Origin of the sequence: Burkholderia pyrrocinia, assembly GCF_003330765.1 — a bacterium.
GTDB lineage: Bacteria > Pseudomonadota > Gammaproteobacteria > Burkholderiales > Burkholderiaceae > Burkholderia > Burkholderia pyrrocinia_B.
Map to the genome: position 1 here is coordinate 575,301 of NZ_CP024904.1, position 115,343 is coordinate 690,643.

General features: G+C 66.4%; 97 protein-coding genes and 4 pseudogenes (2 of these 101 cut by a window edge). 51 read left to right on the plus strand and 50 right to left on the minus strand.

The window, feature by feature from the left end:
* The 6 genes from CUJ89_RS35690 to CUJ89_RS35715 all read right to left on the minus strand — a co-directional run.
* Nucleotides 1-215: the beginning of a 3-hydroxybutyryl-CoA dehydrogenase gene (locus CUJ89_RS35690; protein ID WP_114182130.1), read on the minus strand. Its footprint begins 640 nt before the window's first position; the window shows 215 of its 855 coding nt (coding positions 1-215); its start codon is at nucleotides 213-215; its stop codon lies beyond the left edge, outside the window.
* A gap of 38 nt (nucleotides 216-253) precedes the next feature.
* The gene (gene bktB / locus CUJ89_RS35695; RefSeq protein WP_114182131.1) at nucleotides 254-1,447 is read right to left on the minus strand and encodes a beta-ketothiolase BktB; all 1,194 of its coding nucleotides are present in this window, start codon (nucleotides 1,445-1,447) and stop codon (nucleotides 254-256) included.
* A 42-nt stretch (nucleotides 1,448-1,489) separates the two neighbouring features.
* The gene (locus tag CUJ89_RS35700; protein ID WP_415859067.1) at nucleotides 1,490-3,118 is read right to left on the minus strand and encodes an electron transfer flavoprotein-ubiquinone oxidoreductase; all 1,629 of its coding nucleotides are present in this window, start codon (nucleotides 3,116-3,118) and stop codon (nucleotides 1,490-1,492) included.
* 81 nt (nucleotides 3,119-3,199) lie between these two features.
* Complete coding sequence (locus tag CUJ89_RS35705) at nucleotides 3,200-4,990, minus strand: acyl-CoA dehydrogenase (protein ID WP_114182133.1); 1,791 nt, start codon at nucleotides 4,988-4,990, stop codon at nucleotides 3,200-3,202.
* Between the two features lie 371 nt (nucleotides 4,991-5,361).
* Nucleotides 5,362-6,519, minus strand: coding sequence for an AraC family transcriptional regulator (locus tag CUJ89_RS35710; RefSeq protein ID WP_201752430.1), 1,158 nt, complete (start codon nucleotides 6,517-6,519; stop codon nucleotides 5,362-5,364).
* Entirely contained in the window at nucleotides 6,519-8,153 is a 1,635-nt protein-coding gene (locus tag CUJ89_RS35715) for an AMP-binding protein (protein ID WP_114182134.1), read from the minus strand. The genes CUJ89_RS35710 and CUJ89_RS35715 overlap by 1 nt, the downstream gene beginning before the upstream one ends.
* Before the next feature lie 312 nt (nucleotides 8,154-8,465).
* Here CUJ89_RS35715 and CUJ89_RS35720 point away from each other — a divergent pair, with 312 nt between their 5' ends.
* Nucleotides 8,466-9,566: an AraC family transcriptional regulator gene (locus tag CUJ89_RS35720; RefSeq protein ID WP_114182135.1), complete on the plus strand. Its 1,101-nt coding sequence runs from the start codon at nucleotides 8,466-8,468 to the stop codon at nucleotides 9,564-9,566.
* Nucleotides 9,567-9,594: 28 nt separating this feature from the next.
* Here the strand turns inward: CUJ89_RS35720 and CUJ89_RS35725 are convergent, their stop codons facing one another.
* On the minus strand, nucleotides 9,595-11,088 hold the full coding sequence (locus tag CUJ89_RS35725) for a sensor histidine kinase (RefSeq protein WP_114182483.1): 1,494 nt from the start codon (nucleotides 11,086-11,088) through the stop codon (nucleotides 9,595-9,597).
* Nucleotides 11,088-11,807, minus strand: coding sequence for a response regulator transcription factor (locus CUJ89_RS35730; RefSeq protein ID WP_114182136.1), 720 nt, complete (start codon nucleotides 11,805-11,807; stop codon nucleotides 11,088-11,090). Before CUJ89_RS35730 ends, CUJ89_RS35725 begins: the two co-directional genes overlap by 1 nt.
* Nucleotides 11,808-12,413: 606 nt before the next feature.
* On the opposite strand from CUJ89_RS35730, the gene rpoD reads away from it, so the two are divergent.
* Complete coding sequence (rpoD, locus tag CUJ89_RS35735) at nucleotides 12,414-14,408, plus strand: RNA polymerase sigma factor RpoD (protein ID WP_201752431.1); 1,995 nt, start codon at nucleotides 12,414-12,416, stop codon at nucleotides 14,406-14,408.
* A gap of 327 nt (nucleotides 14,409-14,735) precedes the next feature.
* Here rpoD and CUJ89_RS35740 read toward each other — a convergent pair whose 3' ends face one another.
* The 4 genes from CUJ89_RS35740 to CUJ89_RS37915 all read right to left on the minus strand — a co-directional run bounded on the left by CUJ89_RS35740 (nucleotide 14,736) and on the right by CUJ89_RS37915 (nucleotide 17,786).
* Complete coding sequence (locus CUJ89_RS35740; RefSeq protein WP_114182138.1) at nucleotides 14,736-15,989, minus strand: GTP-binding protein; 1,254 nt, start codon at nucleotides 15,987-15,989, stop codon at nucleotides 14,736-14,738.
* Nucleotides 15,986-16,639 carry a nitrile hydratase subunit beta gene (nthB, locus tag CUJ89_RS35745; protein ID WP_114182139.1) on the minus strand — a complete coding sequence of 218 codons (654 nt, stop codon included), beginning with the start codon at nucleotides 16,637-16,639 and terminating at the stop codon, nucleotides 15,986-15,988. Before nthB ends, CUJ89_RS35740 begins: the two co-directional genes overlap by 4 nt.
* A 43-nt stretch (nucleotides 16,640-16,682) precedes the next feature.
* Entirely contained in the window at nucleotides 16,683-17,282 is a 600-nt protein-coding gene (nthA, locus tag CUJ89_RS35750; protein WP_114182484.1) for a nitrile hydratase subunit alpha, read from the minus strand.
* A gap of 312 nt (nucleotides 17,283-17,594) precedes the next feature.
* Nucleotides 17,595-17,786 (minus strand): hypothetical protein, encoded by a 192-nt coding sequence (locus tag CUJ89_RS37915; RefSeq protein ID WP_152036694.1) that lies wholly within the window; start codon nucleotides 17,784-17,786, stop codon nucleotides 17,595-17,597.
* A 26-nt stretch (nucleotides 17,787-17,812) separates the two neighbouring features.
* Here CUJ89_RS37915 and CUJ89_RS35755 point away from each other — a divergent pair, with 26 nt between their 5' ends.
* The 4 genes from CUJ89_RS35755 (at nucleotide 17,813) to CUJ89_RS35770 (ending at nucleotide 22,635) form a co-directional block, all read left to right on the plus strand.
* On the plus strand, nucleotides 17,813-18,709 hold the full coding sequence (locus tag CUJ89_RS35755) for a transporter (RefSeq protein WP_114182140.1): 897 nt from the start codon (nucleotides 17,813-17,815) through the stop codon (nucleotides 18,707-18,709).
* Between the two features lie 96 nt (nucleotides 18,710-18,805).
* On the plus strand, nucleotides 18,806-19,858 hold the full coding sequence (locus CUJ89_RS35760; RefSeq protein WP_114182141.1) for a phenylacetaldoxime dehydratase family protein: 1,053 nt from the start codon (nucleotides 18,806-18,808) through the stop codon (nucleotides 19,856-19,858).
* Between the two features lie 54 nt (nucleotides 19,859-19,912).
* On the plus strand, nucleotides 19,913-21,439 hold the full coding sequence (locus CUJ89_RS35765) for an amidase (protein ID WP_114182142.1): 1,527 nt from the start codon (nucleotides 19,913-19,915) through the stop codon (nucleotides 21,437-21,439).
* A 146-nt stretch (nucleotides 21,440-21,585) separates the two neighbouring features.
* Nucleotides 21,586-22,635, plus strand: a complete 1,050-nt coding sequence (locus CUJ89_RS35770; protein ID WP_114182485.1) for a helix-turn-helix domain-containing protein — start codon at nucleotides 21,586-21,588, stop codon at nucleotides 22,633-22,635.
* A 189-nt stretch (nucleotides 22,636-22,824) separates the two neighbouring features.
* On the opposite strand, the pseudogene CUJ89_RS39000 reads toward CUJ89_RS35770, so the two are convergent.
* A pseudogene (locus tag CUJ89_RS39000) lies at nucleotides 22,825-22,905 on the minus strand (deacylase); the annotation flags it as partial.
* Between the two features lie 409 nt (nucleotides 22,906-23,314).
* On the opposite strand from CUJ89_RS39000, the gene CUJ89_RS35785 reads away from it, so the two are divergent.
* Both CUJ89_RS35785 and CUJ89_RS35790 read left to right on the plus strand, forming a co-directional pair.
* Nucleotides 23,315-23,761, plus strand: coding sequence for a hypothetical protein (locus tag CUJ89_RS35785; protein WP_152036695.1), 447 nt, complete (start codon nucleotides 23,315-23,317; stop codon nucleotides 23,759-23,761).
* A gap of 68 nt (nucleotides 23,762-23,829) precedes the next feature.
* On the plus strand, nucleotides 23,830-24,285 hold the full coding sequence (locus CUJ89_RS35790) for a GNAT family N-acetyltransferase (protein ID WP_161556587.1): 456 nt from the start codon (nucleotides 23,830-23,832) through the stop codon (nucleotides 24,283-24,285).
* A gap of 23 nt (nucleotides 24,286-24,308) precedes the next feature.
* On the opposite strand, the gene CUJ89_RS35795 is transcribed toward CUJ89_RS35790, so the two are convergent.
* The 11 genes from CUJ89_RS35795 to CUJ89_RS35845 form a co-directional block, all read right to left on the minus strand.
* Nucleotides 24,309-26,621, minus strand: a complete 2,313-nt coding sequence (locus CUJ89_RS35795; protein WP_161556588.1) for a TonB-dependent siderophore receptor — start codon at nucleotides 26,619-26,621, stop codon at nucleotides 24,309-24,311.
* A gap of 84 nt (nucleotides 26,622-26,705) precedes the next feature.
* Nucleotides 26,706-28,508, minus strand: coding sequence for a type III secretion system outer membrane ring subunit SctC (gene sctC, locus CUJ89_RS35800; protein WP_114182486.1), 1,803 nt, complete (start codon nucleotides 28,506-28,508; stop codon nucleotides 26,706-26,708).
* Between the two features lie 17 nt (nucleotides 28,509-28,525).
* Nucleotides 28,526-29,974, minus strand: coding sequence for a helix-turn-helix transcriptional regulator (locus CUJ89_RS35805; RefSeq protein WP_161556589.1), 1,449 nt, complete (start codon nucleotides 29,972-29,974; stop codon nucleotides 28,526-28,528).
* A gap of 103 nt (nucleotides 29,975-30,077) precedes the next feature.
* On the minus strand, nucleotides 30,078-30,935 hold the full coding sequence (gene sctT / locus CUJ89_RS35810) for a type III secretion system export apparatus subunit SctT (protein ID WP_114182147.1): 858 nt from the start codon (nucleotides 30,933-30,935) through the stop codon (nucleotides 30,078-30,080).
* Nucleotides 30,932-31,441: a hypothetical protein gene (locus CUJ89_RS35815; protein WP_114182148.1), complete on the minus strand. Its 510-nt coding sequence runs from the start codon at nucleotides 31,439-31,441 to the stop codon at nucleotides 30,932-30,934. Before CUJ89_RS35815 ends, sctT begins: the two co-directional genes overlap by 4 nt.
* Nucleotides 31,434-32,774, minus strand: coding sequence for a type III secretion system ATPase SctN (gene sctN, locus CUJ89_RS35820; RefSeq protein ID WP_114182149.1), 1,341 nt, complete (start codon nucleotides 32,772-32,774; stop codon nucleotides 31,434-31,436). Before sctN ends, CUJ89_RS35815 begins: the two co-directional genes overlap by 8 nt.
* Nucleotides 32,771-33,481 (minus strand): type III secretion system stator protein SctL, encoded by a 711-nt coding sequence (gene sctL, locus CUJ89_RS35825; protein ID WP_114182150.1) that lies wholly within the window; start codon nucleotides 33,479-33,481, stop codon nucleotides 32,771-32,773. The genes sctN and sctL overlap by 4 nt, the downstream gene beginning before the upstream one ends.
* A complete protein-coding gene (locus tag CUJ89_RS35830; RefSeq protein WP_114182151.1) occupies nucleotides 33,445-34,152 on the minus strand; it encodes a type III secretion protein HrpB4 in 708 nt (235 codons plus the stop codon). Before CUJ89_RS35830 ends, sctL begins: the two co-directional genes overlap by 37 nt.
* Before the next feature lie 11 nt (nucleotides 34,153-34,163).
* A complete protein-coding gene (sctJ, locus tag CUJ89_RS35835; RefSeq protein ID WP_114182152.1) occupies nucleotides 34,164-34,943 on the minus strand; it encodes a type III secretion system inner membrane ring lipoprotein SctJ in 780 nt (259 codons plus the stop codon).
* Nucleotides 34,944-34,950: 7 nt separating this feature from the next.
* A complete protein-coding gene (locus CUJ89_RS35840) occupies nucleotides 34,951-35,358 on the minus strand; it encodes a type III secretion protein HrpB2 (RefSeq protein WP_114182153.1) in 408 nt (135 codons plus the stop codon).
* Between the two features lie 28 nt (nucleotides 35,359-35,386).
* Nucleotides 35,387-35,845 (minus strand): HrpB1 family type III secretion system apparatus protein, encoded by a 459-nt coding sequence (locus CUJ89_RS35845; RefSeq protein WP_114182487.1) that lies wholly within the window; start codon nucleotides 35,843-35,845, stop codon nucleotides 35,387-35,389.
* A gap of 231 nt (nucleotides 35,846-36,076) precedes the next feature.
* Between CUJ89_RS35845 and sctU the strand changes: the two genes are divergently transcribed.
* The 16 genes from sctU to CUJ89_RS35925 all read left to right on the plus strand — a co-directional run bounded on the left by sctU (nucleotide 36,077) and on the right by CUJ89_RS35925 (nucleotide 54,754).
* Nucleotides 36,077-37,153 (plus strand): type III secretion system export apparatus subunit SctU, encoded by a 1,077-nt coding sequence (gene sctU, locus CUJ89_RS35850; protein WP_114182154.1) that lies wholly within the window; start codon nucleotides 36,077-36,079, stop codon nucleotides 37,151-37,153.
* A gap of 8 nt (nucleotides 37,154-37,161) precedes the next feature.
* Nucleotides 37,162-39,084: an FHIPEP family type III secretion protein gene (locus tag CUJ89_RS35855; protein ID WP_114182155.1), complete on the plus strand. Its 1,923-nt coding sequence runs from the start codon at nucleotides 37,162-37,164 to the stop codon at nucleotides 39,082-39,084.
* Nucleotides 39,081-39,719, plus strand: coding sequence for a type III secretion system protein SctP (sctP, locus tag CUJ89_RS35860; protein ID WP_114182156.1), 639 nt, complete (start codon nucleotides 39,081-39,083; stop codon nucleotides 39,717-39,719). The genes CUJ89_RS35855 and sctP overlap by 4 nt, the downstream gene beginning before the upstream one ends.
* Nucleotides 39,716-40,813: a type III secretion system cytoplasmic ring protein SctQ gene (gene sctQ, locus CUJ89_RS35865; protein ID WP_114182157.1), complete on the plus strand. Its 1,098-nt coding sequence runs from the start codon at nucleotides 39,716-39,718 to the stop codon at nucleotides 40,811-40,813. The genes sctP and sctQ overlap by 4 nt, the downstream gene beginning before the upstream one ends.
* Nucleotides 40,797-41,447 (plus strand): type III secretion system export apparatus subunit SctR, encoded by a 651-nt coding sequence (sctR, locus tag CUJ89_RS35870; RefSeq protein WP_114182158.1) that lies wholly within the window; start codon nucleotides 40,797-40,799, stop codon nucleotides 41,445-41,447. Before sctQ ends, sctR begins: the two co-directional genes overlap by 17 nt.
* Before the next feature lie 4 nt (nucleotides 41,448-41,451).
* Nucleotides 41,452-41,712, plus strand: a complete 261-nt coding sequence (sctS, locus tag CUJ89_RS35875; RefSeq protein WP_114182159.1) for a type III secretion system export apparatus subunit SctS — start codon at nucleotides 41,452-41,454, stop codon at nucleotides 41,710-41,712.
* Nucleotides 41,709-42,626 (plus strand): hypothetical protein, encoded by a 918-nt coding sequence (locus CUJ89_RS35880; protein WP_114182160.1) that lies wholly within the window; start codon nucleotides 41,709-41,711, stop codon nucleotides 42,624-42,626. The genes sctS and CUJ89_RS35880 overlap by 4 nt, the downstream gene beginning before the upstream one ends.
* A gap of 37 nt (nucleotides 42,627-42,663) precedes the next feature.
* Nucleotides 42,664-43,629 (plus strand): HrpD5 family protein, encoded by a 966-nt coding sequence (hrpD5, locus tag CUJ89_RS35885; protein ID WP_114182161.1) that lies wholly within the window; start codon nucleotides 42,664-42,666, stop codon nucleotides 43,627-43,629.
* Between the two features lie 32 nt (nucleotides 43,630-43,661).
* Nucleotides 43,662-43,913, plus strand: a complete 252-nt coding sequence (locus tag CUJ89_RS35890) for a serine kinase (protein ID WP_114182162.1) — start codon at nucleotides 43,662-43,664, stop codon at nucleotides 43,911-43,913.
* A gap of 144 nt (nucleotides 43,914-44,057) precedes the next feature.
* Nucleotides 44,058-44,354 carry an ATP-dependent helicase HrpA gene (locus tag CUJ89_RS37920; protein WP_152036696.1) on the plus strand — a complete coding sequence of 99 codons (297 nt, stop codon included), beginning with the start codon at nucleotides 44,058-44,060 and terminating at the stop codon, nucleotides 44,352-44,354.
* 118 nt (nucleotides 44,355-44,472) lie between these two features.
* Nucleotides 44,473-44,946 carry a CesT family type III secretion system chaperone gene (locus tag CUJ89_RS35900; RefSeq protein WP_114182164.1) on the plus strand — a complete coding sequence of 158 codons (474 nt, stop codon included), beginning with the start codon at nucleotides 44,473-44,475 and terminating at the stop codon, nucleotides 44,944-44,946.
* Between the two features lie 142 nt (nucleotides 44,947-45,088).
* Entirely contained in the window at nucleotides 45,089-48,634 is a 3,546-nt protein-coding gene (locus CUJ89_RS35905; RefSeq protein WP_152036697.1) for a hypothetical protein, read from the plus strand.
* 107 nt (nucleotides 48,635-48,741) lie between these two features.
* Complete coding sequence (locus tag CUJ89_RS35910) at nucleotides 48,742-51,993, plus strand: hypothetical protein (RefSeq protein ID WP_114182166.1); 3,252 nt, start codon at nucleotides 48,742-48,744, stop codon at nucleotides 51,991-51,993.
* Nucleotides 51,994-52,232: 239 nt separating this feature from the next.
* Nucleotides 52,233-52,736, plus strand: a complete 504-nt coding sequence (locus tag CUJ89_RS35915; protein WP_114182167.1) for a sigma-70 family RNA polymerase sigma factor — start codon at nucleotides 52,233-52,235, stop codon at nucleotides 52,734-52,736.
* Nucleotides 52,712-53,716, plus strand: coding sequence for a FecR family protein (locus CUJ89_RS35920; protein ID WP_152036698.1), 1,005 nt, complete (start codon nucleotides 52,712-52,714; stop codon nucleotides 53,714-53,716). The genes CUJ89_RS35915 and CUJ89_RS35920 overlap by 25 nt, the downstream gene beginning before the upstream one ends.
* Nucleotides 53,717-54,007: 291 nt before the next feature.
* Nucleotides 54,008-54,754, plus strand: a complete 747-nt coding sequence (locus CUJ89_RS35925) for a response regulator transcription factor (protein WP_161556590.1) — start codon at nucleotides 54,008-54,010, stop codon at nucleotides 54,752-54,754.
* 78 nt (nucleotides 54,755-54,832) lie between these two features.
* Here the strand turns inward: CUJ89_RS35925 and CUJ89_RS35930 are convergent, their stop codons facing one another.
* Together CUJ89_RS35930 and CUJ89_RS35935 are read right to left on the minus strand one after the other, a co-directional pair.
* Complete coding sequence (locus CUJ89_RS35930; RefSeq protein WP_114182170.1) at nucleotides 54,833-56,146, minus strand: T3SS effector HopA1 family protein; 1,314 nt, start codon at nucleotides 56,144-56,146, stop codon at nucleotides 54,833-54,835.
* 133 nt (nucleotides 56,147-56,279) lie between these two features.
* Complete coding sequence (locus CUJ89_RS35935; protein WP_114182171.1) at nucleotides 56,280-56,723, minus strand: VirK family protein; 444 nt, start codon at nucleotides 56,721-56,723, stop codon at nucleotides 56,280-56,282.
* Between the two features lie 381 nt (nucleotides 56,724-57,104).
* Here CUJ89_RS35935 and CUJ89_RS35940 point away from each other — a divergent pair, with 381 nt between their 5' ends.
* Complete coding sequence (locus CUJ89_RS35940) at nucleotides 57,105-58,895, plus strand: HrpF/NolX family T3SS translocon protein (protein ID WP_114182172.1); 1,791 nt, start codon at nucleotides 57,105-57,107, stop codon at nucleotides 58,893-58,895.
* Nucleotides 58,896-59,186: 291 nt separating this feature from the next.
* On the opposite strand, the gene CUJ89_RS35945 is transcribed toward CUJ89_RS35940, so the two are convergent.
* The 6 genes from CUJ89_RS35945 to CUJ89_RS35970 all read right to left on the minus strand — a co-directional run bounded on the left by CUJ89_RS35945 (nucleotide 59,187) and on the right by CUJ89_RS35970 (nucleotide 66,699).
* Nucleotides 59,187-60,455 (minus strand): MFS transporter, encoded by a 1,269-nt coding sequence (locus CUJ89_RS35945; protein ID WP_236655151.1) that lies wholly within the window; start codon nucleotides 60,453-60,455, stop codon nucleotides 59,187-59,189.
* A gap of 379 nt (nucleotides 60,456-60,834) precedes the next feature.
* Nucleotides 60,835-62,040 carry a 3-sulfinopropanoyl-CoA desulfinase gene (gene acdA, locus CUJ89_RS35950; RefSeq protein ID WP_114182173.1) on the minus strand — a complete coding sequence of 402 codons (1,206 nt, stop codon included), beginning with the start codon at nucleotides 62,038-62,040 and terminating at the stop codon, nucleotides 60,835-60,837.
* Nucleotides 62,041-62,057: 17 nt separating this feature from the next.
* Complete coding sequence (locus CUJ89_RS35955) at nucleotides 62,058-63,248, minus strand: CaiB/BaiF CoA transferase family protein (protein WP_114182174.1); 1,191 nt, start codon at nucleotides 63,246-63,248, stop codon at nucleotides 62,058-62,060.
* A 283-nt stretch (nucleotides 63,249-63,531) separates the two neighbouring features.
* Entirely contained in the window at nucleotides 63,532-64,740 is a 1,209-nt protein-coding gene (locus CUJ89_RS35960) for a MalY/PatB family protein (RefSeq protein ID WP_236655102.1), read from the minus strand.
* Nucleotides 64,741-64,816: 76 nt separating this feature from the next.
* Nucleotides 64,817-66,151: an amino acid permease gene (locus CUJ89_RS35965; protein ID WP_114182176.1), complete on the minus strand. Its 1,335-nt coding sequence runs from the start codon at nucleotides 66,149-66,151 to the stop codon at nucleotides 64,817-64,819.
* A 74-nt stretch (nucleotides 66,152-66,225) separates the two neighbouring features.
* Nucleotides 66,226-66,699, minus strand: coding sequence for a PaaI family thioesterase (locus tag CUJ89_RS35970; RefSeq protein WP_114182177.1), 474 nt, complete (start codon nucleotides 66,697-66,699; stop codon nucleotides 66,226-66,228).
* 392 nt (nucleotides 66,700-67,091) lie between these two features.
* On the opposite strand from CUJ89_RS35970, the gene CUJ89_RS35975 reads away from it, so the two are divergent.
* Together CUJ89_RS35975 and CUJ89_RS35980 are read left to right on the plus strand one after the other, a co-directional pair.
* Entirely contained in the window at nucleotides 67,092-67,991 is a 900-nt protein-coding gene (locus tag CUJ89_RS35975) for a LysR family transcriptional regulator (protein WP_236655103.1), read from the plus strand.
* A gap of 179 nt (nucleotides 67,992-68,170) precedes the next feature.
* Nucleotides 68,171-68,767, plus strand: coding sequence for a cysteine dioxygenase (locus CUJ89_RS35980; protein WP_114182179.1), 597 nt, complete (start codon nucleotides 68,171-68,173; stop codon nucleotides 68,765-68,767).
* Between the two features lie 229 nt (nucleotides 68,768-68,996).
* Here the strand turns inward: CUJ89_RS35980 and CUJ89_RS35985 are convergent, their stop codons facing one another.
* The 4 genes from CUJ89_RS35985 to CUJ89_RS36000 all read right to left on the minus strand — a co-directional run bounded on the left by CUJ89_RS35985 (nucleotide 68,997) and on the right by CUJ89_RS36000 (nucleotide 74,410).
* Complete coding sequence (locus CUJ89_RS35985; RefSeq protein WP_114182180.1) at nucleotides 68,997-69,749, minus strand: SDR family NAD(P)-dependent oxidoreductase; 753 nt, start codon at nucleotides 69,747-69,749, stop codon at nucleotides 68,997-68,999.
* A 370-nt stretch (nucleotides 69,750-70,119) separates the two neighbouring features.
* Complete coding sequence (locus CUJ89_RS35990; RefSeq protein ID WP_114182489.1) at nucleotides 70,120-71,745, minus strand: APC family permease; 1,626 nt, start codon at nucleotides 71,743-71,745, stop codon at nucleotides 70,120-70,122.
* Nucleotides 71,746-71,867: 122 nt separating this feature from the next.
* A complete protein-coding gene (locus tag CUJ89_RS35995; protein WP_114182181.1) occupies nucleotides 71,868-73,097 on the minus strand; it encodes a diaminopropionate ammonia-lyase in 1,230 nt (409 codons plus the stop codon).
* A 50-nt stretch (nucleotides 73,098-73,147) separates the two neighbouring features.
* Nucleotides 73,148-74,410: a Zn-dependent hydrolase gene (locus CUJ89_RS36000; protein ID WP_114182182.1), complete on the minus strand. Its 1,263-nt coding sequence runs from the start codon at nucleotides 74,408-74,410 to the stop codon at nucleotides 73,148-73,150.
* 210 nt (nucleotides 74,411-74,620) lie between these two features.
* On the opposite strand from CUJ89_RS36000, the pseudogene CUJ89_RS38775 reads away from it, so the two are divergent.
* Together CUJ89_RS38775 and CUJ89_RS36010 are read left to right on the plus strand one after the other, a co-directional pair.
* Nucleotides 74,621-74,740 (plus strand): annotated as a pseudogene (locus CUJ89_RS38775) (RNA polymerase sigma factor); the annotation flags it as partial.
* Complete coding sequence (locus CUJ89_RS36010) at nucleotides 74,737-75,294, plus strand: anti-sigma factor family protein (RefSeq protein WP_236655104.1); 558 nt, start codon at nucleotides 74,737-74,739, stop codon at nucleotides 75,292-75,294. The pseudogene CUJ89_RS38775 and the gene CUJ89_RS36010, both read left to right, overlap by 4 nt.
* On the opposite strand, the gene CUJ89_RS36015 is transcribed toward CUJ89_RS36010, so the two are convergent.
* Nucleotides 75,269-76,033, minus strand: coding sequence for a TetR/AcrR family transcriptional regulator (locus CUJ89_RS36015; RefSeq protein WP_114182183.1), 765 nt, complete (start codon nucleotides 76,031-76,033; stop codon nucleotides 75,269-75,271). The genes CUJ89_RS36010 and CUJ89_RS36015 overlap by 26 nt on opposite strands.
* A gap of 54 nt (nucleotides 76,034-76,087) precedes the next feature.
* Nucleotides 76,088-76,195: pseudogene (locus tag CUJ89_RS36020) on the minus strand (LysR family transcriptional regulator); the annotation flags it as partial.
* Nucleotides 76,196-76,296: 101 nt separating this feature from the next.
* Between CUJ89_RS36020 and CUJ89_RS36025 the strand changes: the two are divergent.
* From CUJ89_RS36025 to CUJ89_RS36055, 7 genes and pseudogenes are all read left to right on the plus strand, one after another.
* Nucleotides 76,297-77,499 carry an MFS transporter gene (locus CUJ89_RS36025; RefSeq protein WP_114182184.1) on the plus strand — a complete coding sequence of 401 codons (1,203 nt, stop codon included), beginning with the start codon at nucleotides 76,297-76,299 and terminating at the stop codon, nucleotides 77,497-77,499.
* A gap of 29 nt (nucleotides 77,500-77,528) precedes the next feature.
* Nucleotides 77,529-77,852 carry a MoaF-related domain-containing protein gene (locus CUJ89_RS36030; RefSeq protein WP_114182185.1) on the plus strand — a complete coding sequence of 108 codons (324 nt, stop codon included), beginning with the start codon at nucleotides 77,529-77,531 and terminating at the stop codon, nucleotides 77,850-77,852.
* Nucleotides 77,853-77,865: 13 nt separating this feature from the next.
* On the plus strand, nucleotides 77,866-78,816 hold the full coding sequence (locus CUJ89_RS36035; RefSeq protein ID WP_114182186.1) for an LLM class oxidoreductase: 951 nt from the start codon (nucleotides 77,866-77,868) through the stop codon (nucleotides 78,814-78,816).
* A gap of 150 nt (nucleotides 78,817-78,966) precedes the next feature.
* Nucleotides 78,967-79,773 (plus strand): 2,5-didehydrogluconate reductase DkgB, encoded by an 807-nt coding sequence (gene dkgB, locus CUJ89_RS36040; protein ID WP_114182187.1) that lies wholly within the window; start codon nucleotides 78,967-78,969, stop codon nucleotides 79,771-79,773.
* Between the two features lie 70 nt (nucleotides 79,774-79,843).
* Nucleotides 79,844-80,959: an alkene reductase gene (locus tag CUJ89_RS36045; RefSeq protein WP_114182188.1), complete on the plus strand. Its 1,116-nt coding sequence runs from the start codon at nucleotides 79,844-79,846 to the stop codon at nucleotides 80,957-80,959.
* Between the two features lie 77 nt (nucleotides 80,960-81,036).
* Nucleotides 81,037-81,159, plus strand: a pseudogene (locus CUJ89_RS36050) (cyclase family protein); the annotation flags it as partial.
* Nucleotides 81,160-81,198: 39 nt separating this feature from the next.
* On the plus strand, nucleotides 81,199-82,197 hold the full coding sequence (locus CUJ89_RS36055) for an aldo/keto reductase (RefSeq protein ID WP_114182190.1): 999 nt from the start codon (nucleotides 81,199-81,201) through the stop codon (nucleotides 82,195-82,197).
* A gap of 116 nt (nucleotides 82,198-82,313) precedes the next feature.
* Here the strand turns inward: CUJ89_RS36055 and CUJ89_RS36060 are convergent, their stop codons facing one another.
* From CUJ89_RS36060 to CUJ89_RS36075, 4 genes are all read right to left on the minus strand, one after another.
* Nucleotides 82,314-82,760 (minus strand): DoxX family protein, encoded by a 447-nt coding sequence (locus tag CUJ89_RS36060; protein WP_114182191.1) that lies wholly within the window; start codon nucleotides 82,758-82,760, stop codon nucleotides 82,314-82,316.
* Between the two features lies 1 nt (nucleotide 82,761).
* Nucleotides 82,762-84,651 carry an amidohydrolase gene (locus CUJ89_RS36065; protein WP_114182192.1) on the minus strand — a complete coding sequence of 630 codons (1,890 nt, stop codon included), beginning with the start codon at nucleotides 84,649-84,651 and terminating at the stop codon, nucleotides 82,762-82,764.
* A gap of 19 nt (nucleotides 84,652-84,670) precedes the next feature.
* Complete coding sequence (locus tag CUJ89_RS36070; RefSeq protein ID WP_114182193.1) at nucleotides 84,671-84,838, minus strand: DUF1427 family protein; 168 nt, start codon at nucleotides 84,836-84,838, stop codon at nucleotides 84,671-84,673.
* A 169-nt stretch (nucleotides 84,839-85,007) separates the two neighbouring features.
* Nucleotides 85,008-85,694, minus strand: coding sequence for a hydrolase (locus CUJ89_RS36075; protein ID WP_114182490.1), 687 nt, complete (start codon nucleotides 85,692-85,694; stop codon nucleotides 85,008-85,010).
* A 311-nt stretch (nucleotides 85,695-86,005) separates the two neighbouring features.
* Between CUJ89_RS36075 and CUJ89_RS36080 the strand changes: the two genes are divergently transcribed.
* Both CUJ89_RS36080 and CUJ89_RS36085 read left to right on the plus strand, forming a co-directional pair.
* Complete coding sequence (locus tag CUJ89_RS36080; protein ID WP_114182194.1) at nucleotides 86,006-86,287, plus strand: XapX domain-containing protein; 282 nt, start codon at nucleotides 86,006-86,008, stop codon at nucleotides 86,285-86,287.
* A gap of 116 nt (nucleotides 86,288-86,403) precedes the next feature.
* A complete protein-coding gene (locus CUJ89_RS36085) occupies nucleotides 86,404-87,312 on the plus strand; it encodes a LysR family transcriptional regulator (protein ID WP_114182195.1) in 909 nt (302 codons plus the stop codon).
* A 72-nt stretch (nucleotides 87,313-87,384) separates the two neighbouring features.
* On the opposite strand, the gene CUJ89_RS36090 is transcribed toward CUJ89_RS36085, so the two are convergent.
* Both CUJ89_RS36090 and CUJ89_RS36095 read right to left on the minus strand, forming a co-directional pair.
* Nucleotides 87,385-88,848: a mechanosensitive ion channel family protein gene (locus CUJ89_RS36090; RefSeq protein ID WP_114182196.1), complete on the minus strand. Its 1,464-nt coding sequence runs from the start codon at nucleotides 88,846-88,848 to the stop codon at nucleotides 87,385-87,387.
* 364 nt (nucleotides 88,849-89,212) lie between these two features.
* Entirely contained in the window at nucleotides 89,213-91,006 is a 1,794-nt protein-coding gene (locus CUJ89_RS36095) for a winged helix-turn-helix domain-containing protein (RefSeq protein ID WP_114182197.1), read from the minus strand.
* Between the two features lie 507 nt (nucleotides 91,007-91,513).
* On the opposite strand from CUJ89_RS36095, the gene CUJ89_RS36100 reads away from it, so the two are divergent.
* A complete protein-coding gene (locus CUJ89_RS36100) occupies nucleotides 91,514-92,155 on the plus strand; it encodes an HD domain-containing protein (protein ID WP_114182198.1) in 642 nt (213 codons plus the stop codon).
* A gap of 53 nt (nucleotides 92,156-92,208) precedes the next feature.
* Here the strand turns inward: CUJ89_RS36100 and CUJ89_RS36105 are convergent, their stop codons facing one another.
* Together CUJ89_RS36105 and CUJ89_RS36110 are read right to left on the minus strand one after the other, a co-directional pair.
* The gene (locus CUJ89_RS36105) at nucleotides 92,209-93,030 is read right to left on the minus strand and encodes an alpha/beta fold hydrolase (RefSeq protein WP_114182199.1); all 822 of its coding nucleotides are present in this window, start codon (nucleotides 93,028-93,030) and stop codon (nucleotides 92,209-92,211) included.
* Nucleotides 93,031-93,100: 70 nt separating this feature from the next.
* Nucleotides 93,101-93,526: a DUF3331 domain-containing protein gene (locus tag CUJ89_RS36110; RefSeq protein ID WP_114182200.1), complete on the minus strand. Its 426-nt coding sequence runs from the start codon at nucleotides 93,524-93,526 to the stop codon at nucleotides 93,101-93,103.
* Between the two features lie 550 nt (nucleotides 93,527-94,076).
* On the opposite strand from CUJ89_RS36110, the gene CUJ89_RS36115 reads away from it, so the two are divergent.
* Entirely contained in the window at nucleotides 94,077-94,898 is an 822-nt protein-coding gene (locus CUJ89_RS36115) for an alpha/beta fold hydrolase (protein ID WP_201752433.1), read from the plus strand.
* A 288-nt stretch (nucleotides 94,899-95,186) separates the two neighbouring features.
* On the opposite strand, the gene CUJ89_RS36120 is transcribed toward CUJ89_RS36115, so the two are convergent.
* The 3 genes from CUJ89_RS36120 to CUJ89_RS36130 form a co-directional block, all read right to left on the minus strand.
* Nucleotides 95,187-95,861 carry a response regulator transcription factor gene (locus CUJ89_RS36120; RefSeq protein ID WP_114182202.1) on the minus strand — a complete coding sequence of 225 codons (675 nt, stop codon included), beginning with the start codon at nucleotides 95,859-95,861 and terminating at the stop codon, nucleotides 95,187-95,189.
* 106 nt (nucleotides 95,862-95,967) lie between these two features.
* The gene (locus CUJ89_RS36125) at nucleotides 95,968-96,411 is read right to left on the minus strand and encodes a response regulator transcription factor (RefSeq protein ID WP_236655105.1); all 444 of its coding nucleotides are present in this window, start codon (nucleotides 96,409-96,411) and stop codon (nucleotides 95,968-95,970) included.
* Between the two features lie 31 nt (nucleotides 96,412-96,442).
* Nucleotides 96,443-97,933 carry a winged helix-turn-helix domain-containing protein gene (locus CUJ89_RS36130; RefSeq protein WP_161556591.1) on the minus strand — a complete coding sequence of 497 codons (1,491 nt, stop codon included), beginning with the start codon at nucleotides 97,931-97,933 and terminating at the stop codon, nucleotides 96,443-96,445.
* Between the two features lie 86 nt (nucleotides 97,934-98,019).
* Between CUJ89_RS36130 and CUJ89_RS36135 the strand changes: the two genes are divergently transcribed.
* On the plus strand, nucleotides 98,020-103,374 hold the full coding sequence (locus CUJ89_RS36135; RefSeq protein ID WP_152036699.1) for an ATP-binding sensor histidine kinase: 5,355 nt from the start codon (nucleotides 98,020-98,022) through the stop codon (nucleotides 103,372-103,374).
* A 43-nt stretch (nucleotides 103,375-103,417) separates the two neighbouring features.
* On the opposite strand, the gene CUJ89_RS36140 is transcribed toward CUJ89_RS36135, so the two are convergent.
* Nucleotides 103,418-104,689, minus strand: a complete 1,272-nt coding sequence (locus CUJ89_RS36140; RefSeq protein WP_114182206.1) for an NAD(P)/FAD-dependent oxidoreductase — start codon at nucleotides 104,687-104,689, stop codon at nucleotides 103,418-103,420.
* 216 nt (nucleotides 104,690-104,905) lie between these two features.
* Between CUJ89_RS36140 and CUJ89_RS36145 the strand changes: the two genes are divergently transcribed.
* From CUJ89_RS36145 to CUJ89_RS36190, 10 genes are all read left to right on the plus strand, one after another.
* Nucleotides 104,906-105,178, plus strand: coding sequence for a ubiquitin carboxyl-terminal hydrolase 14 (locus tag CUJ89_RS36145; protein ID WP_114182207.1), 273 nt, complete (start codon nucleotides 104,906-104,908; stop codon nucleotides 105,176-105,178).
* A 134-nt stretch (nucleotides 105,179-105,312) separates the two neighbouring features.
* Entirely contained in the window at nucleotides 105,313-105,795 is a 483-nt protein-coding gene (locus CUJ89_RS36150) for a VOC family protein (protein WP_114182208.1), read from the plus strand.
* Nucleotide 105,796: 1 nt separating this feature from the next.
* Nucleotides 105,797-107,023, plus strand: coding sequence for an FAD binding domain-containing protein (locus CUJ89_RS36155; RefSeq protein ID WP_114182209.1), 1,227 nt, complete (start codon nucleotides 105,797-105,799; stop codon nucleotides 107,021-107,023).
* A 76-nt stretch (nucleotides 107,024-107,099) separates the two neighbouring features.
* On the plus strand, nucleotides 107,100-107,459 hold the full coding sequence (locus CUJ89_RS36160; RefSeq protein ID WP_114182210.1) for a DUF485 domain-containing protein: 360 nt from the start codon (nucleotides 107,100-107,102) through the stop codon (nucleotides 107,457-107,459).
* Nucleotides 107,456-109,090, plus strand: a complete 1,635-nt coding sequence (actP, locus tag CUJ89_RS36165) for a cation/acetate symporter ActP (RefSeq protein ID WP_114182211.1) — start codon at nucleotides 107,456-107,458, stop codon at nucleotides 109,088-109,090. The genes CUJ89_RS36160 and actP overlap by 4 nt, the downstream gene beginning before the upstream one ends.
* 40 nt (nucleotides 109,091-109,130) lie before the next feature.
* On the plus strand, nucleotides 109,131-110,264 hold the full coding sequence (locus tag CUJ89_RS36170) for an amidohydrolase family protein (RefSeq protein ID WP_114182212.1): 1,134 nt from the start codon (nucleotides 109,131-109,133) through the stop codon (nucleotides 110,262-110,264).
* A gap of 169 nt (nucleotides 110,265-110,433) precedes the next feature.
* A complete protein-coding gene (locus tag CUJ89_RS36175; protein WP_114182213.1) occupies nucleotides 110,434-111,558 on the plus strand; it encodes an FAD binding domain-containing protein in 1,125 nt (374 codons plus the stop codon).
* A 415-nt stretch (nucleotides 111,559-111,973) separates the two neighbouring features.
* Nucleotides 111,974-113,254: a c-type cytochrome gene (locus CUJ89_RS36180; RefSeq protein WP_114182214.1), complete on the plus strand. Its 1,281-nt coding sequence runs from the start codon at nucleotides 111,974-111,976 to the stop codon at nucleotides 113,252-113,254.
* On the plus strand, nucleotides 113,251-113,751 hold the full coding sequence (locus CUJ89_RS36185; RefSeq protein ID WP_114182215.1) for a (2Fe-2S)-binding protein: 501 nt from the start codon (nucleotides 113,251-113,253) through the stop codon (nucleotides 113,749-113,751). The genes CUJ89_RS36180 and CUJ89_RS36185 overlap by 4 nt, the downstream gene beginning before the upstream one ends.
* A protein-coding gene (locus CUJ89_RS36190; protein WP_114182216.1) for a xanthine dehydrogenase family protein molybdopterin-binding subunit crosses the window boundary here: on the plus strand, nucleotides 113,751-115,343 show its 5' portion. It continues 669 nt past the right edge of the window; 1,593 of the gene's 2,262 nt are visible here — the first part of the coding sequence; it begins with the start codon at nucleotides 113,751-113,753; its stop codon lies off the right edge, out of view. The genes CUJ89_RS36185 and CUJ89_RS36190 overlap by 1 nt, the downstream gene beginning before the upstream one ends.

Sequence of the window (115,343 nt, forward strand, 5' to 3'; positions counted from 1 at the left end):
GTGATGCGCGCCAGCGCCGCATCGCGTGCGGCCGCGTCGAGCTTGTCCTTCGACACGAGCCGCTCGAGGCTGCCCTTCAGCGTCGCGATGCCCTTGTCGAGCGCAGCGTCGCTGACGTCGATCATCACGACGTTGAGTCCCGCAACGGCGGCGGTTTGTGCAATGCCGTTACCCATGGTTCCGGCGCCCACGACGCCGACAATTTCGATGGCCATGAAGATTCCTGTGTGTTCGGGTGCTGAGCGTTCGATTATCAGATGTTCTCGAAGATGGCAGCAATTCCCTGACCGCCGCCGATACACATCGTCACGAGCGCGTAACGCCCGCCGATGCGCTTCAGTTCGTACAGCGCCTTGACCGTGATCAATGCGCCGGTCGCGCCGATCGGGTGACCGAGCGAGATGCCCGACCCGTTCGGGTTGACCTTCGCGGGATCGAGGCCGAGTTCCTGCGTGACCGCGCAGGCCTGCGCGGCGAACGCCTCGTTCGCCTCGATCACGTCGAGGTCGGCGATCGTCAGGCCCGCGCGTTCGAGCGCCTTTTGCGTGGCCGGCACGGGGCCGATGCCCATGTACGCCGGATCGACGCCCGCGTGCGCATACGCGACGAGACGCGCGAGCGGCTTCACGCCCTGCGCGCGCGCAGCGTCCGCGCTCATCATCAGCACCGCCGCGGCCGCATCGTTGATGCCCGATGCATTGCCGGCCGTCACGGTGCCGTTCTCCTTCGCAAACACCGGGCGCAGCTTCGTGAAATCATCCAGGCTCGCGTCGAGGCGCACGTGCTCGTCGGTGTCGAACGCAACCTCGCCCTTCTTCGTGCGGATCGAGATCGGCAGGATCTGATCCTTGAAGCGCCCTTCCGCGATCGCGCGCGCCGCGCGACGATGCGATTCGAGTGCGAGCGCATCCTGCGCATCGCGCGAGATGCCGTACTTGCGTGCAACGTTCTCGGCCGTCACGCCCATGTGGATCGTCTGGAACGGGTCGTGCAGCGCGCCGAGCATCATGTCGACGAGCTTGCCGTCCCCCATGCGCTGGCCGAAGCGCGCGGCCGGCACGGTGTACGGCGCGCGGCTCATGTTCTCCGACCCGCCGCCGATCGCGACATCGGCATCGCCGAGCATGATCGTCTGCGCGGCCGACACGATCGCCTGCAGGCCCGAGCCGCACAGGCGGTTCACGGTCAGCGCCGGCGCGTGCTGCGCGACGCCGCCGTCGATCGCCGCGACGCGCGCGAGATACATGTCCTTCGGCTCGGTGTTCACGACGTGGCCGAACACGACATGCCCGACCGCGTCGCCCGGCACGTTCGCGCGCGACAGCACTTCGCGCACGACCTTCGCACCGAGGTCGGTCGGCGAGAAATCCTTCAGGCTGCCGCCGAAATCACCGATCGCGGTACGGACACCGCTCACCACCACGACTTCTTTCGCTGCATTGCTCATCGTCTGCTCCGGTTCGTTCGCGCACGCATGCGCGTTGATGCGTTACATGTTCGGGTAATTCGGCCCGCCGCTGCCTTCGGGCGTGACCCACACGATGTTCTGCGTCGGGTCCTTGATATCGCAGGTCTTGCAGTGCACGCAGTTCTGCGCGTTGATCACCAGCCGATCGCTGCCGTCGTCGTTCTTCACGAACTCGTACACCGCCGCCGGGCAGAACCGCCCCTCCGGCCCCGCGTACGTGCGCAGGTTCACGTTCACCGGCACGCTCGCATCCTTCAGCGTCAGGTGCGCGGGCTGGTTCTCCTCATGGTTCGTGTTCGAGACGAACACCGACGACAGCCGGTCGAACGTCAGCTTGCCGTCCGGCTTCGGATACGCGATCGGCTCGCACTGCGATGCCGGCTTCAGCATCTCGTGGTCCGCGTGCTGGTGATGCAGCGTCCACGGCACGTTGCCGCCCATCACCTTCTGCTCGAGCCCGACCATCAGCGTGCCCAGGTACAGCCCCTTGGCCATCCACTGCTTGAAGTTGCGCGCGCGGTACAGTTCCGTGTACAGCCACGACTGCTTGAAAGCGTCCGGATACGCGTTGAGCTCATCCGACTGGCGGCCGGCCTGCACCGCGTCGAACGCGGCGTCGGCCGCCAGCATGCCGGTCTTGATCGCCGCGTGGCTGCCCTTGATCCGCGAGGCGTTCAGGAAGCCCGCGTCGTCGCCGATCAGCGCGCCGCCCGGGAACACCGTCTTCGGCAGCGACAGCAGCCCGCCCGCGGTGATCGCGCGCGCGCCGTACGACACGCGCTTGCCGCCTTCCAGGAACGCGCGGATCGACGGGTGCGTCTTGTAGCGCTGGAACTCCTCGAACGGCGACAGGTACGGGTTCGTGTAGCCGAGGCCCACCACGAAGCCGACCACCACCTGGTTGTTGTCCATGTGATACAGGAACGAGCCGCCGTAGGTATCCGACTTCAGCGGCCAGCCGGCCGTGTGGATCACGAGGCCCGGCTTGTGCTTCGCGGGATCGATTTCCCACAGTTCCTTGATGCCGATCCCGTACGCCTGCGGATCCGCGTTCGCGTCGAGCTTGAACTTCGCGATCAGCTGGCGGCCGAGGTGGCCGCGGCAGCCTTCGGCGAACAGCGTGTACTTCGCGTGCAGTTCCATGCCGAGCTGGAAGTTCTCGGTCGGCTCGCCGTCCTTGCCCACGCCCATGTTGCCGGTCGCGACGCCTTTGACCGAGCCGTCGTCGTGGTACAGGATCTCGGCGGCCGGGAAGCCCGGGAAGATCTCGACGCCCAGCGCCTCGGCCTGCGTGCCGAGCCAGCGCGTGACGTTGCCCAGCGAGATCACGTAGTTGCCGTGGTTCTTGAAGTTCTCGGGCAGCGCCCAGTTCGGCGTCGTTACCGCGCTCTTCTCGGACAGGAACAGGAAGCGGTCTTCGCTCACCTCGACGGTGAGCGGCGCGCCCTGTTCCTTCCAGTCGGGGAACAGTTCGGTGATCGCGCGCGGGTCCATCACCGCACCCGACAGGATGTGCGCGCCGATCTCGGAACCCTTCTCGAGCACGCACACGCCGATCTCGGCGCCTTTCTCGGCGGCCAGCTGCTTGAGCCGGATCGCCGCCGACAGCCCGGCGGGGCCGCCGCCGACGATCACGACGTCGTATTCCATCGATTCGCGCGGGCCATATTGCGCGAGCAAGTCCTGTGTGGTCAAAATCCTGTCTCCTCCTGCGCCCCGACCGTCAATCGATCAGAACTGGTCTTCCGTCAACGCGAGCACGCTCTCGTTGCCCTTCGTGCCGACGATCGACGCTTCGAGCCCGCCTGCCTGCACCAGAATGTGCTCAGCGTAGCATTGCGCGATCGCGATCTTCGCGTCGAAGAACGCCGGGTCGCTCGCGCGCTTCGCCTGCGCCGCCACCAGCGCGCGCGCCATCTGCCATCCGCACAGCACCACGCCCGCCAGCTTCAGGTACGGCACGCTGCCCGCGAACACCGCGTTCGGGTCCTGCTTCACGTTCGCCACCACGTAATCCACCACCGCCGACAGCGCTCGCGCGCCCTGCTCCAGCTGCGCCTTCATCGATGCGGCCGCCGCGCCGTCCAGCCGGCCCAGCGCCGCCACCGTCTCGCCGATCTCCGCGATCAGCGCCTTCGCCACCGCGCCGCCGTCGCGCATCGTCTTGCGACCCACCAGGTCGTTCGCCTGGATCGCCGTCGTCCCTTCGTAGATCGCCAGGATCCGCGCATCGCGGTAGTACTGCGCCGCGCCCGTCTCCTCGATGAAGCCCATCCCGCCGTGCACCTGCACGCCCAGGCTCGCCACGTCGTTCACCATCTCCGTGCTCCAGCCCTTCACCACCGGCACCAGATACTCGTAGATTGCCTGATGACGGGCCCGCGTCGCCTCGTCCGAATGGCGGTGGGCAATGTCGCTGTGCGCGGCTGCCACGTACGCCAGCGCCCGTGCGCCTTCGGTCAGCGCGCGCATCGTGCCGAGCATCCGGCGCACGTCCGGGTGATGGATGATCGTCACCGACTGCTTCGCCGACCCGTCCACCGGGCGGCTCTGCACGCGTTCCTTCGCGAATTCCGCCGCCTTCTGGTACGCACGGTCGGCCACGCCGATCCCCTGCATCCCGACCCCGAAGCGCGCCGCGTTCATCATGATGAACATGTATTCGAGGCCGCGGTTCTCCTCGCCGATCAGGTAGCCGATCGCGCCGCCGTGGTCGCCGTATTGCAGCACCGCCGTCGGGCTCGCCTTGATCCCGAGCTTGTGCTCGATCGACACGCAGTGCACGTCGTTGCGCGCGCCCGGCGAGCCGTCTTCGTTGACCATGAACTTCGGCACGATGAACAGCGAGATGCCCTTCACGCCTTCCGGCGCGTTCGGCGTGCGCGCCAGCACCAGGTGGACGATGTTGTCCGCCATGTCGTGCTCGCCCCACGTGATGAAGATCTTCGTGCCGAACACCTTGTACGTGCCGTCGCCCTGCGGCTCGGCGCGCGAGCGCACCAGCGCCAGATCGGAGCCCGCCTGCGGCTCGGTCAGGTTCATCGTGCCGGTCCATTCGCCCGAGATCAGCTTCGGCACGTAGCGCTGCTTCTGCTCGTCGGTGCCGGCCGTCAGCAGCGCCTCGATCGCGCCGTCGGTCAACAGCGGACACAACGCGAACGACAGGTTCGACGCGTTCAGCATCTCGATGCACGGCGTCGCGATCAGCTTCGGCAGCCCCTGTCCGTCGTACTCGACCGGATGCTGCAGCCCCTGCCAGCCGCCTTCGACGAACTGGCGGAACGCTTCCGCGAAGCCCGGCGTCGCCGTCACGACACCGTCCTTCCAGGTGCTCGGGTTGCGGTCGCCTTCGACGTTCAGCGGCGCCAGCACCTCGCCGCAGAATTTAGCGGACTCGTCGAGCACGGCCTGCGCCGTGTCGTAACCCGCATCCTCGAAGCCCGGCAACTGCGCGACGGCGTCGATGTCCGCGAGTTCCTTCAGCACGAACAGCATGTCCTTGACGGGGGCGTTATAGCTCATGGTCGATGTTCCAATCAGGCGGTGAATGAGGTGCGCAACAGGGCTCGATACGGCAAAACCGGCCAGACCCAGGCGACGACGTGACCCATCGTAATGCCGCGATGGCGGATTCCCATTGTCATATTCGGCCCACCTGGTGACAAAATCGGCCACGGAATGCACGGGCACTGCCGGAAACGGCCGGCTGGATAGGGGTTTGGCCGGAGCCGGTTTTGGTGAATCGGCGAGCAAGCGGTGTGCCGGACGGTGTGGCCGAGCGCGCCGGCAGCGGATGCCGACAACGGGAGCCGGTTATGGGAATCGTCTATGGGAGCCGGCCATGGGAACAAACGAAGGAAGCCGGTTATGGGAACCGGTTTGAAAAAAGCGCACTACGCGCGCCGCCGATACGTCCCCGGCGTGCTCCCCGTCCAGTGCCGGAACGCGCGATGGAACGCGCTCGGATCGTCGAAGCCGATATCGGCGCCGATCGCCGCGATCGTGTCGGGCGTATCGGTCAGGCGCTGGATCGCGATGTCGCGCCGCAGTTCGTCCTTGAGCACCTGGAACGTCGTCCCTTCGGCGGCCAGATGGCGGCTCAGCGTGCGCACCGAGCAATGCAGGTGCTCGGCCGCCTGGTCGATCGCGGGCAGGTCGGGCAACGCCGCCGACAGGTACTGCCGCACGCGATGGCACACGAGCTGTTCGCTGAACGATTCGAAGATCCAGTCGCCGGGCGCGCGCGCGAGAAACTTGCCCAGGTTGCGCTTGCTCTGCCGGATCGGCGCGTCGAGGTAGTCCGCGCTGAAGCGCATCAGCGTGCGCTCGCAGTCGAACTGCACGGACCCCGAGAAGAAGTACAGGTGGTCGACCGCATGGCGCGGCCGCGGGCACGCCAACTCGATGTGCAGCAACGGGATCTTCTGCCCGATCAACCACGAACACACGCCGTGCACGAGCTTGAGCATCAGTTCCTGGCCGAGCGCACCGATCGGGCCGATGACCGCGTTCGGGCGCAGCAGCACCTGCGCGACGAGGCCGTCGCGCTTCGATTCGACGAAGAAGTCGTCGAGCAGGATATGGAAGAATTGCCCGAAGCGGTGGAGCGTCGTTTCGAGGTTGCGCGCATCGAGCAGGCTCAGGCACAGGTACTTCAGCGTACCGCCACGCAGCGGGCGCGAGAAGATGCCGGGCATCTCGTCGTCGAGGTCGATCGCGAGCGTGCGGTACAGCGTCGAGAACTGCTCCTCCGTCACGCGCGCATGCGGTTCGCCGAGCAGCTCGACCGGAATGCCGGCTCCGCGCAGATAGCGTTCGACCACGTCGCGCTGCGCGCCCGCGCTCGCGAGGAAGCCGTTGACGAGCGAGATCGGCACCGTCGCGCTCGGCGACGGCAGCGCACGCCCGGGCCGGGCGGAAAGTGAATCTGAGCCGGTCATCGCGTCCCCGTCGATCGAACCGCTCGCATTGTACTTGAGCGGCCTCCGCGGAACCTTCGGGGCCTTCGGCGCGCCGGGCCGCGCTGCCGCGGCAGCGCGGCCCGGCGCCATCAGTCGGTGCGGCTGAGTTCCCGGCGCAGGATCTTGCCGACGGTCGACTTCGGCAGCCGGTCGACGAAGCGGACGAGCCTCGGCACCTTGTAGGCCGCGAGGCTCGCGCGGCAATGCGCGACGAGTTGCGCCTCCGTCACGTCGGCATCCGGCGCCAGCACCACGAACAGCTTGACGGCCTCGCCCGTGCGCGCGTCCGGCACGCCGATGCACGCGCATTCGGCGACACCCGGCAGCGCGGTCGCGACGGCTTCCACCTCGTTCGGGTACACGTTGAAACCCGACACGATGATCATGTCCTTCTTGCGGTCGACGATCCGCAGGAAGCCGGCCTCGTCGAACACGCCGACGTCGCCGGTGCGGAAATAGCCGTCCGCGGTGAACGCGGCCGCGTTCGCTTCCGGTTTCTGCCAGTAGCCGGTCATCACCTGGGGCCCCTTCACGCAGATCTCGCCCGGCTCGCCGATCGCCGCCTCGCGATCCTGGTCGTCGAGCAGCTTCACGTCGGTCGACGGCAACGGCAGGCCCGTGGTGCCCGTGAACGCGTCGATGGACTGCGGGTTGAACGACACGACCGGCGACGTTTCCGACAGCCCGTAACCCTCGCGGATGAAATTGCCCGTCACGGCCTTCCAGCGCGACGAGATCACGTCGATCACCGCCGTGCCGCCGCCGGCCGACAGCTTCAGCCGCGACCAGTCGACTTCCTTCAGGCGCGGATGGCCGGCGAGCCCCGCGTACAGCGTGTTCACGCCGACGAACACGGTCGGCCGCGCGGCCTTCAGTACGTCGATGAACGCGTCCATGTCGCGCGGGTTCGCGACGAGCCAGTTCTGCGCGCCGATCGCGAAGTAGGACAGGAAGTTCACCGTCAGCGCGAAGATGTGGTACAGCGGGATCGCCGTGACGACGACTTCCTCGCCCGGCTCCCGCGCGTCCTGCACGATCGCCGCGAACTGTTCGATGTTCGCGACGAGGTTGCGATGCGACAGCGCCGCGCCCTTCGACAATCCGGTCGTGCCGCCGGTGTACTGCAGCAGCAGCAGGTCCGCGCCGCCCAGCGCAGCCGGCTCGCACGCGAGCGATTCGCCCGCGGCGAGCGCGTCCGCGAGCGCGATCGAACCGGGCGGCAGCGCATCGCATGCGCCGGCCGGCGCGTCGACGACGCCGAGATCGCCGCGCCCCACGCTCAGCACGGTGCGCACGCGCGTGCCGCCGACCACGTCGGCGAACGTGCCCATCGACCCGCCGCACACGACGGCCACCTCGACGCCCGCGTCGTTGAGCTGATGCTCGAGCTCGCGCGCCGTGTAGTGCGGGTTCACGTTGACCTGGATCGCGCCGATCTTCGCGACGGCGACGAACGTGACCGGAAACGCGAGCACGTTGGGCAGCATCACGGCCACGCGATCGCCCTTGCGGACGCCGACGACTTGCTGCAGATACGCGGCCAGCGCGGTCGACAGGCGGTCGACGTCGGCGTAGGTGAGCGTGCGGCCGAACGCGTGGAACGCCGGACGGTCGGCGAAACGGCGCATCGCGTCGTCCAGCAACGCGCTGACGGAAGGATAGCGATCGGGGTCGATCTCGGCGGGGATCGAGCCGTACGACCCGGTCCAGTGTCTGTTCGTCATGTCTCGCTCCTGATGGACGGCGCGCAGGCGGCCGGGACCCGCCCCGGGCCGGCATCGCGCCGCTCACACGGCGGCCTGCACGCCTCGGGGGCGCGGGCCGTCGCCTGACCGGTGACTATCGCCCGCGCAGCGCGCTTTGCAAATGATCCGGCCGGCCGAAAAGATGATCGAAACGGACAGGCAGTCGCCCGGCAGCCGGTCAATCCGCCCCCCTCGATGGCCCGCATCAGGGTGAACCCTGTGGCGCGCCCGTGCGTTCCGGCGCAAAATCGCGAGCCCGGAACGATATCGAATCGGACGCAGGATCCCGTCATGCCGCGCAGTGCGCTCTTGAACCCGACGGCCGCCCGCGCAGCCCGCCTGCCGGACGCCACACCCGCCCACGCGTTGCGCGAGCAGCGCTTCTCGCCGGCCAAGCTGGCCGTGCTGATCGACGTGGCGGCGCAAGCCGGCCTCGATCCGGCCACGGTGCTCGACGGCACCGGCCTCACGCGGGCTACCGTCGCGGACCCGTTCACGCTCACGTCGCCACTGCAGTTCCTGACGGCCGCACGCAATGCGATCAGCCGGTACGACGGCTCCGATCTCGGCGTGCGCGTCGGCCACCTGCTGCATGCGTCGAGCTACGGGATGTACGGCTACGCGATGCTGTGCTCGGAATCGCTCGCGCACGCGTTCGATTCGGCCGTCAAATATCACCGGCTCGCGAACGGCATGCTCGCGATCCGCTGGGTCCAACAGGGCGATACCGCGTCGTGGCTGTTGCCCGATCGGCACGAAGTCGCGCTGCCCGATCTCGACGAACCGCTGTACCGCTTCCTGATCGACATGCAGTTCGCTCTGCACGTGACGATCATCAAGGACGTGATGGGTGCGTGGTGCGTGCCGGCGCGCGCGCAGTTCGCGCAGCCGCAGCCGGCGCACGCGGCGCGGTTGGCCGATGCGCTCGAATGCCCGATCGCATTCGACCAGCCGCATCATGTGCTCAGCTATCCGGCCGCATGGCTCACCCGCGCACCGCAGCTCGCGAATCCGATCACCGCCGCGCAGGTATCGTCGCACTGCGCGCGCCTGCTCGACGAATTGCGCAGCCACGCCGGCGTCACGCGGCGCGTATACCAGGAACTCACACGCACGCCCGGGCAGTTTCCGGACATCGACGCGATCGCGGAGAGCCTGTGCATGACGTCGCGCACGCTGCGCCGCAAGCTCGAAGCCGAAGGAACGTCGTACAGCGAACTGCTGACGAGCGTGCGCAAGGCGCTCGCGATCGACTACCTCAGCACGACCACGCTCAGCACCGAGGACATCGCGCAGACGCTCGGCTTCAGCGATGCGGTCGGATTCCGCCACGCGTTCAAGCGCTGGACCGGCACGACGCCGAGCGACGTGCGGCGCAAGCGTGGCGGGTGAGCGCGGGCCCGAACGCCATTGACGGACTTCAGCGCGGGTCGCCCATTGCCGGTTGCGCGACTGCCAGCGCAAACTCGAACACCGCGCCGCGCCCGGCCCGGTCGACGAGCCGGATGCCGCTGCCGTTGAGCACCAGCATCCGGTGCACGATCAGCAGGCCGAGCCCGCCGCTCGTCGCCCTGCCGCCGCTCATCGGCCGCTGCGGCCGCTGGAACAGCCCTGCGCGCCGCGCCGCCGGAATCCCTTCCCCGGTATCCGACACGGTCACGAGCACGCGGTCTCCCTGCGGCTCGAGCGCGACCTCGACCTCGCCGTGCGAAGGCGTGTGCCGCAACGCGTTGTCGAGCAGGTTGGTCAGCACGCGCTCGATCATTCCGAGATCGGCCGACACGACCGGCACGCGCGGCGGGATCCGCGCATGCAGCGCGACGCCGCGCGCCTGCGCGGCCAGCTCGAATTTCTGGAACACGTCCTGTATGAGATCGACGAGCGAGAACGGCTCGCGTTCGGCCTGCACGCTGCCCGATTCGAGCCGCGCGAGCTCGAACAGCGCCTGCGCGAGCCGGCCGACCTTCGCGCTCTGCGCGAGCGCGATCGACAGGTAGCGCCGCCGTTCGGGCTCGGCGAGCGAGTCGGCCTTCAGCGACAGCGTCTCCAGATAGCCGTGCAGCGACGTGAGCGGCGTGCGCAGGTCGTGCGAGATGTTCGTGATCAGTTCGCGCCGCTGCTGGTCCTGGCGCGTCAGCGCGCGCCACTGGTCGCCGATCCGGTCGGCCATCTGCGCGAACGCGGATTCGAGCACCACGATGTCGTCGCCGCGCCGGCCCGGCGGCGAGCGCGGCACCGGCGGTTGCGTGTCGGGCGCGCCGTTCGCGTCGAAGCGGCGCATCGCGTCGGTCAGCCGGCGCAACGGGCGCGTGATGAAGCTGAACGCGGTGAGGCCCGCGAGCAGGCCGAGCAGCGCGACGACCGCCATCGACCACAGCGTCGTGCGCAGCACGTTGCCGGCGTCGACGCGCGCGGCCAGCCGGTCGTGCGCCTCGCCGAGCAGCACCACGTAGATGTAGCCCGACGGCGGCTGCCCCGCACGCTGCAGCGGCGCGGCGCTGAACACCTTGCGCGCGTCGGGGCTGCGCGGATCGTCGCCGAGGATCGGCAGCGGCTGGCCCGCGATGAAGCGCTGCACGGGCGCGAGATCGACGCGGTCGCGCTTCACGTGGCCGGGCGGCGCATCGTCGCCCTTGATCCGCCCCGCGTTGTCGAGCAGGTACACCTCGACGCTCGGGTTCACGCCCATCAACTGGCTGAACAGCGTGCGCACGGCGTCCGGGCGCAGTCCGTTCGCGTCCATCAGCGGCGCGCTGTTGGCGATGTTGGCGGCCAGGTCGCGCGACAGCCCCTGCACGACCTCCTTCTCGCGCATGTCGTTCGCGCGGATCTGCAACCACGCCGACGCGCCGGAACACGCGAGCAGCAGTATCGAGAACACGAGCGACAGCCGCTGAGTGAGCGTGAGTTTCATCATGCGTCCCGCTGGCCCGGCGCGGCGAGCTTGTAGCCGCGGCCCCACACCGTGAGGATTCGCACGGGCTCGGCCGGATCGGCCTCGATCTTCGCGCGCAGCCGGTTGATGTGGGTGTTGACCGTGTGTTCGTAGCCTTCGTGCTGGTAGCCCCACACCGCATTGAGCAGGTCCATCCGCGAGAACACCTTGCCAGGATGCCGCGCGAAGAAATACAGCAGGTCGAATTCACGCGGCGTCAGGTCGATGCGCGCGCCGTCGACGCTCGCCTCGCGCGATATCGGGTCGATCGCCAGCCCCGCGATGTCGAGCGTGCCCGCGTCGATCCGCGAATCGCGCGCGAGCGCGTCGACGCGCCGCAGCAGCGCCTTCACGCGCGCGACCAGTTCGAGCACCGAGAACGGCTTCGCCAGGTAGTCGTCGGCGCCCAGTTCGAGGCCGAGGATCCGGTGCACCTCGCTCGAGCGCGCGCTCGTGATGATGATCGGCGTGTAGCGCGTCATCGCGCGCGCACGCCGGCAGATTTCGAGGCCGTCGACGCCCGGCAGCATCAGGTCGAGGATCAGCGCGTCCCAGCCACCCTGTTCCAGCAGGCGCAGCCCTTCCGCGCCGTCCGCGCTGTGCACGACCTCGTAGCGCTCGTCGCGCAGGTGCAGGCTCAGTACGTCGGCAATGTCGGCGTCGTCCTCGACGATCAGGATGCGTTTCGAATGGTCCATGGCGGTGGGTGGCGGCACGTCGGCGTCGGGCTCGGTAACTGGTTGTGGATAGGCTATCGGTGGCCGGTTCGGGCCGGCCCCGGTCCGGATGGCCGGTGGCCGGGGTGGAATCGCGGCGGAAGGCCGCGCTGTCGCCATTGTGCAAAATTTTGCGGCGGCAAGTGATCACAATTCATTTAACTTTGAATCGTGCCCGTGCCGCAGACCTGCCTGATTTCTTCGGGCCATTTCAATCTTGGGGAACGGCCTCGGTGTGCGCGGTTTTGCGCCATCTGAACGGCAGCGACACCACGGTCCGGCGTGATAACCGGGATCGTCATCGCCCGACGGCCCCGGATTGCCGGAATGACAGGCCATAGGCGCTGCCCAGGACGCCGACAGAGCGGGAAGCGAGCGAGGACGACCGTCAATTGAAAAAGATGTTGCGCCGCACAATGACTACCAGTATAATTTAGGGTTCCCCATTCTGCGCGCACCGCAATCCGCGAGAGGCATTCCGGCCTCGACTGTCCGTGCGCCGTCCCACGATTTCGTTCGCCCCCCGACAGGCTTGACCGGCCCGTCACGTCCGCGACGATCGTCGGCCAACTTGTCGAGGAGAATGTATTGGCAAACCCAGTTCGCGAAGATTCAGCTTCCCGCGTGATCGCGGCCACGTCAAAGACCGGCCGCCGCGCCCCGAAGGATAAGGCACAGGGTGCCGCAACACCGCTGGACGTCGCGTCGATGGCGCGCCAGGACGAGGAGCGTCAACGCCAGATGCGCGCGCTGATCGCCCTTGGCCGTGAGCGCGGCTATCTGACCCACGCGGACATCAACGACCACCTGCCCGACAACTTTACGCAAACTGCTGCGATGGAAACGATCGTCAGCACGTTCAGCGACATGGGGGTGGCCGTGTACGAGCAGGCGCCAGACGCGGAGACGCTCCTGCTGAGCGACGCCGCGCCTGCCGCGGCATCCGACGATCAGGCGGACGAGGAAGCGGAAGCTGCACTGTCGACCGTCGACTCCGAATTCGGTCGCACGACCGATCCGGTCCGGATGTACATGCGTGAAATGGGTGCCACCGAGTTGCTGACCCGCGCTGGCGAAATCGAGATCGCGAAGCGTATCGAAAGCGGCCTGCAGGACATGATTCAAGCCATCGCCGCGTGCCCGTCGGTCGTGTCGACGATTCTTGTCGATGCGGACCGCATCGCCGCCGGCGATCTGCGTATCGACGAACTGGTCGATGGCATCAGCGACTCCGCGGAAGAAAGTGACGTGGCGCTTGAATCCGATGATGTCCAGGTGGAAGCAGACGCCTCCGACAATGACACGGACGGTGACGACGTAGATGCGGACGAGGACGCCGGGGATTCGGAGAAAGCGAACGCGGCCCGCCTCGAAGAACTCACGAACGACAGCCTTGCGATTTTCGCGCGCGTGCGTGCACTGTTCGAGCAGTTGCCGGTTGCGCCCGTTACCGGCAAAGCGCACTCCGCAGCCGTTGCGCAAGTGCGCGCGGAGATCCAGCGCGAACTCGCGCCAATCCGTTTCACCGCCAAAACGATCGACCGCCTGTGTGCCAGCGTGCATGAACAAGTGACTGAGGTTCGTGCGATCGAGCGCAGCATCCTGGCGATCGCCGTCGACCGCTGCGGCATGTCACGCGAGGCGTTCGTCGAGTCGTTCCCGGGACACGAAACCGACCTTGAATGGACCAGTCGCACGGCGGCGACTTCGCGGCAGTGTGGCGCGGCACTCGAGCGGCATCTGCCGGCCATCCAGGCCGGGCAGCAAAAGCTCGTCGACATCGAAGCCAAGGTCTCGCTACCCCTGCAGCAGCTCAAGCAGATCAACCGCCAGATGAGTACCGCAGAGCTGAAAATGCGGCAGGCCAAGCGGGAGATGATCGAAGCGAACCTTCGTCTCGTCATCTCGATTGCCAAGAAATACGTCAACCGCGGCATGCAGTTCCTGGATCTGATCCAGGAAGGCAACATCGGCCTGATGAAGGCGGTGGACAAGTTCGAGTACCGGCGCGGCTGGAAGTTTTCGACATACGCGACCTGGTGGGTCCGGCAGGCAGTCACGCGTGCGCTTGCGGATCAGGCGCGGACCATTCGCGTGCCGGTCCACATGATCGAGACGATCAACAAGCTGAACCGGATTTCGCGCGAACACCTGCAACAGACCGGGCAGGAAGCGCATCCCGCCATCCTCGCCGAGCGCATGGAGTTGTCTGAGGAGAAAGTGCGCAGCATCCTCAAGATCGCCAGGCAACCTGTGTCGCTCGAAACCCCGGTAGGCGACGATGCCGACGCGACGCTCGGCGACTTGATCGAGGATGCCTCCGCGAGTTCACCGGCCGAGGCCGCGATTCACGCGAACATGCGCGCGGCGATCGACGAGGCGCTCGACGGGCTGTCGCCGCGCGAAGCCAAGGTCCTGCGGATGCGATTCGGGCTCGACACGACCTCCGATCACACACTCGAAGAGGTCGGCAAGCAGTTCGACGTGACGCGCGAACGGATCCGTCAGATCGAGAGCAAGGCGATGCGCAAGCTGATGCATCCCAGCCGCGCAGACAAGTTGAGACCCTTTCTCGAGCGTTGAGCATAGGCCGAGGTCTGCAGCGGAACCTCAACCCGCTGCGCCTCAGCTGTCATCGTTTGGCAGATCGCGCACCAGACGAGCGACATCGCTCAAGTCGACGTCGTGGCCGAACACGTGGGCGAAATCGTTTCGGAAGTCGTTAAAGCGATCCATCGCACGCTTGCCCCCGCTCTCGATAAGCCCTACTCCCTCCAGACGCTGCGTCTTCCTTGGTCAAGATAAGCGCAGTTAGCGAGACGGGAAACAAGCGCTTTGGAAAATCAAAATCCCCCATCGCAGCGTCTTTCGGGCCGGGCATGCCACGCCGAGGCGTTGCCAACTGAGTCGCTAAATGGCCGAGAGAACATCGAATGCGTCGGCCTCCGGAAGCCGTGCCCACGATTCCGGCCCTGCGTTGATCTCTTCTATTGTCAGCAGGCACGCATCCAACTCGTGTCGCAACTGCGCGTGATCGATCGCCTGACCGATGAACACGATCTCTTGTCGGCAGTCGCCGACCGGTTCCTCCCATTTTTCCAGCACGCCGTCGCGGCGATAGTCGTCGCGCGGCCAGTCCGACGGCGGGACGAATCGCCACCATCGGCCAACGTAGCCCCACTGGAACCTGCCGCCCGTCTGCACGAGCATGCCGATCTCGGCATGTCGGTGCGCGGCCCAGACATATCCCTTGCAGCGCAGCAGCCGGCCGTTGGTCCACGGTTGGCGCAGCCATGCGAGCAGGCGCGCCGGATGAAACGGTGCGCGTTCGCGGTAGACCCACGACGTGACACCGTACGCGTCCGATTCCGACGGCCGTTCGTCGACCTTCATACGTTGCATCCATCCCGGCGACTCGACGAGCGCCGACAGATCAAAGCGCCGAGTATCCAGGACGTCTGACGGATCGATTTCACCGTGTCGCATCGACAGGATCCGCGCGGATGGATTCAGCGACGCGAGCACCGCGCGCAGCCTGTCGAAACCCTCGTCGCCGATACGGTCGAGCCTGCTGACGAGGATCACGTTCGCGTACTCGACCTGTTCGATCAGCAGGTCTGACAGCTTGCGCGGCGGCCCGGCGTCGTTATCGTTCGCCAGCGTGGCGTCCCGCGTGATCGGGTCCACCGACGCGATCATGTCCTCAAACGTCTCGCCGTTGACGACTGTAACGAGCGTGTCGAGCCGCGCAAGCTCGCTGAGACTGAAGCCGTCGCGGTCAAGGAACGCGAACGTCTCCGCGACCGGCATCGGCTCCGAGATGCCGGTCGATTCGATCAGCAGATAATCGAAGCGACGCTGCCGTGCAAGTGCGCTGATCTGCTCTAGCAGATCGGCACGCAGCGTGCAGCAGATGCAGCCGTTGCTCATCTCGACCAGTTCGTCCTCGCCACGATGCAGCTCGACATGGCGTCGCACATCGTCGGCGTCAACGTTCACTTCGCTCATGTCATTGACGATCACGGCAACCTTCAGGCCGGCGCGGTTGCGCAGGATGTGGTTCAGCAACGTCGTCTTCCCGGCGCCGAGGAACCCGGACAGCACCGTCACCGGAATCCGCGCCGGCGGAACGGCCGGCGCGGACCGATTCACCGGCGCAGTCATGCGGTCGTCTCCGACGCGCGGTCCAGGTAGCCTTCGAACAGGTCGGCTACGACATAGCCGTCGTCGGCGGCGTCGCCCCACAGATCCTTCACGCGAAATTCGACGTGATAAGTCGGCTGATGCGCAGCGTGGGGGTCGCCATGGCCGATCGCGTCCGGGAACGGCCACGATTCGGTCGTCCGGTGCAGCACGACGCCTTCCTTGCCGCGCACGTAGCCCGGCGCGCGGATGTGCCCGCTCACGCATTCGTCGCGAACAATCACGCGATCGCCGACCTCGAACCGCGCCGAGCCGGCAGGCGCCGCGCGGCCGGCGGAATGCGGCGGGTTCGCGAGCCGGAAATGCGAGCCGAGCGCGCCGTCGAGTTCGTCCTGCGTCAGCACGCCGGTTTCGACAAGCAGCGTCGCGGTCGCAATCACGTAGCGCTCGTAGTAGCGCGTGCCGACGTGCTGACGCACGTCGATTCGTTCGACCGCGTGACGCACTTCGTCGACGCTGAATTTTTTCAGTTGGTCCACGCCGATGAACATCAGGCTGTACGCGAGATGCTCCCAGTCTTCCTTGAAGACCGGCTTGTAGCCGAGACTGTTGATCGTGTGCGGCACCGGGCCGAAGCCCTGGAAGCCGCCGAGGTCGTGAAAGCCGTCCATGAGTGATCTCCGCGATGAAGGGGGATAGGAAAGTGCGTGCGGGTCAGCTCACGCGCGGTAGCGCGACGCCGATCAGCACGTCTTTCGTGACAAGGGTGCGCAGTTGTTCCTCGGTCATGTGCTCGCTGCCGGCCGGCCGCACCGGCAGCACGAGATAGCGGCTTTCGGCCGTCGTGTCCCAGACTTTCACGACGACGACGTCGGGCAAGTCGGTGCCGAGTTCGCGCAACACCGTACGCCCTTCGCGGACGAGCCGCGCGCGGTATTCGAAGCCCTTGTACCACTCGGGCGGCAGCCCGAGCACCGGCCAGTTCGTGCACGAGCACAGGCTGCAGACGATCACGTTCTTTAGCGTCGGCGTATCTTCAAGTGCCACGATGTATTCGCCCTGCGGGCCGGTGTAGCCGAACTGCGCGCACGCGGCCGTGCCATCCCTCAGCAGCAGCTCGCGAAACGCCGGATCGACCCACGCGCGCGCGACGATGCGCGCGCCGTTGGCCGGATCCCAGGTCGTGGACATCAATTCCTTCAGGCCTTCGATATAGCCGTCGGGAATCAGGTTCTTCTCTTTCATCACGCGAAACAGCGCCCAGGCACGTTCGCCAGGCGTCGAGGCTGTTTCCGCGGAAGGGATCACGCTCATCATGGGGCTCCTTGTGGTGGTTCGGGTCGACCGCCGCCACGGCGTCGCTGCTTCCGTGGCGAGTGCGGACACGTCGTGTCGGTCACGCTCAACGAGCAGGGTAAGAAGAGAAAAAGCGCGATTCTTTGCCGCCACGGATCGGAAACTGTGCTCGGACGGCCCCGTCGCGAGATAGGTGGCGACGCGGAACGGATGCGCGGCGATCCGCTGTATTGGACAAGGCGCCCGGCCGCAGGCGCATTCCCCGACACGAAACGACTGCGGCCGACACCCGTTTTGTTGCCGCGATATGGCACCGGCCGCGGAGGCCCGTCACAGCCAATTTCTTGTTCCGCCGGAAAACAGAAACGCGGATTTTGCCTTCTTATTCTCACCATCAAGCGACGGTAGTTCGGTGTCGCGAATCGTCGGCATGCCGGACGCGCCGGCGGGATAACAGCTAGGCAGCACACCACGATTCCGGCGTCCGGCAACGGCGCACGCTCGCCGCACGTCGGGCGTCATGGTGTCTGCGCATCCAGGCAAGGGGCATGATGGACAACATCAACAGAACGAAACTGAAGCAAATTGCACGCTGGATCGGCATGTCGCTGATGGTGGTTGCATCGCATTACGCGGGCGCGGTAGAGGTCGATCCGGGCGACTACGAGCAGTACCCGGCAGGCGCGACGATTGGCGTGCTGTATTACAACTACTCGGCGACGAACGCGTATTACGCGAACGGCAACAGGACGTCGAATTTCGACCTGCAGTCGAATATCGGCATCGCGCGACTGCTGCACGTGTTCCAGCTCACCGATCGGCTGACGATCGATCCACAGGTGCTGCTGCCGTTCGGCCATGTCAGCACCTTCGGCAACGCCAGCGCACTCGGCAGCACGACCGGCGTCGGCGACGTGATCCTCACCGCGCCGCTGAAATTCCGCCTGAACGATGCGAAGGACGTCGCCGCCGCGACCGTCTACCTTTACGCACCGACTGGAAGCTACAACCAGAACCAGAGCCTCAATCTTGGCGCGCATCGCTGGTCACTCGACTTCCAGGCCGCGTACATCAAACACTTCTCGCCACAGTGGGCGGTCGATCTCGTCGGTGACGCGATCTGGTACGGCAACAATACGTCATACGGCGCGAACGGCACGACGCGGCATCAGCGGATGAGCTACAGCGCGCAGGCGATGGTGCGTTACATGCCCGATCCGGGCACGTCGCTCGGCATTGGAATCACGCAGCTCTGGGGCGGTGCAACGAGTGTCGACGGGGTCGCCAACAACGACGCGCTTCGCACGACGAGAATGCGGATCACCGCAGCGAAGTTCGTGACGAAGACCGACCAGGTGCAGATTCAGCTCGGCACTGACCTGAGCGTGCACAACGGGCCGAAAAACAGCGTGCTGGTCGGCCTGCGCTACGCACACATTTTCTGACGATGCACATGCACCGGCCCCCAGGGCGGCGCAGATCACTTCGTTTCCTGAACGTCGATACATCGACACCCGATTCCCTTCCCAGAGAGGTCATGTATGGAATCCGCCATCGACAAACACCTGGTTTGCCCGCGTACGCTCTCGCGTCGCGTCGCCGACGATTACCAGCCGCCGTTCCCGATGTACGTCGCCCGGGCCGCCGAAGACCTGAGCCAGGTCGTGATGGGCTATTTCGGCGTGCAGTATCGTGGCGCCGACAAGCGCGCCGCCGCGCTGGCCGCCTTGCGTCGGATCGTCGCCGATTTCGGCGCGCCGGACGGCCCGCAAAATCATGACCTGACACAGCACACGGACGACCAGGGTTACGACAACCTGATCGCCGTCGGCTACTGGCGCGACCCGGCCGCGTACGCGCGCTGGATTGCGTCGCCGGCGGTTACCGAATGGTGGGCGTCCGACGCGCGCCTAGCGGACGGGATTGGCTACTTCCGCGAAATCGTCGCACCGCGCGCGGAACAGTTCGAGACGCTTTATGCGTTCACGAGCGACTTCCCCGGTGTCGGCGCGATCATGGACGGCGTCAGCGGCGAGATCGAGGAACACGGCTACTGGGGATCGATGCGCGACCGGTTTCCGATCTCGCAGACCGACTGGATGCACGCGGACGGCGAACTACGGATCGTCGAAGGCGATCCGGCGCGCGGCGGCCGCGTGGTCGTGCTCGCGCACGACAACATCGCGCTGATCCGCTCCGGACAGGACTGGCGTGATGCCGAGGACGCCGAGCGCCGGCTGTATCTCGACGAGATCGAACCGACGCTTCGCAGCGGGATGGCGTTCCTGCGCGACAACGGTGCCGACGTCGGCTGCTACAGCAACCGCTACGTGCGGTCGATCGATCTCGACGGCAACCTGCTCGACGAGAGCTACAACATCGGCCACTGGCGCTCGCTCGACCGCCTCGAGCGCTGGGCCGAATCCCATCCGACGCATCTGCGGATCTTCGTCACGTTCTTCCGCGTCGTCACCGGGCTGTCCAAGCTGCGGCTGTATCACGAGGTGTCCGTGTTCGACGCGAAACATCAGGTCTACGAATATACGAACTGCCATCAGCGCACCGGGATGATGCGCGACGCCATCGCCCGCTGAATCGTGCCGGCGCCACGCGGTGCGGGCGCCGCCTTACTGAACTGGAGAACGTCGATGGCCATCAAACGCCCGACCCGCGAACAACTTTCCGACATCGCAGCCGGCTTCGGCTTCCATGTCGACGCCCGGCAGCTCGCCGATTACGACGATGCCCTGCAGGCGAACTTCGACGCGTACGACGCAATCGACGCGCTGCCCGACTATCTACCGATCGTCGCATATCCGCGCACGCCCGGCTACCGCCCGGAAGGCGACGAGAATCGTTACGGCGCGTGGGCACGCAAGAGCACGATCCACGGCGCCGCCGACGGCAAGCTGCATGGCAAGACAGCGGCCGTGAAAGACAATATCTGCGTCGCTGGCGTGCCGATGCGCAACGGCGCGAGTACGTTCGAGGGCTACGTGCCCGATGTCGACGCGACCGTCGTCACGCGGATGCTCGATGCCGGCGCGACGATCGCCGGCAAGTCGACCTGCGAGTACTACTGTTTTTCTGGCGGCTCGCACACGAGCGCGTCCGGGCCCGTGCACAATCCGCACAAGGCCGGGCACTCGTCCGGCGGCTCGTCGTCCGGCAGCGGCGCACTGGTCGCGAGCGGCGAGGTCGACATGGCGCTCGGCAGCGACCAGGGCGGCTCGGTGCGGATCCCGTCTGCATATTGCGGCATCTACGGGATGAAGCCGACGCACGGGCTCGTGCCGTACACCGGCGCAATGCCAATCGAGGCGACTGTCGATCATCTCGGGCCGATGACGGGCAACGTGTTCGACAACGCGCTACTACTCGACGTGATCGCTGGCGACGACGGACTCGATCCGCGCCAACGGGCGCTGCCGCCGCGCGCCGATTATCTCAGCGCGATCCGCGACGGCATCGCTGGCCTGCGGATCGGAATTCTGCGCGAAGCGTTTGGGCTCGCGAATTCGGAAGCAGTGGTCGACGAGGCGGTGCTCGTCGCCGCGCACCGGTTGCGCAAGCTCGGCGCGAGCGTCGACGACGTGTCGGTGCCGCTGCATGCGGCCGGCACCGCGATCTGGCTGCCGATTGCGGCCGAAGGCGCGACGCAGCAGATGATGAAAGGGAACAGCCACGGCTTCAACTGGGGCGGCCTGTACGTGACTGGCATGATCGATCATCACGCGGGCTGGCGCGAGCGCGCCGACGAGCTACCGGATACCGTAAAGGTGACGATGCTGCTCGGTGAATATTTCACGAGCCGGTATCGCGGTCGCTACTACGCGAAATGTCAGAACCTCGCGCGACGATTACGGGAGGATTACGACGCAGCGCTGCAGTCGTACGATCTATTACTGATGCCGACAGTACCGATGCGCGCGTCGAAACTGCCGGAGCCGCGTTGCGCGATGTCCGAGTCGCTAACGCGGGCGTTCGAGATGCTCGCGAATACCGCGCCGTTCGACGTGTCCGGGCATCCGGCAATGTCGCTGCCGTGCGGAGTAGCGGAAGATCTACCGATCGGGCTGCAACTGGTCGGGCGCCGCTTCGACGAGGCGACGATCTACCGCTGCGCGTATGCGTATGAACAATCGTCCGACTGGCGTCAGGCGACATTCGCATGACGTGCCCGGCGCGGTAGCGCACCGGCGCCGCGCCGCTTGTCGGTCCGACAGGCAACGCGGCGTAAGCAGTTGAATCGATTAGACACCGCGTTTTTGAACGGGCACGCTACCGGCTACTCGTTCGCTCATCCATGTGGGGCACGATCATGACAACGTATCCGATCCCTCCCGCCGTGCACGGTGACGCAATGGCCCTTGTACCCGGCGGCGCACCGTGCGAATGGACGAACGCATCGATCGACGTCGAGACCGCAGGTTCAGTCGGCCAGCGGATCGAATTCTGGCGCGAGATGATCCTGCGCCTGTTCGCGGACGTGCAGATTGCGGCCGTGCAGAAAAGTGACTTCTTCGGCCAGGTGAGGCAGCGCAAGTGCGACAAGATGCGGATCTCTGAGATCCGTGCGAGTGAGCAGGCGGTGACTCGGTGCTATCGTCAGGCGCGCAGCGAGTACGAAGACAAGTATTTTGCCGTATTAATGCTCGAGGGCAGCCAGTCGGTCGAACAGGACGGAAATATCGTCACGCTGTATCCCGGCGATTTCGCCATCTACGACGCGACGCGGCCGCATCGACTGCAGTTTGGTCAGTCGTGGCGCGAAATCGTCGTCAGCATTCCCCGCCCGACGCTAAACCAGCTCGTTGTCGGAATGGAACGCCGCACCGCATGCCCGATTCAGACCGGGCAAGGCGTCGGTAGCGTGATGCGCGGGTTTCTCGAGCAAATGTCGTCTCAGATTCGTAATGTGTCCGAGGACGAGATGCTGCAGTTGTCGGATACCGCGATTTCGCTGATTGCGATGACGGTCGGGAGCCTGCAGCGCAACGACCTCGCGCAGTCGCGGATGAAGGCGCTAACGCTGATACGTGTGAAGCGGTATCTGCTCGAGCGCCTGCGCGATCCAGAATTGAATCCGCTGATGATCGAGCACGCAATGGGAATTTCATCGCGGTATATCAACAAGCTGTTCGAGGCGGAGAATACATCGCTGATGCGCTATGTGTGGAACCTGCGACTCGAACGGTGTGCGGACGATCTTGCGAATCCTCGGTGTACGGTGCTGCGCGTGTCCGACATCGCGCTGCGTTGGGGATTCAACGACATGTCGCATTTCAGCCGCGTGTTTCGCGAGCGGTTTGCGATGTCACCGCGGGCATGGCGAGAACTGCAGCGCGCGAGCGACCATTTGTCTGTATGACTGCCTTGCATCAGTCGCTGTGCAAATCTACCAATTTGAAAATCATGACCATCGATTGATGGGTACCCAAAATCCGTGACTCGTTTGGGACGTCCGCGGTCTAGCCTCACATACCGGAATCTTCCACTTCCAAACGGGACAGTTTTGTGGGCCAGGGTCAGCCACAACCTCCGCATCAGGACAACACCATCCCCCCATCTTGTGCCAGAAATGCGCGCACTCGGCCATCCCCATCAGTGACAGGAATTCGTCCTGCGTCATGTGAATCAGCTTCGCACCTCGACTTGCCGGGGAGCGCGAGATCACAAGCCACCTGCGACTGCAAGGTGTCCAATACGGAACGGAAAAGGCTACGCTCACCGCGGCTGTGCATCGATCCGCAATGGGTTCGATACGGACGCGATACCGTCGGCGCGCCGCGCGACCGCAACCGTAAGATTCGCCTGGTTTGTGTCCGTGATCAAGCCGGCCAGCGTCACACCGGTGAAGGCTATTCGTATCCGGCAGCGCTCCCGGTCTTGGGAGTCCGTCTCGCAGCGGTGACGGGCGGACACTGCAGCGCAAACTTCACCCTGCACAGACCTCGCCATTTCGTGCAACCGCACACCGCTTCGCGGCCGCCCCGCCTGCAACTCGCCCTTCGCCCTATCGTTTTATCGGATCACGCGGCGTCCGTCCGGTGAGTCCACTACCACGGACACTCTCTTTTCAACAAGTACCGAAGGAGCAACTGATGGGTATCTCGATAGGCATGTCCCTGCCTCAGAACGATTTCGCGACGAGCGGCATTAACGCGCTGAACGGTTCCGGCTCACAGAACGACGCCACGGGCGGCGCGAACGGCAACTCGCAAGCACTCGACCAGATGCTGGCGATGTTGATCATGATGATGCTGCAGAACAGCGCACAGAGCGACGGCTCGCAGAACGACAACGGCCTGTCCAACAGCATGCCGGGCTTTGGCGGCGCGAACGGCGCGAATGGTGCAAATAGCGCGAATGGCGCGAATGGTCTTGCTTCGCAGGCCGGCGGCGCCCAGAACATCACGCAGGAACTGATGCAGATCCTGATGCAGTTGATGATGGGCCAGATGCAATCGGGTTCCGGTTCGACGATGTCAGCATAATGCGGTCCGCGCCGGCAGCTGCCCCGCCGGCGCGGCGCTTCCCTCTTCATCGGGACAATCCCCCTTCAATGCGCCTCGAATACAGGCAGGAAGATTTCGAGGCCGTATGGTCCGACATCGTGGCCATGCTGCCGCTGCACTGGCACGAACTCTCCGACGACATGCGGCCGGATCCGGCCGGCCTCGCCAGCCTCGCGTCAGAACACTACCGGCAGATCGCCCGTGACGGCCGCCTCTGCATCGTCACGGCGCGCGCGGCAGGCGTACTCGCAGGCTATTACGTGTCGATCGTCAGCGACGCGCCGATGCGCGGAGAACGACGCGCGTATACCGACTTCTTCTACCTGCATCCCGCCTATCGCGGCGGCTTCGAAGGACAGCACCTGATCGCCGCCGCCGAACGCGCACTGCGCACGCGCAACGTGCAGATGCTCGTGATCGGCACCGCGAACGCCGCGCTCGGTGGAGCACTCGAGGCGCTCGGCTACCGGCTGATCGAACGCGTGTACGGCAAGCGGCCCTGAGCGCGACACGCGCGCCGCACCGCTCAACCGAACGCAAGCGTGGTGGTCAGCACGAACGTGCGGCCCGGCAGCACCGGAATGAAGTTCGGGTAAAGCGCCGAGCCGTAAAGGCGCCGATTGAAAACGTTTTTCACGCCGAGCTGCATGGCCCACTTCTCCGCGCGGTAGAACATCGCCGCATCGATGCGCGCGTCGCCCGGCACCACGTATCCGGGCAAGCCCGCACCCCGCTGCGACCGGAAGAACACCCCACCGCCGACGCCCCAACCCCGCAGCGGCGGCCCCTGGAACGCATAGGTCATCCACAGGCTGCCCGCGCGCGACGGCGCACCGGGCGCACGCATCTGCGAACCGTCGGGATTCGCGATCGAATTTGACGTGGCCAGCGTCAGCGAGCCGATCACGTTGAGCCCCTTCAGCACCTGCCCCGCGACGTCGAACTCGACGCCGCGACTGCGCTCGCCCGGTACGCGCGCGTAAAAGCCCGGATGCGCGGGATCGCCGATGATCCTGCCGTCATCGCGCAGCCGGTACGCCGCCGCGGTCGCGGTCAGCGCATCGCCGAACAGCGACAGCTTGACGCCCGCCTCGATCTGCTCGGTACGAGTCGGCTGGAGCAGCTTGCCGTCCCATGTCACGGTGTCGAGCGACGGACGAAAGCCGCGCAGCCAGTTCGCGTACACATTGACCGACGGCGTGATCGCATAGCTGACCGCCAGGTTCGGCGACCACACGGCGTTGCGCTGCAGCGGCGAACTCAGCGACTTGTCCAGCAGCGCGTTCGTGTGCCGCAACGACGCGAGCACCCTGACGCGGTCGGCAATCAGCATCTCGAGCTGCAGGTAGCCGCTGAGTTGCCGCATCGCCGAATCCGACGTCCGCGCAAGCGGCCCTGTCGCGACCGACGGCAGCGGGTGCGGCGCATACAGGTTCTGGACGGCGAACGCGTACGGTGCGATATCGGAAGTCGACGACAGCCGCCAGTACTCGACGCCCGCAAGCACGGTCCCCGACACGCCGTGCGTGTCGAACGTGCGCAGCAGCTCGCCCGCGGCCAGCGATTCGTGCCGCCGCTGCACGGAATGCAGCCCATAGAGCACGACGCTGCCCGGCGTATCCAGCGGCGCATACGGGACGTACCAGTGCGAGATCGACTCGTAGTTCAGCCACGTCGCACGCACGCGCGCCTTCCAGCCGCCGCCAAGGGCATGCTCGGCGCTCAGCGCCGCGCGCAGCGAATCGTTGCCCAGATGATCGTCGCGCGCGCCGGCCGGCTCGAGCGACGTGTGCGGCAGCGGCAGGCCGTCGTCGCCGCCGACCGAATACGGCAACGCCGGCACGCGCTGCCGGTAGCGCTCGATACGCAGCGTGACGTCGGTGTCGGCGTCGCGGTAGCGCACGGACGGTGCGACGAAAAAGCCGTGCTGTCCGTCGTAGCCGCCATAGGTGCGACCGTTCAGGTTGCCGCTCGCGACGAACCGGTAGCCGAGCCGGCCGTCGTGCGACGCGTCGCTGAGGTCGACGGTGCTCTCGCGCCGGCCGCGCGACGACAGCGTCGTTTGCCACGTCGCGTGCCGGTCGAAGCGCGGCTGCTTCGTGACGAGGTTGACGATCCCGCCGTTCGGCGCACCGCCGGCGAGCGCCGTCGCGGGGCCCTTGACGACCTCGACGCGTTCGATGCCGGCGAGCGGCGGATAGTCCGCCGACTCCACGATCATCCCGTCGACGAGCGGCGCCTGGGCCGTATAGCCGCGAATCCCGACGCCATAGTTCGCATTGCTTTCGTCATACACGGGCGTCGCGCCGCTCACGTTCGCGAGCGCGTCCGCGACCGACTCGGCCTGCTGGCTCTCGAGCACGGCCCGGTTCACGACACCGACCGACTGCGGCGTCTCAGCGAGGGGCAGATCGACGCGCGCAGCGGCCGCCGAGCGCGGTTCGGCGAATTCGTCGTCGGCCCGGGCACGCACTTGAATCGGCGGCAACACGATGCCGGCCGAACGCATGTCCGCGCCGCCGGTGCGCCGCAGCGTCCACGTACCGTCGTCGGCCGTGGCCAGTTCGAGCCGCGTGCCGGCGAGCGCGCGGGCGAATGCTTCGGCCGCCGTCATCGTTCCGTCCAGCGGCCCGGCCTGCCGGCCGGTCGCCAGCACGCTGTCGAACGACAGCACCCCATGCGCCTGCCGCGCGATTTCAAGCAATACGCTGTCGAGCGGGCCGCCGGCCACGTGGAACGCGACGGCGCCGTCGTCGCCGTATGCAAGCGCGGCCACGCCGCACCCTATGGCCGCCAGCACCCATCCGACGATGCCGTTTACTCCGATTTTACTAAACACGCTAAACATCCCATGCTGCTCAGTCAGGTCGGAGCGCGAGCATACATGGTCGATATGAATGTAAAAAAAACCGGCGCGCAGCGTTCATGGCGACAGGATGTGCGGCGTCACGAGAAAGAGCCGCTGGAATTTCGTCCCCTGGTTCTGCCGGTACTTGAACAGATTGCCGATCAGCGGAATCTTCGACAGCAGCGGCACGCCGGCGACCGATTGCGAGTCCGTATCGGACTCGTAGCCCGCAACGAGCAGGCTCTGGCCGTCACGCACGAACGCCTGTGTGATGATCTCGCTCGACGTGATGACCGGAATCTGGTCGACCGTCTGCGACGTGATCTGGCCATCCTCGATATGCACGTCGAGGCGGATCTGCCCGTCGGGCGCATCCGGCACGACGGTCGGCAAAACGCGCAGCGATACGCCGGCCGACAGGTTGTACAGGTCGGCAGACTGATACCCGGACACGCGCACGAAGAACTTCTGCCGGTGGTCCATCACCGCCTCGACGTTGTCGAGCGTCGCGACCTTCGGGCTCGACGTGATTTTCGCGAGATTGTTCTGTTCGAGCGCGGATACGCGTGCAAGCAGATAGCGGCCCGCGTCGCCCAGTACGGCCGTCAGCGTGCCGCCAAGCGGCGTGAGCGCGGCCGCGCCGGCCGCCCCCGCCGCGGCGGCTCCGAAACCCTGCGGATTCAGCGACGTGTCGAACCCGGCCTGCTGCCGCGTGCCGTCGCCGGTTTCGAAATCGACATGGCCCGTGTGCAGCCGCCAGTCGACGCCGAGCTGCTGCAGCGCACCGTCCTGGATCTCGATGATCGTCGCGTCGATTTCGAGCAGCTTGGGACGCGCGTCGAGCTTGCGGATCACCGACTCGTAATCGGCCATCCGGTTCGGCCGGTCGCGGATCACGATCGCATTCGTGCGCGGATCGGCCTGGATGATCGGCGCATCGGGATCGCTGCCGTCGCGCCGCGTGTCGGTCGCGCCGGCGGCCGCATCGCGCGCCGTCGAGGCGCCGCGCATGTCGGGCGGCAGCGGCGGATTCTGCATCGTGGCGCGTGCGGCGGAACCCGCGTAGGAGCCGCTCGGCAGCCCGACGGCGCCGCCGCCCGGGCTTGCGCCGTCCCGTGCGCCGCTCGGTGCGCCGCCGAGCGAATCGAGCCGGTAGAAGTCGTTGCTCGGCAGCGTCTGCGCGTCGCCGCCGGACGCACCGTGTTCGCCATACATGCCGCGCAGCAGCGACGCCACGCCGGCAATGCGCACGTTCTGCCCGTCGATGCGCGTCGATCGATCGGCGGCGGACGCGTAGCGCAGCGGAAACACACGGATCTCGGTCGCATCGCGCCGCCGCGCGCTGTCGTCGACTCGCCGCGCGACGTCGGCGACGAGATCCACGTAACCGGGCGGCCCCGATACGAACACCGCACGGGCGGCGTCGTCGTAGCGCACCGGAAAGCGCCGCTCGACGATGCCGAGGCGATCGAGCGCGCCGCGTACGTCGGCAACGCTCGCGGCACTCACGTTCACGGTCGCGCTCTTCACCTCGTTGGCGCCCCACACGCGCAGCGCCGAGCCGTCGTAATACCACGCGATGCCGAAGCCGCCCGCGAGCGTATCGATGAACCGCTGCGGCGGCTCGTGGAAGCGGCCGCTGACGGTGCCGCTCACCTCCGGCGAAATCCACGTCGTGATGCCCTGGCTCGCGGCGAAATCCCGCAGCACTTCCTTCAGGTCCTTGTGGTCGGCCACATAGTCGAAGTCGCCTGCGCGCCATGGCACGGCCGCTGCGTGCGCGCCACCGCCCGGCAGCGCGCAACCCGCCGCCAGCAGCACCGCTGCGCCGCGCCGGCGCCATCCGGCCGTGCGCCCCGAACTCGTCGATCCGTTCATCATCGCATCCTCTTTCGTCAGCGCTGCTGCGTGTCCGTCGGCGTCTCGTCGAAGTAGCGCCGGTAGCTCTTGAGCAGCGCGGAGCGGCTCGATACGCCCCAGCGGTTCGCGGTATCGAGCACGCCGCCGATCTGCGCGGCCTCGCCCGTCAGCTCGCGGCGGATGCCGTGCATCCGGTGGCGGCGCAGCACCTCGGTCGGCGCGAGCCCCGTATGTGCCTTGAAGGCGAGCTGCAGCGCGCGCACCGTCACGCCGATATGCGACGCGATCTCGTCGATCAACAGGTCGCGGCGGTGCGCATGCTCGACCATGTACCGGTACGCGCGGCGGTAGCGCGCGGGCAGCCGGGCAGATACATCGTCGTTCAGCGCGACAGCTGCATCGCCGCCCTTGCGCGCATCGGGCTTTGCCGCGAGCGCTTCGCTGCGCAGGCAGTACATCGCGTCGAGCGCATAGCGGTGATACAGACTGAGCGCCTCGTCGGTGCGCCCCTGCTGGCGGCGCACTTTCGCGATGCAGAACAGGTAGTCGAGATCCTGGTTCGCGCCCTCGCCGGCCTGATGCAGCAGCGTGATCACGTGTTCGGCAAGATCGTCCGCGCTACCGGCGAGCGCGGCGAGCGCAAGCTCGATCGCCTGCGTGCGGCGCGTCCCGGCGGTCTGGTTCGGCCGCAACGCGACGATCAGCGCGGCGCTCGCGTCCGCTGGACGGGCGTTGCCTTCCGCAAGACGAAGCAGGCGGGCAACGTGCTCGAGGCGCCGCCGCAGCCCCTGCGCCGCGTCGGGCAGCGCGTGTGCGGCTGCGTCGGCTTCGGCCGCTTCGCGATGCGTGCGGGCGCCGGCCTCCAGCGGCGTCGCCTGCCAGAACGCATGGTCGCGCAGCCGATCGGCACGGCGAATCTGCAGTTGCACATCGAGGTCGAGCGTCGCCGCGTCGACGATGCGCTGCGCGAGCGGATCGAGCGCAGCGGCCGCGCTCGCGGCAGCCTCGAGCGCGGAACGCGCTGCATCCGCCTGCCCGAGATGAAAGTGCGCGAACGCCGAGCCGAGTGCGCCCTGCAGCCGGTCGAGCGGCTCGCTGTCGCGATCGAGCAGCAGTTGCGCGAAGCAGTTCAGTGCCGTGCGGAAGCGCCGCCGCGCGAGCATTTGCCAGCCCGTGTTGCGGCACGATGCGACGCGCACCGTCCCGCCCTGTGCGCGCCTTGACTTCTGCTCGCGCCGATAGGATTCCTCTGCGTCCTCGAAAAACTCGAGTGCCAGAAGCGCATCGCTCAACGCGCCGAACAGCACGCCCTCGTCATTCGCCAGATCGTCGCGCGCGGACGATGCGCCGACGCGTTCCGCGCGGCGCTCCGCGTCGCGCAATGCGGCTTCGAAATCGCCCGCCAGCATCTGCGCCGCATGGTCGGGCAGCGCATGCCGATGCACGAGGGCAGACACGGCGCCGAAGTAGGTGAGATGAAACATCGCTGACCTCGCTCCTGTAGACATCGAATGGAAGTGGAGGACAGCATACGAACGAAGCGGGCCTGCAATGCTCACCAAACTTCATCACAATTTTCAATAAATCTCACCGACCGCTGCGTTCACCGTCGCGGCTCGTGTCGCCGCTCTTGCCACTGCCCGTGTCGCCGCGCAGCACGGTATCGAAGTGCACGAACGCGAGTTCGGTCTTCACCTGCGCGACGAACGCCTGTGCCAGCAGCGCAAGCAGCAGCAGCGCGAGCGCGCCGCGCACCGGCTGGCTGAGGTTCGACGGTTCCAGCTTCTCGGCCGTGCGCGACATGTAGCCGAAGCCGAGCTCGATCAACGCGAGAATCAGCATGATCGGGCCGGCCAGCTTCGCGATCGCGGTCATCATCGAGTCGGTCCGTTTCAGCAGGAACGATTCCGCGATGCCGCCGACATCGGGTGCGGCCTGCACCAGCGGCCACCAGCGAAACGACTCGTAGATCGCGCCGAGCAGTACGATCATCCCGCCAAGCACGTAGAACAGCGCGATGGAGAGCTGCATCAGCGTGTTGGCGACCGGTGTGCTCTGGTCGCCGTGCATCGGGTTGTTCATCTGCACGCTGTTGTAGCCGGCGAGATCGTCGACGATCGTGCCGACGCCTTCAGCGATCCAGAAGATCGTCGACGCCGCATAGCCGATCAGCACGCCGACGAACGCCTCCTTCGCGGTCAGCATCACGAGCCGCAGCATGTCGGCCGATGCGAGCGCATCCGCGGGCTGGCCGTATGCGACGAACAGCGCGAACATCAGCACGATGCCGTTGCGCACGGTGCCCGTCACCGCTTCCTCGCTCGTCGCCGGCAGGATCGTGAACACTGCGAGCAGCCGCACGCTCGACAGCGCAAGCAGATAGAAGAAGCCGAGCCCCTGGCCCTGCAGCGCAAAGAGCGCGTCGCCGAACGTTGCGCCCGTCATCGGATCGCCGCCTGCGCGCGGCGGCGCCGCGCCGCATCGATCACGCCTTCCATTGCTTCTTCCTCGTCGGCCTCGTCGCGTGCGGCCTGCGCTTCGCGGCGCTCGCGCGCCTCGCGCCGTGCGTACCAGTCCGCTTGCGCCCCGGTGCGCGCGAGCTGCGCGCGCGTATCGTCGAGCGTGCGCTGCGACGCGTCGCGGGCCTCGCGCGCGCGTTCGGCATCCTCTCGAGCGGCGGTGCACCGTTCGTTCAGCACGTCGCGATAGCGTGCGTCGGCGAGATACGCGTCCGCCGCGATCGCTTGCCCGTTCGCCATTGCCCGAGCGATCCGCTGCGTGTGCGCATGCAGCGCTTCGTCGCTGGCCGCAACCTGCCGGTTCGATCGCGCGAGCGCCTCGTCGGCACGGGCCAGCGCCGCGCGCGCCGCCGCCGCTTCGTCGTCGAGCCGGCGCCGCTTGCGCTCCTTCAGATCGTGCAGCATGCGCCACGCGCGTGTATGGTCAGTCATCGCCGACGGCCTCCCGCAGCCGGTCGAGCGTCGTGTCGTAGTCGGTGAGATCTTCCGTCGACTGATTCAGGAAACCGCGAATCGCGTCGATGCGCGCGATCGCATCGTCGGCGAGCGGATCGCTGCCCGCACGATATTCGCCGACCTGCAACAGCGTCTCCACGTCGCGATACTTCGCGAGCAGCCGGCGCAGCCGGCCGGCCGCGCTGCGATGCTCGGGCGTCGCGATCTGGGACATCACGCGGCTCAGGCTGCCGAGCACGTCGAGCGCCGGATACTGGTTGCGCGCGGCGATCTCGCGCGACAGGACCAGATGGCCGTCGAGAATGCCGCGCACTTCCTCCGCGATCGGATCGTTGCCGCTCTCGTCTTCCGCCAGCACCGTGTAGAACGCGGTGATCGAGCCGCGATCGCTCATGCCGGCGCGTTCGAGCAGCCTCGGCAGTTCCGCGAAGATCGACGGCGGAAAGCCTCGCCGCGTCGGCGGCTCGCCGCTCGCGAGGCCGATCTCGCGCTGCGCGCGCGCAAAGCGCGTCAGCGAATCCATCATCAGCAGCACCCGCATCCCGCGCGCGCGAAAGTCCTCGGCAATCGCCGTGCCGACATGGGCCGCCTTCGCGCGTTCGATGGACGAGCGATCCGACGTTGCACACACGACGACGCTGCGCGCCATCCCTTCTTCCCCGAGAATCAGTTCGATGAATTCGCGCACCTCGCGGCCGCGCTCGCCGATCAGCACGATCACGTTCACGTCGCAGCGCGTGCCGCGCGCGAGCATGCCCATCAGCGTGCTCTTGCCGACGCCCGCCGCCGCGAAGATGCCCATCCGCTGCCCCTCGCCGAGCGTCATCAGGCCGTCGAGCGCGCGCACGCCGGTCGGCATCGGCGCGTCGATCAGCCGGCGCGTCATCGGGTCGGGCGCGTTCGCCTGCACCGGCGCATGGCCGTCGTGTTCGACCGGACCGAGGCCGTCGGCCGGCTCGCCGAGGCCGTCGAGCACGCGGCCAAGCAGCCCCATGCCGACCGGCGCACCGAGCGGACGGCCGGTGCCGATCACGCGCGTGTCGCGCGACAGGCCGGCGACCGGCCCGAACGGTGCGAGCAACGCGAGATTGCGGCTGAAGCCGACCACTTCCGCGCGTTGCAGCAGCGCGCCGTCACGCTGCCGCAGTTCGCACACTTCGCCGATCGTGACGTCGAGGCCGTCGACGCGCAGCATCGTGCCGATCGACTCGATCACCTTGCCGTAGCGACGCCCGGGCGCGAGCGCGCCCAGGGCCGCGTCGAGCGCATCCGGCAGCGCGTCGAGGCCGATGTGGGTCGCGACGCTCATGCGGGCTGCTCCGCATCGGGCCCCGCATGCGCGGCAGACAGCACCCGCTGCAGCGCGCGGCGCACGCTGGCCAGTTGCTCGGACAGGCTGCATTCGAGCACGCCGGCATCCCATTCGCAGACGCAGCCGCCGGGGTCCATGCGCGGCTCGCACACGATCTCGACAGGCAGCGTCCAGCCGAGCGCATGCGCCGCATGGTCGAAAGCCGCGCGCGCCGCTTCGGCATCGTCCGGATGTACGTCGATGCGCAGGAACGTCGCGTCCGAGATCGACCGGTCGAGCGCATGCGCGATCTTCGCGTAGAACGCGTCGTGCGCATCGATGCGCACGACGTGTTCGCATGCGCGCATCAGGACGTCCGCAAGGCGTGCGTTCGCGTTCGCGAGCGCGTCCCGTTCGTCGCAGGCCGCCTGCACGACCCGTGCATTCCACTCGTCGAGCGCACGCCGCCGGCCAGCCGCGTAGCCGAGCCGCGCGCTGCGCTCGAACTTCAGTTGCGCGCCATGCGCGAGCGCAGCCATTTCGTCGCGTGCGGCCGCGACGATGCCCGTCGCCTCGTCCCGCGCGTCGCGCAGCATGCGTTCGCACTCGTCGCGCATGCGTGCGTATGCGTCGTCGAGTTCGACGAGCGTCGAGAACGCTTCGCGCCGGATCACATCGCCGTCGACGCCTACGCCGCCTTCGTCGCTTCGTAGCCAAACAACCATGTCAGTTCCGGAAAGAGTTCGGGTAAGCGCCGGAAGAACATCGCTCCGAGCGCGTCGTGCAGTTCGCCGGCGTCCTCCGCTTTGCTGCCCGGTGAGCGTGCAGGCAGTGCCAGCTCGATCAATGCGGCCGCACGCGGATCGACACGCGGTTCGGCGAGAATGCGCCGCCAGCCGTCGTGGAGCCACGCCGACACCGGCGCATCGTCCGCGAGCAGCGGCTCGGCGTAGGTCGCGGCGCCTACGTCCGCGCATGCCGTCAGCAGATGCGCCACGAAGCCCGCACCTGCGTGCGCGTCGAACCGGTCGAGGCGTGCGGCGTCGATGCAGCGCCGCAGCGCGTCGGCACGCGCGAACAGCGCACGCGCCAGCAGCACGCGGCCGAGTTCGGCACGGCTCAGCAACGCAAGGCGAGAAGCCGGCGCATCGAATGCGCGGACCGGCGGCGCGACCGCGCCGACGGCGGCCGCCAGCCACGCCCGCCGCGCGTCGCGGCCGGCGCGTCGCCACGCGGCGCCTGGCAGCCCGAAATGCGCGTGTGCCGCTGCCGGGTCGAGCAGCGCTGCGCGCTCGGTGATGCGCGCGCGCCATGCAAGGGCCGCGCGCGCGAGCCATACGGCGCCCGCGCCTGCGCAGGCGGCACCATCGACACGATCGGCATCGAGTTCGTCCATCGTGCGCGGCCCTACGCGTGACCCGACTGCGCGGTCGGTTCGGGCTGCGCGGCGGCTGCCGCGCCCATTCGCCAGCCGCCGCGGCGACGCACGAACACATAACCCGCATAACCGAGCGCGGCCAGCACCGCGGCACCGCCCGCGGCCGCGAACGGCCACACGGGCACACCGCCTCGCGGCGCGGCCACATCAGCTTCGTCCTGCAGCGTGCTCGGCACCATCGTGACGCTCACGTTCTCGTACGTGAGCCCTTCGACGCTGTGCACGACGAGGTTCTTGATACTCGGCATCAGCGACGCGACGTCGGTGCCCGGGCGGTACTTGATGAACACCGCCGCGCTCGACGGCTTGACCGTCTGCGACAGCGGGTCGTTGTTCGGCAGCACGATCTGCACGTTCGCGACGATCACGCCGTCGATGTTGCCGAGCGTCTGCGACAGCTGTTCCGATACGCCGTAGATGAAGCGCACGCGCTCCTCGGTCGGCGTCGAGATCAGCCCGTCCTTCTTGAACATCTCGCCGAGATTCGCATGCTTGTCGCGCGGCATCCCGTGCGCGTGCAGCACCTCGAGCGCGTGCGCGGTCTGCTCCTTCGGCGCGGCGATCGACCACGTCTTGCCGTCGTCCGGCGTGACCTTGTGCGCGGCGACGCCCGCGCGCAGCAGCACGACCAGCATGTCGTTCGCGTCGGCCTCGGTCAGCTTCGTGTACAGGTCGCCGTCGCATGCCGCGACCGACAGCGCGAACGCGACGGTCAGCAGCACGCGCGCGCATCGCCCGGTTCCGTTCATTACGCCCTCACTGGTTCTTGAACAGCGTCTGCACCGCGCTCTTGCCCGATTGCGCAAGGCCGGAACCGACGTTCAGGTTGAACGTCGCGACCGTCAGCTCGCTCATCAGCTGCATCTGGTGCGCGGTCAGTTCCGCGATACTCATCGTCTGCGCATTCGCGACGAACGAATCGACGTCCTGGAACGTCGTGTCCAGCGCCTGCTGTTGCGCGCCCATCACGCGATCGATCGCCGACGGGCCGCCGGCATGCTGCGCGTCCGGCGGCGCCGGTTGCGCATCGTGCATCAACGCTTGAAACCGGTCGACCAGATGCTGCGCGGGCCGCGCGGGCGCGCCGGCGGTCTGGCCTGCATCCGCACCGGCAACGCCCGGTATGGCGGACGGCACCGGCGGAACGGGAGGAATCGCTGTCATCGTGGCCTCGCGTCGGGCGTGCGCGGGCTCACGCCCGCAGGTAGTGAAACTGCGACAGGTCGGCCTGTGCGGCCGGCGCGGCGGCCTCGGCCGCCTGCGGCTCGTCGGCCGGCTTCGGCTGCCCGCTCAACAGCTTCACGAGCGATACCGCATCGGCATCGAGGTTCTCCTCGATCACTTCGTTCGCGGTGATCGACCAGCCCGGATCGCCGATCGCGAACAGGCAGCACGCGAGCAGTGCCTTGCTGAGCGGCAGCGGCGACTGTTCGGCCTCGACCGTGCGCAGCATGCGCGCCGCGTCGCGGAATTGCCCGCGCTTCAACGCGATCCACGCGTCGAACGTCTCGAGCGCCTTGATCTTCGGCCGCAGCACGCGCACCGCAGCCAGCACGGCCTCGGATTCGGCGATCCGGTTGCGTTGCAGTCCGACCGTAACGACTTCGATCAATGCCTTCACCACGTCGCCGCCGCATTGCGTGTATTCCATCGCTGGTTCTCCTGTCATCCGTGGTTGCGCCGCACGCCGCGACGTCTGCTGCGCCACGATAGCGACGCACGCCCCGGGCAGCGCGGCCGGACGCGAAGCGGCGCGTGCGCGGGCGAACCGGCCGTCGGCCGGCGCGGCATTTCGCGCGCGCGGCGGCGTCTTCGTGCACCGTGCCGCATGCCCGGCAGCGCGTTGCGACAATCGGCGCGAACCTCACTTCGACGCCAGCCCATGTCCGACGAAAAGACCGAACAGCCGACCGCGAAGCGGCTTCGCGACGCGCGCGAGGACGGCGAAGTCGCGACGAGCCCGGACGTGACCGTCGCCGCCGTATTCATCGCGATCACGGTGCTGCTGTCGACCGCCGGCAATTACTTCGGCGATCACCTGCGTGCGCTGCTCGCGATCGGCGTCGATATCGGGGCCGCACAACGCGACACGTTCGAGCTGCACCGTGCGCTGGGCAGGATGGCGATCGAAGGCGCGTGCATCGCCGGTCCGTTCGTCGCGGTCGCCGCGCTGGCCGCGATTGCCGGCTCGGTGTGCCAGGCCGGACTCGTGCTGTCGCTCGAACCCGTGATGCCGAAGCTCGATGCGATCAATCCGGCAACGGGCCTTCGCAAGATCTTCTCGATGCGCACCGTCATCGACCTGTTGAAGCTGCTCGTCAAGGCGATCGTGGTCGGCGTCGTGCTCTGGCAAGGCGTCTTGCAGCTGCTGCCGCTGATTCTCGGTGTCGCGCACGAGCCGCTCGCCGACGTCGTGCAGATCGGCTGGCGGGTGCTGTGCCGGTTTACCGCGATCGCCTGCGCGCTGTTCGTCGTGGTCGGCGCGGCTGACTGGGGAATCCAGCGCTGGCTGTTCGTTCGCGATCACAGGATGTCGAAGGACGAGGTCAAGCGCGAATTCAAGGACGTCGACGGCAACCAGGAAATCAAGGGCGAACGCCGCAAGATCGCGCACGAGCTGATCTTCGGCGACCCGCGGCAGCGTGTCGCTCAGGCGAAGGCCGTGGTCGTCAATCCAACGCACTACGCGGTCGCACTCGGCTACGACGCCGACGCGCTCGGCGTGCCGCACGTGCTGGCAAAAGGCGTCGACGACGCCGCGCTGCAGCTGCGCGCGTACGCGATCGCGCATGGCGTGCCGATTATCGCGAATCCGCCGCTCGCGCGCGCGCTGCATCGGGTCGACATCGACGCGCCGATTCCGGAAGCACTGTTCGAGGCTGTCGCCGCGGTGCTGAAATGGGTCGACGATCTCGGCCGCCCGGCGGACGGCGACGCGCCCGCCCAATCCCTCCTCTGACGCTCATCATGTCCGTGCTGAAAAAACTCGAATACAGCGGCGAGGTCGCGATCGCGGCACTCGTGATCGCGGTCGTCGCATTGATGATCCTGCCGCTGCCGACGATGCTGATCGACACGCTGCTCGGGCTGAACATCACGATCAGCGTCGTGCTGCTGATGGTGACGATGTACGTGCCGAACTCGATTTCGCTGTCGTCGTTTCCGTCGCTGCTGCTGTTCACGACGCTGTTCCGGCTGTCGCTGAACATCGCGTCGACGAAATCGATCCTGCTGCATGCGGATGCCGGCCACATCATCGAGAGCTTCGGCGAGCTGGTCGTCGGCGGCAATCTCGTCGTCGGCCTGGTGGTGTTCCTGATCATCACGACCGTGCAGTTCATCGTGATCGCGAAGGGCTCGGAGCGGGTCGCCGAGGTCGGCGCGCGCTTCACGCTCGATGCGATGCCGGGCAAGCAGATGAGCATCGACGCCGATCTGCGCGGCGGCAACCTGTCGGCCGACGATGCGCGCCGCAAGCGCGCGCAGCTCGCGATCGAGAGCCAGTTGCACGGCGGGATGGACGGCGCGATGAAGTTCGTGAAAGGCGACGCGATCGCGGGGCTCGTGATCACGATGGTCAACATCTTCGCGGGCATCGTGATCGGCGTGACCTATCACGGGATGACGGCCGGCGACGCGGCCAACCGTTTCGCGATCCTGTCGATCGGCGACGCGATGGTGTCGCAGATCGCTTCGCTGCTGATTTCCGTGGCGGCCGGCGTGATGATCACGCGGGTCGCGAACGAAGCCGACGAAAAATCGACGTCGCTCGGCATCGAGATCGGCCGGCAGCTCGTCAGCAATGTGCGCGCGCTTTTCACCGCCAGCGCACTGCTCGCCTGCTTCGCGCTGGTGCCGGGCTTTCCCGCGCTGCTGTTCCTCGCGCTGGCCGCCGGGGTCGGTGGCGGCGGCTATCTGCTGTGGAAGCGCGAACGCGCACGCGACGCCGACGACAAGGCGCGCATGCCGGCCGCGCGCCGCAAGGGCGCGAAAGGCGAAGCGCCGGCGATTTCGGCGGACGCGCCGGACTTCGCATCGCCGCTGTCGGTACGGATGTCTGCGGAGCTTGCCGCCGCGCTCGACGCGGACGTTCTCGATACGGCGATCGATGCCGAGCGCAAGCGGCTGGTCGAATCGCTCGGCCTGCCGTTTCCCGGCATCGCGATGTGGCAAAGCGCGTCGCTCGACGGCATGCGTTACGAAGTGCTCGTGCACGACGTGCCGATGCTGGCCGGCGAACTCGCCGACGGCGACGGACGCGAGCAGGCGCTCGCGCGTCATGCGGTCGAACCGCTGCATGCGCGCGCACACCTGTTCGTCGGCATGCAGGAAGCGCAGTGGATTCTCGAACAGGTCGGCGCCGACTACCCGGGCCTCGTCGCCGAGGTGCAGAAGACACTGCCTGCGCAGCGGATCGCCGACGTGCTGCGCCGCCTGCTCGAGGAGCGCGTGCCGGTGCGCAACATCAAGGCGATCCTCGAAAGCCTGATCGTCTGGGGCCCGAAAGAAAAGGATCTGCTGATGCTCACCGAATACGTGCGCGGCGATCTCGGCCCCTATCTCGCGCATCGGGCGACAGGCGGCACCGGCCGCTTGCCGGCGGTCATGCTGGATGCGGCGGTCGAACAGCTGATCCGCCAGTCGATCAAGGCAACGCCGGCCGGCAACTTCCTTACGCTCGCTCCGGAACAGGCCGCGCAGCTCGTCACGCAGGTCGAGCAGATTGTCGGCGACACGGCGCGCGAGCCGGTGGCGCTCGTCACGTCGATGGACATTCGCCGCTATTGCCGCCGGATGATCGAGGCGCGCCTGGGCTGGCTGCAGGTGTACTCGTTCCAGGAGCTGAGCGGGCACGTCGAGCTGCAACCGTTGGGACGGGTCGTCGCATGACGCTCGCCCGACGCACGCCGCGCGCGGTGCGCATACACACGCCGCCGGCGCCGGTTCCCGGCCCGCACTCGCCCGATGCGGCCCGCCGCGCGCGTTTCGCCGCGTTGCGCGGCACCGCGCGAACGGCCGTTGCGTTCGCATCGATGGCCGACGACGTCGACACAACGACGACTCCGCACGAGGAGCACCACGCGGGCGCGGGCGCTACCGGCGCGCGCACGCGCGTCGATCCGGACGGCGAGCCCGCCGGTGCAGGTATGCCGGATGAACGCGACGCTTCCGATGCGCAGGACACGCCCGACGCGAGCGGCCTGTCAGGCCGCATCGCGCTCGCGTGCCTGCAGGAAAGCCGCGCGCGGCTGACCGCCGAGCGGATCGCCGCACGCGTCGCCGAGTTCTGCAACACGGCGGCCGTCCAACAGCACGGCACGTGGTCGGCCCGGTTGCGGCTCGATCCGAGCCTGCTGTCCGACACGCTGCTGTCGATGACGCTTTCGCCTGCCTGCCTGTCGCTTCGCTTCGAAACCGCGAATGCACAGGCGCGGCAGCTAATCTGCGCTCACCAGGACACGCTGCGCTCGACGCTCGAAGCCGCGCTGCACGGCCGCTACGAACTCGACGTCGACGTAGGATGACTCGCTCCCCTTGCTCGCGGATGAACCACGAACCGAATCGCCCGAACCCGCTTCCGCTCGCGCCGCTTGCCGCCGCGCTGGCACGCATCGCACCGTCCGCTGCACGGCTGGCGCGCGCGTTGTCCGATGCGCGGCTCGTGCGCGCCGCGCGCCGCACGGGCCTCGACATTGCGGTGCGGGCGGCGCGGACATCGCGTGCACTCGGCTGTCCGGCGTCGCTGACGCTGCGTTTCGATGCCGGCACGCTGCGGTTGCGCATCGATGCGCATGCGGATGCTGCGCTCGCATTCGTCGTGACGGACACGGACGCGACGCGGCGCGCGGCAGCGGCCGGGATCGTGCTCGAGCGCACGCTCGCACGGCTCGCGCCGCTCGGTCTCGGCCCGGCGCGGGTCGTCGAGTTCGCCGCGTTCGACGCCGACCGTTCAGGCAACACGCCCGCATCGCTGGACGTGATGCTGATCAGCCGCGCATCGCGCGTCGACGCCCGCGTCGTCAGTGTGGACGACGACGTCGCCGCGCAGCTGGAAGCGCACTGTACGACCTTGCCGGCCGCGCCCCCGCCGTGGCTGCATGCGCTGCGTGTGCCCACCCGCGTGCGGCTCGGCACGCGTCGCTACGATTGCGCGCTGCTGCGCTCGCTGCGTGCCGGCGACATCCTGCTGCACGCGCTCGCGGCCACGCCCGACGGCGTGCTGGAGCACGCATCGCTGCATGGCGGGCACGCGCACGGCCGGCAATGGCGCGCGGCCGTGCGCGTGTCCGGCCCCACCCTGATCCTCACTGCATCGCCCGCCATGACTTCCGATCACGATGACGCGCCGACTGGCGCCTTCCCGCTCCATGAAACGGTGCCGGTCGACACCCTCGACGTACCGGTCCAGCTCGAACTCGACGCGATCGTGCTGCCGGTCGCCGATCTCGCGGCGCTCGGCCCCGGCCACATCCTCGAACTCGCGCTGCCCGTCGACGACGCCGATATCCGCCTCGTCGTTTATGGCCAGACGATCGGCGTCGGCCGGCTGGTCGCAGTCGGCGACCAGCTCGGCGTACAAATTTCCCGTATGGCGGTGCGCGATGCAACAGATTCCTGATATCGGCTCGCTGCTGCTCGCACTGCTGCTGCTCGGGCTGCTGCCGTTCGCCGCGATGGTGGTCACGTCGTACACGAAGATCGTCGTCGTGCTCGGCCTGCTGCGCAACGCGCTCGGCGTGCAGCAGGTGCCGCCGAGCACCGTGCTCAACGGCATCGCGCTGATCGTGTCGTGCTTCGTGATGGCGCCGATCGGGATGGACGCGCTGCGCGGCGCGCAGACGGCGGCGCCGGGCGACTACACGACGAACCGCGTCGCGGAGCTGGTCGACGCGACCCGCGAGCCGTTTCGCCGCTTCCTGCTGAAGCACACCCGCGAGCGCGAAAAGGCGTTCTTCCTGCGCTCGGCCCGGGAAATCTGGCCGAAGGACAAGGCCGACGCGCTGAAGCCCGACGACCTGATCGTACTCGCGCCCGCGTTCACCCTGACCGAGCTGACCGATGCCTTCCGGATCGGCTTCCTGCTGTATCTCGTGTTCGTCGTGATCGATCTCGTGATCGCGAACGTGCTGATGGCGATGGGGCTGTCGCAGGTCACGCCGACCAACGTCGCGATTCCGTTCAAGCTGCTGCTGTTCGTCGTGATGGACGGCTGGTCGACGCTGATTCACGGTCTCGTGCTGACCTACAGGTGATGCGATGGATGCCGATTCGCTGGTGCGCCTCACTTCCGACGCGTTGATGCTGTGCCTGATGGTGTCGCTGCCGGTCGTCGCGGTCGCGGCGCTCGGCGGGCTGCTGATCGCGTTCCTGCAGGCCGTGCTGTCGCTGCAGGATTCGTCGATCAGCTTCGGCTTGAAACTCGCGATCGTCACGGTCACGCTGATCGTGTGCGCGCCGTGGGGCGCGGCCGCCATCCTGCGTTTCGGCGATGCACTGATGAAGGCGGCTTTCCCGTGAGCATACGCGTAACGAACCGCCCGGGCACCGCTGCCGATCTCGCTCCCGAAGCCGTGCAGCCTGCCGCACCCGTGCCGGGCGCGCGACGCGCGCCCTCGTCGGGCGGCACGCTGCGCGCGGGGCGGCGCGGCTGGCGCTTCGCGTCGCCGGACGCGGCCGGCGACGCGCCGTCCGACACGCTCGACGATGCGGTGTCGCCCGCGCTGGCGCCGTTGACGCGCGCGCCGCGACGCCCTCGCCGGCGCGGCGCGCGCGGCGCCGACGTGCCGGGCGCGGAAGCCGAATACGAGCAGGCAGACGAACGCCAGGTGCGCGCACGGGCAGGACGCAGCCAGGCGAGCTTGAGTGTCGCCGTCGGCGGCGCGTCCGGCGGTCGCGGCGGCGGCGGTCACGAGGGCAGCGACGACGGCGCGCGGCAGCAGCGCACGCTTGCCGCCGTGCACGCCGCCGAATCGCACGCCGGGACGACAGCCTCGGCACCGCCCGTGCCGGCCGAAATCGCGCGCCGCGTCGACCAGGTGATCGACCTGTTCGGCGTCGAGCTGCGCCGGCACTCGGGCGATCCGCGCGGCGTGCGCGACGCGCTCGCGCACGCGGTGTTCGCGCTCACGCGCATCGAGCGCGACCACGCGGGCAGCACGCCGTTGCGGCACGCGGCATGGCGCCTGATGGCCGACCATCTCGGCGCCGCGCAGCCAAACCGCGACGCGGCGCCCGATACGTTGCGCGAGATTCGCGAGCGCCTTGCCGCACTGTTCGCGGACGGCACGCCCGCCGCCTCGGACGCGCTGCGCCGCTTCCAGCTGCTCGCGCCGCTGTGGCTGCTCAACGCCGCGCGACCGCGGCGCGAGCGCGATGCGCGGCGCGCGGCCGCACGGCTGCGGATGATGCTGGCCGACGGCGACGCCGTCTGAAGCGGACCGACCACGAATGGATACCGGGAATTCGCAAATGCAGAACGAACTTCGCGTACTGACCGGCGTGCATGCAGGCGCGCGACTACAGTTGAACGCAACACGCTACCGGATCGGCCGAGACACCGACGCGCAGATCCGGCTGACCGACTGGCACGATGTCCCACTGACGATCGAGACCGACGACGATGGAACGCTTCGCTACCGCACCGACGACGACACGCTGCACGGACTGCTGGCCGCATTCGAGCCGGTGCGCTTCGGTTCCGTCGTGCTGTGCGTCGGGCCGGCCGACCGCACATGGCCCGACGATCTCGCGCTGCTCGGCAGGCTGTTGCACGCGAACGACGCGCCACCGCGCGACGCCGCCGCGCCGCCCGTGCCCGCACCGGCGCGGCGCGCATCGAACGCCCGCGCCCGCCGTGCGCTCGCTTGCGGAGCCGTTGCAGTGAGCATGCTGATCGCCGCCCCGTTCCTGCGCTTCGGCGCCGAGTCGCGCGCGTCGAACGTGCCCGATACGCGGCTCGCGCTGGACGCGACCAGCGCGGCATTGCGGCGCATGCGGCTCGACGAGCTGCACGCGTCGCTCGTCGGCGGCACGCTCGTGGTCGACGGCATCGCGCCGGACGCGGCCGCGGCCACCGCCGTGCACCGCTTGCTGCAGCGTCAGCCGGTGCGCAGCGACGCGCGCTTCGCGGTCGCGAGCACGATCGTCGAGAACATCCGCGAATCGCTCGACAACCGCGATCTCGACGTGCGCTACACCGGCGACGGCGTGTTCGCCGTGACAGGCTCGACCGCCGACGCGCGTCATGCGCTCGCCCGCGTGGCCGAGGTGCGTTCGGATCTCGGCGCCGGCGTACGGCGCATCGACGTCGCGATCGATGCGGCCGACCCCGCGCAGAAAACACCGTCATCCTACGACGCCGCGCTCGGCATCGACGGATTGCGTTACGTCGAAACGCCGGACGGCACCAAGCATTTCGTCGGCGGTACGCAATGATTTCACGCCATTCACCCGATCAGGAGTTCCGAATGTTCGAAGCGCTCGACGCGAAGATAACCGCAGACCTGAACCAGCTTGCCGCGACCTGCGCAGCCGATCCCGATGGCCGCCGCATTGCGGCGATCGTCTCCGCACTCGACGAAACAGCCAGGCGGGTCAAGGCACACTGGACGAGCGCGCCCGACCAGGCGTCGCGCACGGATGCGAGCGTGCTGCACGAAGGGCTGCTGGCCGCGCGCGAAATCGTGCTCGACACGAGCGCACAGGCCGCCGCGAGCTGAGCCGAAACAGCGGGCACGTCCCGCGACACCCGGCGCGCACGGCGACGCGGCGGGTGAACGAATCCGAGCGGCATTCCGGTGCCGCAAGGACAACGCCGATGGCAACGCAACTTCCCTGAACCACTTCCTCACAGGAGCATCCACATGGGCATCAGCAGCATCTTCCGCGGTGCAAACGCCGGCTCGTCGGCAACGAGCGTCATGAACAGCGTCGCGAACAGCGCCACGACAGCCGCAACCAGCAGCGCGATGGGCACGTCGACGCTCGCGTCGGAGCAATCCGGCATCAGCGGCGCCGAATCGACGGTCCAGGGTTCGGTCAACGACCAGATGGGCATGAACAACGCGATCACCGCCGCGATGAACGCGTTGAACTTCAACATGGCCGAGAACCAGGTCATCAAGAAGGCCGGCGACAACGCAAAGTCGCTCACGCAGTAACGCCCGCCGCCGGTGCGAACGCCCCGCCCGCCGGCGGCGTTCGCACCGGCCCCGCCTTTCCGTTCCGCGCGGGGCTGCCCCGCCCGCGTCTTCACCGCCTCCTGCCGCACGCACGCCGATGCCTTCCGAACGCTTCGATGCGGCCGTCGCCGATCTGTGCGACGCGCTCGCACTACCCGACGTCGACCGCGTGCTGAAGCACCGCCGGATCGAAATTGACGGATTCGACGTGATGCTGCATGCGGGCCGCGATCACGAAGACAGCGACACGAACGACGACGCGCTGTACCTGCACATGCAATACGGCATCGTGACGGCCGGCCGCACGCTGGCCGTGTTCCGGCTGATGCTCGAAGCGAACCTGTCCATCTACGCGCAGGACCAGGCACAGCTCGGGCTCGACGACACAACCGGCGGCATCGTGATGATCGTGCGCGTGCCGCTCGACGACAACGTGACGGGCGACTGGCTCGTCGACCTGCTCGATCACTATGTCGAGCATGGCCGTTACTGGAAGAACAACATCTTCGCGTCGACCGACGAGATGTTCGACGCAATCGCGACCGGCGCGTATCTGTGGATCCGTGCCTGACGATCGCGGTGCATGCCGTTCGCCCGCGCATCGACGCATTCGCGTCGCGCGCCGACGCGCAACACCGCGACGTTTACCCTGAGCTGTCGGACACGGCTTCGTGCGCCGCGCCGGCGCTCACTCCATCTCCGAGGGACAAACGATGCGAAGAACAACCTCCGTCACCCCAGCAGTGCAATCGGCCCATCCCGCACCGACCGACCACAGCGCCGATGCCGCACAACAGCAACCGGCCGCGACCGACTCCAGCGCCACGCCGCAGCCGCGCCGCACGCTCGGCGAACTGCTGGGCGGCAATCCCGGCGCGCCGACCGAAGCCGCGCCGCGCCGTCCTAACGGTGGCACCGGGAACTTCGCATCGAAGCTGAAAGGCCGCGCGCAACGCTTCATGCAGAAACGGCTCGTCAGCACGACCACGTCGGCGGTCGTCGTTTCCAGCACGCACACGGGTCGTCCGACCGCGCTGCCCGCGCGCGGCAACACGCGCATCGAATCGCATCCGGACTCGCCCGCGCTCGATACCCCCGCCCCCGACACGCCGCCGCCTCCGCTGCCGTCATCGCAGGAGCGGCGGCTCGCGCGCGTGATGAAGCAGACGTTCGATGCAGCCGCGTCGCCGGGCGCGGCGGTCCGCGACGACATCAAGCATGCGCTCGGGATGAAACCGGTGCACGACACGGCGCGGCTCGACGCGATGGGTTCCGGCGCCGGTTTCGAGCAATGGCTCGGCACGCGCTTCGGCGACACGCCGGCCGCGCACGCGTTGCACGCGGCACTCGCGCAGCCGTTCGCCGGCCACGACATGCGCGTGCCCGATGCGCTGCCGTTCGCGCCGCATGCGCTGCTGGCCGACGCGCTCGCGCAAGCGACGCACGCGCAGCCGGCTCGTGCCCATGCGGCGTTGACCGCGCTGCAGCGCGGCGCATTCCTGCCGTCGGCGTCGCTCGACGACGATCCGGATGCCGATGTTTTCCACGATGCGCTCGACAGGCTCGATGATTCCGACGACGCGTTCGAAGATGCGATCGGCGACACGGCGCCATTCGACGCGCCGCTGCCGACGTCGCCGGCGTCGCCGCAGGCGCGTGCCGACGCATTCGCTGTCGCGCAGATCCTTGCCGACAGCGGCGCGGGCTTCGATGCGCTGGCCGCGTTGCTGCCGCCGCTGTCCGCGCCGCGCCGCGACGCGCTGCGCGACGTGCTGTCCGCGTCCGCGCAAATCGCGGCCGAGCGCGGCGAGGCGGCCGATCTCGCCGGCACGCTGCAACACGCGACGCAGGCCGCCGGCCAGCCGGCACGCGACACGCTCGCATGCAAGGCGCTGCGCGCGAGCCACGCACGGCTGGCCGGCGATGCGCCGCTGTCGGCCGCCGACCGCACCGCACTGTTCGCGTGGCGCCAGGGCTTTCGCGACGATGGGCGGCACGGCATGCTGTCGCGCACGCGCGAGCGGCTCGCGAAGTTTCGCAAGTACGTGTCGCGCGCCGAAAGCCGCGACCGGATGAACCGCACCGCATTCGATCCGGCGCAGCCGCTCGCTTCCTCGCTGCGCGTCACCGGCAATGCGGTGCGGCGCGCGAAGCACGTGGTCCAGCGCGCGTTCGGCACCAAGAAATCGCCGCTCCTCGCGGCCGGTCGATACGGGACGATGGGCGCGCACCTGAAACACCCGGACGACGACCAGGCGCGGCTCGACACGCACCTCACGCAGGCAATCGACCTGCTGCGCGCGCATCTCGAGGAAGCGCACCCGCTGCAACCGACCGATGCGGCCGACGTGCTCGCCGGCCGCACGCCGGCCGCGCTCGCGCGCATCGCGGTGCTAGCGCACTGGGCCGAGCGCAGCGAAACCGCGCGGCCGTATGGACAGTCGCTCGACGCGCAGTCGCTCGTCGACATCGCCGCGCGCATCGACGCGCTCGCCGGCGTGCCGCCCCGCTTCTCGGTCTCCCCGGCCGCCGCCGAGCGCCCGCATGCGATGCCGCCACTGCCGCCCGCGGTCGCGGCGCTCGCGGGCATGAAGCTGACCGACGACACGCTTGCCGCGTGGGCCGCGCAAAGCGCGCTGCCGATGCAGCAGGCGGGCGAGTCCGGCGCCCCGCCGGCCGAATCGGCGTTCGCCGGCGCGCTGCGCCACGCGCGCGCGATCCTCCATCCGCTCGACGTGAAGCCCGACAACCTGTCGCCGGACGCGCTGAAGACCTTTCTGAAGCAATACATCGCCGATCACAACGGCGGCAACACGCTGTCGTTTACCGACGGCGGCGTCGCCGGCGCCGACGCGGGCGCGCTGTCGATCAACATCGCGCTCGCCGTCACGCATGCGGGCGCGCTGCTGCTGCCGATCATCGACGTCGGCGCGTCTCGCGGCCGCACGGCGACGGTATCGATCGCGACCGGCTCGGAAGGCGGCGAGATCTTCATCGGCACGCAGTCGGCGCACGAAGGGCACGTCGGCGGCGGCGTGTTCCTCGGCGCCGGTTACGGCGTGAAGCACGCGAAGCATTTCAACGCGCTCGTCGGCGGCGCGGCGAGCGCGACCGGCCGCGTCGAGCACGCGAAACCGACCGGCGTGCGGCTGCGCTTCGTGCCGCCGAAGAACGCCGACGGCAAGCCCGACTACGCGGCCATGCGCACGAAGATGAGCGAGGCGGTCGACTATCTGTTCGAGATGTCAGCGCCGGAGCAGCGCGACCTGAGCGCGAACGACCTGTGGGAGCACTTCGCGAACCGCTACTTCGACGATCGCGAACTGTCGGTAGCGTGGGTCGACCACCGGCAGGCCACCGCGCGGATGGGCACGTCGGTGACGGGCATCGCGCGGATCGGGGGCAAGTCGAAGGGCGGCCAGACGGCGCGCGTCGGCGGTTCGCTGACCTACGGCGCGCAGTGGGCGGCGACGCTCGCGAAGCGCGACGACGCGACCGGCGCGCATCCGCAGATGCGCCGCAGCGAGGGCACGTCGCACCTGCAGACGCTCACGGCCAGCGCGAACATGACCGTGCCGTCCGTCGACCTCCCCGGCGAAGGCGCGGCCGACACGCCGAACTCGCTGAGCTTTCCGTCGATCCCGTTCGCGTCGGCGACCTTCGCGCTGCACGAGTCGGGCTTCGACGCGGCGTTCAATGCGATGCTCGAGCAGGGCCGCTTCTCCGAGTCGAATACGTTCATCGACCTGACCGAACACAACGCCGGCTCGTTCGCGCGGTTCGCGTCCGAACCGGGCCACCGCGAGCAGTGGGAGCGCGTGTGCACGGCACTCGAGGACGGCGATGCCGAACGCGGCCGCGCGCGGCTCGACAAGCTGCTCGACGATGCAACGCGCGGCGAACGTCCGAACCAGGGCTTCTACATCCGCTACCGCCTCAAGCAGGACGTGCTGCGCACGCTCGACCAGTACGCGGCGGCGGCGAAGCAGGCCGCGCGCCGGCCCGACGGCGCCGACGAACTGGCCGCGCTGCGCCGCGCGAGCTACGCGCTGGTGCGGCGGCCGGACGCGCGCGTGCCGCAGTCGCTGGCCGTCTACGAGGAGGTGTCGGCCCGCCGCAGCGCCGGCGTCAATTTCGGGCTCCAGGTGCAAGCGCAGACCAGCGCGAGCGGCGCACGCGAAGTGTCGCTGATCGACCTGCCGCTCGACATCGCGAATCGATGGGCGCAGCCCGCGCCGGCCGATGCGAATGCCGGATGAGCAGTTCGCCTCGCGCGCCGCCGCTTCGCATCGCGGCGGCGTTTGTCATGTCGGCGGCGGACAGTGAATGACCCGGCGCCACGCCGCCCGACCGTCGAGTTTCAGCCATGCTTCGTCTCTTCAATCGTTCGTCGCTGTCGCGCGGCACAGCCGACGCTGCCGCTGCGCCGGCTCCGGCTTCCGACGCAGCGGCCACCGCTGCAGCCACCGCGACGGCGGCGGCCGCGCCCGGCAAACCGGCCGCGCTGTCGCCGCTCGGCCGTTTCAAGCGCACGCTCGGCGTTGCGGACCGCGAGACCGCGACGCTGGCGTCGAGCCACAAGCGCGCGGGCCGGCCGCTTGCGCCGTCGGTGCGCGCCCGCGTGCCGCAGGCGGACGCGACTGCGGCGGCAGTGCCCGCCGCACAACGGCACGCCGGGCCGCACGCGAGCGCCGCTCCGCCCGATACCGCGCCGCCAAACGCCGCGGCGGCGTCCTCGTCCACACCGAGCGTCGATACCGCGACCGCAGCCGACACCGGGAGCGCCCCTCGCATCGATCGTCCCGCGAAGCCGCCGCGCGGCGCAGCAAAAGCCGATTCGCTCAAACGCAGCCTGTTCGCGCGCGCGGCGCACGCGAAACACAAGCCGCCGGCCGGTGCCGCGCCGAACGCCACACCGCCGGCAGGCGCGGCGCAGGTTCCACACGGCGCGGCCGCATTTCGCGCAGCCGCGCGCGCGCTGTTCGCGGACGATGACGATGCGCCCGCCGCGCGCGACGCACTGCTCGACCGTCTCGCCGCATTCGCTCCGCGCACCGACGCGATGCCGGACGCACCGTTCGGCCGGCCGCTGCTGGCGGCACAGACGCTTGCGGTCGTCGCACACGGCAACGCGGCTGCCGCGCTGCGCGCGCTCGACTACGTCGAACACGATCTCGACTTCGCGCCCACTACGCCCGGCGCGCCGCCGCCCACCCCGGACGCAGACGGCGACGTCTGGTTCGACGCATCCGACGCTCCGCACACCGATACCGATGACGATGCGGAACCCGTGTTCCGCGATGCGGCGAGCGCGTTCCCGAATGCGGACGACACGCGCGCCGCCGAACGCGCGGGCTGGCAAGCCGCGCAACTGCTGTCGCACTCGGACGACGGCTTCGCGGTGTTGACCGATCTGGTCGGCGCGCGGTTGCCCGCCGCGTCGCGCGACACCGCTCGCGCGCTGCTGCAAGCGGCCGATCAACTGCGCGCGGCCGGCGGCGACGCGACGCTGCCGGCCGACTTCGCGCACACGCCGGTCGCAACCGGCGATGCGCGCGCTTCGCTCGCGGCGCGCACCGCCGCCGCGGCAGCCCGGCGGCTGCGCGGCGACCCGGCACAGCCGCACGACGCAGGCACGCTGTTCGCGTGGCGTCAGGGTTACCGCGACGACGGCAAGCACGGCCTGCTGGCGCGCACCGCCGGCCGCCTCGCGAAGTTCACGCGGCGCACGATCCCGCGCGTCGAGAAGCGCAGCGGCACGTCGCGCCTGTGGGGCATGCTCGCGAAAAAGAAATCGCCGCTGTCGGGGCTCGCGTTCGGCACGCAGGGCGCTCAACTGGGCACGCTCGACAAGGAGGCCGCGAAACGCGACAGCGCGCTGCGCGCGGCGGCCGCGGCGCTGGCCGATCACCTCGATGCGAGCGCCGCGCACGCGACCGGCGCGCGTGCCTCGGAGCGTGCTGCACGCACCGCGATGCTGCGGCACTGGGCCGGCGACAGCACGAACGCAAACGCCGACGCGAACGCGCCGGAAGCCGGCGCACTCGCGCCCGACGCCGAACTGTTCGACGCGTGGCTGCGCGAATCCGCGCTCGCGCACGCGCCGTCGGCCGCGGCGGCCGCGCGCGCGATCGACGCCGTGCGTGCCGTCGACACCGCGCGCGACACGCGCCCCGATGCGATGACCGTCGACGACGTCAAGCGCCTGTTCCGCGATTTCCTCGAGCACGGAATCGAATCGGCGGGCAAGCTGAAGCTGAGCGACGGCGGCCAGATCGAGCTCAGCACGCGCGGCGTGTCGACGAGCCTGCAGCACGTCGCGCACGGCGTCGGCTTCCCGCTGTCGATCCGGCTCGATCTGCGCATCGGCGGCGGCCGCCACGCGAGTGTCGAAGTCGGACGCGGCGGCCAGGGCATCGACATCTTCGTCGGCACGCAGCGCTCGGTCGGCATGGTGGCCGGCGCCGGCGTGACGGCCGGCTACGACTTCAAGGGACGCTTCGCACGGCTGCGCGCGAGTGCCGGCGCGAGCGTCGTGCCGGTGGACGTCGAGCGCACGGAGCCGGCCGGCGTCGTGCTGCGCGCGCCGCGCCGGATGAGGGCGCCGATCGACGACTACGCGGACTGGGCGCAGCCGAAATACGACGACGACGCGATGAAACGCACGATCGGCGAATTGTCCGACTTCCTGTTCGAGCAGGCCGGCCGCGCGCAATCGCCGGAACAGCTGTGGGAAGCGCTCGCCGCCCGCTACGGCGACGAGCGCACCGTATCCATCGGCTGGATCGATACCGTGCAGCGGGAGAGCAAGGCGCACGTCGCGATCGATGCGGGCGTCGGCGTGCGCGTGAGCGGCAAGCACACGCCGGTGCGCATCGGGCCGTCGGCCGAGCTGTCGTACGAGACGACGCTGCATGCCTCGCAGGACGGCATCGAGCGCGCAGGCACCCATCGCGTCGAGACGCACCATCTCGGCGGCAAGTCGCGGATGAAGCTGCGTTACGGGCTCGGCGCCGGCGTCGGCGAGAAATTCGGCAAGGTCACGCAGGGGCTGACGTCGGCCACGCCGCTCTCGCGCTCGCATCACTTCTTCGCGAACGGCCAGACCGCGAAGCTGCAACTCGCGACGGCCGGCACGACGCTCGTCGATCGCGCGTGCTATGCGGACCTCGAATACCACAGCGCGGACGCGTTCGTCGCGACCGTCGAACACGAACGCGCACAGTGGCTCGACATGCTTGCACGCCGCGCGGGCAGCGACCCGGCCCGCGCCGAGGCGGACCTCGACGCGTTCGTCGCCACGCTGCGCGAGATCCGCCAGCCGAACCAGCTCTACCTGCACCGCCGCCGACTGCGCCCCGCCGTCGCGCGCGAAATCGAGCAGCACCGCGCGCTCGCCGACCTGCAGCGGCGGCTCGGGCACGCGGATGCGGCCGCCGCGCTCGACGCGCGCGAAGACGCGCTGCTCGCCGCGCCCGAATCGTGGCTGCCGCAGATGCTCGCGGTGCGCGAACAGCAGTCCGTGTCGAAAAAGCGAGGCTTCGCCGCAATGTTCCGGCTGCAGGGAGCAACCGCCAGCACGGGCCAGCGCGAACTGGTCAACCTGAAATTCGGCTGACGGGACCGTCGACGCATGACGATCCCACTATCTGGTCGCAGCATGATTGTCACGACGTCGACATGCGATTGTCATAGATTTGTCGCGAGCGGCGCGGCGGATACCGGTCGCGACGTTCGGGTTGAGCGCTTAAATTTTCTTTGCTAGCCTGCACGACCCAGCGCGCCCCGAAGGTCGTCGTCCCGCGATGCCGACCGCTCGAGCGCGAACGATCGTTCGATGCACTACGGAATACCCGCATGACGACGCTTGCCGCTGTCCCCTCCGTCGAAGCGATTTTCCGCAACGACTACCCCTGGTTGCTCGGCCGCCTGCGCTACAAGCTCGGCTGCGCGTTTACGGCCGAGGACATCGCTTCCGAAACGTTCGCGCAACTCGTCGCGCAGTCGTGTGCGCCGTCGGTGCGCGAGCCGCGCGCGCTGCTGACGACGATCGCGTACCGGCTCGTCTACGATTTCTGGCGGCGCCGCGACCTCGAGCGCGCGTACCTCGCGGTGCTCGCCGCGCGCCCGGAAAACGTCGCGGCGTCCGAGGAGGAGCGCGCGCTCGTCGTCGAAACGCTGCACGCGATCGACCGGAGGCTCGCCGGGTTGTCCGCGAAGGCGCGCAACGCGTTCGTCTACAGCCAGTTCCACGGGCTCACGCATGCAGAGATCGCCGAGCGGCTCGGCGTATCCAAGCGGACGGTGCGCGATTACCTCGCGCAGGCGCTGCGCGCGTGCTATCTCGCTTCGTTGCAGTGAATTTCGCCGATACGCCGAAGACGAGCGACCCGATCGATCCGCAGGTACTCGACGACGCCATTCACTGGATGGTGCTGCTGCGCTCCGGCGACGCCACCACGCGCGATCGCGCGCGCTTCGATGCGTGGAAACGGGCTGATCCCGCGCACGCACAAGCCGTCGAGCGGCTCGACGCGTCGCTCGGTGCGATGGCGCCGCCCGCCACGCACGGGCTCGAGCCGCGCGCGCTCGGCGACGCGCTGCTCGCCGCGCCGGCACGCCGGCGCGCCGTGCGCGGCGTGCTGTCGTTCGGCGCACTCGTCGTCGGCGCGGGCGTGCTCGCCGACCGCTTCTACCCACTCGGCGAGCTGTCGGCCGACTTTCACACGAATACCGGCGATCAGCGCACGACCGCGCTGGCGGACGGCTCGTCGCTGACGCTGGCCGCGCGCAGCGCCGCCGACGTCGACTACCGCGCGGACGAGCGCGGCGTCACGCTCCGGGCCGGTGCGCTGCTCGTGCGGGCAACGGCGGGCAACCGCCCGTTCGTGGTCCGGCATGCGGCCGTTGCCGTGCGCGCCCGCGCAGGCGCGTTCGCGGTTCGCGCCGCGGGCCCGTGGCTGCACGTCGCGGCGCTCGACACACCGATCGGGATTGCCGCGCCCGGCGGCGCGACGCTGTGGCTGCAGCCGGGCCACACCGCGCGCGCCGGCACGGGGCGCATCGATCCGCTCGCGACGAGCGCGGCCGACGAAACCGCCTGGCGCAACGGCCAGCTCGTCGTGCATACCGAGCCGCTCGGCACGGTGATCGCTCGACTGCGTCCGTACTATCCGGGCGTGATCCGCGTGACGGACGCCGCTGCGGCGCTGCCCGTCACCGGCGTGTTCCGGCTCGACGACCCTTCGCGCACGCTGGCCGCGCTCGTCGCGACGCTGCCGCTGCAGATCCGGCGCTATGCCGGATGCGTGGTCATGGTTTCGCTCGCGCCGCAAGCCTGACGCTTGCGCGCCGACGCAGCCGTGCGCCGCGGAAACGGAACGCGCTGCGCAGCAGCCGACCGGCGCCGAAACCCGCATGACGCAGGCCCGGGAAAAAATTTTTCGGACAGCACGTCACTTTTCTTCGTTCATCGCACAAGCGCTTCGAGATACCGCGAAATCGCAGCGCCGCAGGCGAACGGTCATGCCGTGCCGAGGCGCACGCGCGGCACGCTCCGGCGAAGTGCCGGGCGCCACCGCACGGCGATACGCGCGGATGCCGATCCTCCGTTCCGTTCTGAAGAGACTACTTTGGACTACGCCCTCCTGACCCGAGACCCGAGCCTGGCGGACCGCATTGCGGACAGCCTCGAACGCGGCGTGCACATCAACGGCCATAGCGCCGACCGGTTCAGCGACGAACTGACGCTGCTGCGCGCATTGCGCCGCCGGCCCTACGACCTGATCGTGGTCGACGCGCGCTGCGCCGATCCGGCCCACAACCCGGTGCTGTCGTGGCGCGCGTGTCATGCGGATCGCAGCGCGCCGGTCGTCGTCGTCGGCTCGTTCGCGTCGCCCGCGGAGCTGTTCCACTGGTACGACCTCGGCGCGGCCGACGTGCTGACGCTGCCGTTCGACCCGAACGAGCTTTACGTGCGCGCCCAGCTCGCGCGCCTCGGCCCGACGCGCACTGCAGCGGCGCCGGCGCAGTTGACGGTCGGCCCGTATGCGCTCGATCGTGACACCGGCACGGTCACGCTGCATAGCAGCGCGATCGCGCTGACCTCGCGCGAGTTCGCGACAGCATGGCTGTTCTTCTCCGATCCCGGCACCTGCTTCAATCGCAGCCAGGTCGCGAAATCGGTCTGGGGCAACGATCGCGACTGCGCAGACCGGACCATCGAGCAGCACATCTACAAGCTACGCAAGAAGCTCGCGCTCGGCGTCGCGAACGGTGCCACGCTGCGCACCGTATACGGCGTCGGCTACAAGCTCGAAGTGACATCGTGCCGCGATGCGCGCGTGCTGGAATTCATCGCGCCGGCCGCGGCCGCGTGACGCCGGCCGGCGCGAACGCGCACGGCGGTCGGCTCGCTGCTCGCCGCCTGCCGCTGCCGTGTGGCAACGGCCGCCGCGTTACTTGCGGCCGAACAGCCGGCCGATGAAGCCGCCGAGGCCGCTGCGCCTGACCCGCGCCTCCGGCCCGGCGGGCCGTTCGGCGAGATGGCTCGGCCGGTCGGGGTCATAGCCGGCGCGTTCGGTCGCGTCGCGCATCAGCTCGGTCAGTGGCCGCGTATCGCCGTCGAGCTTACCCGCGACCGCCTGCTTGACGATCTCGCCACGGTCCATCTCGTGGCTGCCCGTCGAGCCTTCGACGTATTCGGCATACGCGCTCGTGCGGCTGAGCGGTTCCATCCCCGGCGCGGTACTCGGCCGCCGCGGCGGCGGGATGTCCTTGCGCAGCTTCGCGTCGATGTCCCGCGCGGCGGCCGGGTTCGCGACGCTCATGTAGACGACCGCGTCGTCGACGCGCTCGCCCGTGCGCGCCGGCCCCATGATCTTGGCCTGCCCGACGTCGTCCGGGCGGCCGCTCACGACCTTGCCGATGCGCGGCGCAGCGGCCGGCACTGCATCCGGGTCGAAGTTGACGGTCAGTCGTGCAAACGGTTGCTCGGTGCTGAATTCGCGCGACTTTTTCGGCAGCACGTAATACGCGAACTCGCCGAGCGCGGCCTCCTCGCCGTGCGCCTTTTCGTATTCGGCCGGATGCGTACCGGCGCGCGTCTGCGCCTGGACGTCGACCCCGTTCGCGCGCCGGTCCAGCTTCTTCAGCGCGCGCAGGCCGGCGCGCGCGTCGCCGCGGCGCTGCTCGGGCGACGTCTCCGGCCCGTTCGCGCGCCAGTTCACGTAGATCTTGCGTTTCGCGTCGTCGAGATGCGCTTCGGGATACTCGAGCCCCGCGACCGCGCGGTGCGTGCGGCCCGCCCATTCCTGCATCGATTCGCGCGCGAAGGTCGCGGCGCGACCGCTGCCGATCGACTGCTCGTCGAGCGATGCCTTCACATCCGCAATCTCGTGGCGCATCGCCGCGACGGCGTCGACAAAATCGTGCGCCGATTCCTCCACGACCCGCGGCAGGCCGGTCGCGTCGTCCTGTTCGCGCCACCTCGCCCGGCCCACTGTCTCGCCGGTCGCGTCGAGCGGCCCTGCGTCGAGTGCCCTGACTTTTCTGAGCTTCGCGCGCCCCTGCTCGAGCTGAGCGTCGGTCGGCATCCGGCTGCCATGCGACATCAGGTCCTGCAACGTCGGCCCGCGCCGGATCGACGCACGATGCGCATCTGCTGCATCATGCGCGGTTGCCGCGGTTGCATTCTGCGCCGGCGCTTCATGCCCGTGCAGGCCTTCCGTCATCGCGCCGGCATGCGACGCACCTTCCGCGATCCTGACCATCCCGCTTCCTCCTTCGCTCGCGTGATCGATTGCTCGAGGGTAGCCGCGCGCCCCGTTTCGCGCGCGTGCGGCCGCGAAGCCGGGCGCACCGCCGCGAACCGTGCCAAAAATGTTCAGCGACGCTGGCTGCGCGTCAATGACGTTCCACGAAGAACGCGATGCCCTGGTCGATCGCGCATGCATAGCTGATGCGCGGCGCAAGCCGGTTGTATGAAGGCAGCGCAAAGAGATCGGTCGAGAACGCGACGGTCTGGTCGGGTTTCACCTGGTATCGGATGAATTGCCAGATCGGCTGCCCCGATGCGTCGACCGTCGCGTGTTCGTCGGCGAAGCTCAGTGTGCCGTCCGGCGTGATCCGGTACGCGTTGATCCGCAGCCCGCCGCGCGTCGTGCCCGGCGTGCTCGTCGTGCCGGCCGGTGCGCATTTCGACAGGTCGACCGCAACGGACACGCTTGCGCCCTGGTTCAGCGCGTTCTCCACTTCCGTCAAACCGGACAACCGAATGGTGGGCCCGGCATGGGCTGAAACGCACGGTACGGCGATCGACAGCGCAATGAGCAATTTTTTCGCGATCACGACAGGTTCCTCATCAGTGGATGGAAATGATCAGACGATTCTGCCGCATGCTTGCGTGCTTGCACTGCACAGTGAGGATTGTTGAAGATCGCGCATCGCTGAACGGCGCACCGGGCGGAATCGTTCGCCCGGCGAGTTGACGCTCCGCGGCCGCCAGCGGTGTGCCGGGCGCGACCGTCTTCGGATTTTGCGACGCGGCTTCGCTTGCGAGCGCGGCCGGTGCGCAGCCTCTGCGTACGCTACGCTGTGCCGGAAACGGATGGACGCGATCGCGCCGAGCGCCGAGCGACGGCCGCGTCCCCATCGGCGATGCTTGTTTTCCGCGGTGCCACGCGCACGCTTGCGTGGCGGTTCTTCCTTTTGCCTTCGCAGGTCTACGCCATGTCGCTCAATCCGCTGCTTTCGCCCGGCACGCCCACTCTGCTGCCCGCCTCCCTGTCGCCATCGTCGACTGCGCCGTTTCCGGCCGCAGAGCCGTTCGACCAGCACATGACCGACACCATCGACGCGACGCTGTCGCGCTCGCTCGGTTCGCTCGTCGGCGACGACGTCGATGCCGGCGACGACGACACGTCGAACGCAAATGCCAATGCCGGATCTACGTTGCCGTTCGCGAACCCGCAGTCGAGCGCCGGCACGCAGACCGATGCGGTGCCGCAGCATGTCGGCGGCATGATTGCGCCCCCCGCGGCCGCAGGCTCGAGCGTCACGTGGAACGGCGGCACGCTGAACGAATCCGAACTGCAGATCACCGCCGTGCTCGACCGGCACAAGGACCAGTGCCCGCTCAGCTGGGATTCGTTGGACGACAAGATCAACGACGCGTCGACGCCGCCGGACCTGAAGGCCGCGCTGCAAGGCCTGCAGCACGACCCGCGCCTGTTCTTCGCGATCAGCTCGCAGGGGGACGGCCGCAGCGGCGGCAAGATCAAGGCCAAGGACCTGACCGAGTTCTCCGCCAATCATCCGCAAGTCGCCGCGTTCAACGAACAGAAGGCGGCCGCGTACACGCAAAACTACATCCCGTCCGACGGCAGCGGCAACGACCAGCCGCGTGCGATGACGGAAAGCGACGCACTGCGCGAACTCTATCGCTATTCCGATAACCTGCCCAAGCATCTCGGCACCGACGACTTCAAGCAGATCGTCGACGGCGACGCGAAGACCGGCAAGACGCCGCCGCAGGTGATCGCGGCCGCGCAATACTTCGTCGATCATCAGGACGCCTGGCACCAGCTGAGCGGCGGCGGCGACCGGATGAGCAAGGAGGACTTCCTGCAGGCCGCGTCGTCGTCGATGAGCCTCACGCAAAGCGAGATGGATACGCTCGCGACGATGAACCGCAACCAGCACGCGTTCTTCGGCGACGGCGACCTCACCCGCGACAAGCTCGCGACGATGGGTAACGACAAGCATCTCGACGCGAAGACGCGCGACGCCGCGAAGCAACTGCAGCAGGACCCGGTGCTGTTCGGGTTGGTGAACAACACGATCACCGGCTACAAGACGCATCACGGCTTCTTCGATTTCGGCGGCGGTCATACCGTCGATTCGGGCAACATCAGCAACCGCGACTTCAACCACTTCTACGACAACCTGTCGGCCGCGAATCGTGCGGTCGAGAAGCCGCAGACGCATCAGGCGGCGACACCCGAGCAGCAGGACGCGGTCGCGGACATGATGATGGGCACGGCCGACCAGCCCGAGATCAAGTCGCCGAAGCACAACGGCGGCTTTCTCGAGCATGCACTGAACGACGTGTTGAAGGTCGGCGCGAAAGCGCTCGACTGGGCGGCCACCGCGATGAGCGCGCTGAGCTTCATCCCCGGCATCGGCGAACTGGCGGACCTCGGTTCGGCCGTGCTCGAAAGCGAAGCGCAGGCTGCGAACATCCTGCACACCGCGATCAGCGGCGGCAACATCAAGAAGGCGCTCGCGGAAGCGGGGCTCAGCCTGGCGGCGCAAGCGGTCGGCGACATCGCCGGCCCCGAAGCGAAGATCGCGATGCGCGACGGTCTCGCGAAAACGCTGGTCGAAAAGGCCGCGAACGCGAGCATCGATCTCGGGATGAACGAAGCGAAGTCGTACACCGAGGGCTATCTGAACAACCTGAAGGCGCGCATCGAGGCCGGCCCGCTGCAACGTACCGACACGCAGAACGTCGTCGCATAACGGATCCGGTGTGGGCATCCAATGTGCCCACAACCGGCCCGTCCGACAGCGAACGCAGCGAGCCGGCCGCCGCATCATGCGGCCGCCGGCTCGCGTATGCCGGCCGGATCGGATCGGCGAAGGCGGTGCCGATGCGGTCGGTCACGGCACCGGTTTGCCAAGGAGCCGAGCCGCGCGGCATCAGTACGCTGGCCGAAGGCAATGCCTGGGCGCCGTGCTCTCCTTCTCGGCGGCCTTCAACGTGCGTTTTACGAAACGGACACCAAACCTGCGCTTGTTCAGCTTCGAACGCTAGGTGCGCTCGAACTCACGCTTATCAACGATGGAGGATTGTGATTGATTCGACTCGGCGTCGATTGATTGGCTACTTTTCCGCAACGCCAAAGCAGCAAGGGACGCAATGATCCCCCCGGCAGCCAACGGCATATACGCCCACCCCCAGCGGTGAGTCCAATCGAGTGTCGCGCCGAATGTCATGGGTGCGAACGCGCCAACGCCGAACCCTAGAATCGATCTGACACCCATCACCCGTCCCAAATACGCTGCGGGCACCTCATCAGTCATGGCAGCCGAAAGTACGCCTGAGTCGGCCAGAATGAAGAAGCTGCCGACAGCAACCAAGGCGATCACCCAGCCGGCTCCCCACTGCTCGGACCAACCCATGAGCATGGAACACAAAGCCCCCATTGCGCCGACGCAAATGAGTACGCGCGCTCGCCCCCATCGATCGGACAGCGCACCGACGACTCCGGTGGCTATCATGCCCGACAGATGTATTGTGCCGCCCACGATCAGGCTCGTGGTCATTGCCCCCAGGTTGCACGGACGAAGTGCCGTCGCCAGCAACGTTGGCGTCCACGCCCAACTTCCAAGCAGTTCCCAGCAATGCGCGACATAGCCGACAAGAAGGCACAAGGAGGTGGGACCGAACACGGCCCGCCACCTTATCGGCTCGGAAGATACAGACGGCTCGTGATGGTACCGTCGATTCTCCACGCCTTTGAGACCGATCTGGCCAAGCACCGCACCGGCCAAAGCACCTGTCGCGCAAATGGCGAATCCTGCCGCCGCGCCGTAAGTACTCGCCGCCCACATCGAGAGCGACACCGAAAGCAGATAGCCCAATGAAGCTGCAGCCAGTATCTGCCCCATCCTGCGGCCGCGCTCCGCTGCCGGGCTCAGGTCCGCAATCAGGAGTAGCGCAGGGGCATACGCGCCCCCTTGTGTCAGGCCAACCAACACGATCAGTGGCAGCGCAGTATGCGGTGATCTGGCAAAAATCGCGAAGATCATCAACGCAGCGGCACCCGCCCATGTGCTGGCCAAGTACACCCGCTTCGCCCCCAGGCTATCGGAAAGCCACGCGGTAACCAGGAGCGCAAACGCATTGGAGAGATTGAATGCAGTCTGGATCGAACCAGCAGTTGCTGCGTCCATGTGCCATGCCGAACGAAGTACCGGCAATGCCCCGGCAAATGCCATCGTACCCATGCATGTGCCGGCACGGCTGAGGCACAAAAGGAGTTGACGATTCACGCCCGCCTCCCGGTGGCGGTGCATTCTGGTTGTACAGAGCAATATGCGCGATGGCTGAACAAAAAACGAGACACGATGATCGTAAGAATATTGGATTACAAGACCCATTGCGCATGGATAGGCTCGCGCATTGATGGTCGTAGGGGTGATGGCACATGCCATCGGAAAGCGCTTGTGCTCTGCGAGACGGCGAACCGCTATGCTCGATTTACTTCAGTGAGATCACCTCCGCGATTGTCGACAACCTGGTCTTCATATCGAGATGAAGACCAGGTTGCTGTCCGGGCGGCCTCGACAGCGAAATCGATAGCCCGCCCGTACATTCACGAGAGCCGTAAGCCAGGTTGTCAGACCGCGAGTACGGCAGACAAGCGGCTCACGATTCGAGCCCATGTTTTCATGCTTAGGCGTTACCACCCTGCGCTGCTCGCAGAAAACCTTCACGTGTCTGCGGCAACTTCATCCCCAACAGCGTGGCAGCGACCTGGGTTCGCAAAATCTGCGCCGTGCCGCCTGCGATGGTGAACATGCGAGCATCCCGCACGTGCCGCTCCATCGGATTATGGCGGCCGTAACCAGACGACCCGTAGAACTGCAGTGCGTCATTGGTGACCTTGTTCGCCGTTTCCGCCGCAAAGATCTTCGCTCGTGCCGCCTTGTCGATATCCGGAAAGTCCACGCCGCTGGCAGCAGCCGAACGCAGCAGCAACCGCGCAGCCTCCAGTTGAGTCGACATGTCGGCCAGCATCCACTGCAGCCCCTGAAATTCAGCGATCGGTCGGCCAAACTGATGTCTGGCTTTGAGGTAGGCCATGCCTTCTTCGAAGGCGCCTTGCGCGATACCCAAGGCGACAGTGCCCGCTCCAACGCGCTGCGCGTTGTAGGCCGTCATCAATGACGCGAAGCCTCGCTTCAGACCGCCGGGAGGCATCACCAGCATCGACTTGTGCACCTTGAGGTCACGGAACTCGAGATGGGTCTCCGGAATGCCGCGCACACCCATGGCGTAAAGCCTGCGGCCCACGACGAGTTCGGCAGGTGCGTTGCCGTCCCGCACGCAGATAAACGCGCCGATGCCTTGCTCCACACCGTCGTCGAACACACGTGCGAAGATGAGGTGCAACTTCGAAACACCACCACCGGTGATCCAGTACTTCTCGCCATTCAGGATGTAGTCATCCCCCTTCTTGTCGGCACGCGTGGTCATCTCGCTGGCAGCGCTGCCGGCATTGGGCTCCGAGATGCAGATCGCCGGCTTGTCCCCCGCCAGAACAAGATCGGCCGCCACCTTCAGTTGAGCCTCGGTTCCATACTTGGCAATGGCGCCGATCGCGCCCATGTTTGCCTCGACAGTGATCCGCCCCATGGTCGCGCACGCCTTGGCCATCTCCTCGATGACGATCACGGTATCCAGGTACGAAAGACCCCGTCCGCCCAGGCTCTTGGGCAGCGTCATACCCATGAATCCGGCGTCGCGCAGTGCTGCGACGTTGTCCCACGGATACTGTTCGGTGAGGTCCGTATTGGCGGCAGCGGGGGCAAATACAGATTGCGCGAGCTCTCTTGCTTGCGACTGGAGATTCAATTGTTCGGGGGTGAGGTCGTACATGGCGTCTCCTAAAACGTTTAATTGTTTCCAAGCCAATCCATCAGTACTTCTGCAGCATGCTCATCGAGTCGCGGAGGTGGTCGCCTATAGCTCGGCGGCGTTGCCGACATCCTCAAGGGGTTTGCCAGGAGGCGAATCTCCCCGTCCATCGCCCACTCGCACGGCATATGCAGTTCTGCGCCGCGGGCTTTGACATGGGGATCGGCAAATACGTCTTCCAGATTGTTCACTGGCCCGCAAGGGACACCGACAGCCTCGAGCTCCCGCAGCCATGTTGCGCGAGGCCGCGATCCGAGCGCACTGGCCACTCGTTCACACAGTGCAGTTCGATGACGGATCCGCATCGGGTTTGTCGCATAGCGCTCGTCGGACGCGAGTTCGTCAATCCCTGCGACCTCGCAGAACCGGCGAAACTGGGCATCATTTCCAACGGCAAGGATCATCGGTGCATCTGCCGTCGAGAACACCTGGTAGGGAACGATGTTTGGGTGACCGTTACCCAAACGGGACGGCAGCTTCCTGTCGGCCAGATAATTCGTCCCGGCGTTGACGAGCCAGGAGATCTGCGTATCGAGGAGGGCAATGTCGATGTGTTGCCCCTCACCCGTTTGCTGACGATGCTGCAAAGCAGCCAGGATTCCGACCGTGGCGTACATGCCCGTCATGACATCGGCAATCCCGACGCCTACCTTCATCGGCTCCCCGTCCGGCACGCCGGTAAGACTCATGATGCCCCCCATGCCCTGGATCAAGAAGTCGTAGCCGGGTCGGGTGGCGTACGGGCCCGTCTGCCCGAACCCCGTGACAGAGCAATAGATCAAGCGGGGATAGCGATCCTTGATTTGCTCATAGGCCAAGCCGTACTTGGCAAGGCCACCCACTTTGTAGTTCTCCACCAGTACATCGGCTTGCGCGATCAGCCGATGCACGAGTTCCCGACCCGGGGCGGAACCGATGTCGATAGCAATCGATCGCTTATTGCGATTGGCCGAGAGGTAATAAGCGCTCTCGTCGGTTTCCTCGCCTGACGTCCCGCGCACGTACGGCGGGCCCCATTTGCGCGTATCGTCCCCTTCGTCCGGCTTTTCGACTTTGACGACATCTGCGCCCAAGTCGCCAAGCAGCTGAGCCGCGCTTGGCCCAGCCAGGATGCGGGACAGATCCAGGACCTTGATGCCGGACAACGCAGTCTTCCGATCTACCGTCATGCACCACCACCATTTGAGCGTTGCCCGGCAAGCGAGGGAATACAGCCGCCTGACAATCTGGAGCCGCGTGAAAAGATAACCGAGCCCATCGTCTTCCTCTTCACCACAGTGACCGAGTTAATATCCTATAACTCACGTTTTTCACAAACAATTGAATTTCACTTCAACATAAAATCGCAAGCCAACCTTCGAGCGACGCGGTTCAGGCATGGGGTCGCGCCGCCTTTCCAAACTCACGCATCATCAGTGAGCGAGCCAGACCCGCACGAGCTGCGGATGCTGCTTAGCGCTCGGCAAGCGCTCTCGAGATACGCTCGATCGCCAGGTCCACCGTCTGACGCGAACAGCCGAGATTTGCTCGCATGAAACCGTGGCCTTCCAAGCCAAACTTTGGCCCCTTGTCGAGCCACACGCGCGCCTTGACGAGCATGAAGTCCTCTAGTTCCTCAGGCGTCATCCCCAGTCCGCGGCAGTCGATCCAGGCGAGGTAGAGCGAATCCATGTCAATCACTCTCACACCTGCATCGAGTGCGTTGATGCGATGGGCAAAATGCCTTTGATTCTGCGAAATGTAGCCAACGAGTTCTTCCACCCAGCCTGCTCCGTGCGCGAACGCTGCTTCTGTGGCAACCATTCCGAGCAGGTTGATGCGAGTGTTGTGGTTCCTGTCGATTGTTCGCACGACCTCCTCACGCTTGACCTTGTCGGCAATGAACATGTTGCCGCATTGCAGTCCCGCCAGATTGAAGGTCTTGCTCGCGGACGTACAGGTGATGCTGTTTTGGGCGAATCGAGCATCGAGCGACGCAAACGGCGTATGCCTCCTGCCCGCAGCGAGCACGAAATCGCAATGGATCTCGTCGGCCAGCACCAGCACCCCGTGCCTCAAGCAAATTTCGCCCATGGAGCGCAGCTCCTCCTCTGTCCACACATTGCCCGTGGGGTTGTGCGGGTTGGAGAGGATAAAAATCTTGGTGTTGTCGCGAATCGCGTCCTCGAACACCTTTGCATCAAAGCGGTATCGATCCCCATCGAACTGCAGCGGCGCCGCAGTCACGTGGCGACCATTGATCAACACGTCATTGTGAAAGTGAACGTACACCGGCGGCTGGATGAGCACCGAGTCGCCGGGCTGCGAGAACGCCTGCACGACGATCTTGATAGCGGCAATCACACTGGCGACCGGCACTACCCATTCCGAAGGCACGTCCCAGCCAAAGCGCTTTTTCTGCCAGCCAGTCACTGCATCGAGGTAGCCATTCGTAGGTCCTGCGGGATAGCCGTAAACCCCGTGCGAAACCGCTTCGTACAGCGCCTCATTCACTGCAGGCGGCGACTTGAAATCCATATCCGCAACCCACATCGGCAACGGCCTGGCTCGTGCTTGCTCGGCACTCATGACGCCGGTCGGATCGCCCCACTTCAGTGAATTGCTACGGCTACGGTCCACCACGGTATCGAAGTCAAATCCTGGCGTATCAGCCGGGGACATACTCGTAACTTGAGTCATAACGTTCAACCTCATTCGGTCTTGCCTGACCTGTACAAAAAAAACACCTGTGGGGGAGTCAGTAGCCCATGGCCTTGAGTATGGGAGACAGGCTCACAAGGACACCAAACAAAAATACGAACCACACCCGGTGAGAACGATACTTCTTAAGCGCGGGCACCTTGCATACAAGCACGCAGGGAATGATGAATGACGCGATGCCGTAGATGGGAGAGGCCAACTGCTGCAACAGCAAGATGGAGAAGCGCGTCTGTACCCACAACCACAGACCGAGCACGATGAATACACACACGCAGATGGATACCGCACGCGGATCGATGCGTTCGGACGGAACGAAGCGTGTGAGGACGTTCATCACCACGCCTTTGATCGATTCCTCGAATCCCAGATAGATGCCGAGAAAGGCGGTCAGAATGGCGAACACGTTGAGAGCCGTCGTCATGTACAGCACGCCGTTTCCAGGCATGACGCTGCCCGCCAATGCCAGCGCCGAGATGTTCTGCGCCTTGGCCGACAGGGCCTGTTCGTGCGAAATGGAAAACGAAAACGAAATCGCAAAGAACAGAACGGAGACAACGAGGACTGCGTACGCAATGCGGCTAGCGCGAATAGCGCGGTAGGTTGCAACACGCGGGTCCTTCTCTACCCTACGGAATGCAACATTCATCGGGCTGAGGATCTGCACGAACAGGATGGAGAACAACGTAAACGGGACGGTCAGGATAGTGTCCACGACGAAGCGCTTGAGCTCGGGCAATGGCGGCAAATTCGCACGCATATCCCAGTGAGGGATCATCACCACACCGAGAAGAACGATCACGCCAAGCTTGAAAATCACCAGCGGGCCGGACACCTTGAAGATCAGCTTCTCGCCCTGTGCCGCGATCAGCACCAACCCGAATAAAATTGCCAGCGAGAAGAATGGACTGTCCGACAGCAATCCCGTCGTCACGCCGAAGCTCTGCAGGTACTTGGCCGTATCAAAGGTGACCGCCAGTGAATATGTGAGCATGCCTTTGACAAGCATGAGGAAGTACACGATGGCGAGAACGATGCCCCAGTTCCTGCCGAAGTACTGCGAGATGATTCCCGCATAGTTCTCGCATTCGGTGCTTTCGGATAGGGTCTGCAAGTACAGCTTCTGCATCATGTACAGCGCCGGGTACGCCAACACCACCGACGCAGCAAACACCCACACGCCAGTGATACCAACCTGAACCGGCAGAAATACAATGCCAGCACCAATCGCCATGCCGATGCACAGGATGACCCACCCCATGTCATATCGCGTGAACGGTATCTTGCCAGCAGACTCAACGGAAAATCCCAACTCAGCTGAAGCGCTCAATCTTGTCTCCTTTTTGGATGAGCGCAGCAACACATGGAAATTCATGCGGAACACTGCCACGCTCAGTAGTTCTTATTATCTTTATGTCGCAGGCTCCCAGCGCCTGCGGTCAAATCTCGTTAAACGCCAGCTCGGTCCGACAGCCGAATAGCCAGCATTTCCCCGACTGCGCGCGTGATTCCGTTCGCTGTCAGTGCCAGATCGATCCACGCCTTTCGCCCTTCCAGCGAGCGAAGTTTGCCCGTCACAACCAGTTCAACCCCGAGGGGAGTAGGCTGCTTGAAGTCGACCTTCAACGACGCCGTCACGAAGCGAATCGGTTGAAGGTCCTCGCCAATCTGCCGCCCCTCGTTTTGATACGCGTATGCCGCCGCCGACGCGGCGCCGTGGCAGTCGAGCAACGATGCAATCATCCCGCCGTAGACGTGATCGGGAACACCACCGCTGTACTTGGCCTCAGGCGTGAATCTGGCGACCGTCTCGTCGCCGACGAGATAGCTCTTCAGGTGATGGCCATGCTGGTTGTGGGGCCCGCAGCCGTAGCAGTGGGCAAACTCCGGTGGGTACGAGTCCTGTATTGCGCATGTAGACATCTGTTCGCCTCTGTTTCGGAATGAGAGACTCCGGCAGCTACCCAAAAGCCGTTGATATGGCACCGGTCGGCTGGCTTCCGGATCCTGGAGTTATCGTATATTTCATCAAATTCATGAACAATTGAATTTGAACTCAATCGAAAAAGGCAAACAAAACTCAGCCGCAGCGCACCACGATCGCTCCTCACCGACGTGGCGTCATCGGTTCAGCGTCAGCGTAGGGGCTCCCAGCTATGTCGCGCCTCTCGTTTGGCGCCGGACGAAATGCTCGGCCCATTCGACACCGATAAACGCATGCATCGCCGTCAGGCTTGCAAGTGAACGGAGCTGCAAATAGGATTCACGTATCTGACACGAACTTGAATATCAATTCAATGGCACGCCGACCCGGTATGACTTCCCCCACTCTCCGGCAGCTCGAGCTTCTGCTGGCCCTCACTTCCTCTGACGGAATCGCCGGCGCGGGCGCGAAGCTCGGCATGTCACCTTCTGCCACCAGTCACGCATTGCGTGCATTGGAGACAGCACTAGGTACGGAATTGATCGACCGCAACGCCTCTGGAGTCGCGCTGACCTACACCGGCGAACATGTTCTTCCCCACGTGCGAGATGTCTTTGCGTCCCTTCAGTTGGTTCAGGCGACCGCACTGGCTGGCGCGGAACTGAAAACCGGCTTGTTACGTTTGGGGTCGTTCGGTGCGAGCGCCACGATCAGGGTTCTTCCTCCGCTGATAGAGCACTTCAAGGCCCGCTATCCGGGCGTCGACGTCATGGTTACGGAGAAGCCAGATGAACAAACGTCACGGGATTTGATCGAACGCCGCCTCGAGCTCGCTGCCGTCACGCTACCCAAGTCAGACTTCGATGCGCAAACGCTCGCCGTTGATGAGCTCGTCGCGGTCTTGCCTTCCGACCACCCTCTGGCAGAGCTGGACGTCGTTCCGCTCAAGGAAATGACAGCAGACCCTTTTATCCTGACCCGCGCAGGTTCGCAGGCATTGGTTACCAAGCTGTTTGCGAGGAATGGTCTACATCCGCGGGTGGCCTACGAACTCCTGCAGTTGATGTCGATACTGGAACTGGTTGCGAGCGGAAAGGGTATCTCTGTCCTCGCAAAGCTCGCGCTTCCGGATGAGTACAACGGCACGGTCTTCCGCCCCATTTCGCCCAGCACGTCAAGACGCATCGGATTGGTATGCCTGAACGAGAACCGCCTTTCACCGGTCGCTCGTGCGTTTTGGCAGGATACGCGTCGACATCAAGCGAGCCTCAAGCCAGCGTCTCGCGGGTAACACTGCAAGACGGCACAAAGCAGCACGAGGTTGGCATGACGATTGAAACCAGATTCAATTGCTCGTGACGATGGATTGGAGAAAAATTTCCAGAGCCCCAGGCCCTACTACAAAGCCCAGTAGCGCTTGCTCAAGCATTCGGGGCGGCCGCGACAACATCCAATATCCGGAGACACCTGATGCCAGTTTCATCTCCTCGCTTCAATCGCTTCGTCCACGACTTTACGCAGCTCGTTGACAATTTCTCGAGCGACGAGCCTCAAATCCTGAGCAAAGGACGTGAGCTCCTTGCTGACATCGTCCGCCATGATGACTGGCTTCCGGACGAGTACACGCAACCGCATCCCCAGTACTATCAACAGTACCTGCTCCACGCTGATCCAGCCGATCGCTTCTCGGTTGTCAGTTTCGTTTGGGGACCGGGTCAAAAGACCCCGATTCACAATCATACGGTCTGGGCACTGATCGGCATGTTGCGCGGCGGAGAGCGCGCCGAGTCATTTGAAGTCGGCCTGCCGAGCCAGCCCATGCGGTCACTCGGAGTCGACCATCTCGAACCGGGCGTTGTCGAGAGCATTTCACCGCGCACGGGAGACATTCATCGGGTCTCCAACATGTACGAGGATCGCGTCTCGATCAGTGTCCATGTCTACGGGGGAAACATCGGACGGATTTCGCGGTACGTCTTCGATCCCGAAACGAGCATGCTCAAGCACTTCATTTCCGGTTATTCCAACGAAGACGAGCTTTCGCAACAATCAGTCAGCCATTCGTGAATACCTGACGAGGCCGCAATCCACATCTCGGCCCCGGAACCGAAGTGGGGGGCAGTACGCTTTCGTACACTACACGGACGCGCCAGATACTGACTCGGCCGGCACATTCAGATACGTGGCCCCATCGTACGCCCCTCGCCGGTACAACGCGCCAAACCAAAGGCACGGTACGTCGTCCGGCGAAGGAACGCCATTGCAGGCCTATTCCTGTAGCGTGGGGCGAACCCTCTCACCAAGGAATACGAGCATCCGCATTAGAGAAAGTGCCGGTCGGCCCGTTCGCATCAAGGAGTGCCAAGCGGACCGGTTCTCGTGCCGCATCCTCAACCGACCCCGCTCCTTCGGCAAAATTGCTCAGATCCGTTGCAGTAAAGCCCGGACATGCTGCGTTGACCTTGATGCCAGTTCCTTCCAGCTCGATGGCAAACGCTTGTGTGATCGCATTGAGCGCGGTCTTCGACGCGTGATATACGCCGACCTGGTTGCGAAATGGATTGGAAGGGTCTTCCTTCAACGCGAGCGAGCCAGTGGCGCTCGATATATTGACGATACGCCCAGCCGGTGATTTGAGAAGAAGTGGCAGCATCGCCTGCGTAACGGCAACAACTCCAAACACGTTTGTCTCAAATACGATACGCAAATCGTCGGCAGCTATGCGGCTTAACCTGCCCAGTTGCACGACTTCTTCCAGCGAGCTCCCCGGCCTTGCCGGGTTCGAGATCCCGGCGTTATTAACCAGTACGTCAAGGCGTCCGAGCGTATCGCCAATCTGCTTCGCCGCTGCGGCAATCGACGCCCGATCCGTTACATCGAGGTGGATGGCTTGGGCTTCTGCCCCGACGCTTCTCGCCGCGACCACGCCCCGATCCAGCTTGCGTGCTCCGACAAGCACTTTGAAGCCCTTCGATGCCAGATCCTTGGCGATCTGAAGACCAATCCCTTTGTTTGCGCCAGTCACAAGTGCGACGGGTGTGCTATGCATGTTTGCTCCGTTCGAAAACGATGGTCAGAACCGATACGCGTACGCCAGACCTAAACGGAACGCGGATCCGTTTACGGAACTATACGGAACATCGTTCCGCATATCAAGCAGGAGAATTTCGTGAATGCGAGACGAACAAGCGCACCGGCACATCCGGGCGTCATGCTGGTTCGAGCGTGCGCCGTTGCCCAACCATCGTCGGCGCGAAGAACGCGCCCGCCCCTGGCGATCACCGGATGGGCCGGATCGCGCGACGCGATCCATCGGGGCGGTTGTCAACCTGAATCGGGCAAGAAGAAGGTCGGTGTTGCAGTCTTCCAGCAAGCGTCCGCTGCGACCACTACCGAGTTGATAAGGCGCACCGAAGCAGTTAGCTCACCCGCTCCGGTTGATACGAAATGGACTCATCCGACGAGTCCGCGTGTTCGCGATGCCTGTATTCGTCCAGGTACATCGTCCGCTGCCCGCTTGCGACGCCCCAGCGATAGAACGCTAACGCGAACGCGGCGACCGTAACCAAATCCCAGCCGCTCGGAATGAGCCCGTATCCGCCAAATTCGCGCCCGCCGCTGAGCGAAAGAAGCGCCATCGTAGGCAGGTAGGCCACCATCCACCATGCGGATCGCATTTCAGATCGGAAGCGCTCCCAGCCGGTCTTCGACTGGTAATAAAAGTAGATGGGCAACGCCGCCACGATCAGCAGAATGATTTGCCCGGTCAGCGGCCAACGTGCCCAGTAGAGCACCAGTGACGCACAGACGAACGCGAACGGGGCAATCACGGACATGCCCGGGATCCGAAGCGGTCGCGGAAGATCTTCCGCGTGCTTTCGCAGCGCCATCAGGCTCACGGGCCCCGTCAGGAACGAAATGACCGTCGCCACCGAGATCACCGCAGCAAGTGTCCCCCAACCGCGAAAGAAGAACATGAAGACGAACGAGACGCCGAGATTGAACCACATTGCCGCCCGCGGCACGCCATAAACCGGATGAATCGTGCCGAACACGCCCGGCATCGTTCCGTTGCGCTCCATCGCGTAGATCATCCGCGCGGTCGTTGCCGTGTAGATCGCTCCCGTCCCCGACGGGCTGACGAATGCATCGACGTACAGCAGCATGGCCAGCCAGTTCAGATTGACGGCGATCGCCAACTCGGCAAACGGGGAAGAAAAGTTCAGGCCATGCCAACCGGCCGCGATGCTGGACGGGCTTACCGCGCCGATGAATGCGACCTGCAGCAGCACATAGATGACGAGTGCAAGAAGAATCGAGCCGACGAGCGCAAAAGGAATACTCCGCGACGGGTTTCTTGCCTCGCCCGCGAGGCTTACCGGACTCTGGAATCCGTTGAAACTGAATACGATCCCGCTCGTGGCTACCGCAGTCAGTACCGACGACCAACCGTATGGTGCGAAATGGCCGCCGGCGGCGAGTGCGAAATTCTCCCGGTGAAAGCCGCTCCAGACGAGACCCGCAATGGTCGCCCCCGGAACCAGAAATTTGAATACCGTAATTGCGGTGTTGGTTTTCACGAACAACTTCACGCCCCAGTAGTTGAGCATGAAATACACGATGACGAGGAGCGCACTGGCGAACAGCCCGTGCGTCGTCAAATCCTCACCGATCATCAGCGCCCGTGCCCACGGATAGGGCCACGACGCCATGTATTGGACGGATGCAATCGCTTCGATCGGAATCACCGAAACGATGGAAATCCAGTTTGCCCATGCGGCAATGAACCCGACGAGTGCGCCATGCGAATATCGGGCATAGCGAACCATCCCACCCGACTCGGGAAATGTCGTCCCCAGTTCGGAGTAAGCCAGTGCGATTGCCATCACGACAACGGCCCCAATGATCCACGCAACGACTGCCGCGGGCCCGGCGATCTTCGATGCATGCCAGGCACCGAACAACCAGCCGGAACCGATGATTGAGCCGAGCCCCGTGAAGAGCAAGGAAACGGGACCGATACTTCGGTTGATGTGTTGCTTCACGTCTGTCTCCTGGAGTACGGCGCCGGACGAGTCTCTCGCCACCGCGGCGCCTCCGATATTGGTATGAGAAGCCAGGCGTCGGGCGTCGACTTTGCGATGCCGCGACGAAACCAGCGCGTCGTTTATGCGATCGCGTTGACGAGCCACGCCGATTGACGCTCGAGTACCGCTTCCGCCGTCTCGCCCACCAGTTCACGGTACGTCGCCGGCGCGGTCGCGCCTTCAGTGCTGATCAGCAAAATGCGGGAAGCGCTGTCAAGGCCGGCATTCCGCGCAAGCTCCGAGTCCTGCAGCAATGCAGACAGGCCAGCCAGACCGGCCACGCCCGACTCGCCGGCAACGACCGGCGTGTCACCTTCGCTACCCGACGCAAGTACGCGCATCGCATGTACCGCATCGTCGTCGCTGATTGTCATGAAATCGTCGATGCAAGGCTGCAGAAACTTCCAGGCGAGAGGCGAGGTTTCGCCGCATGCCAATCCCGCCATCACGGAATCGACCGATCCCGTTGCACGCGCTGCATGCCCCGCCAATGCACTCTGGTACAGGCAATCGGCCTGATTCGGCTCGACGACGATGAATCGCGGGCGATGCTCGCCATGGAACTCCCACAGGTAACTGGCCACCCCGGCCGCGAGTCCGCCTACACCACCCTGCAGGAACACATGCGAAAACGCTGGTCGGTCAGGCCGGCTATCACTCTGCTCGACGACCTCTGCCGCGATGGTTCCGTAGCCTTGCATGACATCACGCGGAATCTCTTCGTAGCCGTCATACGACGTATCCGAAACGACATGCCAACCGTTTTCCGCTGCGAGCCGGGCGGCCTCTTCGACCGACTCGTCGTAATTGCCGGCGATCCGCACGATTTCGGCACCATAGGCTGCAATCGCCTCCTCGCGCTCGACGCTCACATTCGCGTGGAGCACGATCACGCAACGGCAACCGAGCGCCTGAGCGGCCGCGGCCAAACCCTTCCCGTGGTTTCCATCCGTCGCACTGCTTACTGTGAAGTGCGCCAACAGGTCACGGTAATGGCCCGCGAATAGCGCTCGAGGGTCCAGGTTGTGGTCGGGCCACAGGCGCAATATCAGGCGCACCAGCGCAATGGGCGCACCCAATGCTTTGAAGCTGCCCAGCACGGATCGCACCGACTCGTCCTTGACGCTGATACTGCCGACACCCAGCTTCGCTGCCAGGCGAGGTAATTCGCGCAGCGGCGTCGCTTCCGGGGCGATTTTGTTCCAGCCGGAAAGCCACACGCGACTTTCTTCGGCTTTTTCGATACTCAGGATTTCCTTCAGTTCAGCAGGATAAGAGATGCGCGTTGCGCGCGGATTCGCTACCAGCATGACGGGGAGACTCCAGCAATGATGTAAAGGGATACGGATACGGTCGGCACTCAGTTCGCGGCAAGGCGCTTGAGTACGACATCCAGCAGGACATTTGCACCGTCGACGAGTTGATCGTCGTCCGTGTGTTCGCGTGGGTTGTGGCTGATTCCGCCACGGCTGGGCACAAATATCATCGCGGCAGGCGCAACACGCGCGATCATTTGAGCGTCATGACCGGCGCCGGAAGTCATCCGCCGATGCGTGAAGCCCATCCGCTCTGCCGAGATTTCAATCGCATCAGCGAGGCCGGCGTCGAACACGACCGGTTCGAATCGGACAAGGCGCTCGGTCGTGATCTTGACGCCTTCCTTTTCCGCAACCTCGACCAGAAACTCGGCGAGGCGCCGTTCCGCGTCTTGCAGGCGCTGCTCGTCCGGATCGCGCAGATCCACCGTGAACACGGCCTTGCGGGGAATCACATTGATCACGTTCGGTTCGATGCGGAGCATGCCAATCGTGGCCAGCGTCGTACCCACCGTGACCGCAAGCTCGCGCAGGAACGTTGCAACGGCGGCGGCCACCCATCCGGCATCATGACGGAGATGAGTCGGCGTCGTACCTGCATGATTGGCGTTCCCTTGCACGGTGATCTGTTGCCACGAAATGCCCTGCAGGCTCTCCACCACGCCGATACGAATGTTCTCTGCCTCGAGAATCGGCCCCTGCTCGATGTGCAGCTCAAGATATTCGTGAGGCACGATCGTGCCTGGCTCCATATCTCCCGCGTAACCGATACGCGCGAGCTCGTCGCCAAGGCGCGTGCCGTCGATGCCCACCGTGCTTAGTGCTGCGTCGACGGACAAGCCGCCCGCGTACACGAGCGACCCCATCATGTCGGGCTGGTAACGGATGCCTTCTTCGTTGCTGAATGCGGCGACGGTAATTGAACGCTGCGGCTTGTTGCCCGATCGACGGAAAGCACGCACGACGGCAAGACCGGCCAGTACGCCATAACAGCCGTCGAGCGCGCCGGCATTCGTCACGGTGTCGATATGGGAACCGATCATCAGCGGACGCTGATGACCGTCATCCGAGTCGGCGCGCAGCGTGCCAAAAATGTTTCCGATGCGATCGACACGTACCTCGAGATCCAACTCTCGCATCCATTTGACGACGAGGTCGCGTCCGGCACGCTCGTCGTCAGTCAAGGCGATGCGAGTCCGCCCGCCCGCGTTCGCATCGCGCCCCACTTCACCGAGTTCGCGCAATTGCTCGATAAGCAACGCTCCATCCAATTGCAGCGACGGGAATTCGGGTGCAGCAGTATCCATCAGTTGTCTCCGTGACCGAGCGTATCCGGCAGAGCTTGCTGGATCTCGTCGAGACAAAATAATATTTCACGCACACCGATATTTTTGTGCAAAGTCGACGGCTGGTCCGGAATTTTTTTGCATTGTCCGCGCGCATTCCTGAACGCATCGACGGCACGTCTATCCGACCATACGACAATTGCCAGAGAATCCGACTCTCCCTCATCCGAAGCTGCTTGCTTGGGCGTCCCGACCGGTACCGTGATGTCGCGGCTATCACGCGGCCGCGAGAAACTTCGTTTGCTGATGGAAGGCCGTGTACCGATCTCGACACTGAAGGTGGTCAAATGAGCACACCTCCTGTGACGGAATCCGATCTTCACGCGTATCTGGACGGGCACTTGCCAGCCGAACGACACAGCGAAGTCCTGAGCTACCGATCGAAATCTCCTGACGTGGCCGCGCGCATGCAAGCGTATCGAAGTCAAATCGATGCAATGCGCACCGCGTTTGACCCGGTGCTGGACGAGCCCGTGCCGCCACAGCTCGCACGACGTCCCGCATCGCATGGCTTGTCGCGGACAAACATAGGGGCCTGGAGAGGGATCGCCGCGAGCATCGCCATCGCACTAGTCTGCGCTACAAGCGCCATGGGCGGCTGGATGCTGCGCGGCATTCAGCAGCAGCCGATCGACACGGCCACGCTGGCGACATCGCGTATGACCACGCTCAATGGCGCCGCGCTGCCGCGCGAGGCGGCCGACCGGTTAACGTCTTCTACTGGGTCGACGGAAAGTTTGGTTACGCGTTATCCGCAGGCATCGACAAGAGCGAACTGGCGCGCGTGGCGACCTCTGTCTACCAGCAGATCGATGTACATTAAGGAACGCGGAGCTGCTTCTTGACTGGCCGCTCCACCGTGCCCTGCCTTCTATGCCCTTCCACATCCCGGTCGGCGCGGTAACGCAAGCCATCCATGAATACGCCCACCATTCGCTGCGGCTCGATGGGTTCACCGCAATGAGACGGCACACACAGCATAGCGACGGCATGGAGGAGTTCGTAGGACTTCACTCCAGCTCGAATCTTTCCCTCTGCTGCTGCAGCATCCAGCAGGCCTTGAACCACCGGCCATAATCGCTCGTGAAAATAGGCGGGCAGGCCTTCCAGGGTCGGGTCGCCCGAGTTCAGCGCCGCTGCCAGCCCACGACGGGTGACGATGAAATCGACATAGTGCGCCACCCATCGAGCAAGCGCATCGACGGGCGAGTAGTTGGCCGCCAACACCGGCGCCGTATCAACGCACGCATCGACCTCTTTGCGAAATACAGCCACAACAAGGTCGGAGCGCGTCGGGAAATGGCGATAGAGGGTACCGACACCTACCCCCGCACTTTCTGCGATCTCGCGCACGGACACATCTACACCCGAACAGGCGAAACTCTGGGCGGCCGTGCGAAGAATAGAATCAATATTGCGCTGCGCGTCGGCCCGGACACTGCGTTGGGCGCTCCGGGTCGTCGCCGCGCTTTTCAATTTTTTGTCGTTGTCTGCCAATTCTGCCTCTCGCCAAGCGGAACACCGCTCCGCACCCCAAAGTGGAAACTTGTTCCAGATATAGCGCGAACGGAAGATTTTGTCCATTCTTGCAACGGGCTTGTCACACCTGCGCGATCATGAAATCCGACATCTGCTCCCCGCATTCTCGATCGATTCGATGATCGCGCGCGCATTCCGCAAGAACGAGCGCCGTTCCTCGGTCAGCTCGAACCGCCGCGTAGTCCGGTGCAGCAGCGTGATCTTCATTGTTGATCTGAAATCAAAACAATTTGGTTTATAGGCCGGTTTTTCCGCAAAAGTAAAAGCGGCACACTGCGATCCATCCTTACTGGAACCAGGATCCCGTCATGCCACTCGCCCTGCTTGCGCTGACCATCAGCGCCTTTGCCATCGGCACAACCGAATTCGTGATCGTCGGGCTGATCCCGACAATCGGCGCCGACCTCGGCGTCAGCCTGCCGTCGGCCGGCCTGCTCGTCAGCCTCTACGCGCTGAGCGTCGCCATCGGCGCGCCACTTCTCACCGCGCTCACCGGCCGCGTGCCGCGCAAGACGCTGCTCGCCGCGCTGATGGCGCTCTTCACCGTCGGCAACCTCGTCGCGTGGCAGGCGCCCAGCTACGAATCGCTGATCGTCGCGCGCATCCTCACCGGCCTCGCGCACGGCGTGTTCTTCTCCGTCGGATCGATCATCGCGACCACGCTCGTGCCGAAGGACAAGGCCGCCAGCGCAATCGCGACGATGTTCAGCGGGATGACCGTCGCGTTCGTCGCCGGCATTCCGCTCGGCACCTTCATCGGCCAGCACTTCGGCTGGCGCGCGACGTTCCTGATCGTTGCGCTGTTCGGTCTCGTCGCGTTCCTCGGTGCAATCGCTTTCGTGCCGCGCGGGCTGCCGCAAACGCCGCCGGCGCCGCTCGCCCGCCAGTTGCGCGTGCTCGCCCAGCCGCGCCTGCTGCTCGTCTTTGCGATGACGGCGGTCGGCTACGGCGGCTCGCTGATCGCGTTCACGTACATGGCGCCGCTGCTCGAACAGATCGCCGGCTTCACGCCGTCGCAGGTCAGCCTCGTGCTCGTCGGCTATGGCGTGTCGGTCGCGTTCGGCAACGTGTGGGGCGGCAAGCTCGCGGACGCCGTCGGCCCGGTGAAGGCGCTCAAGCGGATCTTCCTGCTGCTTGCGATCGTGCTGCTCGCGCTGACCTTCACGATCCACGTCAAATGGCTCGCGGTGCTGACGATGCTCGCGTGGGGCGCAGTTGCGTTCGGCAACGTGCCGGGGCTGCAGGTGTACGTCGTCAAGCAGGCGCGCCACTTCGCGCCGGACGCCACCGACGTCGCGTCGGGCTTCAACATCGCCGCGTTCAACCTCGGCGTTGCGGGCGGCTCGTCGCTCGGCGGCCTGATCGTCGCGAACGCCGGCCTCGGCCACACGCCGTGGATCGCCGCGGCCGTCACGCTCGGCGCGTTCGCGCTCACCGCGCTGAGCGGCCGTCTCGACCGCCGCCACGGGCTGCCGGAACGCACGGCCGAACCCGTCGAACTCGCTCATTGAACATCAACTTCCTGCAGGAGCTACCCAGCATGAACGCATCGACCCAACGTCCGCCGTTCGCCGGCAAGACATTCGAAGTCCGTTACGACGGCCTCACCGCGCTCAACGCGTATGACGAGGACGGCCTCCACATGCGCTACGAGATCACCGAAGGCCCGTACGCCGGCGCGAAGGGCGAAGTCGCATACACGTGGCAGCACGTCGCCGGTGAAACCTACGCGATCTCGTGGCAAGAAGCCGATCGCGCGACGATCGTGCATATCGACGATTTCGCCGCCGGCACGTCGCGCTCGTTCTTCACCGCGTCGTCGCTCGATTTCTACCGGCTCGAAGGCAGTCTGCACGCGGTCTGAACGGAGCCCGACCATGTCCACATCACTCGACAAACTCGCCGACGGCGGCTTCAGCGTCGGCATCGAACTGCCGCTCGACAACGACTGGTCGCCGGCCGGCGACGCGAAGCGCCAGCATGACGGCCGCCGCCCCGGCGTGCCCGACCTGGAAATCCACGCGGAGCTTGCGCAACTGGCCGACACGCTCGGCTTCCGCGCGCTCTGGGTGCGTGACGTGCCGGTGTACGACCCGTCGTTCGGCGACGCCGCGCAGGTGTTCGAAACATTCTCGTATCTCGGCTACCTCGCCGGCATCACGCGCGACATCCTGCTCGGCACGGCGGCCGTCGTGCTGCCGCTGCGCGAACCGCTGCTGACGCTGAAATCGGCCGCGACGATCCAGGAACTGAGCGGCGGCCGCCTGCTGCTCGGCGTCGCGAGCGGTGACCGGCCCGTCGAATATCCATTGTTCGGCCGCGACTTCGCCTCGCGCGGCGCGAATTTCCGCGACCAGATCGCGCTGCTGCGCGACGGCGCGCGCGGGCACCTGCCGCCCGGCCTGGAAGTGCTGCCTGCCGCCCGTTCGCCGGTGCCGCTGCTCGTCGCGGGCCTCGCGCAGCAGACGCCCGCGTGGATCGGCGAGCACATGGACGGCTGCCTCGCGTATCCGGGCACGCCGGCCGACCACGCGCAGCGCGCCGCGAACTGGCACGCGGTGGCCGGTGACAAGCCATACGTGAGCTTCATCCACCTCGACCTCGCGGAAGACCCGCACGAGCCGTTGCAGCGGCACCGCTTCGGCGCCCGCGCGGGACGCATCGCGCTGGCGGAAGAACTCGCGGCAATGCGCGACGCGGGCGTGCGGCACATCGGCCTGCATTTCCGCCGCAACCGCCGTCCGCTCGACGAGACGATGGCCGAGATCGCATCCGATGTGCTGCCGGCGTTCCATGCGAACGCGAACGCGCAGACACGCGTCGCATAAGGCCGGCGACGTCCCGCAGCGGGCCCCGGTCACGACCAATATTTGAATTTTAATCAAATATCTTTGACCTCTGAAGGCGTTTATTTCATCAGTATCAAACGCCAGAATGACTCGCATACCGCAACCGTTCCCCTCTCCCAGGAGCACACGATGAGCAAGATTCCTGCATTCGGCCTCGGCACCTTCCGCCTGCAAGGCCAGGTTGTCATCGACTCGGTCCGCAACGGCCTCGAAGTCGGCTACCGCGCGATCGACACCGCGCAAATCTACGGCAACGAAGCCGAAGTCGGCGAAGCGATCGCCGCATCGGGCGTGCGCCGCGAAGACCTGTTCCTGACCACCAAGATCTGGGTCGACAACTACGCGCCGGCAAAGCTCGTGCCGAGCCTCGAAGAGAGCTTGCGCAAGCTGCGCACCGACTCCGTCGACCTGACGCTGATCCACTGGCCGGCCCCGGGCAACGGCGTGTCGATCGACGCGTTCATGACCGCGCTCGCCAACGCGAAGGCGAAGGGCCTGACGCGCCAGATCGGCATCTCGAACTTCAACATCGAACTGACGAAGGAAGCGATCGCGGCCGTCGGCAAGGATGCGATCGCAACGAACCAGATCGAACTGAGCCCTTACCTGCAGAACCGCAAGCTGGTCGAGTTCCTGAACGGCGCAGGCATCCACGTGACGTCGTACATGACGCTCGCGTACGGCAAGGTGCTCGGCGATCCGGTGATCGGCACGATCGCGCAACGTCACGACGCGACGCCCGCGCAGGTCGCACTCGCGTGGGCACTGCGGCTCGGCTACTCGGTGATTCCGTCGTCGACGAAGCGCGAGAACCTCGCGAGCAACCTGCTCGCGCAGGCACTGCGCCTGACCGACGACGACATGGCGCAGATCGCCGCACTCGAACGCAACGGCCGCGAAGTCGACCCGGCCGGCCTCGCGCCGCAGTGGGACTGAACGCATCGCCCGCCATTCGATATTTGATCCGCCCGCGGCCAGCCGGCCGCGGCACCGACAGGACACCCTCATGACCCAGGACCCGCTTTTTCAACCGCTGCGACTCGGCGCGCTGACGCTGCCGAACCGCATCGTGATGCCGCCGATGACGCGTTCGCGCGCCAGCCAGCCCGGCGACGAAGCCAACGAACTGATGGCCGCGTATTACGCGCAGCGCGCGAGCGCGGGCCTGATCGTCAGCGAAGGCACCTATGTCGCGCCGCTCGGCAAGGGCTACGCATGGACGCCCGGCATTCACACGCCGTCGCAGGTCGCCGGCTGGCGCAAGGTGACGGACGCCGTGCATGCCGCGCACGGCCGCATCTTCGCGCAGCTGTGGCACGTCGGCCGCCTGAGTCACACGAGCCTGCTCGGCGGCCGGCAACCCGTGTCGTCGTCGCCGCTCCAGGCGAAGGGCGTGAACGTGTTCGTCGCCGGTGAAGACGGCAGCACGCCGGGCTTCGTGCAGGCTTCCGAGCCGCGCGCGCTGACGATCGACGAGATCCGCGAGATCGTCGATCAATACCGCGACGCCGCCCGCCACGCGATCGAAGCCGGCTTCGACGGCGTCGAGCTGCACGGCGCGAACGGCTACCTCGTGAACCAGTTCATCGACTCGAACGCGAACACGCGTACCGACGCATACGGCGGCTCGCTGGAAAACCGGCTGCGCTTCCTGCGTGAAGTCACGCAGGCGCTGATCGAAGGCACCGGCGACGCATCGCGCGTCGGCATCCGCCTCGCGCCGCTGACGACACTGAACGGCTGCGTCGACGACGATCCGGAAACGACCTACCTCGCCGCCGCGAAGCTGCTTGGCGAACTCGGCGTCGGCTACCTGCACATCGCGGAAGCCGACTGGGACGACGCCCCGCTGATGCCGGTCGAATTCAAGCAGCAACTGCGCGCCGCGTACCCGGGCGTGCTGATCTATGCCGGCGCGTACACCGCCGAGCGCGCCCGCGAAGCGATCGCCGCGGGCTGGGCCGACCTCGTCGCATTCGGCCGCCCGTTCGTCGCGAACCCCGACCTGCCCGAGCGCCTGCGCACCGGCGCCGCGCTCACGCCGCACGACCGCAACACGCTGTTCGGCGGCGGCGCACCGGGCCTGATCGACTATCCGACGCTCGCGCAAGCCGCGGCCTGAACGATTCGCAGGAGTCCAACTTGACTGCTCCCCTCCCTCTGCGCAAGGGCAACGTCGTGCTGTTCAACACCGGCTGGCTGGAGCTGATCGACAGCCGCGCGCTCGTGCGCGACAAGGCGCGGGAATTCCTGTTCGTGCTGGGCCAGCCGCTGTATGTCGGCTCCACGCAGGTCAATATCGACCCGGTCGCGATCCGGTAACCGACGCTCCGCTTGCCGGACGAACATTCGAGGCATCTAATGAGAATCACGCTTCCCTCACGCCTGGGCTTTGGCACCGCGCCCCTGGGCAACATGTACCGTGACATCCCGAACGACGAGGCGCTGGCCACGGTCAACGCGGCTTGGGAAAGCGGCATCCGCTATTTCGACGCCGCGCCGCTGTATGGCGCCGGTCTCGCCGAGCTGCGCCTCGGTGAAGCGCTCGCGGGCCGGCCGCGCGATGAATACGCGCTCGGCACCAAGGTCGGCCGCTTGATCCTCGACGAACACGAGGATGCGTCGCAACGCGACCTGGGCGAAAAGGGCGGCCTGTTCCGCCACGGTCTGCCGAACAAGATCGTCTACGACTATACCGAGGACGGCACACTGCGTTCGATCGAAGCGAGCCTCAAGCGGCTGCGCACCGACCGCCTCGACACCGTATGGATTCACGATCCGGCGATCGACTTCCACGGCGAGCGCTGGCTCGACGTGTTCGACGTCGCGATGTCAGGTGCGGCCAAGGCGCTCACTCGGCTGCGCGACGAGAAGGTCATCAAGGGCTGGGGCCTGGGCGTGAACCGTATCGAACCGTGCGAGCTCGCACTCGAACGCTCGGATCCCGATGGCTTCCTGCTCGCCGGTCGCTACACGCTGCTCGATCACACAAGCGCGCTCGAGCAGCTGATGCCGGAAAGCGTCGCACGCGGGCTCGGCATCATCGTCGGCGGCCCGTACAACTCCGGCGTGCTGGCAGGCGGCACCCACTTTGAGTATCAGCCGGCGACGCAAGCGATGCTCGACCGCGTCGCGCATATCCGCCAGATCACCGAGCGCTTCGACATCGACGTCCGCGCCGTGGCGCTGCAGTTCTCGCTCGCGCATCCGGCTGTCGCCGCCGTGATTCCCGGCGCGAGCCGCCCCGATCGGATCGACGAGAACCTGCGTCTCGCCACGACGCCGATTCCGACGGCCCTGTGGGATGCGCTGAAGACCGAGCGCTTGATCGCCGAGCATGCCCCAACGCCGCGCGGTTGAATGTCGATGCGCGAATCCGCATCACGCGGATCCTTGAACCTGACCTGCCCCCGTCAGCAGGGCGAAAGATCTTCATGATCGGACGCCCTGCTCGTTTCAACCTGCCGGACAAACGATCAGGCGCGGCCGTCCCCTTCGCCGTTTCGAACATCGCCAAGCAGGGTGACGAGGACGAGCGCGGCAATCAGCCCCAGGTGCTCGAAAAAGCTGTTGAGCGCCATGAAGCGCGCCACGCCCGTCCGGTTCCAGAAGTCGTTCGCTACGAGCATCGCGACGACGGTCAGCACGCCGAGTCCACCCGCACCAATCCAGGTGAACCGGCGAAATACCACGCACAGCGAACCGCCAATCTCGACCACAACCGCCAGTGCAGCCCAGAGCGCGGGCGGGTGCAGGCCGAAACGCGCCTGCTCCGCGAGCGCATCGTCGAAGTGCATCGCCTTGTCGACGCCTCCGATCAGGAAGGCGGACACCAGCGCGAGTCGTACCAGCGCGCCGACCCACGGCTGCGCAAGCAGGACACGAATCCACCCGGGGCTGTACCGGCCGGTTGTCGTCGACATGTCAGATCGCCCAGCAGGAACAGCCGAACGCGCCCCAGAAACCCTTCGCGTCCGACGTCGGCAACGTGCTCCCCCACGCGCTCGCATGCGCGTGCGCATGCACGTTGCACGCGCTCGCGCAGCCGCACATCGCGGCGGCGGCCGCACGCTGCAGCGGTGCACCGCTGCGCTGCGTCGCGCCCCAGCCGCCGTAGCCGCCGTACTCGCGCACGGGCGACCAGTCCGGCATCGCGGGCGGAATCGGCGCGTCGTGCGACGCGAACGGGCCCGCGCCCCATACGATCTTTCCGCCGACCACCGTCAGCAACGCGGTCGTCGCGGCAATATCATCCTCCGCGCATGCGAAGAAATCGCGATCCGGGACCACCAGGTCGGCGAGCTGCCCGACCGCTACACGCCCCTTCTTTCCTTCCTCGTTCGAGAACCAGGTCACGTATTCGGTCCACATGCGCAACGCGGTCTCGCGATCGAGCAGGTTGCGCTGCGGATACATCCGCAGCCCGCCGACCGTCTTGCCCGTCACGAGCCATGCGAGCGACACCCACGGGTTGTACGACGCGACGCGCGTCGCGTCGGTGCCGGCCGACACCTTGATGCCCTTCGAAAGCATCTTCGCAACGGGCGGCGTCGCCTCGGCCGCCTGCGCGCCATAGCGCTCGACGAAGTACTCGCCCTGGTACGCCATCCGATGCTGCACCGCGATGCCGCCGCCCAGCGCCGCAATACGATCCATCGATTTTTCGGTAACGGTTTCCGCGTGATCGAAGAACCAGTTCAGACCGGCAAGCGGGATGTCCTTGTTGACCTTTTCGAACACGTCGAGCGCGCGGCTGATGGTTTCGTCGTAGGTCGCATGCATGCGCCACGGCCAGCGGTTCTGCGCGAGTACGCGCACGACGCCTTCGAGATCGTCTTCCATCTGCGCCGGCAAATCCGGGCGCGCGACGCGGAAGTCCTCGAAATCGGCCGCCGAGAACACCAGCATTTCGCCCGCACCGTTGTTGCGAAAATAGTCGGTACCGTCGTGATACTTGACGCTCTTGGTCCAGTTCACGAAGTCTTCCTTCTCGGCGTTCGGCTTCTGCGTGAACAGGTTGTACGCGATCCGGATCGTCATCTCGCCCGCATCGTGCAACTTGCGGATCACTTCGTAATCGTCGGGGTAATTCTGCGAACCGCCGCCCGCATCGATCACGCCCGTCACGCCGAGACGGTTCAGTTCGCGCATGAAGTGGCGCGTCGAGTTGTACTGGTATTCGAACGGCAGCTTCGGCCCCTTCGCGAGCGTCGCGTAGAGGATCGTCGCGTTCGGGTTCGCGAGCAGCAGCCCCGTCGGATTGCCCGCGGCGTCGCGCAGGATCGTGCCGCCCGGCGGCTCGGGCGTGTCCTTCGTGTAGCCGACCACCCGCAACGCGGCCGCGTTCAGCAGCGCGCGATCGTACAGGTGCAGGATGAACACCGGCGTATCGGGCGCGGCCGCGTTGAGTTCTTCGATCGTCGGCAGCCGCTTCTCGGCGAACTGGTGTTCGGTGAAGCCGCCGACCACGCGCACCCACTGCGGCGCGGGCGTGATCGCGACCTGGCGCCTGAGCATGTCCATCGCGACCGCGAGCGACGGCACGCCATCCCAGCGCAGCTCCATGTTGTAGTTCAGGCCACCGCGAATCACGTGGCAGTGGTTGTCGATCAGGCCCGGCAGCACGGCGCAGCCCCCGAGGTCGACGACCTTCGTCGCGCGCCCGGCAAGCGGCATCACGTCCGCGTCGCTGCCAACCGCAACGAAGCGGCCCGCGGCTATCGCCACCGCTGTCGCGGTGGGGTTTGCGCGGTCGAGGGTCGTGAACCTTCCGTTGTGAAGGATCAGATCCGGTTGGGACTCGGTTGCGGTCATATACGTCACCTCGTTTCGATCAGAAGCCAAACAGCTGTTTGATGGTGGGAATGGCCTGCACGCCGATCACCATGCCGAGCAACCCGACAAGGGCAATCAGCGGCGGTGCCGGAGAACGGACCTTGATTGCGCTGTAAATCACACCGATCAGCAAGCCCGCACCAAGGGAAACCAGATAAGGTTCCATACAATCAATTTCTCGGACAGGTTGGAATGCAGGTTGCACGTCCTGGCAAACATGGCGCGGGCGGCGTCCGTGCATCGGTCACGTCGCGCCGCCCGCGTTTCGTATGACCGATGCGGCATGTTCGGATGGAACACGCCGCATCGGCTTCGACAGGCGTAACGGCCTGCGATTACTTCGCCGGCACGGCCGCGAGCGCCTCGTGCGGCGTTGCGGTGCGCTGTGCAGCCTTGTGGACCATCGTGTATGCGTAATCGACACCCATCCCGTATGCGCCCGAGTGCTCCTTCGCGATTGCCATCACGGCGTCGTACGTCTCGCGGTGCGCCCAGTCGCGCTGCCATTCGAGCAGGACCTGCTGCCACGTGACGGGCACCACGCCGGCCTGCACCATCCGCTGCATCGCGAAATCGTGCGCATCCTTCGACGTGCCGCCCGATGCATCGGCGACCATGTAGATTTCGTAGTCGCCCTCGAGCATCGCGCACAGCGCGAACGTCGTATTGCAGACCTCCGTCCACAGGCCGGCGACGACCACCTTCTTGCGACCGTTCGCGGCCAGCGCGTCGCGCACCTTCTGGTCGTCCCACGAGTTCATCGACGTGCGTTCGAGCGTCTTCTGGTTCGGAAACACGTCGAGCAGTTCGGGATAGGTAAAGCCCGAGAAACTCTCGCTTTCGACCGTCGTGATCGTGGTCGGGATGTTGAATACCTTCGCGGCCTTCGCCAGCCCGACGACGTTGTTCTTCAGCACCTGACGATCGATCGACTGCACGCCGAATGCCATCTGCGGCTGCTGGTCGATGAAGATCAGCTGGCTGTTATGGGGGGTGAGTACTTCAAGCTTCGGATTGCTCATGACGGTCATGTCCTTTGATGCGGGGGAAAAAGAGAGCCTGCCTCGCCGGCCAACCGGGAGGCGCCCAATGCGCTGCGCCGGGAGGTTCGCCTGCCAGCCGTTGTCATTCAACACGCAAATTTATAGTAGCGCCAATTAATCGATTTGATTAATAAAATCCCTAAAGCAAGGCCTTAAAAGATCTTAAAACCATTGAATCGAATTCCCGCGCCCGGAAAGACCTGATACGCTGATTGTCGATTTCCTGATCGTCACCAAATCGGAATTTATTCCTATTCTTCACACGGTTGTCATTCGCTCATACCTGAATCATGAAACCGTATATTTCATCGCTATTTGCCGGAATTCTCGCGGGCGTCGTCTACAGCCTGATCGGCGTGCCGTCGCCGGCCCCGCCCACTATCGCGCTGGCCGGCCTGCTGGGCATCCTTGCCGGCGAACAGATCCTGCCGATCGCACGCAGGATGCTCTCGGGGATCCGGTTGAAAACCGCATGGAGCGACGCGAAGTGCGGCCAGCACATGTTCGGCCCCCTGCCCGGCGCGCAGGCATCCGATGCCGCTGCGAAGAGGGGGCAATCGACGCCGACGTGACACAGGTCGATTGATAGCGCCCCGGCTTCAGCGCCCGGATGATTTGTTCCGATTCGTATTGGACTCGACGGTGCTTGGCGATAACATGACAGCCCGACGCCCCCGCGGAATTCATCATGAAACTGTCATTCGAAGCGCTCGAGGCACTTGACGCGATCGACCGCACCGGCACGTTCGCCGAAGCCGCGGAGCTCCTGCACCGCGTGCCGTCCGCGCTGACGTATCTCGTACAAAAGCTCGAAAGCGACCTCGACGTCGCACTGTTCGACCGCAGCGGGCGCCGCGCGAAGCTCACGCACGCCGGCCGCGTGGTCGTCGAAGAGGGCCGTCGGCTGCTGCATGCCGCCGAACAGCTCGAACTCAAGGCGCAGCGTGCGCAGCAAGGCTGGGAAACCGAGGTACGCATCTGTATCGACGAGATCCTGCCGTTCGAGGCGTTGTGGCCGTACGTGCATACGTTCTACGGACTCGACATGAGCACGCGGCTGCGCCTGTCGACCGAAGTCCTCGGCGGCACCTGGGATGCGCTGATTTCGCGCCGCGCGGATCTCGTCGTCGGCGCAGCGGGCGAGCCGCCGGAACTGCCGGGCATCGTCGCGCGGCCGATCGGCACGCTCAGGCATGTGTTCGCCATCGCCCCGACCCATCCGCTCGCGGCGTTGCCCGAACCGCTGTCGATGGCGTCGGTCGTCGAGTATCGCGGCGCCGTCATCAGCGATACCTCGCGCGAACTGCAGCCGCGCTCGATTGCCATCGACGCCGGGCAACCGTATCTCGCGGTCCCCACCCTCGCCTCGAAACTGGCCGCGCAGTGCGAAGGGCTCGCGGTGGGCACGCTGCCGGATTGCATTGCGGCGCGCGCGATCGCGCAGGGCAAGCTCGTCGCGCGCGAGGTAACCGGCATGCGCGACACGACGCATTGCTATATCGCGTGGCGCGGCGACGAGGCCGGACGCGCGCTGCACTGGTGGGTCGAGCAGCTCGCGCGACCCGATCTCGTCGACCGGTTCACCGCGCTCGCCTGATTCCGCCGCACGCGGTCAGCGCACGTCGATCGCACCGCACGACCCGCGTTTTTCCGTCCTGCTCCCGCCGCATCAGCCGAACGAATCGTGAAGGCGCTTCATCTCCTTCTCGAGCCACTCGATCAGGTTGAACGACGCATGCGCGTGCGCGGCCGGCGGGATCATCATCTTCTCCTCGGTCGCGATGTGTTCGGTGAGGGATTCGCACATCAACCGCCCAAGTTCGGGTTTCCTCGCGATCAGTGGCGACAGGTCGCGGCTGCTCAACTGATAGGCCGTCACGGCGGTCACCGCGTAGACACTCGCATGAAGTTGCGTGCCGGCCAGCACGACGGACTGGCCGATCGCGTCGCCAGGCGCCATCCGCCTGACCTCCCTGTCGCCGGTCGCGCCCGGCACGAACACCGACGCGACACCAGCCCCGACGATCGTCAGCAGGCGCGTATCGGAATTCGACGCGTAGATCACCTCCCCTTTGTGGAATACGCGTGACGCCAGCGCATCGGCCAGCACGGCCAGATCTTCGTCGCCGAGTTGCCTGAAGAGTTCGACCGCGCGCAGCAGTCGTTGACCGCGCGAAACCGGTCGGTGCGCCGCGGCCGTCCCGCCAAGCGGGCGCAACGCGATGTCCGCGGCGGCCAGATGCCGGTGGGCCAGATCGTAGAGCCGGTTACGCACCGCCACCTTTTTTTGCAGCGCGTCGACGTAACAGACGAGTTCGTATTCGACGGAGTTGGTCCTGAACGCCTTGACGACCGAGACCGGCGCGGGACTGGCCAGCACGTCCAGCGAACTGGCGGCAGCCCGGTCGAGCGCATCGACGACGATGGCCGGGCGCACTTCCGGATCGATCTCGATCGTCAGTGTCACACCGTGTACGCTCGCGGGTTCGCTCAGGTTGACGATCGTCGCCTTCGCCGCCGTGCTGTTCGGCACGACGACCAGGTTGCCGAGGCTGTTGATCATCTTGGTCGCGCGCCAGTTGCTTTCGACAATCCGCCCTTCCAGCTCGCCGATGGCCACCGTATCGCCGAGGCGAAACGGTTGGGTGGTATTCAGGACGAGGCCCGAGAACACGTCGTTCAGCGTGTTCTGGACGGCCAGGCCCAGGATCACGGCCACGGCGCCCGAGGTCGCGACCAGGCCGCTCAGCGGCAGGCCCAGTACGTAGCCCAGCGCGGCCACCGCGGCCGCACCGAAGACGGCGCCTGCGGCGATGTCATGAAACAGCCGCTGGTTGCGCCACGCGCGCGGCAGCAGCAGATGGTCGAGCATCAGGCTGAACACCAGCGCGCACTGTAGCCACCAGGCGACACCGATCGCCTGGATCGCAAGCCGATCGAACCGATCGGGCGACGGGGGAACCGCGAGCGGGCTCACGCCGGTGGCGAACAGCACATAGGTCAACGCGGCGAACGACGCACAGCGCCAGATCGCTTTCGTCGTCGAACGGCCGGGCCCGAGCAATCGCCATGCAACGAGGTCGGCAACAACGATCGGTGCGCCGTAAGCGACGGTGACGGACAAGTTCAGCATGCTGGAATGGACTGCGTGCGCGCTTCGCGACTGGCATGGAACCCGCGCGATCGCATGGCTCGCGCTACCCGATCCGGCGAGCAGCCGCCGGCAGCGAATCGTGGCGTGAAAGGCAGGACTGGACAGGTTTCATGCGGTAGTCGTTCGATGACGCGCGAAGTCGCCGCGGCAACGCACGTGCCGACGGCCGCCCCACGCTGGCATTCAATGGCGTCGCGACATCGATGATCGGCCGTGCGAGCCGGTATGCTGCCCGCACGCCGGCGAATCGCCGACGGTCTCCGTGCATGCAATGTAGACGCACCGACCGGCCAGGTCCTGTGTTCAGGCTGAAACGTTCTGAATTTGCCAGCAGCGCGCGCCGTTACGGTTCGCGCGGCGGCAGCTCGGCCTCGCCCGCCTCGAACCCGAGCGCGTGCACTTCGGACCAGGCGTCGTGTATGACCCACGTCGGCCCCGAGGTATGGGCGAACGCGGCGGCATAGCCGGCAAACAGACGAACGCGCGCATCTTCGCGCGCCCGCGTCTCGCCCATATTCCGCATTGCATCGAGCGCCGCACGCGCCCGTTCGCGACATTCGTCCAGCAGCGACAGGTCGAAAAGGCACGGGACCGCGACAGCCGCCAGCGCGATGCCGACCTCCGCATCGCCGTTCGGCGAAAACGCCCAGTCGAGCGCCGCGCGCAGATTGCCGAGTTCGCGCCGGATCACGTCGAGCCGCGATTCGGACCGCGCCCCGTCGTCGCCATCGGGCGCAAGCCTGAACAACGTATGGAAGTAGTTCGCATGCGCAAGTGCCGCCGCCGCGCGTTCGCCGTTGTTCTCGAGTTGCTGCAGCGCATAGGCGCGCGTCGTGGTCAACAGCCGGTAGCGCGGCGGGCCGTGCGCGCTCTCGAGGCTCAGGAGCGACTTCGAGACGAGGCCGGCAATCGTATCGAGCAGGTCCGCATCGGCCAACCCCTTCGTTACGACGATCTCCCGCACCGCGTCGATCGAGAAACTGTCGCGGAACACGCCGAGCCACCGCAACAGCAGGCGCTCCGCATCGCCGAGCAAGCGGTAGCTCCAGTCGTACATCGCCTGCAGCGTCTGATGACGCGGCAGCGCCGTACGAAAACCGCCGGTCAGCAACCTGAAATGGTCGTCGAGATGCGCGGCCAGCAAATCGATGCCGAGCACGGCCGCTCGCGCCGCCGCCAGCTCAATGGCGAGCGGGAGACCGTCGAGCCGCCGGCACACCGATGCCATCAGCGCCACACTGCGTTCGTCGAGCGGAAAGCGAGGGTCGGCGGCACGCGCGCGCGCCGAGAACAGTTGCACCGCGCTTGCGCTCAGGATCTCCGCATCATCGGCGCCTTCGCCGGGGACATCGAGCGGTGGAATCGGGCACAGCCGCTCGCCCTGGATACGCAGCGCCTCACGGCTGGTCGCGAGGACGCACAATTCGGCATCCGACTCGGTCAGTGCAGTCGCGATCCGCGCGGCGTCGTCGAGCAGATGTTCGCAATTGTCGAGCACCAGCAACATCCGGCGGTGCGCCACGCTGGCCAGCACCGCCTCGAGCGTCAGCGATCCGGCCGGCTGCACGATGCCGAACGCACCCGCCAGAGCGTCGGGCACGAATCGCGGACACGCCACCGTGGCAAGCGACACGAACGCGGCGCCATCCGGAAAACTCGCCTCGGCCCGCATGGCCGCTTCGAGCGCGACCCGCGTCTTGCCGATGCCGCCCGCACCGACCAGCGTCACGACGCGCGCGGTGTCGAGCGCCGCGAGCACATCGGCAACGGTCTGCTCGCGGCCGACGAGTGCGGTCGGCGCGGCCGTCAGCCGCGACGTCGCGGGACGCACCGGCGCCGCGCCTTCGATCTGGCCGCCGACCAGCCGATAGCCGCGCCCCGGCACCGTGACGATCAGGTTCCGGTCGTCAGCCAGTGCCTTGCGCAACGCGGCAATATGCACCTGCAGGTTGTTTTCCTCCACGATCGTGTGCGGCCACACGCGCTGCATGATTTCGTCTTTCGATACCAATGCGCCGTTCGCCCGAATCAGGAGTTCGAGAATTTCGAATGCGCGACTGCCGATGCGCAGCAGTTTGCCGTTCGAGCGAATTTCACGTCTGTCGAGAAAAACGTGAAGTGTTCCAATCCGAATCATGGGAATTCTTAATCGATTGCATTCATCGATGCCCTGTCAGAAATGACACCGGTTTGACGCCATGCTACGGCATTTGCCTCACGAAATGATTCAAATTATCAGAACAGAAAGAGCAAATTTTTTGAATCGACGAAAACCACGATCGTCGCGACGTCTCCCGGGTACGCGCCGTGCCCCGCCCGGCACGGCACATCGCGGCATCCTGCATTTTCAATACGCGAAACAATCGTTCACCCGTGAACCTGTCTTGCAGGATAAAACGGCCGATTTTCTTGAACCGATTTCGTCGTCTCGTTAATTGAAATGGCGTTCGCATGGCTTGCGGCAAAAACCAGATAAAAGCGACGTGCAAAGCGCAGCGAAATCGATTCCGGGCGTGACGACCGGTCGGATTTTCCGTTCAGAACGATTCAGGCCGCGCTCAGGACATTCAGCGGCGCGGCGCGCGACGATGGTTCCACGGCGCCAGCGTCGAGCGACTGCCGTCACGCCGCGAGGAACACGACCATGGGCAACCGTATCGCCGGCATCCGGATTCCCGACGGCCCGATCGCACGGGAAGCCGCCGCGACCGTGCGCGCCAGCGAACCGGAACTGCTGTTCCGGCACGCGATGCGCGTGTTCGCGTTTGCATCGATCCTCGGGCTGCGTCGCGGCATCGCGTTCGACGCCGAGCTGCTGTACGTCGCTGCACTGTTCCATGACTTCGGACTGACGGAGCGCTACCGGCATTCGCGCCGGCGCTTCGAAATCGACGGCGCGAACGCCGCACACGCATTCCTCGGCGGATTCGGCGTCGCCGCCGAAGATGCGGCGGAGGTCTGGCGCGCGATCGCGCTGCACGCGACGTTCGGGATTCACCCGTACATGACGCCGTTGACGGCGTTGCTCGGCGCAGGCATCGAGACGGATCTCTTCGCGCGTCATTTCGACCAAGTGAGCCGGTCCGAACGCGACGAGATCGTGCACGCGTGGCCGCGCGGCCCCGGTTTCAAGGAGCTGTTCCTCGAGGCGCTCGCCGCGGGCACCGCGCATCGCCCTGCGACCGCGTTCGGCAACGTCTGCGCCGACGTGCTCGAGCGTTGCGACCCGGACTATCGTCGGACGAATTTCTGCGGCCTCGTGCTCGGGTCGAAATGGACGGAGTGAGCCGACCAGTCGATCGGGGCCCGCTCCGCCACGTCAACGTCGCCGCTGCAGCATCAAGCGCGGGCGAACGCCAGCAGTTCGTCGTTCAATCGTTGCGCGTGCGTCAGGTACAACGCATGCGGCCCGCCCTCGTAGACGCTCAGCGTCGCGTGCGGCACGCGCTTCGCCGTGACGGCGCCCGTGAGCGCGAGCGGCACCGTCTGGTCGTCGTCGCCGTGAATCACGAGCGTCGGCACGTCGAACTTGTCGAGATCCGCGCTGAAATCGGTTTCGGAAAACGCGCCGACACAATCGAGCGTCCCCTTCAAGCCTGCCTGCAGCGCCATGAAGGACGTCCAGTCGAGCGCGGCGCGCGAGATCGCCGAAGCGGCCCGGTTAGAACCGGTGAACAGCGGCCAGAACTGCTCGAAGAATGCCGCGCGATCGGCCACGATGCCCGCGCGGATACCGTCGAACACGGCCACGTCGACCCCGTCCGGATGGTCGTCGCGCCGCGCGACCAGCGGCGTCACCGATCCGATCAGGACGGCCTTCGCGATGTGCCGCGTGCCGTGCCGGCCGATGTAGCGGGCCACTTCGCCGCCGCCCATCGAAAAGCCGACGAGCGTCACGTCGCGCAGCCCGAGCGTCTCGATCAGCGTCGCGAGATCGTCCGCCAGCGTGTCGTAGTCGTAGCCCGTCCACGGCTGACCGGATCGACCAAAGCCGCGCCGGTCGTAGGCGATGCAGCGAAAACCGTTCGACGCGAGATGATGCATCTGGACGTCCCACATGTCCGCATTCAACGGCCAGCCGTGAATGAACACGACCGGGCGCCCTGCGCCCCAGTCCTTGTAGTGAATCGAAACGCCATCGCGTGTCGTGAACGTGCTCATACGGATTCCTCAGCGGTGAAAAAAAAGCGGCCGCCGGCCGTGGCCGACGGACAGGGCACACCGTTCCGGGTCATGAACGGGACAGCCTGACGATGAACCGGTCCAGTTCGGACGCGAGGATCACCTCCCGGTAGTTCGCGGGGCGCTTCGATCCGCGCCATTGCGGCTTGTAGATCGCATCGCCGGTACGAATCGTCATGCCGGTCAGCGAACAGCGCCCGAGGGTGCGGGACTTTGCGCTGATCCAGCGCTGCTCGTCATACCGGCAGCGCGTCGGATCGCTCCATGACACCAATACCGACGAATCGGTCTGCCGCTCGACGGCGATGATCGCGCAACGGCGGCGCACGCCACCGCTCGACGCGGGCGGCGCATCGTCACGATGGCGACGGCGCACGGCGTCCGGGTCGCGAAGATGCGACGGCGCACAGCGGCTCGCAGCCGGCGACGGATCGAGCAGCGTCATCACGTGCTCCCAGCGATTGAATGCATCCATGACTGCGTATCCAGGCAAGTGGCGAGGGCCGGATGTGTCGCACCCGCCCATATCGCGATCGTCATCCGCCGACGCGAACCGGCACCGACTCGCGACGGGATGACCTGATGCTGACGATAGCGGGCCGCCGCTGAAGAGTCTTGATGCCGGACTTAAATTTTCTGGCTGGTGCGTTCGCGCGGCGCGCATCGCGACCGGCTTCATGAAAATTCAGCGCGATTTCAGTACAGGCCGCATGGCCCCGGGATAGGCTCCTGTCGGCGTTCGTTCGCTGTCTTCGCGCGCCTGTCTGCCCGCGACCGCGAACGCACGCCGGCTGCCGGCCCGATTGCCGCATGCGGGCAGATCCGAACCATCCATCCAACGCGGCATCGTTCCACCGCACGTTCAAGGAGTCCCAATGCGTCCAGCAGACATCGACGCCGTTCACTCGGCGCGTCGCCGAGACATGCTGCTTGCCGGCGCGACCGCCGTTGCAGCCGCCGCGCTGCCGGCAGCAGCAGCAGCAGCCCCCAAACACGCCGCTTCCGCCCATCAAGGAGCCCATGCGATGAACACGATCACCACGAAAGACGGTACGCAGATTTACTTCAAGGACTGGGGCAGTGGCCGCCCGGTCGTCTTCTCGCACGGCTGGCCGCTGTGCGCCGACGCGTGGGATCCGCAGATGCTGTTCCTCGTGCAGCACGGTTACCGCGTAATCGCGCACGATCGCCGTGGCCACGGCCGCTCGAGCCAGCCGTCGCAAGGCAACGACATGGATACGTATGCCGACGATCTCGCGGCGCTGATGAATGCGCTCGACCTGCGCGAAGCCACGCTCGTCGGCCATTCCACCGGCGGCGGCGAAGTCGCGCACTACATCGGGCGCCACGGCACGAAGCGCGTGTCGAAGGCCGTGCTGATCGGCGCGGTGCCGCCGCAGATGGTGAAATCGGCATCCAATCCCGGCGGCCTGTCGATGGACGTATTCGACGGAATCCGCAAGAACGTCGCCGAGAACCGTTCGCAGTTCTACAAGGATCTCGCCGTGCCGTTCTTCGGCTTCAACCGTCCGGATGCCAAAGTGTCGCAAGGCACGATCGACGCGTTCTGGGCGCAGGGCATGATGGGCAGCGCCTATGGCCAGTACCTGTGCGTCAAGGAATTCTCCGAGGTCGACTACACCGAGGACCTGAAGAAAATCGACGTCCCGACGCTGATCCTGCACGGCGACGACGACCAGATCGTACCGATCGACGATTCGGCCCGCCTGTCCGCGAAGATCGTGAAGCACGCGGAGCTCAAGGTGATCCCCGGCGGATCGCACGGGATGTGCGTCGTCAACGCCGACCGGATCAATGCCGAACTGCTCGCGTTCCTGAAGGCGTAAGCGTCTCGGCACGGCGCGCCCGGCCGTCGCGCCGGCGCGCCCTTTAGTACGTTTCAGGATTTTTCAGGTCGTCGCCATTCCGTTGCGGCGTGCGCGATCGCTAAGATCGTCGATGCGGAATGTCCGCCGATCCGGCGTCGGGCGCTCACTGCGCACGCGCCGGCCTGAGCAGTATGCCGATCTTGAGCTTACCTAACGTTTTTTTGTGTTGAAGTCACTCGGCATGCTGCCGTTTCACCACACGACGCGCAAAGCGACGCTGACGCGCGTGGGTCAGGACGTGCCCGCTCAGACGCGCGCGCCGACCGGGCGCACGCCCAGCGCTTCGGCCTGCCGTACGAGATCCGGCAGCGTGCGGACCTGCATCTTCTTCATGACCTGGGCCCGATGCACTTTCACCGTGATTTCCTGGAGGCCGAGATTCGCCGCGATCTGCTTGTTCATCAGGCCCGCGACCACCTGGCCCATCACTTCGCGTTCACGCGGCGTCAACGACGCATAGGCACCGCGCACCGCGTCCAGCGCACGGTCGCGCGCGAGGCGCTCGCCGTCGCGGGCCAGCGCGTGGCCGACGGCATCGAGCATCGCATCGTCGTCGAACGGCTTCGTCAGGAAATCGAGCGCACCGCCCTTCATCGCCTTGACCGTCGTGGCCACATCGCCGTAACCCGTCATGAACAGGATCGGCACATTCAGGCCCGTCCGCACCGCTTCCTCCTGAACGGCCAGCCCGCTCTCGTCGGCAAGACGCACATCGAGGATCAGGCAGCTCGGCACGTCGGGCCGCTCGAATGCGAGAAACGCCCGCGACGACGCGAACGTCTCGACGCGAAATCCCGCCGAACGCAACAGCGCGCTCAACGCGCGCCGCAACGTTTCGTCGTCATCGACCACATAGACGATCGATGCGGAATCACCCGCGCGTTGCTTGCCGATCGACGTCATGTCCGGCCTGTTCGCCATTGCATTCCCTGTGTAGGCATCCGCTTCATTATCGAATGATAAACTAAGAAAACGCCGTACGGAACCGCCACGCCGCACGCGGCGCGGCCGGCCGACTGGCCGCCACTCACGCGGGCGGCGCGCCGGATGCGACCTGATCGATCAGGTTGATCATGTCGTCGGACGGAAACGGTTTGCGCAGGAACGCAACCGCGCCTTGCGCCAGCCCGCGACGGACCGATTCGTCGTCGCCATGCGCCGACATGAAGATGACCGGCAGCGTCACCTTGCGCTGAACCAGCGCAAGGTGGACGTCGAGACCGCTCATCCCCTTCATCTTCAGATCGACCAGCACGCAAGCCGCGTCGTCCAGCGAGCCGGCCGCAAGGAATTCCTCGCCCGACGCAAACAGCAGTGCGGTATGGCCAGCCGACTTCAGCAAGCTGGCAAGACTCTTACGGACCGACGCATCGTCATCGATGACGCAAACAATGGCCATGAAATGAGAACCTGAAAATTTTGTCAATCCACAACATCGCGACGCAGCGTGCGCCGCGTCGACAGGCGGCACCGCTGCGCGCCACGCCCGCACGACCGGTATGTCACGCCCACGGCCCTGCCGCCAGCAGCGGTTGCGCGGACGCTGCCGGCGTCGGCGGCAGCATCCGCGCAACCGCGCGTTCCTCGCCGACGAAGGACACGCATCGGGCATGGATGCGACTGGCTTCGCCCGACTCCGCCAGCTTCTCGAGCGCATACGCGCGCACGACCTCGAGCAGCGAATAGCACTTCGACAGCCCGGCCGAATGAACGACCAGCAGCGATTTCGACGCAAGACTGACCAGACAGTCGAGCACCCGGGCGGCGCCCAGTTCGTCGCAGGCTGCCAGCGCGCACGCCGCGTCGAGCCGGAACGCATCCGGAAACACCGCGAGGCGGCACAGCACGGTGCGCTCCGCATCGTCGAGCAGCCGATAGCCCCACTCGATCGTGGCCCTGAGGGTCTGCTGGCGCGGATGGGCTGTCCGCAGACCGCCGGACAACGACAGCACGGACTTGTCGAGATCGGCTGCCAACCCCTGGATCCCGAGCGACGCGACGCGGGCCGCGCCGAGTTCGAGCGCGAGCGGCAGGCCGCTCAGGCGCCGGCAGAGGGTCGCGATCGCGTCCAGCGTCTTCGCATCGGCGGGAAGGTCGGTGCCCATCGCACGCGAGCGTGCCAGAAACATGCGGACGGCGCCGCATGCGACGATCTCGCCTTCGCTCGCGCCGGCCGGCGGCACGGGCAGCGGCCCGACGCGATAGACGCGCTCGCCAGCGACACGCAGCGGTTCGCGGCTGGTCACGACGAGTATCGCGCCGGCATTCTCCGCCGTGATCGCTTCGCAGAGGTCCGCCAGCTTGTCGACATGCTGCTCGGCGTTGTCGAGCAACAGCATGACGCGCTGCCTGCCGATCGCGCGCACGACATCGGCAGGCCCTGCGGCCGGGCCGCCCGACAGGTCGAGCGCGTCCAGCACCGCGGACTCCAGCGTCGCGCCGCCCTGCCAGCCGGCGAGATCGATCCGGACCATCTCGATGCCGCGCACCGCCGACCAGGCCATGGCGACCTCCAGCGCGAGATGCGTCTTGCCGACACCGCCGGGGCCGACCAGCGTGACGAGCGCCTCACGCTCGAGCAGCGCGCGCAGTTCGGCCGCTTCCTGCTCGCGGCCGATCAGCGGACACTTGCGCGGTGCGGCGCCCGCCCGGGCGCCGCGCACCGGCTCGCTCCCGTCCGGCTGGCCGCTGGCGCCGGCCAGGTCGGCCGGCGGCGCGAGCCGGTATCCGCGGCCCGATTCGGTCCGTATCCACCCGTGTTTGCCGCCGAACAACTTGCGCAGCGTCGAGATGTGCACTTGGATGTTGTTCTCGACCACGATCGTGTTCGGCCACACGGCTTGCATGATCTCGTCCTTCGACACGAGCCTGCCGGCCGCCTTCACCAGCAGCTCGAGAATCTCGAATGCCCGGGCGCCGATATACCGGGGCTGCCCGTCGACGCAGACTTCGCGGCACTCAAGGGAAACCGTCAACCGCCCGAACGTATACATGATCCGCACTCGCTTATGCTGCTCCGCACCTTGCGCCGCCTCGCGAGACGACGCCCTCTGGTTCGCCCGCCCGGCTGCATCGATGCGTGTCGGAAGGCTTGTACCCATCGTATGGCGCGGCTCGCGCGCCGACCATTATCTATAGGTTTAGTCGGGTACCGGCCGGCCCGGTCGTCGGGAACGGCGCGGCGGGTGCTGCAGAGTTCGTCAGGCTGGCGGACAATGCGCCAGCCGCCGCCCGAACGTGCGCCATCCAGCCCGGCCGATTCCGTTTTACGAGCCGCTTTCCCCCTGCTCCACCCAGCCTGCCCCCCACCGTGAACCAACCCTTGCGCGACCCGAACGACACGAATCGAATGGATGCCGACTGGCTGGCGCGCGCCCGCCTGTCGAATGCAGTCCGCTCAGGGGACGTGCTGTGGTTCGACCTGACCGACGCCGCGACGGGGCGCGTGTGGTCCGCGTGCCAGACCGGGTGGGAATCCGACCAGCGCTGCCGGCAATTCGAGCACGTATACGCATTGAACGAAGTCCTGGAACCGGCGTGGGCGCTCATGCCGGTTGCACTGATCCGCGCCGCGGACGGCCCGGTGCTCGTCCATCCTCGCCTGGACGTGCGTGCGTTCGACACGCTGGCGGACGAGCGGCTGCCGCTCGACGTCTTGCTCGACACAGCGATCCATGCCGTGCGCACGCTCGGGGAGCTTCATCGGCGCGGCTGGCTGCACGGCGATCTGCAACCGGCCAGTTTCGTCGTCGCACCGGACGGCACGGTCATGCTTCGCTCGTTCGCCCATGCGCGGGACCGTGGGACGGAAAAAGCCGCAGCGAATACGATGCGCGCGGATTTCGCGGCCTACGCGGCGCCCGAAGTATCCGAAGGCGCACGCGTCGACGAGCGCTCCGACCTGTACGCGTTCGGCATCACGCTGTTCCGCCTGCTGACGGGTGCGATGCCTTACAAGGCCACGTCGACGTCCGAATGGGTCCACGCGCACGTCGCCATGCAGCCGTCGCCGGCCACGACCTTTCGCGACGACCTGCCTGCCATCCTGAGCGACCTGATCCTCAAGCTGATCGCCAAGGAACCCGCGGATCGCTACCCGTCCTGCGAAACGGTGCAGCACGATCTCGAACGTATCCTGCGCGACTGGCTGGCAGCAGGCCGCGTCGAGCCGTTCGCGCTCGGCGGCAGCGATCCGCTGGCCGGTTTGCACGCGCCCGACCGGCTGGTCGGCCGTGAAGCCGAATCCCGCCGGCTCGAGGAGGTGCTGGCAGCCGTATCGCGAACCGGCGCGACCGCCATCGTGCTGATCGACGGGCCGGCCGGCGTCGGCAAGACCGCGCTGGCGGAGAACTTCATGCGCCATGCGCGAGCGGCGTCGCGCACGGCCTGGTGCACGTCGGCGAAGGTCGATCAGTTCCAGCCCGCACGGCCCTACGCGCCCGTGCTGCAGGCATTGCGCACGCTGTTCGGCAGCGCGCTGGCCAGGCGCAACGACGAAATCGCGGCGATCGCCGCACGGCTGCGCGACTGCTTGGGAAGTCAGGCCAATCTCCTATCCGCCATCTTTCCGGAAATTGCGTGGCTGCTCGATGTCGAGCCCGTCGCATTCGACCATACCGGTGCGATTCCGGAATTTCATCTATGCCAGATCGTCGTGAATGCCTTCCGTGCGTTCGCGGCGCCGGCCGAACCGCTTGTCATGGTGCTGGACGACATCCAGTGGGCCGACGACGCGACGCTCGCGTTTCTCGCGGCGGTCGCGGTCGATCCGCCGGCCAATTTCTGCATCGTGGCCGGTTATCGAAGCGGGCCGCAGCACGACCACCCGCCGGCGTTCCGCCGCTTCCTGCCGCAGCTCGACGCCACGCGCCTGTCGGCGCTTACGCTGACGCCGCTCGACGCACCCGACGTTACGCGCATGCTGGCCGGCCTGCTCGGGGAGGCGCCGGCCCGGCTGTCCGGGCTCGGCGACATCGTTCACCGCAGGACGGGTGGCAATCCGTTCTACATCCAGCAGTTGCTGCGCACGCTGATCGACGAGCGGCTCCTTGACTACGACCCGATGCGGCAAACGTGGCAGTGGCATTCGTCAGACATCGACGCGCACCACCTGACCGAGAATGTCGTGAGCCTGCTCGCGATCCGGATGCAGCGGCTGCCGCATGAATCGAGAACGCTGCTGTCGCTGCTGGCTTGTATCGGCACCGATGCCGACGACGCGCTGTTGTGCGCCGCCGCCGGCAAGACGTGGGCCGAACTCCGCTTCTGGCTGGACCCCGCGCGCCAGGCGGGCCTCGTGTCGCTCTCCGGAAACCGCTGGCGCTTCGTTCACGACCGCATCCTCGAGGCCGTCCACGTGCTCGCCGGGCGGGCGGAGCGCGCGCAGTGCCACGCCCGGATCGCCGCCGCGATGCTCGTGCGCGCGGACCCGCAGTCGACCGAATCGCTGCTGGAACTTGCCGCCCAGATCGAGCACGCGAAAACCGCGCCACTCGACGGCGCGCTCGCGCTCGCGTTCGCGGATGCCCTGATCGCGGCCGCGGAGGCGGCAGCCACGGCCGCCGCGCGCGATCGCGCGTTGTCGTTTCTCGTGTCCGCGCAATCGCTGCTCGGCCCGCACGCATGGTCGCAACACTACGGTCTCGCGAGCCGGATCGGCATCCTGCGCAGCGGCCTGCTGCTCGCGATCGGCGAAACCGCGCAGGCATCCGACGCGATCGACGCGCTCATGGCGCGGGCGCGCACGCCGGCCGATCTCGCCGAGGCCCACCGGCTGAAGGCCGCGCAGCTCACGGTGGAGTCGCGCTACCGACAGGCCGTCGACGTCGCGCTGGCCGGGCTGGCGCTGCTCGGCGTGCAACTGCCCGCCGAGCCGGTCGAGGCCGATCTCGCGGCGGCTTGCGACGCCGTGCGCGATGCGCTCGATGGCCGCGCCATCCGCGAACTGGCCGACCTGCCCGTCATGACCGACACGCGCGTCGAAGCGACGATGGCGCTGCTGACCGCACTCGAAGCCGCAATGTTCTATCCGAGCGGCGGGCTGATGTTGCTGCATTTCGCGACGATGGTCCGGCTGACCCTGCGCCACGGCGTCACCGCCGCGTCGGTGCAGGGGCTCGCGTGGTACGGCGTCAGCATTGCCGAGCATCACGACGCGTATGAAGACGGCCTCGAATTCGCGAAGGTCGCGCTCGCGCTGGTCAATCGCCACGGCTTCGAGCGCTACCGCTCCGCGACGCTGGTCGCGCTCGACCAGGTGAGTGTCTGGACCCAGCCGCTGTCGTACGCACTCGACCGCGCGCGCGATGCGAAAGCGGCGGGCAATGCGAGCGCCGAGCTGCGCTGGATGTGCTATAGCTGCAACCACATCGTCAGCAACCTGCTCTCGATGGGCGAAGCGCTGCCGGCGATCCGCGACGAGATCGATCCGCTGCTGCAGATCGCGCGCGGCGCGCGTTACGACGACATCGTCGACCTCGTGTCCACCCAGTCGGAATTCGTCGACGCGCTGCAACTCGGCTACGACCGGCCGGTCGGCACCTGGCGTGCTCGTGCGTCGACGAAGACGCCGATGTCGGTCCTGCAGTTCTGGACCGACGTGCTCGCCGGCCAGGCGGCCTTCATCTTCGGCGACGCAGACGCGGCGCATGCGTCGCTCGATGCAGCCGCCTCGAGCGCGTGGTCGACGCCCGCGCACATCATGCTGTCCGACTTCCACCTGTTCGGCGTGCTGGCCGGCATCGCGAGCGACCGCGGCATCACGTCGCCCGATCGGCTGCTCGAGCGATATGCGCCGCAACGCGCCCGCTTCGCCGCCTGGAGCGAACGCAATCCGGCGACGTTCCGCAACAAGCTCGCACTGATCGACGCCGAATTCGCGCGCGTGCGCGGCGAACATATGGTCGCGATGCAGCAGTACGATATCTCGGCCAGCCTCGCGGCGGAACGCGGTTTCGTGCACGAACAGGCGCTCGCGCACGAACTGGCCGCGCGTCACGCCACGTCGCACGGGCTCACCGGCCCCGCACGCCATCAGTTGCGGCTCGCCCATGCGTGCTACCGGCGCTGGGGCGCGGCCGGCAAGACGCAGGCGATGGAAGCGCAACACCCGTTCCTCGTGATGGAGCCGTCACCGGGCGGCCCGGCCATGCCCGCGCGCGAAGATCTCGATTTCGCGCTCGCGATGCGCGCGGCCCACTCCCTGTCCGAGGAAATCGTGCTGGAGCGCCTGATCCAGACGCTGATGCGCAACATGATCGTGTATGCCGGCGCGGGCTACGGCCTGCTGCTGCTCGCCCGGCACGACCGGCTGACGATCGAGGCAGCCGCGCGGACCGTCGGCAGCGACGTGATCGTCGATATTGCCCGCAGCGAACCCACCGAGCTGAATGTTCCGCTGTCGATCCTGAACACCGTCGCCCGGACCCGCAAGCCGGTCGTGCTCGCGAACGCGCAGCGCGAAGGCGTTCCCGACCACGTCGACAGCCTGCGCGCACACCCGACGCGCTCGCTGTTCTGCCTGCCGCTGTTGAAGCAGGGTGCGCTGATCGGCGTGCTGTATCTCGAGAATGCGCTGAGCAACGGCGTGTTTTCGCCGCGGCGCATCGCGATGCTGGAAGTACTCGCGCCGCAGGCGGCCAATGCGCTGGAATCCGCCCGGCTTTACGCGGAACTGATCGACGAGAACACACGCCGGCTCGAGACCGAGGCCGCGCTGCGGCATGCACGGACCGAGCTCGCGCGCACCGCGCACATGACGGTGATGGGCGAACTGGCCGCGTCGATCGCGCACGAGATCAATCAGCCGCTGACGAGCATCGTGTCGAGCGTCGGCGCCTGCATGCGCTGGCTGCGCGGCATGCAACCCGATCTCGGCGAAGCGCTCGCGAGCCTCGAAGACATCCGTGCGTCCGGCGTGCGTGCGGCCGACATCGTCCGCGCGTTGCGATCGCTCGCACGCCAGGCACCGCCCGCGCTGGCGCCGCTCGCGATCGACGACCTGATTCGCGACATGCTGCATCTCACCGCGACCGAAATCGACGCGAAGCAGGTCGCGCTGTGCGTCGACCTGCATTGCAACGGCATCCGCGTGATGGCGGATCGCACCCAGATCCAGCAGGTGATCCTGAACCTGGTCACCAACGCGCTCGACGCGATGGACGGACTGGCCACGTCGCGCGAACTCGAAATCGCGTCGCAGGTCGGCGACGGCTACGCGGTCGTCTGCATTGCCGACCGCGGCGCCGGCATCGATGCCGACATCGCGAACCAGATCTTCGATCCGTTCTTCACGACGAAATCGCACGGCATGGGGATGGGCCTGGCGATCTGCCGCTCGATCGTCGAAGCGCATGGCGGCACGCTCGAAGCCGCACCACGCGAAACGAGCGGGACCGTCCTGACGTTCCGGCTGCCGGTGTCGACGACGCGCTGACGCATGGGGCGAGCGCGCGGCGGAATCCGCGTCTCGCCGCGGCTCAGGTGCCGCTCGGCCGACGCGCGTCTTCGCCCAGGAACCGGTGCACGAACGTTACGGCCATCGCCCCTTCACCGACCGCCGACGCCACCCGCTTGACCGAACCCGACCGGACGTCGCCCGCCGCGAACGACCCGGGCACGCTCGTTTCCAGATAGTAGGGTCGGCGCTCGAGCGGCCACACACGCTCGAATGCCGGGCAGTCGTACAGATCGCTGCCCGTCACCAGATAACCACCCGGATTGCGAATGATGTTCGTGTCGCGGGCCCATTCGGTGTTCGGCGCGCCGCCGATGCAGACGAACAAGTGCGTGGCCGGCAGTACGTCGCGCGCGCCGTCCTCCGAGCGCAGCACGATCGCTTCGAGCCGGCCGTCGCCATGCAGCGCGTCGACGGTCGAGCCGTACCGGACCGTCACGTTGGGCGCGCGCTCGATCCGGTCGACCAGGTAGCGCGACAGCGTCGCCGCCAGCGACGCGCCCCTGACGATCATCGTGACTTCGCGCGCGTGCCGCGCGAAGTTCATTGCGGCCTGACCCGCCGAATTGCCGCCGCCGACGATGAACACGTGCTTGCCTTCGCACATCGGCGCTTCGCTCGACCCCGCGCCATAGAACAGGCCGGCGTTGAGAAACTTCTGTTCGTCGGGCAGGTCGAGACTACGGTATTCGATCCCGGTCGCGCAGATGTTCGAGCGCGCGGTCAGGATCGAGCCGTCGGCCAGGTCGACGCGAATCTTTCCGTCGACGAACGTCGCGTGCACGCCCTCGCGCATCATCAGCAGCTCGACGCCAAACTTCACGGCTTGCTGGCGCGCCCGTTCGGCCAGCTCGGCGCCCGGAACGCCCTCCGGAAACCCCATGTAATTCTCGATCAGCGAACTCGTTCCCGCCTGCCCGCCGATGGCATCGCGTTCGATCACGACGGCCCGCAGCCCCTCCGACGCCGCGTAGACGGCTGCCGACAGGCCGGCCGGACCCGCACCATAAATCGATACGTCGTACTCGACGAAGCGCGGCCGGGCGACCCAGCCGAGCTTGGCGGCAATCTCCGGCAGCGTCGGCTGGTAAATGCACGAACCGTCCGGAAAGACGACAACCGGCAGCCGGATGTCGCGCAGCGGCGCGATACCCAGCTCGCGCACGCAATCGGTGTCGGACGTCAGCTCGCACCATTCGTACTCGACCACGCCGCGCTTCAGGAAGTCGCGGATTGCGTAGGCCTCCTTGCTGTTTGGCAAACCGATTACCTTGACATGCTGCGACTGAGTCATGAGCGCCTCCCGGTGACCGCCATGTCGGATCTCGCCCGGATCTCGCGCCGGCCGCACGTGTGACTGTACGTCCTCCCTGCCCTCCGGGCCGACACGCTTAATAAGAATTAAGCGTCCGCTCGCGACACGACCGTCCACAATGAACCGTATCCAACGCTTGCAGTTTCGCGCCGGCCGCGCTGCGAGCAATCTCCGGCGCCGGCATCGGAGCGGAAGATGGTCACAACCTGCACCCATCTCGGGGAAGCGCGCATTCTGACGACCGACAAGGACTACTGCGAGGAATGCGTGAAGTCCGGCAGCCAGTGGGTGCATTTGCGCCTGTGCCTGACATGCGGGCACGTCGGCTGTTGCGACTCGTCACCGAATCGCCACGCCAGCCGGCACTTTCACGAAACCAGCCACCCGCTGGCGCGGTCGATCGAACCGGGCGAGCACTGGGTCTGGTGTTATGCGGACGACGTCATGGCCGGCGAAATCGCGTCTTAACGCACCACGCATCGGCATCCGGCACCATTTCGGACTGCGGGTTAACACGGTTCGATCGCGGCTTCTTTTCGCCGATTTTTTCGACTATTATTTATCGAACGATAACTTATCTATCGATAAACAAGAGGTTCCTCATGCCTGTATCCAGACTCGCGCACTACTCGATCCGCACGCTCGATCTCGAGAAATCGTGCCGCTTCTATGAACGTGTGCTCGGCTTCAAACGCGGCTATCGCCCGCCGTTCGACTTTCCTGGCGCGTGGCTCTACAAGGGCGGCGACGAAGCCGACTACGGAACGGTCCACATCATCGGTGTCGATCCGGCCAACCCGGACGGGCTCGCGGCCTATCTCGGCGACAAGGACCTGCCCGCAGCGGGCACCGGAACCGTCGACCACATCGCGTTCCTCGCGACCGGCGTCGGAGCCATGTGGCACACGCTGCGCACCGAAAACATCGCGTGGCGCGACCGCACAGTGCCGAGCCTCGGTCTGCACCAGGTCTTCATCGAAGATCCGTCCGGCGTGACGATCGAGCTTAATTTCCCTGCCGCCGAGGTCGCCGGCCTGGCACTCCCTGACGCAGCCGCATCGGCCGGCGTCCCCCACGGAGACTGACATGAACAACAGCACTTCGACGAACCGCAAGGCCGCCATCATCGGCGGCTCGCTGGGCGGACTGTTCGCCGCGAATCTCCTGCTGCGCAACGGCTGGGACGTGGACGTATTCGAACGGGTACCCGAGGCGCTCTCGGGCCGCGGCGCCGGCATCGTCACGCACCCGGAACTGTTCGACGTGATGCTCGCCGCGGGCGTGCGCCTCGACGAATCGATCGGCGTGAATGTCGAATCGCGCATCACGCTGGCCAGGGACGGCACCGTGGAGTCGGAACGCAGGCTGCCACAGACGCTCACCGCGTGGAGCAAGATGTACCACGTGCTGCGCGCAGCCCTGCCCGACCAGCATTACCACTCAGGTGCTGTCGTCACCGATGTCGCGGACGGACCGGATCGCGCATCGGTCACACTGTCCGACGGCTCGGTCGTGCACGCCGATCTGGTCATCGCGGCCGACGGATTCCGCTCGGCGATCCGCGAACGGTTCCTGCCGGACGCGCAGCTTCAATATGCGGGCTATGTCGCCTGGCGCGGGCTGGTTGACGAAGCCAGCCTGTCGGACGCGACCCACGCGACGCTGTTCGGAAATTTTGCGTTCGGCCTGCCGCCGCACGAGCAGATCCTCGGCTATCCGGTCGCCGGCCAGGGCAACAGCACGAAGCCGGGCGAGCGTCGCTACAACTACGTGTGGTATCGCGCGACCCGCGAAGATACCGACCTGCCCAACCTGCTGACCGACGAGACCGGCAAGCTGTGGGCGGGCGGCATTCCACCGACGCTGATCCGGCGCGACGTCCTCGACGACATGGAAGACGCCGCCCACGCGCTGCTTGCACCTCAATTCGCCGAGATCGTGACGCGCGCGACGCAACCGCTGTTCCAGCCGATTTACGACCTCGAAGTACCGAACATGGCGTTCGGCCGGATCGCGCTGCTCGGCGACGCCGCGTTCGTCGCGCGACCGCATTGCGGGATGGGCGTCACGAAAGCCGCCGGCGATGCGCTCGCGCTCGTCACGGCACTCGCCACGCGCTCCGACACGCTCGACGCACTGTGCGAATACAGCGAAACGCGCACGGCATTCGGTGCCGCGATCGTGCAGCACGCGCGCCATCTCGGCGCCTACATGCAGGCGCAACTGAAAAACGACACCGAGCGCGAAATGGCCGAGCGCTATCGAACGCCGGAAGTCGTGATGCGGGAGACCGCCGTACCGCCGCATTTCTGAGCGCGGGCGGGCGCCGCGTGCGAGACGCGCGGCGCCCGCTGCCCGGCCCCGCATACCCAAACCAGAAGGAGACACCATGAACCATCCGATTCCGGCTGCCGCCGGCACCGCGCCCGACCTGGGCGCGCCGGCGCAGGCCATCCATCCGCTGCTGCGCGATGCCCGCTTTCGCGCACTGGTCAGGCGCAGACGGCTGTTCGCCTGGTCCCTGACGCTCATCATGCTCACCCTCTATTTCGCGTTCATCCTCACGCTGGCGTTTTCGCCGACGCTGCTCGGACAGCCGATCGTGCAGGGCCGGCCTACCCCGTGGGGCATCCCGGTCGGTTTCGGCATGTTCGTCGTCACGTTCGCGCTGGTCGCGCTTTACGTCTATCAGGCCAATTCAGTGCACGACACGATCGTCGCGTCCATTCGTCATGGAGGCGGTCAATGAAACGCCTGCTCCTCGCATCGATTGCCACCGTCGTGTCGGCACCGGCGTTCGCGGCCGGCTCCGCGGCGCTGGCGCACGGGCACAATCCGGTCGCGATCGGCATGTTCCTGTTGTTCGTCGCTTCGACGCTCTTCATCACGCGCTGGGCCGCGCGCAAGAACAACAGCGTGGCCGACCACTACGCCGCAGGCGGCAAGATCACCGCGATCCAGAACGGCTGGGCGATCGCCGGCGACTACATGTCGGCGGCGTCGCTGCTCGGCATCTCCGCGCTGGTGTTCACGAGCGGCTACGACGGCCTGATCTATTCGGTGGGCTTTCTCGCGAGCTGGCCGATCATCCTGTTCCTGATCGCCGAGCCGCTGCGCAACCTCGGCAAGTACACGCTTGCCGACGTCGTGTCCTATCGCCTCCGGCAACGGCCGATCCGCGCGTTCGCGGCATCGAGTTCGATCGTCATCGTGCTGTTGTATCTCGTGTCGCAGATGGTCGGCGCGGGCAAGCTTGTCGAACTGCTGTTCGGCCTGAACTACACGGTCGCGGTGCTGGTCGTCGGCGTGCTGATGGTCGTCTACGTGTTCTTCGGCGGGATGCTCGCGACGACCTGGATCCAGATCATCAAGGCCGTGCTGCTGCTCGCCGGCGCGGCCTTCATGGCGATCATGGTGCTGAGCCGTTTCGGATTCAGCCTCGACGCGCTGTTCGCGCAGGCAATTCTCGTCCATCCGAAACACGCGGCGATCATGCGCCCCGGCGGCCTGGTATCCGATCCGGTCTCGGCCGTGTCGCTCGGCCTCGCGCTGATCTTCGGCACGGCGGGCCTGCCGCACATCCTGATGCGGTTTTTCACGGTCGGCGATGTCAAGGCAGCCCGCAAGAGCATCCTCTATGCGACCGGCATCGTCGGCGTCGGCTATGTGTTGATCATCATCATCGGCTTCGGCACCATCGCGCTCGTTGCGTCTGACCCGCAATATCACGACGCGTCCGGCGCCATCGCGGGCGGCGTGAACATGGTGGCGATTCACCTCGCGCATGCCGTCGGCGGCAACGTGTTCCTCGGCTTCATCTGCGCGGTCGCATTCTCGACCATCCTGGCCGTGGTCGCCGGGCTGACACTCGCGGGTTCCTCGGCGATCTCGCACGACCTCTATGCGAACGTGCTGCGTCGCGGGCGCGCGTCCGATCACGAGGAAATGCGCGTAGCCCGCGGGACGACCCTGGTGCTCGGTGTGCTCGCGATCCTGCTCGGCATCGCGTTCGAAAAACAGAACATTGCGTTCATCGTCAGTCTCACGTTTTCGATCGCGGCGAGTTCGAACTTTCCCGTGCTGCTGCTCTCGATCTACTGGCGCGGCCTGACGACGCGCGGCGCGGTCCTGGGCGGCCTGCTCGGGCTCGCCACTGCCGTTACGCTCACCGTGCTGAGCCCGACTGTCTGGGTCCAGGTGCTCGGTCATGCGCACGCGGTCTACCCGTACGAATATCCGGCACTGTTCTCGATGGCGGCGGCGTTCCTCGGCGTCGTCCTGTTCTCCGTCACCGATCGCTCGGCCGGTGCGCAACGAGAGCGCGAGCAGTTCGATACGCAGCTCGTCGCCTGCGAAATGGGCATGACGCAACGCGGTTGAGCCGCGCGCCTCGAATAATCGATACCCCATGAGAGACACCATGTTGAATTGCACCTGCTGCATGTCGCCGGCACGACGCCGCGTGCTCGGCGCGTTTGCCGCGCTCGCCGGCACGGCCGTGGCCGGACGCCCTGCATCGGCGGCCGAGACCGCGAGCGCACCGGCCGCATCGACCGCCCCGCCGCCGAACCGGCCCCGCGCGATCGACATCCACGCGCACTACTACCCTGAAAGCTTTTGCGACCTGGTCGGCGGCGAAGGGAAACGTTTCGGCGGCTCGTTCGTGTGCGACGACGCGTCGTTCACGTTCCGGACGCCCGCCGGCGGGCTCGGGCCGCTGCCGATGAAGTTCATCGACGTCGACGAACGGCTCCGGGACATGGATGCGTCCGGTGTCGACGTCCAGGCGCTGTCGCTCAGCGTGCCGATGGCGTACTGGGGCGACCGGCCGTTCAACGCGAAGCTCGCGCGCGACTGGAATGCGTCCGCGTCGCGCGTCTACCAGCGGCACCCGACGCGCTTCGTCGTCCTCGCGACACTGCCGATGCTGAACGCGACCGATGCGATCGACGAACTCGAGCGCGCGGCGCAGTTGCCGGGCGTGCGTGGCGTGTACATGGGCACCAACATCGACAACCGCGATCTCGACGATCCGCTGTTCGCGCCGGTGTTCGCACGCATCGAGCAACTGGGCCTGCCCGTGTTCCTGCATCCGCAGCAAACGGTCGGCGGCGCTCGGCTCGGCGACTACTACCTGAGCAACCTGCTCGGCAATCCGTTCGATACCGCGATCGCCGGCTCGCACCTGATCCTGGGCGGCGTGCTCGACCGCTACCCGGCCCTGCAGGTCACGTTGCCGCATGCGGGCGGCGCGCTACCGATCCTCGTCGGGCGCCTGGACGCGGGCTGGACCGTACGGCCCGAAACACGCCGGCTCGCGCAACAGCCCAGCCGCTATCTGCGACGCTTCAGCTACGACACGGTGTCCCATTCGGGGCCCGTGCTGGATTTCCTGATGGAGCATGTCGGCGTCGACCGGCTCGTGCTCGGCAGCGACTATTGCTTCGACATGGGCTACGAGCAGCCGGTCCGCTTTCTCGACCGCCTGGACCTGACGGCCGAACAGCGTTCGATGATCCTCGGCGGCAATGCGGGCAAGCTGCTCGGAATATAGCGGGCCAGCAGGCGTGTGGCGGTTTTCGACCCACGCCTGCACCGTCGGCGCAGGCGGTTGCCGGAGCTGGCATCATCCGGCGAACCGGAGAGGACCGGCCTGCGCCATCACGCATCACGACGACCGGCCGGCGACGCACGCCGCCGCTCGAACACGGGAGTCATGCACGTTGAAGATAGTCATTGCAGGCGGATCGATCGCCGGCCTCGCGGCCGCGCTGACGCTCGATTGCATCGGACACGACGTTACGGTCTGCGAACGCTCGCCGTCCCCGCTGCGCGGCCAGGGCGGCGGCGTGGCCGTGTTGCGCCGGATGATGGCGTTTCTCGAGCAGCATGGCCGGCATTGCCGCCAGACGATCAGCGTGCCGACGCACCGGCGGCGCTGGATCGATCGCGACGGCCTCGTCACGCGGGACGAACCCGAAATGCTGCCGTTTTCGTCCTGGGACGCAGTCTACCGCTCGCTGTGCGAGACGCTGCCGAGCGGGCGCATCCATTACGGCCGCACGGTCAGCGGCTTCGACCAGGACGCGGACGGTGTCGACGTACACCTCGAGGACGAACGCATCCGCGCGGATGTGCTGATTGCAGCCGACGGTTCCGGCTCGAACCTGCGCGCGCACCTCTTCCCCGGTTATACGCCGTCGTTTGCCGGTTACCTCGCATGGCGCGGCATCGTCGATGAAGCCGATTTCGACGCCGCGTCGATCGCGTCGCTGATCGAGAACATGACGCTTCACAAGGCGCCCGGCGAGCTGTTCATGGCGTTCCTGATTCCCGCGCTCGACGGCTCGCTCGCGCCGGGCGCGCGTCGGTTCAACTGGCTCTGGTATCGCAACGAAGCCGATCACGATGCGCTGCGCCATCACCTGACGGATCGGGCCGGCCACGTGCATCACGCGTCCGTGCATCCCGGGCAGCTTTCCGACGAGGTCGTCGCCACGCTGCGGCAACTCGCCGACGAACGCTTGCCGGCCGCCCTGTCGCAACTGGTTCACGCGACGCGCATGCCGTTCAATCAGGCGATTTTCGATGCGTTGAGTCCCGCTTTCGTCAACGGCCGCGTCGCGCTGATCGGCGACGCGGCCTGCACCGTGCGCCCCCATACGGCATCGGGCACATCGAAGGCGGCGAGCGATGCCGTGTCACTTGCCGAAGCGCTGCCGGCGGACGCAACCGATGTCGTCGAGCGCCTGGCGCGATGGTCGGTCCGGCGGCGGGAGGACGTGACGTCGTTGCTCGAGAAGGGTCCGCAACTTGCCGCGTCGTTCGGCCTCGGCACACCGCGCTGACGCATGGACGCAGGCGCCGGAACAGGTCGTGCGCGGGTTCAGAACGTTTCAGCGCAGCTTCAGGAAATGGCGTCGGCACCCGCGTAGACTGCCTCCATCAACCACCGCGCAGGCCACTGTCCGCGCGCGGCCCCCACCCCAGGAGTAACGACATGATCTCCGCCGCGAATCGCCGCCGCCGGGCAGGCTCGTCATGGCCGAATCGATCGGCGATGCTGCGCCGCCATCCGGCGGCGCCGACCGGAACGTCCGTCGCGAGCACGCGCCAGGCGGGCCGCACACGCCGGCCCGCCTGGCGCGGCAACCGGATCCGTGGTGACGTGTGCGATCGTCATGCGGACACGCGCGGCCGACGCGCTGTCCGTTGCCCCGCCTATCGAAAGACGCCAGACGAACCGGTTCGTGTGGAGTGCGCATGAAGCACAGACGACTGTGGTTTGGCGCGGCAGGCATCGCGATCGCCGGCCTGGCGGTCGCGATCGGCATCATGGTCCAGCCGTCGATCGCACCGATCGATCCGCCCGCGCGCGCGTCGTTCGATCCGCAACTGATCCGAGCCGGCGCGCGCGTGGTCGCGCTCGGCGATTGCATCGTCTGCCACACCGCGAAGGACGGCAAGCCGTTCGCGGGCGGGTTGCCGCTCGTGACGCCGTTCGGCACGATCTACGCGACCAACATCACGCCGGATGCCGACACCGGCATCGGCCACTGGTCGCGGGATGCGTTCGCGCGTGCGCTGCGCAGCGGGATCGCCCGCGACGGTCATCTCCTCTACCCGGCGTTTCCGTACATTCATTTCACGCGGATGTCCGACGACGACATCTCGGCCGCCTATGCGTACCTGATGACCCGCGAACCCGTTCGCGCGACGGCGCCGGCGAACGACCTGATCTTCCCGCTCAACTTCCGTCCGCCGCTCGCGTTCTGGAACCTCCTGTTCCTGCGCAAGGGCGCGTACCAGCCCGACCCGTCGCAATCCGCGCAGTGGAATCGCGGCAAGGCGCTCGTCGACGGCCTCGGGCACTGCGCGTCCTGCCATTCGCCGCTGAACGCGATCGGCGGCGAACAGGCCGGCAAGGCATTCGACGGCGGCATCGTCGACGGCTGGGAAGCGCCGCCGCTCAATACGCTCGGCCATGCGGTGCACCCGTGGACGCAGGCGCAACTCGTCACCTACCTGCGCACCGGCCGCGCGAGCGAGCACGGCGCGGCCGCCGGGCCGATGCTGCCCGTCACGCGCGATCTCGCGACGGTGCCGGCCGAAGACGTCGAGGCCATCGCAACCTACATCCTGTCGATCCAGAAGCCGGGCGGCGCACGGCCTGCGGCGAGTGCCGCCGAACGCCATGCGACAACACCCGCCGGGCAGCGCGGCGCGGTGCTGTTCCAGGCATCGTGCGCGCAATGCCACGGCCCCGCGTCGCCGATGCAGTCGATCGGCGAGCGGCCGACGCTCGCGTTCAGCTCGGCGCTCGGCGCCGACACGCCGCGCAATGCGATCCAGATGATGTTCAACGGGATCGGCTGGCATGGCGAGGACACGCTGAACTACATGCCGTCTTACCTCGACCAGTACGACGACGCGCAAATCGCGGACCTCGCCGCGTACCTCCGCGAAACGTACTCCGATCGCCCCGCGTGGAGCGGCATCGACACACTGGCCGCGAAACTCAGAAAGGAGGACAGCGCGCGATGATCACCCTCACCGTGAACGGCGTGCGGCACACGCTCGACATCGACCCGTCCACGCCGCTCCTTTACGCGCTGCGCAACGACCTGCACCTGCATGGCGCGAAGTTCGGCTGCGGCCTCGGACAATGCGGCGCATGCACCGTGATCGTCGACGACAAGCCGATGTTCTCGTGCCTGATCCCGGTCGCCGCGATCGGCGAGCGCCGCATCAGGACCATCGAGAGCCTCGGCACCGCCGAGCATCCGGGCAAGCTTCAGCAAGCGTTCATCGATCATCAGGCGGCGCAGTGCGGTTATTGCATCGCGGGCATGATCATGCGCGCGCAGGCACTGCTCGAACGCAATCCGAAACCCACCGAACGCGAGCTGCGCACGCACATGGAACCGAATCTGTGCCGTTGCGGCACCCACATGCGGATCCTGGCGGCCGTGCGCCAGGTCTCGGGCTTGCCGGACCCGGAACCGGCAGCCGCTCCCGTCATGATCAGCAAGGGGCTCTGATGAACCCACCCGACGACATCGACGAAGGCCGCCGGCACTTCATGGTCTCCGGCGCGCTCTTCGTCGCGTTCAGCCTCGCACCGGCCGCGCGCGCCGCCGCCGAGGTCGTGATCGCGGACGAAGGCGCCGCCGTCCATGTGGCCAAGGCCACCGAAACGCTGGCCGGCAGCCTGAAGACCAATCCGTTGCTGGACGCGTGGATCAAGATCACGCCCGAGGGCAAGGTGACCGTGTTCACGGGCAAGGTCGAGCTCGGCACCGGCGTGCGCACCGCGTTGCTGCAGGTGGCCGCCGAAGAGCTGAACATGAAGCCCTCGCTGATCACGTTCCTGACCGCCGACACCGGCGCGTCGCCGGACGAGGGATTGACGGCCGGCAGCCACACGATGGCGGACAGCGGCTCCGCGTTGCTGAACGCCGCCGCGCAGGTGCGCGGGCTGCTGGTCGACGGCGCGGCGAAGCAGTTCGGCGTCGATCCGCGCCTGCTCACTGTTGCCGACGCGGTCATCAAGGCGCCGGACGGCCGCACGATGCGCTACGGCGACGCGATCCGGACCGTCGACCTGCATCGCAACGCCACGCCGACGTCACCGTTGAAGAGTCCAGCCACGTTCGCCGTGATCGGCACGTCGCTGCCGCGCGTCGACATTCCGAACAAGGTCACGGGCGGCGTCAGCTACGTGCAGGACATGGAACTGCCCGGCATGCTGCATGCGCGCGTCGTGATGCCGCCCGTGTACGACGCGAAACTGCTGTCGTTCGACGAAGCCGCGATCCTGAAGCTGCCGGGCGTCGTGCGGATCGTGCGAAACGGCAGCCTGCTCGCGGTCGTCGCGGGCGGCGAGTGGCAGGCCGTCGTCGCGCAGCGCGCGCTGGCCGCCGGCTGCCGCTGGTCGCCGGGCCGGCCGCTGCCCGATCGAAAGACGGTGCACGAGGACCTGAAGCGAATCTCGACCCAGCGCATCGAGATCGCCGACACGCATTCGGCCACCGCGCCGGCAACGAAGACGCTGACCGCCACGTTCCTGAAGAACTACCTGCTGCACGGCTCGATCGGGCCGTCCTGCTCGGTAGCGCATCTCGAGAACGGCACGCTGACCGTGTGGACCCATTCGCAGGGCGTCTACCCGCTGCGCGATGCGCTCGCCGAGATGCTGTCGATGCCGAAGGCGAGCGTCCGCTGCATTCACACCGAAGGGTCGGGCTGCTACGGGCACAACGGCGCGGACGACGCGGCCGCGCACGCGGCGCTGATCGCGGCCGCGCTGCCCGGCAAACCGATTCGCGTGCAGTGGATGCGCGAGCAGGAACATACGTGGGACCACTTCACGCCGGCGATGGTGACCGAACTCAGCGCGTCGCTCGACGCGAGCGGCCGCATCGTCGACTGGAAGTACGCGCTGTGGAGCAGCTCGCACAACGAGCGCATCGTCAATGCCGGCAGACTGCTGCCCGCGCGGATGCTCGAACCGCCGTTCGTCTCCGCGCCATCGACGCCGATGCTGCAGCCCGAGGGCGGCGGCGACCGCAACGCGATCCCGCTGTACGCGCTGCCGAACATGCACATCGTCAACAACTTCTCGCCGACGATG

Coding starts and splice junctions, on each gene's coding strand:
- bktB (WP_114182131.1), bottom strand. CDS start 1,447: ATGAGCAATGCAGCGAAAGAAGTCGTGGTGGTGAGCGGTGTCCGTACC.
- CUJ89_RS35700 (WP_415859067.1), bottom strand. CDS start 3,118: ATGGAATACGACGTCGTGATCGTCGGCGGCGGCCCCGCCGGGCTGTCG.
- CUJ89_RS35705 (WP_114182133.1), bottom strand. CDS start 4,990: ATGAGCTATAACGCCCCCGTCAAGGACATGCTGTTCGTGCTGAAGGAA.
- CUJ89_RS35710 (WP_201752430.1), bottom strand. CDS start 6,519: ATGGCGCCGGGCCGCGCTGCCGCGGCAGCGCGGCCCGGCGCGCCGAAG.
- CUJ89_RS35715 (WP_114182134.1), bottom strand. CDS start 8,153: ATGACGAACAGACACTGGACCGGGTCGTACGGCTCGATCCCCGCCGAG.
- CUJ89_RS35720 (WP_114182135.1), top strand. CDS start 8,466: ATGCCGCGCAGTGCGCTCTTGAACCCGACGGCCGCCCGCGCAGCCCGC.
- CUJ89_RS35725 (WP_114182483.1), bottom strand. CDS start 11,088: ATGAAACTCACGCTCACTCAGCGGCTGTCGCTCGTGTTCTCGATACTG.
- CUJ89_RS35730 (WP_114182136.1), bottom strand. CDS start 11,807: ATGGACCATTCGAAACGCATCCTGATCGTCGAGGACGACGCCGACATT.
- CUJ89_RS35740 (WP_114182138.1), bottom strand. CDS start 15,989: ATGACTGCGCCGGTGAATCGGTCCGCGCCGGCCGTTCCGCCGGCGCGG.
- nthB (WP_114182139.1), bottom strand. CDS start 16,639: ATGGACGGCTTTCACGACCTCGGCGGCTTCCAGGGCTTCGGCCCGGTG.
- nthA (WP_114182484.1), bottom strand. CDS start 17,282: ATGAGCGTGATCCCTTCCGCGGAAACAGCCTCGACGCCTGGCGAACGT.
- CUJ89_RS37915 (WP_152036694.1), bottom strand. CDS start 17,786: ATGACGCCCGACGTGCGGCGAGCGTGCGCCGTTGCCGGACGCCGGAAT.
- CUJ89_RS35755 (WP_114182140.1), top strand. CDS start 17,813: ATGATGGACAACATCAACAGAACGAAACTGAAGCAAATTGCACGCTGG.
- CUJ89_RS35760 (WP_114182141.1), top strand. CDS start 18,806: ATGGAATCCGCCATCGACAAACACCTGGTTTGCCCGCGTACGCTCTCG.
- CUJ89_RS35765 (WP_114182142.1), top strand. CDS start 19,913: ATGGCCATCAAACGCCCGACCCGCGAACAACTTTCCGACATCGCAGCC.
- CUJ89_RS35770 (WP_114182485.1), top strand. CDS start 21,586: ATGACAACGTATCCGATCCCTCCCGCCGTGCACGGTGACGCAATGGCC.
- CUJ89_RS35790 (WP_161556587.1), top strand. CDS start 23,830: ATGCGCCTCGAATACAGGCAGGAAGATTTCGAGGCCGTATGGTCCGAC.
- sctC (WP_114182486.1), bottom strand. CDS start 28,508: ATGAACGGATCGACGAGTTCGGGGCGCACGGCCGGATGGCGCCGGCGC.
- CUJ89_RS35805 (WP_161556589.1), bottom strand. CDS start 29,974: ATGTTTCATCTCACCTACTTCGGCGCCGTGTCTGCCCTCGTGCATCGG.
- sctT (WP_114182147.1), bottom strand. CDS start 30,935: ATGACGGGCGCAACGTTCGGCGACGCGCTCTTTGCGCTGCAGGGCCAG.
- CUJ89_RS35815 (WP_114182148.1), bottom strand. CDS start 31,441: ATGACTGACCATACACGCGCGTGGCGCATGCTGCACGATCTGAAGGAG.
- sctN (WP_114182149.1), bottom strand. CDS start 32,774: ATGAGCGTCGCGACCCACATCGGCCTCGACGCGCTGCCGGATGCGCTC.
- sctL (WP_114182150.1), bottom strand. CDS start 33,481: ATGGTTGTTTGGCTACGAAGCGACGAAGGCGGCGTAGGCGTCGACGGC.
- CUJ89_RS35830 (WP_114182151.1), bottom strand. CDS start 34,152: ATGGACGAACTCGATGCCGATCGTGTCGATGGTGCCGCCTGCGCAGGC.
- sctJ (WP_114182152.1), bottom strand. CDS start 34,943: ATGAACGGAACCGGGCGATGCGCGCGCGTGCTGCTGACCGTCGCGTTC.
- CUJ89_RS35840 (WP_114182153.1), bottom strand. CDS start 35,358: ATGACAGCGATTCCTCCCGTTCCGCCGGTGCCGTCCGCCATACCGGGC.
- CUJ89_RS35845 (WP_114182487.1), bottom strand. CDS start 35,845: ATGGAATACACGCAATGCGGCGGCGACGTGGTGAAGGCATTGATCGAA.
- sctU (WP_114182154.1), top strand. CDS start 36,077: ATGTCCGACGAAAAGACCGAACAGCCGACCGCGAAGCGGCTTCGCGAC.
- CUJ89_RS35855 (WP_114182155.1), top strand. CDS start 37,162: ATGTCCGTGCTGAAAAAACTCGAATACAGCGGCGAGGTCGCGATCGCG.
- sctP (WP_114182156.1), top strand. CDS start 39,081: ATGACGCTCGCCCGACGCACGCCGCGCGCGGTGCGCATACACACGCCG.
- sctQ (WP_114182157.1), top strand. CDS start 39,716: ATGACTCGCTCCCCTTGCTCGCGGATGAACCACGAACCGAATCGCCCG.
- sctR (WP_114182158.1), top strand. CDS start 40,797: ATGCAACAGATTCCTGATATCGGCTCGCTGCTGCTCGCACTGCTGCTG.
- sctS (WP_114182159.1), top strand. CDS start 41,452: ATGGATGCCGATTCGCTGGTGCGCCTCACTTCCGACGCGTTGATGCTG.
- hrpD5 (WP_114182161.1), top strand. CDS start 42,664: ATGCAGAACGAACTTCGCGTACTGACCGGCGTGCATGCAGGCGCGCGA.
- CUJ89_RS35890 (WP_114182162.1), top strand. CDS start 43,662: ATGTTCGAAGCGCTCGACGCGAAGATAACCGCAGACCTGAACCAGCTT.
- CUJ89_RS37920 (WP_152036696.1), top strand. CDS start 44,058: ATGGGCATCAGCAGCATCTTCCGCGGTGCAAACGCCGGCTCGTCGGCA.
- CUJ89_RS35900 (WP_114182164.1), top strand. CDS start 44,473: ATGCCTTCCGAACGCTTCGATGCGGCCGTCGCCGATCTGTGCGACGCG.
- CUJ89_RS35905 (WP_152036697.1), top strand. CDS start 45,089: ATGCGAAGAACAACCTCCGTCACCCCAGCAGTGCAATCGGCCCATCCC.
- CUJ89_RS35910 (WP_114182166.1), top strand. CDS start 48,742: ATGCTTCGTCTCTTCAATCGTTCGTCGCTGTCGCGCGGCACAGCCGAC.
- CUJ89_RS35915 (WP_114182167.1), top strand. CDS start 52,233: ATGACGACGCTTGCCGCTGTCCCCTCCGTCGAAGCGATTTTCCGCAAC.
- CUJ89_RS35930 (WP_114182170.1), bottom strand. CDS start 56,146: ATGGTCAGGATCGCGGAAGGTGCGTCGCATGCCGGCGCGATGACGGAA.
- CUJ89_RS35940 (WP_114182172.1), top strand. CDS start 57,105: ATGTCGCTCAATCCGCTGCTTTCGCCCGGCACGCCCACTCTGCTGCCC.
- CUJ89_RS35945 (WP_236655151.1), bottom strand. CDS start 60,455: ATGCACCGCCACCGGGAGGCGGGCGTGAATCGTCAACTCCTTTTGTGC.
- acdA (WP_114182173.1), bottom strand. CDS start 62,040: ATGTACGACCTCACCCCCGAACAATTGAATCTCCAGTCGCAAGCAAGA.
- CUJ89_RS35955 (WP_114182174.1), bottom strand. CDS start 63,248: ATGACGGTAGATCGGAAGACTGCGTTGTCCGGCATCAAGGTCCTGGAT.
- CUJ89_RS35960 (WP_236655102.1), bottom strand. CDS start 64,740: ATGTCCCCGGCTGATACGCCAGGATTTGACTTCGATACCGTGGTGGAC.
- CUJ89_RS35965 (WP_114182176.1), bottom strand. CDS start 66,151: ATGAATTTCCATGTGTTGCTGCGCTCATCCAAAAAGGAGACAAGATTG.
- CUJ89_RS35970 (WP_114182177.1), bottom strand. CDS start 66,699: ATGTCTACATGCGCAATACAGGACTCGTACCCACCGGAGTTTGCCCAC.
- CUJ89_RS35975 (WP_236655103.1), top strand. CDS start 67,092: ATGACTTCCCCCACTCTCCGGCAGCTCGAGCTTCTGCTGGCCCTCACT.
- CUJ89_RS35980 (WP_114182179.1), top strand. CDS start 68,171: ATGCCAGTTTCATCTCCTCGCTTCAATCGCTTCGTCCACGACTTTACG.
- CUJ89_RS35985 (WP_114182180.1), bottom strand. CDS start 69,749: ATGCATAGCACACCCGTCGCACTTGTGACTGGCGCAAACAAAGGGATT.
- CUJ89_RS35995 (WP_114182181.1), bottom strand. CDS start 73,097: ATGCTGGTAGCGAATCCGCGCGCAACGCGCATCTCTTATCCTGCTGAA.
- CUJ89_RS36000 (WP_114182182.1), bottom strand. CDS start 74,410: ATGGATACTGCTGCACCCGAATTCCCGTCGCTGCAATTGGATGGAGCG.
- CUJ89_RS36010 (WP_236655104.1), top strand. CDS start 74,737: ATGAGCACACCTCCTGTGACGGAATCCGATCTTCACGCGTATCTGGAC.
- CUJ89_RS36015 (WP_114182183.1), bottom strand. CDS start 76,033: ATGGACAAAATCTTCCGTTCGCGCTATATCTGGAACAAGTTTCCACTT.
- CUJ89_RS36025 (WP_114182184.1), top strand. CDS start 76,297: ATGCCACTCGCCCTGCTTGCGCTGACCATCAGCGCCTTTGCCATCGGC.
- CUJ89_RS36030 (WP_114182185.1), top strand. CDS start 77,529: ATGAACGCATCGACCCAACGTCCGCCGTTCGCCGGCAAGACATTCGAA.
- CUJ89_RS36035 (WP_114182186.1), top strand. CDS start 77,866: ATGTCCACATCACTCGACAAACTCGCCGACGGCGGCTTCAGCGTCGGC.
- dkgB (WP_114182187.1), top strand. CDS start 78,967: ATGAGCAAGATTCCTGCATTCGGCCTCGGCACCTTCCGCCTGCAAGGC.
- CUJ89_RS36045 (WP_114182188.1), top strand. CDS start 79,844: ATGACCCAGGACCCGCTTTTTCAACCGCTGCGACTCGGCGCGCTGACG.
- CUJ89_RS36055 (WP_114182190.1), top strand. CDS start 81,199: ATGAGAATCACGCTTCCCTCACGCCTGGGCTTTGGCACCGCGCCCCTG.
- CUJ89_RS36060 (WP_114182191.1), bottom strand. CDS start 82,760: ATGTCGACGACAACCGGCCGGTACAGCCCCGGGTGGATTCGTGTCCTG.
- CUJ89_RS36065 (WP_114182192.1), bottom strand. CDS start 84,651: ATGACCGCAACCGAGTCCCAACCGGATCTGATCCTTCACAACGGAAGG.
- CUJ89_RS36070 (WP_114182193.1), bottom strand. CDS start 84,838: ATGGAACCTTATCTGGTTTCCCTTGGTGCGGGCTTGCTGATCGGTGTG.
- CUJ89_RS36075 (WP_114182490.1), bottom strand. CDS start 85,694: ATGAGCAATCCGAAGCTTGAAGTACTCACCCCCCATAACAGCCAGCTG.
- CUJ89_RS36080 (WP_114182194.1), top strand. CDS start 86,006: ATGAAACCGTATATTTCATCGCTATTTGCCGGAATTCTCGCGGGCGTC.
- CUJ89_RS36085 (WP_114182195.1), top strand. CDS start 86,404: ATGAAACTGTCATTCGAAGCGCTCGAGGCACTTGACGCGATCGACCGC.
- CUJ89_RS36090 (WP_114182196.1), bottom strand. CDS start 88,848: ATGCTGAACTTGTCCGTCACCGTCGCTTACGGCGCACCGATCGTTGTT.
- CUJ89_RS36095 (WP_114182197.1), bottom strand. CDS start 91,006: ATGATTCGGATTGGAACACTTCACGTTTTTCTCGACAGACGTGAAATT.
- CUJ89_RS36100 (WP_114182198.1), top strand. CDS start 91,514: ATGGGCAACCGTATCGCCGGCATCCGGATTCCCGACGGCCCGATCGCA.
- CUJ89_RS36105 (WP_114182199.1), bottom strand. CDS start 93,030: ATGAGCACGTTCACGACACGCGATGGCGTTTCGATTCACTACAAGGAC.
- CUJ89_RS36110 (WP_114182200.1), bottom strand. CDS start 93,526: ATGGATGCATTCAATCGCTGGGAGCACGTGATGACGCTGCTCGATCCG.
- CUJ89_RS36115 (WP_201752433.1), top strand. CDS start 94,077: ATGAACACGATCACCACGAAAGACGGTACGCAGATTTACTTCAAGGAC.
- CUJ89_RS36120 (WP_114182202.1), bottom strand. CDS start 95,861: ATGGCGAACAGGCCGGACATGACGTCGATCGGCAAGCAACGCGCGGGT.
- CUJ89_RS36130 (WP_161556591.1), bottom strand. CDS start 97,933: ATGTATACGTTCGGGCGGTTGACGGTTTCCCTTGAGTGCCGCGAAGTC.
- CUJ89_RS36140 (WP_114182206.1), bottom strand. CDS start 104,689: ATGACTCAGTCGCAGCATGTCAAGGTAATCGGTTTGCCAAACAGCAAG.
- CUJ89_RS36145 (WP_114182207.1), top strand. CDS start 104,906: ATGGTCACAACCTGCACCCATCTCGGGGAAGCGCGCATTCTGACGACC.
- CUJ89_RS36150 (WP_114182208.1), top strand. CDS start 105,313: ATGCCTGTATCCAGACTCGCGCACTACTCGATCCGCACGCTCGATCTC.
- CUJ89_RS36155 (WP_114182209.1), top strand. CDS start 105,797: ATGAACAACAGCACTTCGACGAACCGCAAGGCCGCCATCATCGGCGGC.
- CUJ89_RS36160 (WP_114182210.1), top strand. CDS start 107,100: ATGAACCATCCGATTCCGGCTGCCGCCGGCACCGCGCCCGACCTGGGC.
- actP (WP_114182211.1), top strand. CDS start 107,456: ATGAAACGCCTGCTCCTCGCATCGATTGCCACCGTCGTGTCGGCACCG.
- CUJ89_RS36170 (WP_114182212.1), top strand. CDS start 109,131: ATGTTGAATTGCACCTGCTGCATGTCGCCGGCACGACGCCGCGTGCTC.
- CUJ89_RS36180 (WP_114182214.1), top strand. CDS start 111,974: ATGAAGCACAGACGACTGTGGTTTGGCGCGGCAGGCATCGCGATCGCC.
- CUJ89_RS36185 (WP_114182215.1), top strand. CDS start 113,251: ATGATCACCCTCACCGTGAACGGCGTGCGGCACACGCTCGACATCGAC.